The sequence below is a fragment of the Pseudomonas sp. AM8 genome (assembly GCF_036346475.1).
Taxonomy (GTDB): domain Bacteria; phylum Pseudomonadota; class Gammaproteobacteria; order Pseudomonadales; family Pseudomonadaceae; genus Aquipseudomonas; species Aquipseudomonas marginalis.
This window is the reverse complement of sequence record NZ_JAOTNX010000011.1, coordinates 230,237-312,098: the sequence shown is the minus strand read 5'-3', so window position 1 is coordinate 312,098 and position 81,862 is coordinate 230,237. Positions and strand designations below refer to the sequence as shown.

Here is an 81,862-nt window from a genome sequence, read left to right as displayed (position 1 = left end):
GGTGCTCGGTATGAACGCCGCGATGATGGAAGACTATTTGAAGTTCATCGCTAACCGTCGCCTGTCGCAGATTGGCTTGAAGGAAGAGTATCCGGGGACGACTAACCCGTTCCCTTGGATGAGCGAGATCATGGACTTGAAGAAAGAGAAGAATTTCTTTGAGACCCGTGTGATCGAGTATCAGACGGGTGGGGCATTGAGCTGGGATTAATTCTTAGCACAGCTAAACCGAGAAGCCCTGACTTGTTCAGGGCTTTTTTATGCAAGCTCGCTTGAAACCTTCAAGACAAAGCAGCGAATTCATTTACCAATGGCGTTGACCGCTAATTCCTGCCAGAACGTAGGAAATTTCGTAGACGCAATAATGGCTACTCAGTATCGTCCGAGGGTTTTCTACCCTCGGCGGCTGTATGGATATTACGAAAGACAACACGGACTGGAACGACGCGGAGTTGGCAGCAGCGGTCGAGGCTTACTTGAAGATGCTGGCCAAGGAAAAGAACGGCCAGCCTTTCAATAAAGCGCTCGAAAACCGCCTTTTGCGCGAGGGGCCGATAGCCGGTCGTGCAAAAGGCTCCGTAGAGTTCCGCATGCTAAACATTTCTACCGTTCTTATCCGTATGGGCCTGGAGCCGATAAAAGGCTTTAAGCCCGCGAAGAACGTAGGGTCAGGCGTCGAACAACGCATCCGCCAAGCGCTTGCCGCGCAGGGTGTATTCGAATCCGAAGACGCCGCCCAAACAGCAGACGAGCAAACGCTTATCCGCCGCGCGTCCAAACTGCAGCAGCAACCTTTCACTCAGCTACCGGACGGCATTGCCCAGCCGCAGAAGGTCTCGACCGTCAGCACCGCTTTTGTTCGCGACCCAAAGGTACGCGCCTGGGTACTGAAAGAGGCCGAGGGCATCTGCGAAGGCTGCGGCGCTAACGCGCCGTTTGAGGTCGACGGTTTGCCATTTCTTGAAGTACATCACGTCAAGCACCTGGCCCAGAAGGGTTCGGATCGCATCACCAATGCTGTAGCCTTGTGCCCCAATTGCCATCAGCGTTGTCACCGGTCGAGTGACCGGGCGGCTTTCACCGAGGGGCTTTACGCCAAGGTCGGAAGATTGGCACGGGAGTAGACTCCTGCTGTCACACCTGATGCACGCTCAAAAATACTAGATAGGACCGAGGCCAACCCGTGAACCCAGACATGCTCGAAGCCGGCCCCGTTGACGCCAAAGTACTCTCCGTCTTTGACTTCGACGGCACCCTGACCCACCACGACAGTTTCGTGCCCTTCCTCAAGTTTGCCTTTGGCACCGGAGAGTTTTATGGCCGGATGGTCAAGCTGGCCGTGCCTGGGCTGCGCTTTTTGGTGCGGCAGATCAGCCGGGATGAGTTGAAGGCTCAGTTGATCCGCACCTTTATGACTGGGGTGGAGAAGACGTGGGTGCAGCAGAAGGCCGAGGAGTATTGCCAGCGCAATTGGGCGCGGTTGATGCGCCCGGCTGGGGTGTTGTCGGTGGAGCAGGAGTTGGGCTCGGGGGCGGTGGTGACGCTGTGTTCGGCGTCGCCGGCGTTGGTGCTGCAGCCGTTTGCCGATCGGCTTGGGATCAAGTTGATTGGCACTGAGCTTGAGGTGGTCGACGGGGTGTTGACCGGCAAGCTCACCGGGAATAACTGCCGGTGTGAGAATAAGGTGCTGCGGCTTGAGGCGGTGTACGGGGACCTGGGGGAGTATCGGCTCAGGGCCTGGGGCGATACGCGAGGGGATCGGGAGTTGCTGGCGGCGGCGCAGGATGCGCATTTTCGGCATTTTCATGCGAAGAAGAAAAAGCGGGCCAAGTTGCAGCGGTGATGCGGGTGGGTTGGGATCCACCGGGAACACCGAGTCGATCCCATCGCCGCCTCGCTGGGGCTCGACAGCTCCCACAGTTGAGCGGTTTAGGCTTGAGTGTCGCGACTAGCATGGGGTGCTTGGGGTTGAGCTGGACTTGTTCCCTCGCAGCGGACGGCGGGTTGCAGGTTCTTGCTGATATTTACGCGGGTTCCCGCTATTAATAGCGAAACCTCTCACGGACCCGAGCCCCATGAAATTCGACACGGCCTACAGCCTGAGTCTCGATGACAAGCTGTCGATCTATGACGTACGAGACCTGAATTTCGACGAAACCAACACCTTCGATTCCGACAAGGACAGTTTCCTCTGCCCCAACGATGCCTGTCGCGCCGCCTTCGAAGCAGGCAATGTGCTGAGCACGTTCAACGCCAGGAACGTCAACTACCAACGCACCCCGCACTTCAAAAACACGCCGAGCACCCGGCATATCGACGGCTGCCGCTATGCCAGTCTCCACAAGGGTGCAGCAGGCGAAAACGACGATGAGCGTGAGGATAATTTCCCATCGGAGTTTGTGCTGACACGTCGTACGTACGAGCGTAAAACCGCGGAGGTCGGCACCGAGGGGCTGGTCCCACAAGATTCAGCGAAAACACCTTCACCCCGCAGCGACGAATCTGTCAGCGCCAGCGACACCACCCCGGAAAAAACCAGCGTGTTTGCCCACCCGGTGGAGTGTTTTGTGTCGAACATCGACGACAAGGAAAAGCTGAAAAGCATGCCGCTGAAAATCGGCGAGCACACCGCGACTTACGCGGCGTTTTTCAAGAAGATCGAATACCTGCAAGACAACAAGGGCCTGATCTACTGGGGCAAGGTCAAAGCGATCAAGGACTACACCAGCAGCTTTCGCATCGACTTCGAAAAGAAGGTGTGGCTCGACAAAAAGCCCTACTCGGTCAACGTCTACCTGAGCAAAAAGCTCATCGAGAACTACCGCAAGCGCAAGGCGTTCCTGGAGCAGATCAGGGCGGCGGCGGACAGTGAGCGGGCGTTGTATTGTTTCTTCTACGGGGTGACACCGGAGCTGAAACAAGTGCCCAGCAAGAAAAACCCCGAGCAGACCTTCGGGGTGTTCAGCGCGAATATCGAGAACCTCGATCACCTGATCATTCGTGAGGCGCCGGGGTTGGAATAGTGGGTCGATAAGCATCCAGTTGATGAGCGGTCAAAACAACTGTACAAAAACACAGTATAGTTTGCCCTCCCCCGTCGAATCCTGGAGAAACCCCATGTCCTCTCTGGCAATGAGCTCTTTCGTAGAACAGCAGATCGTCCTGCACCAATTCACCGCCAAACACAGCGTACAGGCCCGCGCGATGCTGGGCTGGAGCCGCGACGAGCTGGCCCGCCAGGCGGGTGTGACGGTGGATGCCATCCAACAGTTTGAAAGCCAGGGCGATGTGGGTGATGAAACCCGCCTGGCATTGGCGTTTCGGTTGGAGGCGCAAGGGCTGGTGTTTTTCCCGGGGTTTGCGCCGGGGTGGGGCATGAGTGTGCGGCGGTTTGAGACCGCCCCAGCCGAACCCGCTGCACAAAACATTATTTCGCGGCTGATGGGCTCAACAGCGGCATCAATTGATTCACCAACGCCCCAGCCGAATGGTGCGTAGAGTCCAAGCGGATCACCGGACAGGTCAGTGCCGCCAACCAGGTTTCATGCCGACGCAGGCTGCGTGGGCTGTGGTTGCCGCTGTCGTAACGAGCGGCCCAGGCCAGGAAGGCGACGCTGTTCTCGTGGCGACTGCCACCTTCCAGGATTTCATCACCGTAGCGTTGCACCTCCCTCATGCGCAGACGGTGCAGGCGTACTTGCGGGTCGAGGCGCAGGAACACCACGTGGGTGAACTGCGCGATCATCGGGTCGCCCCAGCCGCACAGTGAACCGGACAGCACCCAGCCTTCCAGGCCGACAGTCTGCTCCTGCAGCAGGCGGATGCGTTCATCCTTGGGCCGGGCAATGGTGAAGGGGGCGTCGGTTTGCTGCCAGTAGAAATAGTCGGTGTCGAAGTAAGCGACGTTCAGACTCTCCGCCAAGGCCCTGCCCAGGGTGGTAGTGCCCGCCCCCGCAGCACCGAGGATATGAATTCTATAGGCCATGGCTTCCCTCCCTGGCATTGCGATAACCCAGCGCCAGCGCGGCCAACGATTCCTTCGACCATCGCGCACCGTAGAACCACAACGTCGCGCCACCATCGAGAGCCTCGCCAAACCTCGGGTAACCACTCCAGCACGCACTATGGAATGCAGCACTTTGACTGTCCGACACCAGGGCATCCAGCCGGTATTCATTCACGATTTCATCGATTTCATTATGGGTGTGCAGTTTGAACGTGAGGGTGCCGTCGATACGTTGCGCCGGCACGGGTATCAGTTGCGCCCCGGCCCGGCGCAGTACGTCCAGCGCACGCATGAAGGGCGCACGGTGTCGAATCGGTTCATGCCCATCGCCACGTCCATATCGGTCGGCATACCCCACGCGCCTGCCGGCCAACGCTTGCATGGCGGCAAAGCGGCTATTGTTCTGCACCAGGGGCACCTCCACCATCACTGGGCCCTCTGGGTCGATACCGCTCAGGGCAATCAGCGTCAACGAGGGATCAGGCATGGGTCTGATGGGAATTGCCGGTACGTTATACCCGGGGATCAGGACGCCACCCTTGGGGTGGGTTTGAGGGGGGGGATCGACATCAAACTCGATACTGCGGGGGGGCACTTGATCGGGGGAAGGACGGCGGCATGGAGATGCCGAGTCGGTCATGCCCAAGAGCGCAGACAACGGCTGGCCAACCTGGCAAACCGCATCTGCTCGCAAAAACCATCTGCGTATGCTGTCCATCGGTACGCCTCCCCTGAAAACACTTTCCAGGGATCATCGCATCCTTCGCCGGCGCCTGTCGCAGACCCGAAACAGCTTGAAAACTCCTTTTTCGGCGCCTCTGCGCCCTCAGCCCACAAGGTGCTCTTGTGCACCTTGGGTTTCTACTTCCAGCCACCATGCATACCCACGCTCCGGCTGGCTCAAGCTGAACGCCTGGCCCATCGGCGGTGTGGTAATCGACACATTGCGCTCCCACGCCAGCGCCATGATGCGGTCGAAAGGTTCGTGCCAGGCATGGAACGCCAGGTCGAAAGTGCCGTTGTGGATCGGCAGCAGCCAACGGCCCCTGAGGTCGATATGCGCTTGCAGGGTTTGCTCCGGCTGCATGTGTACATGGGGCCAGTCGACGTTGTAAGCACCGGTTTCCATCAACGTCAGATCGAACGGGCCGTACTGTTCGCCGATGCGTTTAAAGCCATCGAAGTAGCCGGTGTCACCGCTGAAAAAGATACGGCGCGTGCCGTCGATCATCACCCAGGAACACCAAAGGGTCTGATTGGCATCAAACAGGCCGCGCCCGGAAAAGTGCTGCGCCGGCGTGGCGACAAAGCGAATGCCATCCACCTCGGTGCCTTGCCACCAATCCAGCTGCCGCACCTTGCTGGCGTCGACACCCCACTTGACCAGGATGTCGCCCACGCCCAGCGGCGCGAGAAAGTAACGGGTCTTGTCGGCCAGTTGGACGACAGCCTTATGGTCAAGATGATCGTAGTGGTTGTGGGAAAGAATCACCGCCTCCAGGGGCGGCAGCTCTTCAAGACGGATAGGCGGCTGGTGGAAACGCTTGGGGCCAGCCCAACTGAATGGCGAGGCACGCTCGGCGAACACCGGGTCGGTCAGCCAGAACTTGCCGCGCATTTTCAGCAATACGGTGGAATGCCCCAGGCGGAACACGCTGTGATCAGGCGCCGCCAACAATTGCTCGCGGGTCAGCGGTTGCACCGGGATCTGCCCCACCGGGCGCGTGCTGCGTGGTTTGTTAAACAGCATGTTCCAGAAGATACGCAAGGTCTTGCCAAAGCCACCGTGCTGCACGGGGGCCTCGTTGCTGAAGCGCCCCAGGTCCAGATCGGCAGGCTTGGGCGCCGCAGGTGAAGACTTGAGGCGGGTTGAGATGGTGGCCATTACAGAGTGACTCCTACGGTCCGCTCATAAGTTACACTGCACAGTGTAGTTTCAAGATTGCAACAAAATCCGCAGCAAGTAAACTGCCCAGTGTAATTTACCCTCAAGAGCCGAACGCCACCCATGACTGCCCCTCAACGCCTCACCGACCGCAAACGCCAAGCCATCGTGGCAGCGGCCATCGCTGAGTTTCGCGATAACGGCTTCGAGGTCACCAGCATGGACAAGGTCGCCGCCACCGCTGGGGTTTCCAAGCGCACGGTGTATAACCATTTCCCCAGCAAGGAAGAACTGTTCGCCGAAATCCTTCACCAGCTCTGGGCCAGCAGCGTCGCCCAACTCGACGTCAGCTACACCAGCGAGCGCCCCCTGCGCGAACAACTGCGTGGTTTGCTGGAAGCCAAGATGAAGATGATGTCGGACACCAATTTCCTCGATCTGGCCCGGGTAGCCATCGCCGCCACCATCCACTCGCCGGAACGTGCGCAAGACATGGTCACCCGCCTGAGCCAGCGCGAAGAAGGTTTTACCCAGTGGGTACGCGCCGCCCAGGAAGACGGCCGCCTCTCTTGCACCGATCCGGCGTTTGCCGCCCACCAGATTCAAAGCCTGCTCAAGGCTTTCGCGTTCTGGCCGCAGATCACGTTGGGCCAGCCGACCCTGGATGCCGCTCACCAGGCGCGTGTCATTGAGTCGGCCATCGACCTGTTCCTGGCCGGCTACGAAGTCAGCGCCCCCTGCCCCGAGTAAAAACCGTTGCAGGAGCGACATTCCTGGTCGTTTTTGACGCATTCGCCCTCTGTTTTGCGCAAATGGCCTGGAAGGCCACTGATTATTCCCATGGGAATAACTGACAATATTCACAGGCCTTATGCGATCAACGGTCGATCCGGTGTCCGCGCGCCGCGGTAAATGTGAAAAACAGCTGAACCAGGAATTTATGGAAAACAGACGAGGCAAAGGGCTCTCATTTGCCCGGCGTATCTACCAGCCAAGGATCATCGGCCTGGGTGTCGGCAGCATCAGCGTTACCGGCGCCCTGTACCCGCTTGCCATGCCGGGCTGGGTCTGGGCGTTACTGCTGTTCAATGGGTTTGCCTGGGCGCACCTGGCGTATCAGCTATCCACCCGTTCACCGTTTCCTTACCAGGCTGAACAGCGCAACTTCCTGTATGACTCGGTACTCGGCGGGTTCTGGGCGGCGGCCACACAGTTCACGCCGCTGACAGCGGTGACCATCCTGTCGATGATGACCATGAACAACGTCGCCGCCGGCGGCCGGCGCCTGTTCCTGCGTGGCCTGCTCGCCCAGGTGCTGGGGATCGGCGTGGCATGGGCGCTGTTCGGTATCCAGTTCAACCCCGACGTCAGCCTGCTTCAGGTCTACTCCTGCCTGCCGATGCTGACCCTCTACCCCATGGCCATCGGCATGGTCTGTTATCAACTGGCGATCAAGCTCTCGGAACATAAACGCGCCCTCAGTGCCCTGAGCCGCACCGACAGCCTCACCGGCCTGCTCAACCACGGCTCGTGGAAAGACCTGCTGCACCTCAAGTTCCACAAGTGCCAGCAGCAGCAAAGCCACGCCACCATCGCATTGATCGATATTGACCACTTCAAGCAGATCAACGATACCCATGGCCATATCGTCGGCGACACGGTGCTGCGGCAACTGAGCCTGGAACTGCGGCGCAACCTGCGGGAAAACGACCTGGCCGGACGTTATGGTGGCGATGAGTTCTGTGTGATTCTTCCGCAAATGCCTCTGGAGCAAGCAGCGCAGATCATGGAGCAGATGCGCGAAACATTCGGCAACTACCGCACCCCGCACATACCGGAGTTGCGCGTCAGCCTGAGCATCGGCCTGGCGGACTTCCAGCCGCGCTTCACCGACGCAGCCATGTGGCTGAACGCGGCGGACCGAGCACTTTATGCCGCCAAGGACACCGGGCGTAATCGAGTCAGTGTCAACGACGACCGGATAGCCTGCTCCGCCTGACGTTGTCCTACGACACCTGGTCTTGATCTTCCGTGCAACGCCGCGGGAGATGGCGTAATGCCTCCATTGGTCGCCTACCCAAAAATGGTCCTGCCCATGGGGCGAACTTCTTGTCAGGCTGATGACTCTTAACCCGTTGTTCCACCCCCCGCTGTCAGCACAAGGGAGCTGACAATGAGCAGGTCAACCGTAGGGCAAATGCCTTACGGAGGCAGGCGCCTATACATGGATACTCCCAGACGCGTGCTTGCCCGAGCCCCCGAACATGTTATTCAACGCCCATAAGAAAACCATCGATACCCTGCAACACACCGTGGCTCACCAGGCCAGCCTGCTGGACGCCATCGAACGCTCCATGGCGGTGATCGAATTCGATCCGCAAGGCCTCGTGCTGCGGGCCAATGACAACTTCCTCAGTACCCTGGGCTACCGCGCCGAGCAGATCGAAGGCCAATCCCACCGGATGTTCTGCACGCCCGCCTTCGCCCGTAGCGCCGAGTACCAGCAACTTTGGGCCAACCTGCAAAAGGGTCAGTTCCAATCAGGTACCTTTGAACGGGTGGGCGGCAATGGTCAGTCGGTGTGGCTGGAAGCCAGCTACACCCCGGTACGTGATAACGCGGGCCGTGTGATCAAAGTGGTGAAGTACGCCCTGGACGTTACCCCGCGCCTGCAGGCCGAAAGCGAGGCCAACGCCAAGTTGGAAGCCATCGGCCGGGCCATGGCCGTCATCGAGTTCAACCTCGACGGCACGATCATCACCGCCAACGCCAACTTCCTGCAACGCATGGGCTACAGCCTGGCGCAGATCCAGGGCCAGCATCATCGTCTGTTCTGCACCCCGCAGACCGCCGCGAGCTCAGCCTACAGCGAGTTCTGGCGACGCCTGAACCAGGGTGAATTGTTCAGCGGCCAGTTCGAGCGCGTGGATAAAAACGGCCGGCCCGTTTGGCTCGAAGCCAGCTACAACCCGGTGTACGACGCCAGCGGACGCCTGTGCAAAGTGGTGAAATTCGCCTCGGATATCACCGCGCGCGTGCAACAACACGCCGCTGACGCACAGAGTGCCGCCCAGGCCTATCACTTGTCCCTGCACACCCAGGACATGGCGGAAAAGGGTGCCGACGTGATCCAGAAAACAGCCAGCGGCATGCGTGAAATCTCCTCGGACATCGACAACTCCTCGCAACTGATCGCCAAGCTGGGCGAGCGTTCGCAGCAGATCACCACCATCGTCAACACCATTCGCGGCATTGCCGAACAAACCAACCTGCTGGCACTCAATGCCGCTATCGAAGCGGCGCGCGCGGGTGAACAAGGCCGTGGTTTTGCCGTGGTGGCCGATGAAGTGCGGCAGTTGGCGGCGCGCACCAGCGGGTCCACCACAGAAATATCCAGCATGATCGCGGTGATCCAGGCTGAAACCCGCCAAGCCATCGACAGCATGGACGCAACCCGCGACCGTGCTGCCCTGGGCGTGGAGTTGGCAAACCAGGCCGGTACGGTGATCCTGCAGATTCGCGAAGGTACCAGCGAGGCGGTGCACGCGGTGAGTGCGTTTGCCAATGAGCGGGGTGTCCACTAAGTAGGCCACGGGTTATTCATGTGTAAGACAGGTCGCCAGGACTATAGTGATTCACTGTCTTAACGTTGATGACCCGAGCCCACCATGACCCCCGACAAGCCCGAAACCGCCCCCGTCGATCACCTGCGTTTTCACCGCCGCCACGCCCACCTGGCGCCGACCTTCGGCAACGATACCTTTGCCCTCAAGGCCGAGGCCTTTGCGCGCTTCTTTGGTACACCGACCTTCCTCGGTGCGCAAACCGCGATCGTGATCTTGTGGGTGGTGCTGAACGTAACCGGCATCACCCACTTCGACGTGTACCCGTTCATCCTCCTCAACCTGGCCTTCAGCCTGCAATCCGCCTATGCCGCGCCGCTGATCCTGCTGGCCCAGACGCGCCAGGCCGCCCGCGACAAAGCCCAGTCCGACGCCGACGCGCAACACCGTGAAGCCCTGGCCATCGCCAATACCGAACGCCAGGCCCAGGCCGCGCAAACCACCAGACAGTTGCTCGAATTGCTGGAGCAAAACACCCGGCTGACGGAAATGACCAAGCAACTGACCGAACACATCGAAACCCTGACGTGCGAAATGCATGAGCACTATGTGCGAAAACCTCAATAACAACGCGAATGCCATGTGGGAGGGGGCTGACTCCCGATCGCGGTGAGTCAGGGTTTCATCTGCACATGCCGGCCCAACTCATCAAACAGCGTCACCACCGAGCGCAATGCGCGGCAATCGGGGCGCGTCAGCAGCCATAACGCGGTGTCGTGCCCAGCCAACGCGGGGCCCAGGGGTTGCAGGCCGTCATCCAGCAGAAAGTCCGGCAGCGCCGCCACGCCCAACCCTGCCCGCACCAGTTCGGTCACCGACAACATGCTGTTGCAGCGATAGCTGGGGCGTACACCGGGCAGGTGTTCGCGGCGCCAGGTCACCGTGGGGTGGTCGGGCAGGAAGTCGTCCGGCGCGATCCAGGCCAGGTCCGCCAGTGAGCGTGCGGCGTGTTGGTGCGCATACGTGGGGCTGGCACACACCTGATACGCCACGGCCCCCAGGCAACGGCCGACCAGATGCGCCGGCGGAGTCCTGGTCAGGCGCAGGGCGATGTCGGCATCGCGGCGGCTGAGGTTGGCGAAATCATTCGACGTGCTCAGCTCCAGGGTCAGCGCCGGGTAGTCCGGCATGAACTGCGCCAGCGCCGGCAGCAACAACCCTTGCAGCACCGAGTCGGTACAGGTCAGGCGCACCGTGCCGCTGATCACCTCGCCGCCCTGCTCCACGCCGATGCGCGCCGCCTCCAGCGCTTGTTCGGCACGTTCGGCCTGCTGCGCCAGGCTATTGGCGAGGCTGGTGGGCAGGTAGCCGGCGCGGCTTTTTTCAAACAGCGTCTGGCCCAATGCGGCCTCCAGCCGTCGCACCGCGCGGAACGCCGTGGACACATCCACCCGCAATAACGCCGCCGCCCGCGCCAGGGTGCCGCCACGCACCAGGGCGAGAATCAACGACAGGTCGGGGTAATCGAGTTGATAGTGCGTGGCTGCATTGAGCATGTGGGAAAACGCCAATATTGATTGCGTGCGCACCAATCTATAGTGCGCATCAGGACACCACAAGCCATGGGACGCACACGATGAAAGCCACCACCCTGCACCTCGCCCTGATCGGCGATTACAACCCCGATGTCATCGCGCACCAGGCCATTCCCGTCGCGCTGCAACGGGCCGCCGAAACCCTCGGTTTGCAGGTTCATCTGCAATGGCTCGACACCGACACCCTCACGCCCACCACAGCACTGCACGGCTTCGACGGATTCTGGTGCGTGCCCGCCAGCCCTTACCGCGACACCGACGGCGCCTTGCGGGCGATCCGTTTTGCCCGCGAACAGCGGCGACCTTTCCTCGGCACATGCGGTGGTTTTCAACATGCAGTGCTGGAATACGCCCGCAACGTGCTGGGCTGGGCCGATGCCGAACATGGCGAGCTGGCGCCGGGCGCTGAACGCGCAGTGATCACCCCCCTGAGCTGCGCACTGGTTGAAGCCACCGACAGCCTGCGCTTGACACCCTACACGCGCATCGCCGAGGCCTACGGCCGTCTTGAAATCGAGGAAGGTTACCGCTGCCGCTACGGCATCAACCCCGAATTCGCCGATGCCCTGCTCGAGCGCGAGATGATTCCCAGCGGGCATGACGCAGCCGGCGATCTACGCGCGGTGGAGTTGCTCGACCATCCATTTTTCGTCGCCACCCTGTTCCAGCCTGAACGCGCCGCCCTCAAGGGCATCACGCCGCCTTTGGCGATTGCCTGGCTCAAGGCGTGCCAGGAGCAGTGCGCATGATCGCCAAGACTCCCGCCCCACCCTACTACGCAGTGATCTTCAGCTCATTGCGCACCGACGGCGATCAAGGCTACGGCCAGGCCGCCGCCCGCATGCTGGAGTTGGCTCGCGATCAACCGGGGTTTCTCGGGGTGGAATCGGCGCGGGAGGATGGCCTGGGGATTACCGTGTCGTATTGGAGCAGCGAGGCCGCGATCCTGGCCTGGAAGCAGCAGGCTGAGCATCGGGCAGTGCGTGAACAAGGACGCTCCATCTGGTACTCGGCGTTTCAGACACGGGTGTGCAAGGTGGAACGGGCCTACACATTCCAAGGCCAGTAACCTTCATATCAGCTGAGTCTCTGTGGCGAGCGGGCTTGCTGTGGTGAGCAGGCCTGTTGTGGTGAGCGGGCCGGTTGTGGTGAGCGGGCTTGCCCCGCGCTGGGCTGCGAAGCAGCCCCAATTCAGTTGACGCGGTTCTCCTGACTAACCGCAGCGTCTGGCTCAGGGGCCGCTTCGCGCCCCAGCGCGGGGCAAGCCCGCTCACCACAACAAGCCCGCTCACCACAACAAGCCGGCCTGCCACAGAACGCTCGCTTACCGCCTATGCCGTCTAGCTCACCAGACTGCGCAGCGCACTGATCTGTGGAATTTCCACCCGTTTCATATACACGCGCAACGGCTCGCTGATGTTGATGCGGTCGTCGATATTCTGGTCGAGCAGCAACTGGATACGCTCGCGGGACAGGGTCATGGTCTGCTCGGGGGCCGGCAGCCAGACAAATTCAGCGGTGGGGATAATGCCGTCGTCGGCCACGTCCATGCCGAAGGAATCTTCGCTGAAACGCACGATGTACTGGCCGGTCTTGCGGTTGAGGCCAACAAAACCGTGGAGTTGGTCGGCGGCCTGGCAGATAAGCTCGGAGGTGATGCGCATGGTAAACCTCACTGAAAAGTCCCACAGGGACTGGAAAGATGGTTTACACGCGTGGCAGAAAATACCGTCCTCTAGCGGGGCGGCTGCGAGCAAGAGTACTGCAATGCCGCGCAAAAAAACCGAGAAAATTGGCACGTGCGCACGTTAATGTCGGTTTGGTGATAGCGCCTTTCGCAATCAATTGTTAAAAAGGAGGCCTTCTCAAAGCTACCTCCACGAAAGGACTTCGCATATGCCTGTCACGTTTTCCAAGAGCGCCCTGCTGCTCGCACTGGCGCTTGGCCTCGGCCAGGCACAGGCTGCCGAACCGATCAGCCCGGCTGAACTGGCGACAAACGAAGGCATTCCCTACCCCGCCGTGATCGCTCACCGTGGCGCGTCCTACGACGCGCCGGAATCCACCGCCGCCGCCTACAAAGTCGCGCGCGACCTGGGTGCCGACTACCTGGAACTGGACCTGCAGCGCAGCAAGGACGGCGTGCTGTTCGCCCTGCACGACAACAACCTGCAGCGCACCACCGACGTGGCCACCAAGTTCCCTGAGCGCAAGGACGCCCCGGCCAATGAGTTCACCTGGAAAGAACTGCAAACCCTCGACGCCGGCAGCTGGTTCAACGCCGCCTACCCGGATCGTGCGCGTCCAGGCTTCGTTGGCCTGAAGATCCTGAGCCTGGACGACATCATCAAGATCGCCGAAGGCAACCCGCAGCACAAACCCGGCCTGTACATCGAAACCAAGGAGCCCAAGCAATTCCCGGGCATCGAAGCCGACCTGAAAAACAAGCTGCTGGATAAAGGCTGGTTGAGCTCCGCCGGCTCCAAGCTGGGCAAGAGCAACACCGGCGTCGGCCAGGGCAAGGGCCGTGTGGTGCTGCAGACGTTTGAAAAAGACAGCTTGAAAGAGCTGCAGAAAGAAATGCCGAACACGCCGAAGATCCTGCTGTTGTGGGTTGGCCCAGGCAGCATCGAGCCGAAATCCACGCAGACCTTCGCCGAGTCCGGCGAACCGACCAAGGCCGCCTACTACGCCAAGCAAGAGCCAAAAGACGCCGCCGAGTTCGAAAAGTGGGTCGACGAAGCCAAGAGCCTCGGCGCCATCGGTACCGGCCCATCGGCTGAGCTGACCGACCACGGCGACCAGAGCTACACCGACCTGGTGAAGGCTGAAATGAACAAGCTGACCCACGACAAGGGCCTGCTGGTGCACGTCTACACCGTGGATGAGCCGGTCGACTTCGACAAAGTGATGAAGGCCGGCGTCGACGGCATCTTCACCAACCGCGCCGCCGAACTGTTGAAGTTCTACAAGCGCTGGCCGTCGTCCAGCGTGCAAGACCTGCTGAACGACTATAAGTACTGAGTGAGTCGGGCATTGGTGTCAGTGCGCCATTAAGGATGAGTTAAGTTGCGCCGGTTAATCTGGCGCCACTTAAACAGCTCACCAGAGAAGGATACACACCATGAAAACCCTGACCGCCCTGTTTGCCGCCACCGCCCTGACCCTGACCGCCGGCCTGGCCCAGGCCGATGTTCGCCCGGACCACATTGAAGGCCTGCTCAAGTCCGGCGCCGTGATGCCGTTTGAGAAACTCAATGCCGCCGCCGTGGCCACACACGCCGGTAGCAGCATCACCGACACCGAGCTTGACCACAAAAACGGGGTACTGGTCTACGAAGTCGACCTGACCGACCCCGCTGGCAAGCGCTTTGAAGTGAAGCTCGACGCCAAGACCGGCGCGGTGCTGGAAAACAAGCAAGACACTTGAGTTGAACCTAGAAAAAACGCGCCACCTCCGGGTGGCGCGTTTTTTTATGCGCACCGTTAAAACGTCATATAACTGTCATACCTCCTTGCAATGATTCGCCCACGCGAACCTGTGAAACGTCCTACAGGCGCTTTCTCTGCGAGTCTCCATGAACCACAGCCTCGACCACAGCCACCAGGACTCCGACCTGTTTGGCTTGCTTTACGGTTTTCGTTTTCGTCCCGGTGAAAAGGGCGAACAGATTGATTCGGCTGCTGCCCTCGCGGCCTTGCAGCAACCCGCCGACCCGGAAGAGTTCCTGTGGCTGCACCTCAACCTGGCCCACGCCGCCTGCGAACGCTGGATGCTGGCCAACCTGGATTTACCCGAAGAATTCTTCGAGGCCCTGCACGAAGGCTCGCGCTCCACTCGCATCGAACACGTCGACTCAGCCTTGCTGGCGGTGGTCAACGACGTGGTGTTCAACTTCAGCAGCATGGTTTCGTCGGATATTTCCACGCTGTGGGTCTGCGCCCGCAGCCGGCTGTTGATCAGCGCACGCCTGCAACCTTTGCACTCGGTGGACAAGTTGCGCTCGTCGGTCAAGGCCGGCGAACGCTTTCGCTCACCGCTGGAACTGCTGGTGCACCTGCTGCGCGACCAGGGGGAAGTGCTGACCCAGATCGTACGCAAGACCAGCATCAGCGTCGACCACATCGAGGACCAGTTGCTGTCCTCGCGCCTGTCCACCAACCGCGCGGAACTGGGGGCGGCGCGCCGGGTGCTGGTGCGCCTGCAACGCCTGCTCGCGTTGGAGCCGGGTTCGCTGCTGCGCCTGCTCAACCGCCCGCCGCAATGGCTGCAAAAGGAAGACGTGAAGGAGTTGCGCAAATCCACCGAGGAGTTTGCGCTGATCATCAACGACCTGACGGCGCTGGGCGAACGGATCAAGCTGCTGCAGGAAGAGATCGCCGCCAACCTCAACGAGCAGAGCAGCCGCACGCTGTTCACCCTTACCGTGGTGACGGTGCTGGCGTTGCCGATCAACATCATCGCCGGTTTTTTCGGCATGAACGTGGGCGGTGTGCCCCTTTCACAGGACCCCGAGGGGTTCTGGATCCTGGTGGCATTGGTCGCGACCTTCACGCTGATCGCCGGACGCTGGGCGTTTCGCAAGTTTTCAAATTGAAATGCAATCAACTGTCGAATCGTCGCACCGCCCCTCCCACATGAGTACTACGGTATTTTGTAGACCAGTGGCAGATCCAATTACCTAAACAATGACCTGCGGCAGCATCGCTGTAACATTCTGCAATGAATATGAACGGCATCCTCCCCACACGGATGCCCGGCATGGCCACCCCTTCCCTGACTGCCTCAACGCACTCATCCTCCGTCGATTCAAAACCGCGCCTGGACAAGAAACCCGGCCTGGTGACGGTGATCGTTTTCTTCGCCGTGCTTGCCATGGGCCTGTTGTTTACCGCCTACAGCCTCATGCACGACATGCACGAAATGGGCGCCCAGCTCACCACGTGGACGCCGTTCCTGCTGCTGGGTGTGGCGCTGTTGATTGCCCTGGGTTTCGAGTTCGTCAACGGTTTCCACGATACAGCCAACGCGGTGGCGACGGTGATCTACACCAACTCGCTGCCGCCGCAGTTTGCGGTGGTGTGGTCGGGCTTCTTCAATTTCCTCGGTGTGCTGCTGTCCAGCGGCGCGGTGGCGTTCGGCATCATTGCCTTGCTGCCGGTGGAGCTGATTCTGCAGGTGGGTTCATCGGCCGGCTTCGCGATGATCTTCGCGTTGCTGATCGCCGCGATCCTATGGAACCTCGGCACCTGGTGGCTGGGTTTGCCGGCCTCGTCGTCCCACACCCTGATCGGTTCGATCATCGGCGTCGGCGTGGCCAATGCCTTGATGCACGGGCGTGACGGCACCAGCGGTGTGGATTGGAGCCAGGCGATCAAGATCGGTTATGCGCTGCTGCTCTCGCCGCTGATCGGCTTCGCCTTCGCCGCCTTGCTGTTGCTGGCCCTGCGCGCCTTTGTGAAAAACCGTGCGTTGTACAAGGCCCCCAAGGGCGACACCCCGCCGCCCTGGTGGATTCGCGGCATGCTGATCGCCACCTGCACCGGCGTGTCCTTTGCCCACGGCTCCAACGATGGGCAAAAAGGCATGGGCCTGATCATGCTGATCCTGGTGGGTACCCTGCCCATGGCCTATGCGCTGAACCGCGCCATGCCGGCCGAACAATCGTTGCAGTTCGCCGCAGTCGCCGAAGTGACCCAGGTGGCGCTGATGAAAACAGCGCCGCTGGCGTTGGCGGGTGACCCTCGGCCGGTGCTGTCGACCTACATGCGTACCAAGGAAGCCACGCCCGAGTTGATTCCGGCCCTCGCCGCCCTCGCCGGCCAGATCGGTGACCAGGTCAAAGGCTACGGTTCCCTGGCCAAAGTCCCCGCCGAAGCCGTGGGCAACGTGCGTAACGATATGTACCTGAGCAGCGAAACCATTCGCCTGATGGACAAAGGCAAGGTCGGCAATTTCGACGCTGACACCCAAGGCAAGCTGCAACTGTTCAAGCAACAGATCGACGATGCCACGCGCTTTATTCCGCTGTGGGTGAAGATTGTCGTGGCCATCGCCCTGGGGCTTGGCACTATGGTCGGTTGGAAGCGCATCGTGGTCACCGTGGGCGAGAAGATCGGCAAGACCCACCTGACTTACGCCCAGGGCGCCTCGGCCGAGACCGTGGCGATGCTGACCATTGGCGCAGCGGATATGTTCGGGCTGCCGGTGTCGACCACCCATGTGTTGTCGTCGGGGGTGGCGGGGACCATGGTGGCCAATGGGGGTGGGTTGCAGATGCGGACCATCCGCAATTTGCTGATGGCGTGGGTGCTCACCTTGCCGGCGGCGATTCTGCTGTCCGGCAGCCTCTACTGGCTGTTCACCAAACTCTTCTGACCAACCTCAGATTGAAAATGTGGGAGGGAGCAAGCCCCCTCCCACATTTGGATGTGTGTCGTGTCAGTTGTTGAAGAGCCCCGCCATGGCCTTGAGCCGTTTTTTGTACACCCGCCGCGCCTCCAGTGCCTGCTCCAACGTCACCGCCACAAACCCCGCCCGCTGGTTAGGCTGCATCTGCCCGATCAAGTCCAGGTCGGCACTGATCACCGTGCCAATCATCGCGTAGCCACCGCCGGATACCGCATCGCGGTGCAGCACAATCGGCTCCAGCCCCGCCGGTACCTGTATCGAGCCAATCGGGTAGCAACTGTCGACGATATTCGACGGATCCGACCCCGCGCCGAACGGCTGCTCACGCGGTTGAAAGCTCAGCGCACTGCCGCCCTTGAAGCGATAGCCGATGCGGTCCGCCTCGGAGCCGACCGTCCACGGTTCGGCAAAAAAGCTGCTCTTGGCGCCCGCGGTCAATCGCTCGTAATACAGTCCTGGCACCACGCGCAAGGTGACATCGCCGCCCACCGAGCGGCGCAATGCCATCGGCAAACTGTTGCCTGCCCGCCCGAGACCGCTGGCTTCGCCGATGGGCAGCTCATCGCCTGCCTGCAAGCGTCGCCCGTGGAAACCACCAAGGGCGCCGAGGGTGTAGGTGGAACGGCTGCCAAGCACCAACGGCACGTCAATGCCACCGGCGACGGCGAGGTAAGTGCGGGCACCGGCCTTGGGAAATTCGAAACGCAGCACCTGCCCGGCACGCACCTCGAAGGCGGTGTCCTGATGCACCACTTCACCGTCCAGGCGCGGCGACATCAACGCACCGCTGAGCGCGACCAGGGTATCGCGTTGAAACTCCAATTCCGGCCCGATCAAAGTGCATTCCAGGCCGGCCGCGCCCACCGGGTTGCCCACCAGATGGTTGGCTGCACTCAAGGCGTATTGGTCCAAAGCACCCGATGGCGGAATGCCCAGGTGGTAATAGCCTTCGCGGCCCAGGTCCTGCACAGAGGTGGCGAGGCCGGGTTTGAGGACCTTGATCATGCCAGCGCCTCCTGCAGGGTTTTCGGATAGCCGATGGGGTCGGCGAGAAACGCATCGAGGGAAAATTCCACCGGGCGAATGCGCAGGTCGAAACGTCCTGCCTCCACCTCGGCAACGGCCAGGTCGTAGGCGTCCCGGTCGATGGGTTTGAATTGCACGATGTCACCCGGCCGGAAAAACACCATATGCGCCTTGAGGTAAGCCAGCTGCTGCGCCGGGTCGTAGATCGGTGCCGGGGTCACGCCAAACATCTGGTAGCCGCCGGCGCCGCGCACCGAGTAGATGCAGCCGAAGCAACCGCCATGGCCGAGGGTCAGCTTCGGCGTGTCGGTGCGCGGGCGCAGGTACTTGGGCACCTGCAACTGCCGCTCGCGCTCGACCATCTGGAACATGAACGGCAAGCCCGCGACAAAACCCACCATCGAGACAAACCACGGCGCACCACTGTGGGCGGCGATAAACGCTTCGACATCGGCCAGGCCATTGATGCGTGCGGCGTATTCCAGGTCGGTGGCGCTGGGGTCTTGATGCCGGTCGCGAAACCGCATCAGGGTTTCATGGGTCCAGGGGTCGTTATAGAGCACCGGGATTTCGATGATGCGCGTGTGCAGGGTGCGTTCGGCCACAGCCTGGGCTTCGGCGCTTTGCACAGCGTCGAGCAGCACATGGGGGGCGATGCGGTCGGGGTCGAAGCGAATCTGGAACGAGGCATTGGCCAGGCACACATCCAGCACGCCCTCCAGCGCCAGGCGCTCCACGGCACGGGTCACGGCCATGCCCTTGAAAAAAGCTTCAAGGGACATGCTCTCGCTGACTTCGGCGAACAGGTGTTCATCACCGCCGAAGCTGTAGCGGATGGGGGACGTTTCAGCCATGTCTGTTCCTCTTGGAATCGTTATAGAAAGGCAGGCAAAAAGTGATAGGTGGCGAGCGGGCTTGCCCCGCGTTGGGCTGCGTAGCGGCCCCAATACAAACACCGCGTAGTGTCAGGTATAACTCCGCCGCCTGATTTCAGGGCCGCTACGCGCCCCAACGCGGGGCAAGCCCGCTCGCCACAGAAAGCCCATTCGTCACCACGATGCCCGCCTGGTCCAACGCTTCACGGGTGGCCTCCACCAACTCCAGCGCGCCGGGGGTGTCGCTGTGCAGGCAGATGGAGTCGAATTCAATAAACAGGTCTTCGCCTTCTACGGTACGCACCAGCCCCGCCTGACACGCCCGTAGGACACGGGCCGCGACCGTGGCCGGATCCAGCGCACGTACGTTGCGGGTAAACACAATGGAGCCGGTGAGATCGTACTCACGGTCGGCATAGAATTCGCGCACCACCGGTTGCCCGAGTTCCTTGGCCACGCGCCAGATCACCGAGTTGGGCATGCAGTACAGCAACAGCGTCGGCTCGATGATTTGCAGGTTTTGTACCAGCAGGCGCGCGGCTTCTTCGTCGCGGGCCAGGTGCATGTAGAGCGCGCCGTGGGGCTTGATATGTTGCAGGGTCATGCCCTGGGCGCGGGCGATTTCGCGCAGGGCACCCAGTTGATAGAGCATGTCGTCCACCAGTTCCTGGGCCGGCGCATTGATATGCCGACGACCGAAGCCCACAAGGTCGCGAAAGCCCGGATGCGCACCGATGGCCACGCCCAATTGCTTGGCACGCGCGACGGTGCGGCGCATGGTGCCGGGGTCGCCGGCATGGAAGCCGGTGGCGATATTGGCCGAGCTGATATAGGCCATCAGCTCCGCGTCGACGCCGTCGCCGATGGTCCAGGGACCGAAGCCTTCGCCCATGTCTGAATTGAAATCCACTGCCTGCATCGGGGACGCTCCGCCAAAAGGTGATGCTCGAAAGTAGGCTGCGGCTTGACCCCTTGGGAAGATCTATTATCAGATGGCTCATCTTCTGAAAATCAGATAAAGCCATGTCCCTGACCTTGCGCCAAATCCGCTACTTCGTCGCCACTGCCGAAATCGGCCAGATTTCCCAGGCGGCGATTCACCTGAACATCTCCCAGTCAGCCGTGACCACGGCGATCAAGGAGCTGGAAGCCCTGCTCGGCGTGCAGCTGTTTGTGCGCTCGGCCCAGGGCATGAACCTCACCGATGCCGGGCGGCACTTTCTCAACCGCGCCTACGTGATTGTGCGCAGTGTCGACGACGCGCTGAACAGCCCGTTGCCCGACTACCGCGCCAGCGGCGTGCTGCGGCTGGCGGCCAGCTACACGGTGCTGGGTTACTTCCTGCCGCACCACCTGCAGCGCATGGAGCACTGGCACCCGGATGTGACCCTGGAGGTGTTCGAGCAGGAGCGCCAGGCCATCGAACAGGGCCTGCTCGATGGCCAGTTCGACATGGCCGTGGTCCTCACTGCGAACCTCACCCACCCGGCGATCGTCTCGGAAATCCTGTTCAACTCGGAACGTCGTTTATGGCTGCCCAGCCATCACCCATTATGCGAACGCGGTGCGGTGAGCCTGGCGGATGTGGCGCAGGAGCCGTACATCCTGCTCACCGTCGATGAGGCCGAACACAGCGCCATGCGGTACTGGGAACAGGCCGGGCAAACGCCCAAGGTGCGGCTGCGCACCAGTTCGGTGGAGGCGGTGCGCAGCATGGTTGCCAATGGCAGCGGCGTGGCGATCCTGTCGGACCTGGTGCACCGGCCCTGGTCGCTGGAAGGCAAGCGCATCGAAACCCTGACCGTCACCGACCCCGTCACGCCCATGAGCGTCGGCCTGGCCTGGCACCGCGAACGCGGCTTTACCCCGGCAATGCAGGCGTTTCGCGATTACTTCCACGACGCCTTCCTGGCGCCGCAACAGCTGTCGGCGCGGCGTTAAAGCTGCGAATGCAGAATGGCCGCCAGCCAGTCCATGAACACCCGCACCCGCAGCGGCAAATGCCGCTGCCCGGCGTAGAGCAGGGACACATCCAGCGGCGGGGCCGGATAGTCCGGCAGGACCGCCACCAGTTCACCGCTGGCCAATTCGTCCCCCATGCCCAGGGCCGGCACCTGAATAATCCCGAAACCGCCCAGGCAGGCCGACTTGTAGCCATCGGTGCTGTTGACCGTGACCCGACCGGCCATGGGGACGCGCAGCACCTTGTTGCCCTGCACGTATTCAAACCCCGCCGAACGTGAACCCAACGGCCGCACGTAATGCACCAGGTGATGGTCGGCCAGGTCGGCCAGTGTCCGGGGCACGCCGTAGCGTTGCAGGTAGGTGGCGCTCGCGCAGTTGATCATCGGCATGCTGCACAGCAGCCGCGCCACCACGCTCTGGTCCGGCTGCGCGCCCACGCGCAGCACGCAATCGAAGCCTTCGGCGAGCAGGTCGACCTGGCGGTCGGTGGTGCTGATCTCCAGTTCGATCAGCGGGTGTGCGTCCATAAACTGCGGCAGACGCGGCAGGATCAAGTCCCGCGCCATCATGTTGGGCATGTCCACCCGAATCCGCCCGGCCAGTTGCGCTTCGTCCTGGCGAAACAGCCCTTCCAACTCCTCCATGTGCGCGAGCAAATCCTTGCTGCGCTCATACAGCACGCGGCCATCCTGGGTGGCCTGCACCTTGCGCGTGGTGCGCTGCAACAGGCGGGCGCCGAGCAGCTCTTCCAGCGCCTGCACATGTTCCGACACCGTGGAGCGCGGCAGGCCCAGGCTCTCGCCGGCGCCAGTGAAACTCGACAGTTCGGTGACGCGCACGAAGGTGCGCAACAGCTCCAGTTTATTCATGGGGATTGTTCGCCTTATTCGGCCAGTGATTCCGGCATAGCGCTGTTTATCACGTTACGACCGGACAAATACACTGCTTCCCACACTCAATCACCGAGGACATCACCATGACCCGTAAAATCGCAGTGATCACCGGAGCCAGCCGTGGCCTGGGCAAAAACACCGCCCTGCACCTGGCGGCACAAGGCGTCGACATCATTGGCACTTACCACAGCAAGGCCGATGAAGCGCAGGCATTGGTCGCACAGATCGAACAACTGGGCGGCCGTGCCGCGATGCTGAAACTGGACGTGAGCCAGAGCGCGACGTTCGCTGATTTCGTCGGTGAGGTTGCTGGCGTACTCAAGGACGTTTTCGCACAGGACCGCTTCGATTTTCTGATCAACAACGCCGGTATCGGCATTCACGCCAGCTTCGCCGAGACCACCGAAGCGCAGTTCGATCAATTGGTGGCGATCCAATTCAAGGGTCCGTTTTTCCTGACCCAACAGCTGTTGCCGTTGATCCGCGACGGCGGGCGCATCGTCAATATTTCCAGTGGCCTGGCGCGCTTCAGCCTGCCCGGCTACGCCGCTTACGCCGCCATGAAAGGCGCGATGGAAGTGCTGACCCGCTACCAGGCCAAAGAGCTGGGCGGCCGTGGCATCAGCGTCAACATCCTGGCCCCCGGCGCCATTGAAACCGACTTCGGCGGTGGTGCCGTGCGCGACAACGCCAACCTCAACGCCATGGTCGCCAGCAATACCGCCTTGGGCCGCGCCGGGTTACCGGACGATATCGGCGGCGCGATTGCCAGCCTGCTCGCCGACGGTAGTGCCTGGATCACCGGCCAACGTATCGAGGCGTCGGGCGGCATGTTTCTGTAGGAGCTTGTCACGCAGTACGTCATACCCCCAGTGATACACATAGGTGTACGGCAGGAAAAACAGCAGTACGCCTATGTCGAGGATAAACGCCTGCACCAAGCTGATGTTCAGCCAGGCGGCAATCAGCGGCACACACACCAGGATCAACCCACCTTCAAACATCAAGGCATGCAGCACGCGGGTCCAGCCGTTGCTGGCCAGTTGCAGGCGCGTCTTGAGGCGGTCGAACAGGCCGTTGAAAATCACGTTCCAGGCCAGCGCCAACAGGCTGATCGCCAGGGTGACCATGCCCATCTCCAAGGCAGGCTTGTCCATGATCCACGCCAGCAACGGGGTGCAGATCAACAACGCCAGGGCTTCGAAACCAATGGCCTGGCAAACGCGTTCAGTAATCGACTTGGTAGGGTTCATGAGCCGGCTCCGTGAGTGACGATGGTTGTCATCATTAGCCTTTGACTCGATACTTCATAACCAATAACCATCGATCAAGGCGATAGTCATGGCTTCTAACGAAGTGCTGCAGGCGTTTGTGCAGGCGGCCACCCAAGGCTCGTTTTCGGCGGCGGCGCGCAAGCTCGGCAAGAGCCAGTCCACCGTCAGCGCGGCCGTGGCGAGCCTGGAGATTGACCTGGATGTGGTGCTGTTCGATCGCAGCAGCCGCAAGCCGACGCTGACGCCGGCGGGCCATGTGTTGCTGCAACGCGCCGAGCAGGTGCTGGAGGCCAGCAGCCGGCTGGAATTGGCGGCGAGTCAGTTGGCCCAGGGGTTGGAGCCGAAGCTGAGTATCGCCATGTCCGATACCTACCAGTCCGACCGTTTCGAAGTCGCCCTCAGCGCCTTTGAACAGCGCTACCCGGACCTGGAGCTGGAATGCCTGATCGCCGAGTGCGAAGACCTGATCGCCCTGGTCCAAAGCGGCCGCGCGCAGATTGCGTTTATTGAACACCAGGAAGAGTATCCGCCAGACCTGACCCGCGCCCCCGTGGACGAGCGCACGGAAATTGCCCTGTTCGTGTCACCCAGACATCCGCTGGCGGGCGTCGGTACCCTCACCGCGCACACCCTGCAACAGCACCGCGAATTGCGTCTGGCCAGCATCATCAACCCGAACGAAACTCGCGCCAATGGCCGTGTGTGGTCGGCCCCCAGTTACCTGATGCTGTTGGAAATGGCCCAGTTGGGGTTTGGCTGGGCACCGATTCCGCGCTGGCTGGTGGAGCGCTTTGGTGGGGGGCAGTTGGTCGAACTCAAGGCACGCGGTTGGCCGCGCTCGGTGGCGGTGGATGCACTGTGGTCACGGCATCATCCGCCAGGGCCGGCGGGGAGTTGGTTGTTGGGGAAGATGCTGGAGTGATCCTCATTGCTTGGGAAGATTGAGTTCGGCCAGGCGGTGTTTGAGGAAGCGTTTTTCCGGGATCTGCTGGGTCAGCGACAAGGCTTTTTCGTAGGCTGCCCGGGCCTCTTCCACCCGCCCCAACTGCCGGCAAAACTCGCCCCGCGCCGAATGCGCCAGGTGGTAATCCAGCAACTCCCCGCGCGCCAGAATACCTTCCACCAACTGCAACCCTGCCAGCGGCCCTTCGCCCATGGCCACCGCCACGGCGCGGTTCAACTCGATCACCGGCGACGGCGCGGCACTGAGCAACACATCGTAGAGCCCGATAATCTGCAGCCAATCCGTTTCCCCGGCCCTGGGTGCCTCGGCATGTACCGCCGCAATCGCCGCCTGCAGGCAATACGGACCAAAACCCCGCTGGGTCAGTGCCCGTTCCACCAGCGCGCAACCTTCAGCCATCAAGCCCCCATCCCACCGCGAACGATCCTGCTCATCCAACAACACCAACTCGCCGCTGGCCGAGGTGCGCGCCGCGCGGCGGGACTCGTGCAACAGCATCAGCGCCAGCAGGCCCATCACTTCCGGCTCCGGCAGCAACTCCAGCAGCAGGCGGCCGAGGCGAATGGCTTCGCGGGTCAGTTCCTCGCGCGTGAGGTCCGCGCCCATGGACGCCGAATAGCCTTCATTGAAAACCAGGTAAATCACGCGCAGTGCGCTATCGAGGCGTTCGGGCAGCTCGGCCAGCGACGGCACCTGATAAGGGATTTTGGCCTCGCGAATCTTGCCCTTGGCGCGCACGATGCGCTGGGCGATGGTAGCGGGGGTGGCCAGAAAGGCGCGGGCGATTTCCTCGGTGGTGAGGTCGCAGATCTCACGCAAGGTCAGCGCCGCCTGGGCGTCGGCCGCCAACGCTGGGTGGCAGCAGGTGAAGATCAGGCGCAGGCGGTCGTCTTCCACGTCCTCAACGCTCCAGTCGGCGGCTTCCAGTGTGTCGGCCTGCGCCTGCAACAAGGGCGCAAAACGGGCTTGGCGGCGCAGGCGGTCGATGGCCTTGAAGCGTCCGGTCGACACCAGCCAGGCCCGTGGGTTGTCCGGCACGCCCTCTTGCGGCCAGCGCTCGACCGCGACGAAGAACGCCTCGTGCAAGGCTTCTTCGGCGAGGTCGAAATCCCCCAGCAGGCGGATCAGGGTGGCGAGGACGCGCCGGGACTCACTGCGGTAGATCGCCTCGATGGGAGGCGTCAATCGCGCATGCCCTGGGTCACCAGCGTCACCAGGCGGTCCAGGCTCTGGCCCCAGCCGTCGTGAAAGCCCATGGCTTCGTGGGCCTGCTTGTCTTCGGCGCTCCAGTGCATGGCGCGGGCGGTATAGAGGGTCTTGCTACCCTCGACTTCCTGCAGCGTCACTTCGGCGGTCATGAACGGTTTGCCCGAAGGGATCCAGCCCGGCGTATAGGCGTCGGTAAACACCAGGCGCCGAGGGGCGACGATTTCCAGGAACACGCCCTGGGTCGGGTACTCACTGCCATCCGGCGCACGCATCAGGGTGCGAAACAGCCCGCCGACCCACAGGTTCATTTCGCACTCGGGGGTAGTCATGCCGTGGGGGCCCCACCATTGTTGCAACAACGCGGGTTCGGTCCAGGCGCGGAACACCCGGCTGCGCGGCGCATCGATCACGCGGCTGATGGACAGTTCAAATTCGGCAGGTTGCGTAGGCATGGCTAAACCTCCTCAAGTCTTATGGTTGTTGTGTTCAGAGATTCAATTGGCGCACAGGGCGCACTTCCACACTGCCGACCCGGGCGGCCGGAATCCCACCGGCCACCTGGATCGCTTCATTCAAGTCGCGCGCCTCGATCAGGTAGAACCCGGCGAGCTGTTCCTTGGTTTCGGCAAACGGCCCGTCGGTGATCGATAGCTTGCCGTTGCGCATGCGCACCGTGGTGGCACTGCTTACCGATTCCAACGGCTCAGCGGCGAGCATCCGGCCGCTGTCCTGGATGGCCTGCGCGTAGGCAAGACACTCCGGGTCTGCGGGGCTGTCCGGCGAGGTGTGCAGCACCTGTTCGTTGCTGTAGATCAGGCAGAGGTATTTCATGTGCGTCTCCGTTTTCGGACTATTGACTATAGTTCGCGGCGCTCAAGGTTTCAGGTCGAACAGCGCCGTGCCGCTTTCCATATCGAACGGCGCCGACCAATGCTCATGCACCACCTTCCAGTCGCCGTTAAAACGTTGATAACCGGCCGTCACCCGCATCCAGCAGGCCTTCACTTCACCGTCCGGCCCGGCGCCGCCGCAGTGGGCCAGCCAATGGGCGAATGCGCTGTCCTGGGACTCGACGATGCGCAATTCGTGGAGCTCGAAAATACCCGGGCCGGGACAGTGCTCCATGCAGGCTTCCCAGTGCGCGCGATAGGCCGCCTTGCCTTTGAACTGCAGCGCGGTCACGGCGTCGAACGAGACGATATCGTCGGCGTAATAGCTGACAATCTGCTCGATATTCCGCGAAAGCACGGCTCGCTTCCATTCTTCGATCAGGGTGTTGATTGCGGTACTCATGGCGATACTCCTTCGGGTTGGAAAATCACGGAAGACACTCTTAGTCGAACGGCCTGCGGGCAAATCGACAGTCCGTTGAAAAATAATGTCGTCCAGCACAAAACCGCTAGACTGCGCCCTTCTTTGCAGCTGTTCGGACACGCCGATGCAAACCCGCCTTGTCGCCTACGAGACGCTGAATGCTGTGCAACAACAGCAGGTCAGCGCCATCGAAGTTCACCCTGAACAGCTGCCGTTTTGCGGCGACATGTATTGCGCCCTCAATTCGCTCCTGGCCAAGCCCAGCCCCGGCGTCAAAGGCTTTGCCCTGCTGGCCGACGACAGTCCGGTAGCCTTCCTCCTGCTTAAACGCCCGCCCTGCCTGCCCCACTGGGCCGATGAACACAGCGCAACGCTGCATGCGTTGCAGGTGGATCGGCGGCAGCAAGGGCGTGGATTCGGCAAAGCGTGCTTGCAGGCGCTGCCGGCAGCGGCATTGCAGGCGTGGCCGCAGATCAAGGCGCTGGAGTTGTCGGTGGACACGCACAATGTGGCGGCGATGGGGTTGTATCTGGGCGCAGGATGGGTGGACAGCGGGGAGGCGTATAAGGGGCGGGGTGGGTATGAGCGGAGGTTGAGGTGGGTGTTGGGTCGAAGCGGTCTTGACTTACTTTAAATGTAACGTATACATAACTTCCAATTAAAAAGTAATGAATATATGACATGGACATTTCGGTTATCACTCAGCGACTGGGCAGCCAAATTCGCGCCATGCGACTTAACCGTGGCTATAAACAAGCGGATCTGGCGAAACTTGCAGGGGTTACCCGGCAGAAGCTGATAGAAGTCGAACAAGGCAGCCTCTCGGTCTCAATGAATGCCTATGCCCGAGTGATCGCCGCCTTGGGCAGCGAATTCAAATTAGTGCCTGTGACCATGCCGACCCTGGAGGAACTGGAGGACTTGTTCAATGATTAGCCCCCATTTACGCGTTCATACCCCTCAAGGTAAAAGCGGCAGCGTGTTGATGAGTGCCAACGACTATTTGTTCCGCTACGGCGAAAACCTGCGGGCACAAACCGCAGTCAGCCTGACGATGCCCGTTCGCGCCGAAGAATATCGCCGCCGAGAACTTCACCCCATCTTCCAGATGAACCTGCCGGAAGGCTACGTTCTGGAGCAATTGCGCAATCGCCTCGCCAAGACGGTCAAGGTCGATCCGATGTTGTTGCTGGCACTCTCGGGCAGCAGTGCACCGATTGGTAGGGTGTTTGTGTCTTCGGATCAAGTAAACGACCTGATCCTGCGCAACAGCCCTCCCTCCAACGGAGAAAACCTCAACGAAATTCTTGCCTGGGACGGCGCGGAGGATCTGTTCCTCGAACTGGTGGATCGCTACATCCTGCGAGCAGGTATTTCTGGCGTGCAGCCCAAAGTACTGGTGCCGGAAAAACCGCAGGCATCCGCGCAGAAATTCACGTCGAAAACCAACGACCTGATTATCAAAAGCGGGCGCGATGAGTTTCCGGGGTTGGCCATCAATGAGTACCTGTGCATGTCCATCGCCCGGGATGCAGGCTTGCCGGTGCCACCGTTTTACCTGTCGCAGAATCATAAGCTGTTCATCATGCGGCGCTTTGATCGGGACGAGCAGCTCAACCCGCTGGGTTTCGAAGACATGACCACCTTGATGGGCCTGTCTGCGGAGCAGAAGTACACCAAGAGTTACGCAGCGATCGCCAAGGCCGTACGCGTGTTCTGCGCCCCAGAACATCAACGCAGCTCGCTCGATCAATTGTTCGACAGCGTGGCACTGAGCTGCATAGTGGGTAATGGCGACGCTCACTTGAAGAACTTCGGCGTGCTCTATAGCGACCCGCTGAAATCGGATACCCGGCTGGCACCGGTATACGACATTGTGAACACCACCGCCTATCTCCCTGAGGACTCACTGGCACTGGACCTGTCCGGCAACAAATCATTGTTTGCCGCACGCCTGGGCATCCTGGAATTTGCAAGAACCTGCGAAATTGAAAATCCCGAAGCGCGCATTCAGGCACTCCTTCAAACCCTGGAAGCCGTGCTCAAGCGCGAAGACGATTACTGCCGGCTGGCCCCTGATGTAGCGAAAGCCATACGTCAATCTGCGCAGGGCTATCACCTCAGCTTTGGTGGCTGAACGTCCTGTGGTTGCGGCGAGACAAGCGTTCAGCCAGTGGGTTACTTGTGTTCCACGGGCAACCAGATCTCCACCGTCCCCGTCCCCTTGCGCCCATCAAAGTCCGCGCTGTACCGCTCGAAATCCGCCCCCGCCACCTTGTAGCCCGAGTGCGGCAACCACTCGAACATGATGCGCTCATAGGTCTGCTCCAGTGCCTGCACCGGGCCATAGTGCGGGAACACGGCGTAGTGGTGCGCAGGCAGTTCGACGGACTCGAAGTTGCTCGGCACATCGCTTTTGGACGGTACTTCCACCCCGGCCATGTAATCGAACTCACCGTGGCTGGGGTTATGGCAAACGCCGTAGGTCACCCCGCCGACGCGTTTCTTGATGTGTTTTACGCTTTCGTCGAACACGCTCCACAACTTGGGGATATCCCCCACGGTAGCCTTCGAATAACGCCCTTGCACCCCGGCGATCACCAGGGCCTTGCCCTCTTCCATGCGTGGCTCTAACGGTTGTTTTGTCTGCTGATCCATACGAACAGTCTCCTTCTTATGAGGGAACAAACCCGTATCGAGTATAGGGGCATATCCTTGCAGTACTCCATGCAGAAAATTTTCCTACGTATCTGGACAACTGGCCATCATCGACCGTATTGTCTGCTCCGCAGGCCACCGCAGTGGCCGACGTCGCTCGGACGGTTCCGGGCGCTTACGTACTCTCGAGGCAACAATGGCAGACCTTGGTTCGCCGCGCCGCTTTGCGCGCATAGATCGACTCCCCCCTTACGTTTTCAATATCACTGCCGAGCTGAAGATGGCTGCGCGTCGGCGCGGCGAAGACATCATCGACTTGAGCATGGGTAACCCCGACGGCGCCACGCCTCCCCATATCGTGGAGAAGATGGTCACCGTCGCCCAGCGTGAAGACACCCACGGCTATTCCACCTCCAAAGGCATTCCGCGTCTGCGCCGGGCAATTTCGCGCTGGTACAAGGATCGCTACGCAGTGGACATCGACCCCGAGACCGAAGCCATCGTGACCATCGGTTCCAAGGAAGGCCTGGCGCATCTGATGCTGGCCACCCTGGACCAGGGCGATACGGTGCTGGTGCCCAACCCGAGCTACCCGATTCATATCTACGGTGCCGTGATTGCCGGCGCCCAGGTGCGTTCGGTGCCACTGATTCCAGGCGTGGACTTCTTCGCCGAGCTGGAACGGGCGATCCGCGGCTCGATCCCCAAGCCGAAGATGATGATCCTCGGCTTCCCGTCCAACCCCACCGCGCAGTGCGTGGAGCTGGATTTCTTCGAACGGGTGATCGCCCTGGCCAAGCAGTACGATGTGCTGGTGGTGCATGACCTGGCCTACGCCGACATCGTCTACGACGGCTGGAAAGCCCCGTCGATCATGCAGGTGCCGGGGGCCAAGGACATTGCGGTGGAGTTTTTCACCCTGTCCAAGAGCTACAACATGGCCGGCTGGCGCATCGGTTTCATGGTGGGCAACCCGGAACTGGTCAACGCCCTGGCGCGGATCAAGAGCTACCACGACTATGGCACCTTCACCCCGCTGCAAGTCGCCGCGATTGCCGCGCTGGAAGGCGACCAACAGTGTGTGAAGGACATCGCCGAGCAGTACCGCCAGCGCCGCAATGTGCTGGTCAAGGGCCTGTATGAGCTGGGCTGGATGGTGGAGAACCCCAAGGCGTCGATGTACGTCTGGGCGAAGATTCCCGAGGCGTATGCCGCCATGGGTTCGCTGGAGTTTGCCAAGAAGCTGCTGCTGGAAGCGAAGGTCTGTGTGTCGCCGGGGATTGGTTTTGGTGAGTATGGCGACGATCACGTGCGCTTTGCGCTGATCGAGAACCAGGACCGGATTCGCCAGGCGGTGCGCGGGATTCGCGGGATGTTCCGGGCGGATGGGTTGGTCACTAAAGCCTGACCCGATCCACCTGAACAAATGTGGTCAAAATGTGGGAGGGGCTTGCCCCCTCCCACAGTTGCATTGGGTTTTCACCCTTGCTGCCGGTGTGTCGGTTAGACCACCAACGACAGCAGCATGATAAAGATCAACGCCACAATGGACAGGATGGTCTCCATCGCAGTCCAGGTCTTGAAGGTCTCGGCCACGGTCATGTTGAAGTACTGCTTCACCAGCCAGAACCCCGCATCGTTGACGTGCGACAGGATCAACGAACCCGCCCCCGTCGCCAACACCAGCAACTCACGGTTAACCCCCGGAATCATCCCCACCACCGGCACCACGATGCCCGCGCCGGTAATGGTCGCCACGGTGGCCGAACCGGTCGCCACACGAATTACCGCCGCCACCAGCCACGCCAGCAGGATCGGGTTGATCTGTGCGTTCACCGCCATGTGGCCGATCACGTCACCCACGCCGCTGGTCACCAGCATCTGCTTGAAGCCACCACCGGCACCGATGATCAGGATGATCGCGGCGGTCGGCGCAAGGCTGGCGTCGAGCAGCTTGAGGATCTGCTTGGAATGGATGCCCTGGCGACTGCCAAAGGTGTACAGCGACAGCAGCAACGCCAGCAGCAAGGCGGTGATCGGGTGACCGATCATGTCCATCCAGTTGCGCACCACGTTGCCTTCGGCAAAGGCGATGTCGGCGAAGGTTTTGAGCAGCATCAGGAACACCGGCAGCAGCACGGTGACCAGGGTGATACCGAAGCTCGGCAGGTTTTTGTTCTCAGGCTCGCGGGCCAGTTGGTCGACCAGTTCCTGGGACGGGTTGCCCGGGATGTACTTGGCGATAAACGTACCGAAGATCGGGCCGGCGATAATGGCCGTCGGCAGCGCGACGATCAGGCCGTACAGGATGGTCTTGCCGATGTCGGCACCAAACACGCCGATGGCCAGCAGCGGGCCCGGGTGCGGCGGCACCAGGCCGTGGACTGCCGACAGGCCGGCGAGCAGCGGGATGCCGATCTTGATCAGCGACACGCCGGTGCGGCGCGCAACGATAAACACCAGCGGGATCAGCAGTACAAAGCCGATCTCGAAGAACAACGGAATGCCCACCAGGAATGCGGCGAACATCATGGCCCACTGGACCTTGTCCTTGCCAAAGGCGCGGATCAGGGTCTGGGCGATCTGATCGGCACCGCCGGATTCGGCCATCATCTTGCCGAGCATGGTGCCCAGCGCGAGGATGATGCCGACAAAGCCAAGCACCCCGCCGAAACCGTCCTGGAACGCCTTGATGATCTTGTCCACCGGCATGCCCGAGGTCAGGCCAAGGAAGCCGGCCGCGATGATCAGCGCAATAAATGGGTGAACCTTGAAGCGGGTGATCAAGACGATCAGCCCGATGATGGTAACGACTGCATCTAACAGCAGGTACGACTCGTGGGACATGCCAAACATGGGGGGTCTCTCCTGTTTGTTGTTGTTATTAAAGCGGGTGTTGAATTTCCTGCCGGGGATAGCGCTATCTTTTCCGGCAAAAAATCAGTTGGATGGTTCAAAACCGTGTGTCAGCCACCAGGCGTTGGTCTGCCTGGCCAACTCCTCGACGCTGTCTTCGCTGGCGTTGAGGGCCAGGGTCAGCGGCTCGCCCTTGGGCGATTCAAGGGTGGCGAACTGGCTGTCGATGAGGCTGGCCGGCATGAAATGGCCGGGACGATGGGACACGCGGTCGGCGGCGACTTCGCGGGTCAGCTCCAGGAATACAAAGCCCAGGCCCGGCGCGGCTTCGCGTAGGTGGTCGCGGTATTTCTTTTTCAGCGCGGAGCAGGTGAGTACCGGATGTTCACCGGCTTTGAGCGAACGGCGCAGTTCATCGCACAGGATGTCGAGCCAACCGGCGCGGTCGTCGTCGTTGAGGGGGTGGCCGGCGCTCATCTTTTCGATGTTCGCGGCGGGGTGAAAGCTGTCGCCTTCAATGGCGGTGGCACCGTTCAGGCGGCACAGGGCCTCGCTGACGCTGGTCTTGCCACAGCCGGCAACACCCATGATGACCAGGGCGGTAACAGGTTGACTCATGGAACACCTCAAGACGCAGATAGCGCTACCTTTGCACGCCGTGAGGCGAGTGCAAAAACAGGCTTTTCCCGCGCCGTCTTGTCATTTTTATGGAGTGACGCGTGCATCCGCTCCAATCATTTGAACCGGATCAGGCAACCCATAGTTCAATAATTTGCAGCCTTTTGGAGACAGCGCTACCTTAGTGCCTCGATTTTTGTTTGGCAAGCCGCCTGATGACCTCCAAGAACGATAAAAATACCCGCACCACCGGTCGCCCTACCCTCAACGAAGTTGCCCGCCTGGCCGGCGTCAGCCCGATTACCGCCTCCCGCGCGTTGCGCGGCATCAGCACCGTGGCCATCGAACTGGTGGAAAAAGTCCAGCACGCCGCTGCCGAACTCAACTACGTGGTCAACCCCGCCGCCCGTGCCCTGGCTTCGGCCCAGAGCCATTCGGTGGTAGTCCTGGTGCCGTCGTTGTCCAACCTGCTGTTTATCGAAACCCTCGAAGCCATCCACCAGGTGCTGCGGCCCAAGGGCTTTGAAGTGCTGATCGGCAACTCCCACTATTCGCGCGACGAAGAGGAAAACCTGCTGCGCAACTACATGGCCTATCAGCCACGCGGGTTGCTGCTGACCGGCTTCGATCGCACCGAAAGCGCCCGACGGATGGTCGAGGCCAGCAATGTGCCGTGTGTGTACATGATGGACCTGGACCCCAATGCCGGCGTGAACTGCGTGGGCTTCTCGCAGTTGGCGGCGGGTGAAACCGCGGCCGCACATTTGATCTCCCGTGGGCGCAAGCGCCTGGCGTACATCGGCGCGCAACTGGACCAACGCACCCTGCTGCGTGGCGAAGGCTTCCGCCGCGCGCTGCAACAGGCGGGCCTGTACGACCCGGCGCTGGAACTGCTGACACCACGCCCTTCCTCGGTGGGCCTGGGCGGCGAGTTGTTCCTGCAACTGCTGGCCGCCCATCCGGATGTGGATGCGATCTTCTTCGGCAACGACGACCTGGCCCAGGGCGCGCTGCTGGAAGCCATGCGCCACGGCATCAAAGTCCCAGAACGTGTCGCGGTGCTGGGCTTCAACGACTTGCCGGCGTCGTCCTTCATGGTGCCGCGCCTGAGCAGCATCAGCACGCCCAGGGAAGCGATCGGGCGGCGGGCGGCGGAGCATTTGTTGACGATCATGGCGGGCAACAGGATCGCCAAGCCGGTGGTGGATATGGGGTTTGAGTTGCAGGTTCGCGAGAGCACGTAGTCCCACATTTTAACCCCGCCCGCTCGGAGGCATCGCCGTAGCTTCTCCCTCCTGCTAGATTGGCTGTTCTCCATCGCAAGGAAAGCACCATGGCACATTCACTGAAAATCCTGGGTCGCACGTCCTCCATCAACGTGCGCAAAGTGCTCTGGACCTGCCAGGAACTGGGCATCGACTACGTGCGCGAAGACTGGGGCATCGGCTTCCAGCCCACCCAGTCCGCCGAATTCCTCGCCCTGAACCCCAATGCCCAGATACCGGTGCTGATCGACGACCACGGCGTGCTGTGGGAGTCCAATACCATCTGCCGCTACCTGGTGGGGCTTTACCAGCGCCACGACCTGCTGCCCATCGAGCCCGCCCCACGCGCCCGGGTCGAGCAGTGGATCGACTGGCAGGCCGTCGAGCTCAACCGTGCCTGGGGCGATGCCTTCACCGCCCTGGTACGCAATAACCCGGACGGCCTGGACGCGGCGCAGATTGAAGCCGCCGTGCAACGATGGAACGACAAGATGGGCATCCTCGAGCAACAACTGAGCAAAACCGGGGCCTTTGTTGCCGGCGATGAATTCACCCTCGCCGACATCCTGATCGGCCTCTCGGTGCACCGCTGGCAGATGACGCCCATGGCGCGCCCGGCCTACCCCGCCATTGCCGCCTACTACCAGCGCCTCGGCCAGCACCAGGGCTTCCAGCTATTCGCCCTCGACGGGCATAACTAAGGACATGCCCGTGAAAGGACTCAACGTACTGCTCACCGGCGCCTGCGGCAGAATCGGCAAGACGTTTTTCGAAGCCTCGAGAGACCGCTACCGTTTCACCCTCACCGACCGCATCGCGCCTGATTTCGACCTGGGCGAACACCGCTTCGTGCACGCCGACCTCAGCGACAAAGCCAGCCTCGCCAGCTTGCTCGAAGGCATCGATGTGATCGTGCACCTGTCGGGCATCCCCTACGCCAGCGCCACGTTCGACGAATTGCTGCCGAACAATATCCTCGCCACCACCTACCTGTTCGAAGCCGCCGTGGCGGCGGGTGTACAGCGCCTGGTGTTCGCCAGCAGCGCGCAAACCATCGAAGGCTACCCGGTAGACCGGCAGATCAGCCCAGGCATGCAGGTGATGCCGGCCAACCTGTATGGCGTGAGCAAATGCTACGGCGAAGCGCTGTGTGGCTACTACGCGGCGAAAACCCCGCTGTCGACGATTGCCCTGCGCATCGGCGCGTTCGAATTCGTTGAAACCCACGACCTGAACAACGCCCGCGACCTCAGCGCCTGGCTCAGCCCGCGGGATGCCGTGCAGCTGCTGCAGCGTGCAGTGGAGGCCGAGGGCGTGAAACACCTGATCGCCCATGGCATTTCCAATAACCGCTTCAAGCGCCTGGACCTGAGCGAAACCACGCGGGTGTTGGGTTACCATCCGCTGGACGATGCATTTCAGACCTTCGATATCCCCATCACTGACTGAGTTTTTCCCGCCATGCCTGCACTCCCTGCTACAGACGGCATCGACCCGATCCGCGCCGCCCATATCAGCGCGCGTATCGACCGCCTGCCCGCCGTCGCCACGGTCTGGCGCCTGGTGGCGCTGCTGTCGATCGGCGGTTTTTTCGAGCTGTATGACTTGTTCCAGACCGCCTACATCAGCCCCGGCCTGATCAGTGACGGGATTTTCCACACCGGCAGCGAGGGCGTGTTTGGCTTCTCCGACCAGGCGGCGTTCGCCTCGGCGACCTTCCTCGGCCTGTTCCTCGGCGCCAGCCTGCTCAGCCCCATCGCCGACCGCTTCGGGCGCCGGGCGATCTTCACCTTTGCCTTGATCTGGTACACCGTCGCCACGGTGTTGATGGGCATTCAGACGTCCGCGCTGGGCATCATCGGCATGCGTTTCCTGGTGGGCATCGGCCTGGGCATCGAGCTGGTGACCATCGACGCCTACCTATCGGAACTGGTGCCCAAGCGCATGCGCAGTTCGGCGTTCGCCTTTGCGTTTTTCATCCAGTTCCTGTCGGTGCCGGCCGTGGCATTGATGTCATGGTGGCTGGTGCCCCAGGCGCCGTTCGGGGTGTCGGGCTGGCGCTGGGTGGTGCTGAGCAGTGCGGTGTTTGCGCTGTTTATCTGGCAACTGCGCAAGCGCCTGCCGGAATCACCGCGCTGGCTGGCGCAGAAAGGCCGCTTCGAAGAAGCCGGCAGGATCATGGACACCCTGGAGGCACGCTGCCGGAAAGACCATGGCAAACCCCTGGATGAACCCGAACCCGAAACCGTCAGCGTGCAAGGCAGCGGCCGTTTTGCCGACATCTGGCAACCGCCATACCGCCGCCGCGCGTTGATGCTGATTGTGTTCCATGTGTTCCAGGCCATCGGCTTCTTTGGTTTCGGCAACTGGTTGCCGGCGCTGCTTTCGGGCCAGGGTGTCAGCGTGACCCACAGCTTGCTGTACGCCTTTATCATCACCCTCGCCTACCCGCTGGGGCCGTTGCTGTTTGTGAAGGTGGCCAACCGCTTCGAAAACAAATGGCAGATCGTCGGCTCCGCCATGGGTGCGGTGATCTTCGGCAGCCTGTTCGCCCTGCAAACCACGGCGGTGGGGCTGGTAATCTGCGGGGTGATGATCACCTTCTGCAACGCCTGGCTAAGCTTCAGTTACCACTCCTACCAGAGCGAGCTGTTCCCGACCAATATCCGCGCGCGGGCGGTGGGGTTCTGCTATTCGTTCAGCCGCTTGTCGACGGTGTTCAGCAGCCTGTTGATCGGTTTTATCCTCGAACACCTGGGCACACCCGGTGTGTTGGCGTTTATTGCCAGCAGCATGCTGATCGTGATGATCACCATCAGTTGGTTCGGCCCGCGTACGCGCAACCTGGCCTTGGAAAATATCGCCCATTGACGGCAACGGTTGGCCGCCTGCGGGACAATGTTTGCCGCGGCGGCCAGGCCAAATCCAGTCAAACCGGGGTTATCGGACCCGGCATGTTATTTGCTCCCGCTATGGCACCGAACATTTTCCCAGGTGACCGATCATGCTGGTTAACAACAACCCCCAAGCCGTGTCGACCCTTCAAAAGATCACGCGTCCCGACATGGACCCTGCCAACGCCGCCGCCAGCACGCTGTACAGCGGCGCCCTGCAAGCGGCGCAGCAAAGCGTGACCCTGCCGGCCGCGCAGAAGGATCTGGACAAGGCGGGCGATCGCATCGACGAAGCTTTCGCCAAGACCCGCGTGCAGTTGCAGGCCAGCACAGCGGCCACCACGGTGACGACGGATGTCCCCGCCACCAGCTCCGCCCGCACAGACTTCACCGATTACATGAGCAAAACCCCGGCCGAGCGTATCCGTGAGCAATTGCTCAAGGAACAAGGGTTGACCGAGGCGGATGTGCAGAACATGTCACAGGAAAAGCAGGACGCCATTTCCAAGCAAGTGGCCGAACGTTTGAAGCAGCAGCAAGAGCAGCAGGTAGCGGCGAAGACCACTGACCCGCAGGCGCAGGCAGTGAAGGAAACCCTGGCGGCGATCTAAGTCACAGGTGGGACGCCGAGCGTCCCTGGCGGCATTCCCACGCGGGTGCGTGGGAATGATCGTTAACTCAGTGACCGAACAGGCCTGTCTCGGTTTTCTTGGCTTTCTTGTCGGCGCGTTTTTCGTCGGCGGTCTTTGCCGGTTTCTTCTTCGCGGCTTTCTTTGAATCCATACCTTTGGCCATGATGCATGCTCCACTTACAGGGGATGTAACACTGGGTATACCACCTATTGCCGCACAGAAGGCGCTTATAATCCCCGGCCCTTGATTATGTTGCCCAAACACCATGCCCGAACTGCACATCGCCCCCCTGGCTGAGCCGCTATGGCCGCTGCTGAACAAGTTTTATCGCCGTCATGACTCACCGATGAAGGCACTCAAGGGCGGGCGTTTGTGGGTAGCGCGCGACAGCGAGATTGTCGCCGGTCTGTGCCTGACACCCGTGATCGGCGGACAGTGGTTGACCGGCGTGTTTGTCGACCCGGCGTATCGCGGCCAGGGGTTGGCGGGGCGATTGATAGCCGCGGCGGCGGCCGAGGTGCAAGGCACGCTGTGGTTGTTGTGCCATCCGGACCTGGAGGGTTTGTATCAGCGCATGGGTTTCACCCAGGACACGCTATTGCCGCAATCCCTCAGCGAGCGGCTGGTGCGCTACAAACGTAACAAACCGATGATCGCGATGGGCTTAGATCGTTTAGTGAGGTCGTCCTCGGATAATGTGTGATCGCCCCGCATGGGTCCCATGCTAGCCTCGGCGACACAGTGGCCCACTTTTCGGATGATCATGAAAGCGACCTTTGCAGCGCTGTCCCTTACCGCCCTCCTCGTTCCCACGTTCAGCCAGGCCGCCGACGCACCGATCAGCGCCCAGCAATACGCCAGCGTGTTGGCCGGCAACTGGCGCGACCCGGCCAACAGCGCCCGCGACGGCTATCGCCACCCGCAGCAGACCTTGGAATTCTTTGGCCTGCGCGCCAGGCAGACCGTGATCGAAATTACCCCAGGGGGCGGTTGGTACAGCGAACTGCTGGCACCGTTGCTCAAGGAGCACGGGCATTACATCGCCGCCGTACAAGCGCCGAGCAGCAGCGCCTATGCACGCACGTCCGAAGAGAACCTGAAAAACAAATTCGCCGCCGACCCTACGCGCTATGCCAAGGCAGACGTGGTCGAGTTCGACCCCAAGGCACCGGTGTTCGGCAAACCTGCTTCGGCGGACGCCGTGCTGACGTTCCGCAATGTGCATAACTGGGTGCTGGCCGATACCGCCGAGGCCACGTTCCACGCGTTCTACACGGTGTTGAAACCGGGTGGCGTGCTGGGTGTGGAAGATCACCGGGCCAAGGACGGGGCCGAGCTGGAGGCGATCAAGGACAGCGGTTACCTGACCACCGCCCAGGTGGTGAAACTGGCCACCGACGCGGGGTTCAAGCTGGCAGGCCAGAGCGAGGTCAACGCCAACCCGAAGGACACCAAGGATTATCCCGCCGGCGTGTGGACGTTGCCGCCGACGTTGAAATTGGGGGAGCAGGACAAGGCAAAATATGTGGCGATTGGCGAGTCAGACCGGATGACGTTGCGGTTCGTCAAACCGGCCAAATAACCTGGTCCCGCCCACATTTTGTTCTCAACGGGTCGGCGATTACTCGTCAGCGGTTGGGTCCATGTCGGGAAACATCACTTCAATAAAGCCGAACTTGCTGAAGTCGGTAATGCGCGAGGGGTAAAGCCGGCCGATCAGGTGATCGCATTCATGCTGCACCACCCGCGCGTGGAAGCCATCGGCAAAACGTACGATCGGCTCGCCCTTCGGATCAAACCCCTCGTAGCGAATCTGCTGGTAACGGTCCACCGCACCACGCAGTCCGGGCACCGACAGGCAGCCTTCATAGCCTTCTTCCCGCACCGGGCTGAGCGGCGTGATCAACGGGTTGATCAGGATGGTCTGCGGCACCGGCGGGGCATCCGGGTAGCGCTCGCTGGCTTCGAACCCAAAAATCACCAGTTGCAGGTCGACGCCAATCTGCGGCGCGGCCAGGCCGACGCCGCCCACGTGCTCCATGGTCTGGAACATGTCGTCGATCAATTGCCACAGCTCGGGGCTGTCGAACATTTCCGGCGGTACCGGTGGGGCGATACGCAGCAGGCGTTCATCGCCCATTTTCAGGATTTCACGGATCATCGATCAGACTTCATCGGTAGTGGGTTTGGAGTGGTCGCGGCCGAGGCCGGAGACATGTTGTTTTTCGTGCGCGGGCGCGGGCTCATCGAAATCCTTTGCGCCTGGCTCCTTGCCTTCGGCCGACATGTGCTCGATCACGGCATTCATCTCCGCCCCCAGCAACAGCACGGCGGCGGAAATGTAGAAGTACAGGAGCAACACGATGATCGCACCGATGCTGCCATACATGGCGTTGTAGTCAGCGAAGGTTTTGACGTAGTAGCCAAAACCGAGGGAGGCGACGATCCACACCACCACCGCAAGCACCGAACCTGGGGTAATAAAGCGAAATTTCTGCTCGACGTCCGGCATCACGTAATACATGAGGGCCACGGCAAACATCAGCAGGATCACGATCAGCGGCCATCGCACGATGGTCCACAAGGTCACCACGAATTCCTGCATACCGATCTGGCCGGCCAGCCATTCCATCACCTGTGGGCCGAGCACCATCAGCGCGGCGGCGGCCAGCAGCATGCCGGCGATGCCGATGGTGTAGAAAACCGACAGCGGGAAACGCTTCCAGATCGGCCGGCCTTCCACGACGTCGTACGCGGCGTTCATGGCGCTCATCATCAGGCGCACGCCAGCGGAGGCGGTCCAGAGGGCAATCACGATACCCACCGAGAGCAGGCCACCCTTGGATTGCTGCAACTGGTCGATCACCGGGTTGACCTGCTCCAGGGCCTGGGGCGGCAACACCAGCTCCGATTGCAGGCGCAGCCAGGTGAAAAAGTCCGGCAGGTGCAGGAAACCGATCAGGGCGATAAGGAACAGCAGGAAGGGAAATAACGAAAATAGCATCTGGTAGGCCAGTGCCGAGGCGTAGGTGGACATCTCGTCATCGACGAATTCCTTGACGGTGCGCACCAGCACTGTGTGGAGCTTGAGACCATCGAGAACCGGAAAAATCATAGCGTCTCCTTTCGCCGCAAAAAGGGGGTCGTGGGCGACTCAGGGGCCGTTTTCTACATCAAGGTAGCCTATTTGGCGACCTTGAAACAATTTCGAAACTTTAATCACTGCATGTGACATAAAAACGGCCATCCGTGGATGGCCGTCGGGCTGCACGATGGCAGTCTTACTTGGTCGCTTTTTTCACCGCGTCCTTGGTGTCGCCCACGGCTTTTTCAACCTGGCCTTTCTTTTCCTGCACGACGCCTTCAGCGCGCAGTTTGTCGTTGCCGGTGACTTTGCCGACGCCTTGCTTGATGTTACCGACGGCCTCGTCTTTCAAACCTTTTGCCTTATCCGCTGTGCTGCCCATGGTATTTCTCCGAAAGAACAATCAAAGGGTTTTGGTCATTACGTAGAGATTGACCCAAGGCCGTTCGGCAGAGTTTCAATTATTTTTCGCTGAACATTTCATCGCCAACGACAGGTTTGGCTTTATGTTTTGCAGCCAACCCACGAGAATGCCCGGCACATTCAGGCTCCAACGCTGAATAACAGATCCCGTAGGAAGGTTATGAAACTCAATAAAGCACAGGCCATCGCCCGCAGAAACCAGGAACTGGGCGGTGCCGTACTCGGCGTCAACAACTGCCACTTCACCGACCTGGACCGCAAACGCAACATCTGGTGGTTCGATCTGCCGGTGGGGCGTATTGCCGTCGGCCAGTACGAGTGGATTCACCTGTTGATGCACAACGCCGAGACCGACCAGCTGCTGCACCTGAAGGTGCCGACCGTGTTCCTGCGTGAAAAGCTCGAGGGGCTGGTGGTGCGCAATGCGGGCAAGCGCAAGCCGGAGATTACCCTGGAGCTGAGCGCGGATAAGGATTCGTTCTTGAAGGATGTGCGGCCGGCAGGTGCGGGTGTGAGCTTCGCGCAGTTCGCCGTGTAAGAACGCGGTCAAAAAAATGTGGGAGGGGGCAAGCCCCTCCCACATTTGGATCGGATTACTTTTTAAGACCGAGTTTCTTCAGTTCTTCATCGCGCAACTCGCGGCGCAGGATCTTGCCCACGTTGGTGGTCGGCAACGCATCGCGGAACTCCACGGCCTTGGGCACCTTGTAGCCGGTGACGTTGGCGCGCATGTGCTCCATGACCTGCTCCTTGGTCAGGGTGGCGCCCGGCTTGACCACGATGAAGAGCTTGATGTGTTCGCCGGATTTTTCATCCGGCACACCGATGGCCGCGCACTGCAGCACGCCCGGCAGGCCCGCCAGCACGTCCTCCAGCTCGTTGGGGTACACGTTGAAGCCGGAGACCAGGATCATGTCCTTCTTGCGATCGACGATGCGCATGTAGCCATCCGGCTGGATGATCGCGATGTCGCCGGTCTTCAGCCAGCCTTCGCTGTCTAGCATCTCGGCGGTGGCGTCTTCACGCTGCCAGTAGCCCTTCATCACCTGCGGGCCCTTGACGCACAATTCGCCGACTTCACCCAGGGCCAGCTCGACACCGTCGTCGGTGATGACCTTGCATAGGGTCGACGGCACCGGAATGCCGATGGTACCGATCTGGATATGCTGGATCGGGTTCACCGTGGCCACCGGGCTGGTTTCGGTCATGCCATAGCCTTCGCAGATGCCGCAACCGGTCACGGCTTTCCAACGCTCGGCCGCCGCCAGTTGCAGGGCCATGCCGCCCGACAGGGTGACTTTCAGCGCGGAGAAGTCCAGCTTGCGGAAGGCTTCGTTGTTGCACAGCGCCACGAACAGAGTGTTCAGGCCGACAAAGCCGCTGAACTTCCACTTCGACAGTTCCTTGACCATCGCCGGCAGGTCGCGCGGGTTGCTGATCAGGATGTTGTGGTTGCCGATCAGCATCATCGCCATGCAATGAAAGGTGAATGCATAGATGTGGTACAGCGGCAGCGGCGTGATCAGGATCTCGCAACCTTCATTGAGGTTGGAGCCCATCAGCGCCTTGCATTGCAACATGTTGGCGACCAGGTTGCGGTGGGTGAGCATCGCGCCCTTGGCCACGCCGGTGGTGCCACCGGTGTATTGCAATACGGCCACATCGCCGCTGGCCGGGCAGACTTCGTTGACCGCTTGCCCCTGGCCCTTGGCGAGTACGTCGTTGAACTTGATCGCCTTGGGCAAGTGATAGGCCGGGACCATTTTCTTCACGTACTTGATGACGCTGTTGATCAGCAGGCGCTTGAGCGGCGGCAACAGGTCGGCGACTTCGGTGACGATCACATGCTTGACGGCGGTCTTGGGCACGACCTTTTCCGCCAGGTGGGCCATGTTGGCCAGGCAGACCAGCGCCTTGGCGCCGGAATCATTGAATTGGTGTTCCATTTCCCGCGCGGTGTACAGCGGGTTGGTGTTGACCACGATCAGGCCGGCACGGATGGCACCGAACACGGCGACCGGGTATTGCAGGACGTTGGGCAACTGCACGGCAATGCGATCGCCGGGCTTCAAGTCGGTATGCTGTTGCAGGTACGCGGCGAAGGCGCCGGACAGTTCGTACAATTCACCGTAGGTGATCGTCTTGCCCAGGTTGCTGAAGGCCGGTTTGTTGGCGAAGCGCTGGCAGGACTGCTTCAATACCGCCTGAATATTCGGATACTCGTCTGGATTGATTTCTGCAGCAATCCCGGCGGGGTACTTATCCTTCCAAAAGTCTTCGTGCATGGAAGCCCACTCCTCAGCGACGCGAATTCATCATCGCATTTGATGCGATTATTATTGGTGTATGTTTTTTTTGGTGAATCTGGCGCTTTCAAGCAGGCCTAGACGTCACAAAGCGCGCCGAGAGTAGCAGCTTTGCCAAGGGCCGACTAGAGCCTAAAGAGGGCCCCGCAGTCATAATCACGACTGTCCTACAATATTTGGTCACACTTTAAACAGAAGTGAAATACCTTGATGAAAGGCTCTGGAATAAGGCCTTCAGGACGACGCACGACAAATGTGGGAGGGGGCAAGTCGAATCGTCGCACCGCCCCTCCCACATTTTTACCGCTTCTCACATCAGGCGATGTCGCGTAGTTCCCTGCGCAGGATCTTCCCTACCGGCGTCATCGGTAACGAGTCGCGCAACACAATGTGCTTGGGCACCTTGTAACCCGTGAAGTTGGTCTTGCAGTACGCCTTCAACTCCTCAAGGCTCACCCCTTCTGCACGCGCCACCACGAACAGCTTCACCGCCTCCCCCGTGCGCTCGTCCGGCACGCCGATCACCGCGCAGTTGGCCACGGCCGGATGGGCCATCACCACGTCCTCGATTTCGTTGGGGTATACATTGAAACCCGAGACGATGATCAAATCCTTCTTGCGGTCGACAATGCGCACAAACCCATCTTCGTCGATCACCGCGATGTCACCGGTCTTCAGCCAGCCTTCGGCGTCCAGGGCCTCAGCAGTGGCCGCCGGTTGCTGCCAGTAGCCCTTCATCACCTGCGGGCCCTTGATGCACAACTCACCGCGCTCGCCCAGGGGCAGCTCGGTGCCTTCGTCATCAATTACCTTCATCGCCGTGGCGGGCACCGGGATGCCCACGGTCCCCAGGCGTGATTTCTTGCCGTAGGGGTTGGTGCTGGCCACCGGCGAAGTTTCCGTCAGGCCATAGCCCTCGCCGATCGAGCAGCCGGTGATCTGCTCCCAGCGTTCGGCGGTAGCCTTGATCAGGGCCGTACCGCCGGAGTTGGTGAGCTTGAGGTGGGAGAAATCCAGGTTCTTGAACTCCGGGTGGTCCATCAACGCCACAAACAGCGTGTTGAGCCCCAGCAGCCCGGTAAAGCGCCACTTTTTCAGCTCCTTGATAAACCCACCGATGTCCCTGGGGTTGGTGATCAGTACGTTGTGGTTACCCGAGACCATCATGCACATGCAGTTCGCGGTGAAGGCATAGATATGGTACAGCGGCAGCGGCGCGATCATCACCTCCTGCCCTTCCTTGATCAGCGGGTGGCCGTCGTCGCCCACCTGGGACATGCACGCGCGCGCCTGTTGCATGTTCGCCACCAGGTTGCCATGGGTGAGCATCGCGCCCTTGGCCAGGCCGGTGGTGCCGCCGGTGTATTGCAGCACGGCAATATCGTCCAGGTTCACCGGATGGCGCGTCACGCCGAGGCCCGCGCCCATGCGCAGGGCGCGCTTGAACGACACCGCACGCGGCAGGTGGTAGGCCGGGACCATCTTCTTGACCTTGTCGACCACGGTGTTGACCAGCCAGCCTCTGGCAGCGGGCATGAAGTCGCCCATCCTGGCTTCGATCAGGTAGTCGATCTCGGTGTCGGTGCACACGTCCTGCACCCGCGAACCGAACAGGTTGAGGTAGACCAGGGCACGCACGCCGGCGTCCTTGAACTGGTGGCGCATCTCGCGCGGGGTGTAGAGCGGGTTGGTGTTGACCACGATCAGCCCGGCGCGCAGTGCGCCGAACACGGCAATCGGGTAGTGCAGCACGTTGGGCATCTGTACGGCGATGCGCTCGCCGGGCTTGAGGTCGGTGTGCTGCTGCAGGTAGCCGGCGAACGCCGCACTCTGGCGCTCAAGCTCGGCGTAGGTCAGGGTGACGCCCATGTTGCTGAATGCCGGACGGTCGGCAAAGGCCTTGCACGAGCGCTCGAAGACTTCGATTACCGACTTGTAGGCCGACAGGTCGATGTCATTGGGAACGCCCGCCGCGCGTTTGTCATTCCAGAAATCAGGTTGCATTATTCTTGTCCCCTTACCTGAAGGTGTCTGGCCGCTTTTATAGAAAGCGGAGCTTGGGGGACGTTAGCAGCTATGGCCAAGCAGGCAAATACAGCAAATTGCGTCATTGATTGTATGAATCTTGTCCCTGATGCGCAGGCAGATACCCCGTCGCCTGACAGATGAGCTATACACTGCAACAACGTCGAGCAGACCTTGAGCAGACCTTGAGAAAGGGAACCCCATGAACCACAGCACCTTCTGGCTGACCGCGAATGACCGCAGCCGCCTGTACGTCAATCATTGGATGCCCGACGGCCCGGCGAAGGCGGTGGTCATGCTGTCCCACGGCATGGCGGAGCACAGCGGGCGCTATGCGCGGCTGGCCGAAGCCTTGTGCAGTGCAGGCTATGGCGTGTATGCGCCGGACCAGCGTGGCCACGGCCGCACCGCCGACGAAGGTACGCTGGGCCTGTATGCCGAAAAGGATGGCTGGAACAAAGTGGTCGGCGACCTGGCCAGCCTCAACCAGCACATCGGCCAGCAGCAGCCGGGGCTGCCGATCATTTTGCTGGGCCACAGCATGGGCAGCTATATCGCCCAGGCCTACCTGCTGCACCACAGCGCCAGCCTGCATGGAGCGATTCTCAGCGGTTCGAATTTCCAGCCCGTGGCGCTGTACCGCGCCGCACGGCTGATCGCTCGCGCCGAACGCCTGCGCCAGGGTGTGCGCGGGCGCAGTGCGTTGATCGAGTTCCTGTCGTTCGGCTCGTTCAACAAGGCATTCAAGCCCACTCGCACCGCGTTCGACTGGCTCAGCCGTGACCCGAACGAAGTCGACAAATACATCAACGATCCACTCTGCGGCTTCCGCTGTACCAACCAACTATGGATCGATCTGCTCGGCGGCTTGCAGCAAATCAGCAAAGCGTCCAATCTCGCCCAGATCGATCCGGGCCTGCCGATCCTGGTGATGGGCGGCGAATGTGATCCGGTCAGTGAGGGCAAGCGTCTCAAAAGCCTGGCCCATGCCCTGCGTGAGGCCGGCAGCCAGCACCTGCAACTGAATATCTACCCGCAGGCGCGTCACGAAGTGTTCAACGAAACCAATCGCGACGAAGTCACCGCCGATGTGCTGACGTGGCTCGACCAGGCCCTGACCTTGCGCAGGCCGGCCCACTGCGAATAAATTTACGTTTAAAATCAGATAGTTAAATTACCGATTAGCCACAGGATGCACCTTTAGATGACCCAGGTAACCAACACCCCGTACGAAGCCCTTGAAGTCGGCCAGACCGCCAGCTACAGCAAGACCGTCGAAGAGCGTGATATCCAGCTGTTTGCCGCCATGTCCGGCGACCACAACCCGGTACACCTGGATGCCGAATACGCCAAGGCGACCATGTTCAAGGAGCGTATCGCCCACGGTATGTTCAGCGGCGCCCTGATCAGCGCGGCCGTTGCGTGTGAGCTGCCCGGGCCGGGCACTATCTATATCGGCCAGCAGATGAGCTTCCAGAAGCCGGTGAAAATCGGCGATACCCTGACCGTGCGCCTGGAAATCCTCGAGAAGCTGCCGAAGTTTCGCGTACGCATTGCCACCCGTGTGTTCAACCAGCGCGATGAGCTGGTCGTGGATGGCGAGGCGGAAATTCTTGCACCACGCAAGCAGCAGGTCGTGACCTTGACCGAGTTGCCGCCGATCAGCATCGGCTGAGTAGGGTTTCAAGGCCAACACAATACAAATGTGGGAGGGGGCTTGCCCCCGATGGCGGTGTGTCAGTCATTGAAATATCGACTGATCCACCGCTATCGGGAGCAAGCCCCCTCCCACATGTCTTACACAGCAGCGCTTAGGACTGAGCGCGAGCCTGGTTACGCAGGGCTTTTACCTGGTCGTGATTGCGTTGCACGCCGTGGTACTGACGCTCAACCAGGTCACGAATGCCCAGCAGGTTGTGCTTGTTGATCTTCTCGATGGCTTCTTTATAAGCCTTCAGTGCGTGATCTTCGCCGCGCTCGGCTTCGTTCAGCACAGCCTCTTCGTCCTTACCGGTCACCATCGACTTCACGTCGACCCAGCCACGGTGCAGGGCGCCGGCTACGCTGCCGGAGTCTTCCGGATCACCGCCCAGGGCACGCACGGCGGTCTTCAATTCGGCGGCGGCGGTAGCGCAGTCAGCGGAGCGCTTGGCAAACAGCGCCTTGAGTTCCGGATGCTTGATGTCTTCTGCGCATTCCTTGAAGCCTTTCTGGCCGTCGATGCTGGTCTCGATCAGGTCGTTCAGTACGGAGATCGATTCTTTGTTGATGTCAGTCATTTTTCAATTCCTTAGGCAGGTGAAGAAGGGTTGTCTTAATGATTGCAGCGCTCGTGCCAGGTTTTGAAAAATTACTTTTATGTTTATTTTCAATAACTTAAAAATATTTGAACCATCTGTATGTACGTTATTTGCATGATCTGTCATTTGGCCTTCATGCAGAATGCCTGTATTTTCGAAGACCTCGCCTCACTCAATACGAAGCCCATGAATCCCGAAAAACTCGAACTGCTGATCACCCGCGAAATGCCCTTCGGCAAGTACAAGGGCCGGATCATCGCCGACCTGCCGGGTCCCTACCTGAACTGGTTCGCCCGCGAAGGCTTTCCCCACGGCGAACTGGGTGGGTTGCTAGCATTGATGCAGGAAATCGACCACAACGGCTTGTCTGAATTGTTGGAACCGCTGCGCGTTAAACACGGCAAACCCGCCCCCCGCCATTAAGAGACTCGCCATGCCAAGGAATGCTGACAACGAACCTCACTGGCAGGCCATCGCCCAGCGCTATGCGCTGGAGCCCGGCCCGATCAACCTGGAGAACGGCTACTTCGGGCGTATGAGCCGCGAGGTGCAGGCGCAGTACCTGGAGCATGTGGCGTTTATCAACCGCAGCAACTCGCTGTATGTGCGCCAGCGCTTCGAGCAAGGTGAAAACGTCGAGCTCCGTCGCCAACTGGCGGGCCTGATCGACGTCGACCCCGAGGCAGTCGCCTTTACCCGCAACGCCACCGAAGCCTTGCAGTCGCTGATCCGCAACTACAACCGCCTGCAACCCGGCGATCAGGTGCTGATCAGCGACCTGGAGTACGACACGGTCAAAGGTGCGATGCGCTGGTTGGCGGGGGTTCGCGGTGTGGAGGTGATAGAACTGTCCCACACCCACCCAGCCAGTTTCGACAGCCTGTTGCAGACCTATCGCGATGCGTTCGCCCAATACCCGCGCCTGAAGCTCATGGCACTGACCCATGTGACCCACCGCACCGGCCTGGTGATGCCCGTAGAGGCCATCGCCAAGGCTGCGCGTGAGCATGCCATCGACGTGATCCTCGACGGCGCCCATGCACTGGGCCAGATCGAGCTCAACCTCGCCGAACTGGGCATTGCGTTCGCCGGCTTCAACCTGCACAAATGGATCGGCGCGCCGCTGACCCTGGGGTTCCTCTATATCGCCCCCAAACGCCTGGCTGACATTGATCCGGACATGGGCGAGTTCCACTACCCCGCCACCGACGTGCGGGCGCGTACGTCGTACAGCACGCCGAACTTTCCGGCACTGATGACCTTGCCGCTGGTACTGCAAGAACATCGCGCGCTGGGTGGCGCGGCGGCCAAGGGCGCGCGGATCAATTACCTGCGGGATTTATGGGTGAGACAGGTGCGACCGTTGCCGGGGATCGAGGTGCTGACGCCGGATGATCCACGGCTGTATTGCGGGATTACGGCGTTCAAGTTCAGCGGGCGGGATCAGCAGGTGATGGTGGATCGCATGCTCAAGGACTATGGGCTGTTCACTACTACGCGCACCGGTGCGGCGTTTGGTACCTGTATCCGCGTGACACCGGGGTTGGTGACGTCGGCGGAGGACATCAATGTCCTGGTCAATGCCATTACCGAGCTAAGCAGAGATTAAAGGTGGGCCTCAGGTTTTTACCGGCAAAAAAAAAGCGGTACACCGACCAAGTGCACCGCAAAAATGCCGTTAAGCACAGCAACAACGATTCGATGAATCAGATCAATCCAGCAGCGCCAGCGCCTGCGCGGTGACTTCCTGGATGCGGGCCCAGTCGCCGTTCTTCACCCACTCCGGGTCAAGCATCCAGCTGCCGCCCACGCACATCACGTTTTTCAACGCCATGTAGCTTTTGATATTGGCCGGGCCGACGCCGCCGGTCGGGCAGAATTTCACTTCGCCGAACGGGCCGCCCAAGGCCTTGATCGCGGCAACGCCACCGCTGACTTCGGCCGGGAACAGTTTGAAGCGACGGTAGCCCAGGCCGTAGCCTTCCATGATGCCGGAGGCGTTGCTGATGCCTGGCAGCAGCGGGATCGGGCTGTGCACCGAGGCTTCCAGCAGGTCACGGGTGATGCCGGGGGTGACGATAAATTGCGAACCGGCGACTTCCGCCGCTTCAAGCATGTGGCGGTCGAGTACGGTGCCGGCGCCGGTGCACAGTTCAGGCCGCTGCTCACGCAGCACCTGAATGGCCTTGAGGCCGAACTCGGAACGCAAGGTCACTTCCAATGCGGTCAAACCACCGGCTGCCAGGGCATCGGCCAGCGGCAGGATGTCCTGCTCGCGGGCAATGGTGATCACCGGCAGGATCCGCGCCTTGGCGCAGAGGCTGTCGATCAGGGCAACTTTATCCGCCATGGACACGGTCGGTTGAGGGCTTTTCATAGCGGCTGATCCTTGGCTCATGGGCACCAGTAAATCTCTAAAGTAGGTTGCAAAAACGCGCGAATCGGCATGGCAGCGACGTCGTCACTGGCCAGCGCGGCGCTCAAGGTGGTCAATTTCGAACTGCCGGAAATCGACAGCGCGGTGTAGTGGGCCGTGGCCAGCAATGCGCGACTCATGGTCAGGCGCTGGTGCGGCACGGTCGGCGCCAGCATCGGCCAGCAACGGCGGGTACCGTCGGCCTGCAGTGCAGCGGCGAGGTTCGGGCTGTTGGGAAACAGCGATGCGGTGTGGCCGTCATCGCCCATGCCCAGCACCAGCACATCAATGGCCGGCAACTCGGCCAGCAGGCGATCGGCCTGCTCGGCAGCGTCTTCAAGGTTGGCGGCGGCGCTGTACAGGCTGAGAAACCTGGCCTTGGCCGCCGGGCCTTGCAACAGGTGCTGCTTCAACAGGCCGGCATTGCTGTCGGCGTGTTCCACCGGCACCCAGCGCTCATCGGCCAGGGTGATGGTGACCTTGGACCAGTCCAGGCCTTGCCTGGCCAGGTTCTGGAAAAACGCCACGGGGCTGCGGCCACCGGACACCACCAGGGTCGCTTCGCCACGGGCACTGATGGCCGCGCGCAGTTGTTCGGCCACGTCGTTGGCCAGGCCGTCCGCCAGCAGCACAGGCGTGCGGTACTCGTGGGCAGTCACGCCCCGAGGCAGTTTCAATTCAGATATCGCCATACCAAGACCTCCCATCCCGCGTGATCAGTGCAATCGAGCTCATCGGCCCCCAGGACCCCGCCGCATACGGCTTGGGCGCATCACCGGATTTTTTCCACCCGGCGATCAACTGGTCACACCACTTCCACGCGGCTTCGATTTCATCTTTGCGAACAAACAGGTTCTGATTGCCGCGCATCACTTCCAAAAGCAAACGCTCGTAGGCATCGGGGATGCGCGCACTGCGATAGGTATCGGAAAAATTCAGTTGCAATGGCCCGCTGCGCAGTTGCATGCCCTTGTCCAGGCCCTGCTCCTTGGTCATCACGCGCAAGGAAATACCTTCGTCCGGCTGCAGGCGGATGATCAGCTTGTTGCTGATCTGCAGGCGCTGCTCGGGGGCGAAGATATAGTGGGACGGTTCCTTGAAGTGAATGACGATCTGCGACAGTTTCTGCGGCATGCGCTTGCCGGTACGCAGGTAGAACGGCACCCCGGCCCAACGCCAGTTACGAATGTCGGCGCGCAGGGCGACGAAGGTTTCGGTGTCGCTCTGGGTGTTGGAGTTCTCTTCTTCCAGGTAACCGGGCACCGGCTTGCCGGCGCTGTAGCCGGCGATGTACTGGCCACGCACCACCTGAGTGGTAAGGCCATCCGGGCTGATCGGCGCCAGGGCCTTGAGCACCTTGACCTTCTCGTCACGGATGCTGTCGGCGGACAGGTCGGCCGGCGGGTCCATGGCGATCAGGCAAAGCAGTTGCAGCAGGTGGTTCTGGATCATGTCGCGCAACTGGCCGGCCTTGTCGAAATAGCCCCAACGGCCTTCGATGCCGACCTGCTCGGCCACGGTGATTTCCACATGGGAAATGTAGTTCTGGTTCCACTGGGTTTCGAACAGGCTGTTGGCGAAACGCAGGGCGATCAGGTTCTGGACGGTCTCTTTGCCCAGGTAGTGGTCGATACGGTAGGTGCGGTTTTCCGGGAAGAACTGCGCCACGGCGTCGTTGACCTTGCGCGAGGATTCCAGGTCCGAACCGATGGGTTTCTCCAGCACGACGCGGGTGTTTTCCGCCAGGCCGACCTTGGACAGGTTCTCGCAGATCGCACCGTACACCGCCGCAGGCGTGGCGAAGTAGGCAATCAGGCGTTGTTCGGTGCCGGCCTTTTCCGCCAGGGCCACGTAGTCATCGGCCTTCATGAAGTCGACGTGGACATAGGTCAGGCGCGCCAGGAAACGCTGGGCGATGCTCTCGTCCAGTTCCTTGCCGACGTATTTACGCAATTCTTTTTCGATATGGGCCAGGTGTTGCTGCTCGGAACCGGCTTCCCGGGCCAGGGCCAGGATGCGGGTATCGTCGTGCAGCAGCCCGGCGCCATCGAGTTGATAGAGGGCAGGAAATAACTTGCGCAGCGCCAGATCACCCAAGGCGCCAAACAGGGCAAAGGTGCAGGGTTCTACGGTTATCGAAGGCATGATGTTTGTTCTTTTATCAAGTTAAGCTACAAATACCTTTTTTCAAGGCATCACTCAAGGAAAAATGTAGTAATAACCACAACATTTTCCGGAAATACGCATTCCGAGTGGTGGTGTTCAGCTACCCTCAGTAGGATAGGCCACCGCAAAAGGCCACTCGTCGATTGGTTGCCACCCTTTATTTGCATCGTCGCCCGAAGGAAAGACTGAATGGACCGCGTGCGAAATCTTCTGGAACAGATCCGGAACCGCCTCGAAGAATTGAACAAGGCTGAGAAAAAAGTGGCCGAGGTCATCCTGCTCAACCCGCAGCAGGCGACCCGCTTCTCCATCGCAGCCCTTGCCCAGGCCGCCTCGGTCAGTGAACCGACGGTCAACCGTTTCTGCCGTTCGTTCGGCGTCAGCGGTTACCCTGAACTTAAATTGCAGTTGGCGCAAAGCCTGGCCAGTGGCGCAGCGTACGTCAGCCGCGCCGTGGAGGCCGATGATAACCCCGAGGCCTACACCCAGAAGATCTTTGGCAGCGCCATCGCCTCGCTGGACGCCGCCTGCCAGGCCCTGGACCCGGCCCTGATCAGCAAGGCCGTGGACCTGTTGATCCAGGCGCGGCAGATCCACTTCTTCGGCCTGGGCGCTTCGGCGCCGGTGGCCATGGACGCGCTGCACAAGTTTTTCCGCTTCAACCTGGCGGTCACCGCCCACGCCGACGTGCTGATGCAACGCATGATCGCCTCGGTGGCCCACACGGGCGAGCTGTTCGTGATTATTTCCTACACCGGGCGCACCCGTGAGCTGGTGGAAGTGGCGCGTATCGCCAGGGAAAACGGTGCGTCGGTGCTGGGCGTAACCGCCGAGAACTCGCCGCTGGCCAAGGCCAGTACCGTAAGCCTGAACATTCCACTGCCCGAAGACACCGACATCTATATGCCGATGACCTCACGGATCATTCAGTTGACGGTGCTGGATGTGCTGGCGACCGGTATGACCTTGCGCCGTGGAGTGGATTTCCAGCCGCATTTGCGCAAGATCAAAGAGAGCTTGAATGACAGCCGGTATCCGGTGGGGGATGAGTTCAACTAAGCCCCTGCCACCGTAGCAGTGTCGGATAAGACGGTATCTACGACAATGTGCTAGGCGCCTGCCCGCGCCTGCAAACTGAGATGCGCCCTCTCCCCCGGCGCCAGACTCGCCCCGGCCATCGCCGACTCCACGCACACAAACCCCGACGCTTCGTTGAAGCTCACCCCCAGCAGCGGCCGGCTGCCGGGATGCCATACGACGGTGTCGGCGCTGTCGCCGGTATCAATGCACAATTCACGCTGCCAGGAGTGATCCTTGAGGTGCAGTTCGCCATCGTGCTGGAACACCCGCTGGCAGCCGCCATCAACCCTTAGTTCGCCTTCCTGCTGGCACGCCTGGCGATTGAGCTGGTCGTAACCGTGCGCGCCGTCGAGCCCAGACAGCGCTATCTCATCGACGTGACCAATACGCCAGTAAGCGTGCAAAGCATGGCTCAACTGGCACGGCAACTCATCCTGGTGCTCGGTGCTCAGGCGCAATTCCAGGGTGTCGCCCAGGTGCGCGTGCAGGTCGACCTGCCAGTCGCACAGCTGCAATTGCCAGTGCAGGCGCACGCCGTCGTCGTCGCTGCTGCTGTCGAGCAGCTTCCAGTCGATCAACCGCGCCCAACCATGGGAAGGCCATGCGTTTTCGCTCGGATGGCGGCCATACCACGGCCAGCACACCGGTATGCCGCCACGGATGGCGCCGACTTGCGGCCACTTGGCCGCACACCACAGCCAGGGTTTCTGGCCACGGGGCTGAAAGTGCAACAATTGCGCGCCCTGGCGACTGAACACCGCCTGGCACAGCGGATGGTCGATCACCAACACGTCGCGCATCTGAAAGCGCTCCCAGGCGAACACCGGACGCTCGCGCAGGGATTTGAAAAAGCGTTGCAGCGGTTGCTCATGCATGTGCCACGGTCCCAAATATCACAGTGCCACCCAAAAAAAAGCGGATAGCCATGGCTACCCGCAAAATGCGCACAGAGAGAAGGAGCTTATCGCAACAGCGTTAGAACGTAGACTGAATTTTCAGGCCCGCCACCAGCGCGTTGTCGACTTTATCCACGCCGCCCGGTTGGACAACGTATTGCAGGTTGGGACGCACGGTCAGCCAGTTGGTGACGTGGAAGCCGTAGTTGATTTCGAAGTTGTACTCGGTTTCGCGGATCGGCGAGAACAGCGGGTTGTCGTAGTCGGCCACGCCGTTGGCGGCATTCAGCAGTTCGGCGTTTTTCTTCACGTCATCGTTGACGTGCAGACGCGCAGCACCAATACCGACGTCATCTTTCGGACGCGCGTCGAATGGGCCTTTGTACACCAGCATCAACGACTGGTAGTTGTCGACCAGGTTGGTTTCCTTGTCGTGGAAGGTCGCGTTGGCGGCGATGTTCAAGCCACGGGAAGCGTCGCCGTTATGGGTGGTGAGTTGCTGCTGGGCAACGAACCAGTAGCCTTTTTTGCTGCTGCGGGTACGGTAGGCCGCACCGGTGGTAGCAGCATCGTTGCCATTGACGTCTTCACGAACGTCAGCAGCATCGGCGGCGCTCTTGTAGTAACCCACACGGTATTCGCCCGGCAGGTTATTCACCTTCGGCGACCAGACCAACTCCACCGGAATCACGGTGCCCTTGGTGCCGCTGCCGCTGAGTTTGAAGCCGTTGCCGTGCTCCAGCTGCGACGGGTTCTGGTTGTATGCACCGATTTGCGCATACAGCTCAGGCGTGATGTTGTACTTCACGCGGATCGCGGCCTGGCTGACCGGCCAGTTGTACCAGGTGTTTACATAGTTGCCGACCTGGGAGCCACAGAACGACAGGTTCTGGAAGTCGCACGGGAAGGTATTGAAGTCTTCGCCTTCACCGAAGTAGCCGAGCTTCACGTCCAGCTTGTTGTCGAACATCTGGTGCTGAATCCAGAACTGGGTCAGACGCACCATGTGGCCACGACCGTAGACTTCCATGGACGAGCTCAGCGTGCCGGCACGCGGGTCGCCAATGCGGTCGTTGGAGATGTTCTGGCCATTACGGTTAGTCAGCTGGATCTTGGCCTGGGTGTTATCCCAGCCCCACAGCTTTTGCAGGTCCAGCGCCACGCCCAACCCGAACTGGTCGGAGTAACGGCCGGTCTTGTCGTCGTTGTAGCCGCCGCGCAGGTTGGCGCCCATTTCCCCTACGTAGTCAGCCTTGATGTCGATACCTTGCTCGATCAGCTTGGTACGCTCGCCGCCCCAATCACCGGTCATCCACTTGGAGTCGGCACTGAATGCATCGGCCGCCATCGCATTGGCGGACAGTACAAGGGCTGCTGCTGCTGACAGTTGGCAGATCAGCCGAGTGTTGTTGTGTTGCTTTTTCATCCCTACATCCTCGTCTTTATTGTTATTAAACTGTTTTTATCTAACGCGGGTTACTTTTTTTCATCTAAAACAACAACTTATCTACTTCAGCGACCTTTGAATTGGGCCACGTTGTCCGCATGCCCCTGTGCGGGCAATGAAGAAGCAGTGCCGAGGCGCTCGCCCGTGTTGGCGTCGAACAGCAATACCTTGGATGGATCGAATTGCAGTGTCAGGGTCTCGCCCACCTGCGGCGCCACATCAGGCGCCAAACGGCAGCAGACCTTGGTGTCATTGAGCTGCACAAACACCAGTGTGTCCGGGCCGGTCGGCTCGGTGACCTGGACCTCGGCACGTATGCTCGATGAACCATTACCCTCACCCGCCGCCAACACGATCTGCTCCGGGCGCAGGCCCAGGATCACATCACGGTCTTCCAGGCCGGCGTCGTTCATACCCAGCGGCAATTCGCATCGCGCCTGGCCGCTGTCGAGCAGCGCCACCAACTTCCCGTCCTTGCGTTTTAGGCGCATAGGAACGAAGTTCATCGGTGGTGAACCGATAAAGCTTGCCACAAATAGGTTAGCAGGGTCGTTGTAAATTTCTTTCGGCGTGCCGAATTGTTGGATGATGCCGTCCTTCATCACCGCCACCTTATCGCCCAGGGTCATCGCTTCAATCTGGTCGTGGGTCACGTAGACCGTGGTGGTCTTGAGGCGCTGGTGCATCAGCTTCATTTCGGTACGCATCTCGACGCGCAGCTTGGCGTCGAGGTTGGACAGCGGTTCGTCGAACAGGTAGATCTTCGGCCGACGTGCCAGTGCCCGGCCCATGGCCACGCGCTGTTGCTGGCCGCCGGAGAGCTGGCCCGGCTTGCGGTTGAGCAGGTGTTCGATCTGCAGCAGCTTGGCCACGCGCGCCACTTCGGCGTCGATGTCGGCCTGGGGCATCTTGCGGATCTTGAGGCCGAACTCGATGTTCTCGCGCACGCTCATGGTCGGGTACAGCGCGTAGGACTGGAACACCATGGCGATGTCACGGTCCTTGGGACTCATGCCGCTGACGTCCTGGTCGCCGATCATGATCGCGCCGCCGGTGATGGTCTCCAGGCCGGCGATGCAGTTCATCAGCGTGGACTTACCGCAACCCGAAGGGCCGACCAGGATCAGGAACTCTCCCTCTTTGATCGACAGTTCGATGTTCTTCAAGGTGTCGGGCAGGCCGGCGCCATAGGTCTTGTTTACATTGCGAAGTTCAAGCGTAGCCATGATTACCCCTTGACCGCGCCGGCCGTCAGGCCGCGCACGAAATACTTGCCTGCGATCACATAGACCAGCAGGGTCGGCAGCCCGGCGATCATCGCCGCCGCCATATCCACGTTATATTCCTTGGCCCCGGTGCTGGTGTTGACCAGGTTGTTCAGCGCCACCGTGATGGGCTGGGAGTCGCCACTGGAGAACACCACACCGAACAGGAAGTCATTCCAGATCTGGGTGAACTGCCAGATCAGGCAGACCATGATGATCGGCGTGGACATCGGCAGAATGATCTGGCGGAAGATGGTGAAGAAACCCGCTCCGTCCAGGCGTGCCGCCTTGATCAACGCATCCGGGATGCTCACGTAGTAGTTACGGAAGAACAGCGTGGTGAACGCCAGGCCGTACACCACGTGCACAAACACCAGGCCGGTGGTGGTGCTGGCCAGGCCCATCTTGCCGAGGGTGAACGACGCGGGCAGCAGCACGGTCTGGAACGGCAGGAAGCAGCCGAACAACAGCAAGCCGAAGAACAGCTGCGAACCACGGAAGCGCCAGAACGACAGCACATAACCGTTCAACGCACCGATGGCGGTGGAAATCAGCACGGCCGGCACGGTGATCTTGATCGAGTTCCAGAAGTAGCCATCCACGGTGTCCCAGGCCTTGACCCAGCCGATGCCGCTGACCACGGTCGGCCAGCTCAACAGGTTGCCGGTGCTGATGTCTTCAGGGGTCTTGAAGCTGGTGAGCAACATCACCACCAGCGGTACCAGGTACAGCAACACTGCAAGGATCAGCACCGCGTAGATCGCGATGCGGCTCAGGCCGATGGCAGGTTTGGCAGCGAGACTAGTCATTACGCTTGGTCCTCAGCTCGGAGTAGAGGTAAGGCACGATGATCGCGAGGATCGCACCGAGCATCAGGATTGCACTGGCCGAGCCCATGCCCATCTGGCCACGGCTGAAGGTGAACGAGTACATGAACATCGCAGGCAGGTCGGACGAATAGCCCGGGCCACCGGCCGTCATGGCCGCCACCAGGTCGAAGCTCTTGATCGCAATGTGCGCCAGGATCATCACCGCACTGAAGAACACCGGACGCAGGCTGGGCAGCACCACGCTCCAGTAGATGCGCGGCAGGCTCGCGCCGTCGATCTGGGCGGCACGGATGATCGACTGGTCAACCCCACGCAGGCCAGCGAGGAACATCGCCATGATGAAGCCGGAGGCTTGCCACACGGCGGCAATCACCAGGCAGTAGACCACGCGGTCCGGGTCGATCAGCCAGTCGAGACGGAAGCCTTCCCAGCCCCAGTCACGCAGGAGTTTGTCCAGGCCCATGCCCGGGTTGAGCAGCCATTTCCAGGCGGTACCGGTGACGATCATCGAGAGCGCCATCGGGTACAGGTAAATGGTGCGGATAAAACCTTCGCGGCGGATTTTCTGGTCGAGGAAAATCGCCAGCGTCACGCCGATCACCAGGGTGATGCCGATGAACATCCCGCCGAACAGCGCCAGGTTCTTGCTCGCCACCCACCAACGGTCGTTGTCGAACAACCGCTCGTATTGCGCAAGACCCGCCCATTTGTAGCTTGGCAGGAACGTAGAGGTGGTGAACGAGAGCACAAACGTCCACAGGATGTAGCCGTAGAAACCCACCAACACGATGAACATGCTGGGCGCCAGCACCAGTTTGGGTAGCCAGCGCTGCAGTGCATCGAACGGCGAGGCTTTGCTGAACACAGCAACAGAACTCATGGGGAAATCCAATACAGGGAAAAAGGACTACAGAAGCACGCCTTGTGAGGGGTCAGGGATCCCCCTCACAAGGTCAACCGTTACTTGGCAGACTTGATCGCAGCGCCGAGTTTCTTGGCGGTGTCGGCCGGGTCGGCTTTCGGGTCGTTGATGTAGTTGGTCACGACATCGAAGAACGCACCTTGCACCGCCAGGGTGGTGGCCATGTTGTGCGCCATGCTTGGCTGCAGGCCGCCGGTCTTGGCGTCAGCCAGGAAGTCCTTGGCGGCGGTCTGGGCGCAGGAGTCGAAACCGTACGAGTCCATTTTGTTCAGCATGTCGTTGCGAACAGGGATCGAGCCCTTGTTGATGCTGAACACCTTCTGGAAGTTTTCACCCAGCACGACTTTGGCGATGTCCTGCTGGCCAGCGGCAGTGCCTTTGTCTTTCTGCTTGAACACCGCCAGGGAGTCGATGTTGTAGGTGAAGGCTTTGTCGGTGCCCGGGAAGGCTACGCACTCGTAGTCTTTGCCGGCGACTTTCTTGGCGGCGGTCCATTCCGACTTGGCCCAGTCACCCATGATCTGCATACCGGCCTTGCCGTTGATGACCTTGCCTGCTTCGAGGTTCCAGTCCTGGCCTTTGCCGTCGACGTCCATATAGGTCGCGACTTTCTTCAGCTCGGTCAGGGACTTGACCATTTCCGGGCCGGTCAGCGCAGCGTTATCGAGGTCGACCAGGGCTTTCTTGTAGCCATCGGCGCCCATTACCGACAGGACCACCGCTTCGAACACGGTGCTGTCCTGCCAAGGCTGGCCACCGTGGGCGAGCGGGATGAAGCCCGCGGCCTTGAGCTTGTCGCCGGCGGCGTAGAATTCTTCGAGGGTGGTTGGGTTCTTGGTGATACCGGCTTTCTTGAAGACTTCCGGGTTGATCCACAGCCAGTTCACGCGGTGGATGTTGACCGGTACGGCAACGTAGTCGCCGTCGTACTTCACGGTGTCGGAGACTTTCTTGTCGAGCAGGGAATCCCATTTTTCGTCTTTGGCGACGGACTTCAGGACGTCGGTGTCGAGCAGGCCGGTAGAGGCCCACTCCTGGATGTCGGGGCCTTTGATCTGGGCAACGCCTGGCGGGTTGCCGGCGACCGCGCGGCTTTTCAGCACGGTCATGGCAGTAGCGCCACCGCCACCTGCGACGGCGCCGTCTTTCCAGGTGAAGCCGTCTTTCTCGACTTGGGCCTTCAGGACATCTACAGCCGCTTTTTCGCCACCCGAGGTCCACCAATGCACAACTTCAACCGTCCCTTTGGAGTCGGCGGCAAATGCACTGAGGGGAAACAACGAGGCAACGGAAATAGCTACGGCGAGGCGATTAATCGCGTTCATCTGAATACCTTTTCTTGTTGTTATGCATGCAAGTCTGGAGCTTGCGCTGCACGGAGTTTAAACATGGTTTTTTCGAGCACAGGTAACAAAGGGATGCACAAATGTCACCACTTGGTGACATAACACCCAGCGCCTAAAGCGCTGGCCATGCTCGGTGCCAGGGGCAGTGCAGGCAGCACGACCGCTTGCCAGGCATGGTACAGGTCCGGTTTACCGCCCCAGATGGTGCTGCTGGGCTGGTTGTGCGGGCTGAGTTCGTGGTGCCAGCTGCCGTGGAGGCGGTCGATGAAATGGGTGTCGCAAAACTCCCAGAAACGCCGGTACCAGGTTTCGTAATGCAGCTCACCCGTGCGTTTGAGCAAGGCCTGGGCAGCGGCGCTGGCTTCGGCGTGGGTCCAGTGCAGACGCTCGCGCACGACCGGGCGGTGGTTCCAGTCCAGGGTGTAGACGATACCGGGGGCGCCATCCACGGCCCAGGCATAGTCGCAGGCGCTGGCAAACAGGCCCTTGGCGGCGCTCAGCAGCCAGTCCGGCGTGGCCAGCCCGGCCTGCAGGCGCGCGGCTTCCAGGTGCAGCACCAGCCGCGCCCACTCAAAGCCATGGCCAGGGGTGATGCCATACGGGCGGAAGCCATCGGCGGGGTTGTCTTCGTTGTAATCGAGCAGGGGTTTCCATTGCGCGTCGAAATGCTCGATTACCATGAACTGGTTGGCGGCGGCGTGGGTATGAATCACTCGCTCGACGATGCGCAGGGCGCGATCCAGCCAACGTGTGTCGGCGGTGACATCGGCCAGGGCCAGGAAGGCTTCGGTGGCGTGCATGTTGCTGTTGGCGCCGCGATAGGCTTCGACGCCGCTCCAGTCCCGGGCGAAGGATTCGAGCATCACGCCCTCCTCTTCGCTCCAGAAGAACTGGTCGATGATATGGATGGCGTCGTTCAGCAGATTTTGCGCACCGGGCGCGCCTGCCACCACGGCCGAGCTGGCGGCCAGGGCGACAAAGGCATGCAGGTAGGCCGCCTTGCCGCTGTTGCCGTCCAGGGCCTGGGGCACGGCGAACCAGCCACCGTGTTCGCTGTCACGCAAAGGTCCGCCCAGGGCCGCAACACCGTGCGCCACCAATTCGGCATAACCCGGCAAGCCCATGGCATGGGCCATGGCGAAGCTGTGGGTCATGCGCGCGGTATTCATGGTTTCGGCGCGAGCATCGGCCGGCAACTGGCCTCTGTCGTCGAGGTTGCCAAAACCCTCAGGCAGACGGGAGGCCTTGGCGAAGGCCAGCAGGCGCTGCCCTTCGGCGGCGAGCCAGTCGTGATGGGCAGGTGCATTCAGCCAACTGCTGGCAGGCAGTGGTCGCGTGGTCATGGGTGGCCCTTATTATTGTTTGTGGGATGACCGGAGTCTAAACAAGGGCAAGGTGGGGGCAAGTAACGAAGGGGATGGGAAATGTCACCAGATGGTGACATTCAAGCCGCTAGGCGGCCTGTGGCAAGCAAGCTTGCCACAGGCCCGATATTACTGGCCGAGCGGCGTTGCTGCCGCCGGCGCATTCAGGCGCTGATTCAGGTTCTGCACCTGGCTCTGCAAGGTGGTGATATTGCGGGTGGTCTGGATGCGGAACACGTCGAATTCCTTGTTGGTCGGCGCATCGCTGTTGGCCGGCTGGCTGTCCTGGGCGCTTTTGAGTACCACGAGGTCCTGCTCAAGACGGGCGATGGCTGCGCTCGGGTTACCTTGCTTTTTCAAGGCGGCCACATCAGCAGCCAATTCCTTTATCTCCGTATCGCGCTTGCCGGCATCGCCCTGCGCAGCCTTCAGGGTGGCCACTGCATCGGTCAAGGCTTGCACCTGGCCCTGCAGCTTGGCATTGGCGCTCGACAGCTCAGTGGTGCTGGCAGTCATTTGCGCCAGGCGCTTGTCCAGCTCGGTGGCCTGGCCGGCAACGCCGAGCTGCTGCTTGCCCTGCTCCAGCAACTGGGTTTCCAGCTGTTTGATCTGCAGTTTCAGTGCTTCGCTGCCGTTGTTCACATTGGCTTCACTGGCTACGACCTTGCCGGAAATATCCTGCAGGCGCCCTGCCGCTTCTTCGCTGATGCGCGCAAAGCTTTCCTGGGTGGCTACCAACTGCTGGCCCATCAGGGAAATCTGCTGGAAGCTCCACCAGGCCAGGCCGGCGAAGGCGATCAGCAGCGCGCCGATCAATGCCCACAGCGGGCCGGTGCTGGCGCCCTTGACCTTGACCACGGGCGTGTTGCGCGAACGCACCGAGGTGGCCGGGGAAGGTTCGAAATCATCGTCATCCCCAAGATCGGCCCGCAGGCTGGGAATGTTGTCGAAATCGTCTTTGGCATCGTTACGCATGAATCAACCCTGAATCAGTGAGTTAGCCGGCTGGAAAGCCGAGCGACGGGAGTATAAACCCCAAGCCCGTCGCGTTGATCGACCCGGAACCTGGAATTCGGTTCCCGATGTGTTGCCTGTTGTGACCTTATTTGAACCCGGGATCCTGGGCCTTCCACCAACTGCAGAACTCGTCGAGGGCAGTCCACAGGCTGACCTTGGGCTCGTAATCCAGATAATGCCTGGCCCGGCTGATGTCGAGGGTGAAATCTTTGTTCATTACCTGCATGCCCAGGCGCGATAACGCCGGCTCCGGACGACCGGGCCACATTGCGCAAAAGGCTTCGTTAAGCGCCGCCACGCTGTAAGACAAGCCGTAGGAGCGATAACGGGTCACCTGGGGCAGCTCCATTTGGCGCATCACGTAATTGACCACATCCCACACCGGCACCGGCGTGCCGTTGCTGATGTTGTAGGCCTTGCCCAGAGCCGAACCGGTGGCCAGCAAGCTGCTGAGCAGCGCTTCGTTGAGGTTGTGCACACTGGTGAAGTCGACCTTGTTGAGACCGTCGCCGACGATAGCCAGGCGGTTCTTGCGCTGCATCTTCAACAGGCGCGGAAAAATACTCATGTCACCGGCACCGGTGACGAAACGCGGGCGCAGGGCCAGCACCTCGAGACCGAACTCCTGGGCGCCGAACACTTTCTGTTCGGCCAGGTACTTCGTGGCCGCATAGGGATGCTTGAAGCGCTTGGGGACTTGCTCTTCGGTCAACCCGAGGTGATCGCGCCCGTCGAAGTAGATCGACGGCGACGACAGGTGCACCAGACGGCCCACGCGCTGCTTGAGGCAGGCTTCCACGACGTTTTCAGTCACCAGCACGTTGCCTTGATGGAAGTCCTGGTACTTCCCCCACAAGCCCACGGCGCCTGCACAATGCACCACGGCTTCGACATCGCGGCACAGGTCGCGCACCAGGTCGGCATCACTCAAGTCACCCTGGATAAACTCGGCACCGCGTCGAACCAGGTGCTCCACACCCTCGGCGCGCCGCCCGTTGACCCGCACGTCCAGGCCCTGCTCCAGGGCGAAACGCGCAAAGCGCCCGCCGATGAAGCCGCTTGCGCCGGTGACCAGAATCTTCATGTATTACCCCGTGTTCTTTCATTTTTCATCGCTGTTGCCTTGACGACCGCCATCAGTCCAACGGCACCAACCATTGTCCGCAGGCTTGGGCCAGGTGGTCGGTCAACAGGCCCAACAGCTGCCCGCCGCTGCGCCAATGATGCCAGTACAACGGTACATCGATGGGCTTATCTGGCATCAACTCGACCAACACGCCCTTTTCCAGTTGGTCGCGCACCTGCAACTCAGGCACCAGCCCCCAGCCGAGCCCGGCTTCCGCCAGGCGGATAAAGCCTTCGGACGATGGGCATAAATGGTGTTCGAAACCGCCGTCCACGCCCAGAGACGCCAGGTAGCGGTGCTGCAGGAAATCATCCGGGCCGAACACCAGTGCCGGTGTGCGCGCCAGTTGCTCGGCACGCACACCTTGGGGGAAATGCCGTGCAACAAATGCAGGGCTGGCCAACGCCCGATAACGCATGGCGCCGAGCAACAGGCTGCGGGCTCCGGCCACCGGGCGCTCGCTGGCGCAGATACAGGCGGCTACTTCCCCGGCGCGCATGCGCTTGAGCCCCACCGTCTGGTCTTCTACGACCAGATCCAGCAGCAAATGCTGCTCGGCACAGAAGTCGCTGACCGCCTCGGCCCACCAAGTGGCCAGGCTGTCGGCATTCAGGGCGATGCGCAGGCGTTCAGGCATGCCTTCTTCGTCCAGCGCCGGCACCTGGCTTTGCAGGTCGCGCTCCAGCAGCCGCACCTGCTGCACATGGTTAAGCAAACGCCGACCGATATCGGTGGGCGCCGGCGGCGTAACCCGCACCAGCACCGGCTGGCCGATGCGTGCTTCCAATAACTTGATGCGCTGGGAAATCGCCGATTGCGACAGCCCCAATACCTGGGCACCGCGCTCGAAGCCGGCCTGTTCCACCACCGCCGCCAGGGCGGAAAGCAATTTATAGTCGAACATCAGTTTCTCTAATGAGCGATCAGCAATATTGGTTTTTCTTATACAGCCTGGACCACGAGAATAGCCAGCATCGCTTCTCTCTTTAAAAGGAACCTTCACCATGGCTGGCGAAACCGCCCTGGCAACCCTGCTGCGTAGCATGAGCCCGCAGCTCAATGACGGTGACTACGTGTTCTGCACCCTGCCTGACCATCGTATCCCGGCCGGTTGCGAGGCCATCGGCAGCTTTCGCGAGCAGGAAGGCCTGACCCTGATCCTGGAGCGCCGGCAGGCGGAACAGGCCGGGCTGGCGTTCGACTACATCGCCGCGTGGATCACCCTGAATGTGCATTCAGCGCTGCAAGCCGTGGGCCTGACGGCCGCCTTCGCCAGCGCACTCGGCAAAGCCGGGATCAGTTGCAACGTGATCGCCGGCTACTACCACGACCACCTGTTCGTCGGCCGTGCGGATGCCGAGCGAGCCATGGACGTATTGCGGCAACTGGCAGCGACTTCGGAGTAATGGTTATGTGGCAAAGCTATCTGAACGGATTATTGGTGGCCCTGGGGCTGATCATGGCCATCGGCACGCAAAACGCATTTGTATTGGCGCAAAGCCTGCGCCGTGAACATCACCTGCCGGTGGCGGCGTTGTGCGTGGTGTGCGACGCCTTGCTCGTGGCCGCCGGGGTATTCGGCCTGGCGACGGTGCTGGCACAAAACCCGCTGCTGCTGGCGATTGCCCGCTGGGGCGGCGCCGCGTTCCTGCTGTGGTACGGCACCCTGGCGCTGCGCCGGGCGTTTTCGACACAGGGCCTGGAGCAAGGGGGCGACCTCAAGGTCCGCTCATTGCGCGCCGTATTGCTCAGCGCCCTGGCGGTCACGTTGCTCAATCCTCATGTGTACCTGGACACGGTGCTGCTGATCGGCTCACTGGGCGCGCAACAAACCGAACCCGGCGCCTACGTGGCCGGGGCCGCGAGTGCATCGTTGCTGTGGTTCGCCACCCTGGCGCTCGGCGCGGCCTGGCTGGCGCCATGGCTGGCACGCCCGGCGACATGGCGCCTGTTGGACCTGTTGGTAGCGGCGATGATGTTCAGCGTGGCCTATCAATTGATCAGCGCCTGATGAATATTCCAAAACGCTCTGGAACCTCTATCCCACACAGTTGTTGCGTGGTTTTGCCGCACCCCCGGTGCTATGATCCGGACCCTGCGCCGCAAAGAGTACAAACTCCCCGGCGCTTGTTTGGCCGCCCGTGATCGGCCTTGCGCTCACCGCAACTGACCTGATTAGGAGAATCATCATGGCTTTCGAATTGCCGCCGCTGCCCTACGCACACGATGCCCTGCAGCCGCACATCTCCAAGGAAACCTTGGAATACCACCACGACAAGCACCACAACACCTATGTCGTGAACCTGAACAACCTGGTGCCAGGCACCGAGTTCGAAGGCAAGACCCTGGAAGAAATCGTCAAATCTTCTTCGGGCGGCATCTTCAACAACGCCGCTCAGGTCTGGAACCACACCTTCTACTGGAACTGCCTGGCACCAAACGCCGGCGGCCAACCCACCGGCGCGCTGGCTGAAGCCATCAACGCCGCGTTCGGTTCGTTCGACAAGTTCAAGGAAGAATTCACCAAGACGTCCGTCGGCACCTTCGGTTCCGGTTGGGGCTGGCTGGTGAAAAAGGCTGACGGTTCCCTGGCCCTGGCCAGCACCATCGGCGCCGGCAACCCGCTGACCAGCGGCGACACCCCGCTGCTGACCTGCGACGTGTGGGAACACGCCTACTACATCGACTACCGCAACGTACGTCCAAAGTATGTGGAAGCGTTCTGGAACCTGGTCAACTGGAAGTTCGTCGCTGAGCAGTTCGAAGGCAAGACCTTCACTGCCTAAGCAACCCTTGCAGTAGAAAGAGCCCGGCGATTGCCGGGCTTTTTTGTGGGTGCAGCATAGGCAAGCCAGAAATACTGGAACCCACCAATAGGATTCACCACACAAGGGGTAGGAGGAATAAACCTCTTAATCACGTGTGAGGAATTACGATGGATCCTATGTCGGCGGCAACGGGCGCAATCCCAATGATAACGGGACTTCTTGATAAGGGTATGGACCTGGCCAAAGGAGTAATGGACATGGCAAACAAGGAAATCGACATAGCCGGTGGCGGCGAAAAGATCGGCGGGGAAGAACAACAACCACAGGGTCCGGTTAATTACTAACACCGCCGGCTCGCAGAAGGCGGACCGGCTCCGCCTTCTCTCCAGTCAATATTTGTACCGCATGCTGATTCTTTATCCACGTCTGCCAGGCACCGATCTGCGTTGGTACCTCTCAATGCTGGTCAGCCAAAACGTCAATTGAGCTTATGCCCCAATGTCCCTTTGACTGCCAACCTCAGATTGCCAATACTCATGGCATATTGAAGGCCACCCGCATGAGACAAGGAATGCCCCTTTGAAGCTGGAACTCAAAAACAGCTTGTCGGTGAAGTTGCTACGGGTCGTGCTGCTGTCGGCGTTGATCGTGGGCGTGACGCTGAGCGTGGCGCAGATCGTTTTCGATGCCTACAAGACGCGCCAGGCCGTGGCCGGTGATGCCCAGCGCATCCTCGACATGTTTCGCGACCCCTCGACCCAGGCCGTCTATAGCCTGGACCGCGAGATGGGCATGCAGGTGATAGAGGGGCTGTTCCAGGACGAGGCGGTGCGCATGGCCTCCATCGGCCATCCCAACGAAACCATGCTGGCAGAAAAAAGCCGTGCCTTGCAGCACTCCCCCAGCCGCTGGCTCACCGACCTGATTCTTGGCCGGGAACGCACCTTCACCACTGCCTTGGTCGGCAAAGGCCCCTACAGCGAATATTACGGTGACCTGAGCATTACCCTCGACACCGCCACGTACGGCCAGGGCTTTATTGTCAGTTCGGTGATCATCTTCATTTCCGGCGTGTTACGCGCCTTGGCCATGGGCCTGGTGTTGTACCTGGTTTACCACTGGCTGCTGACCAAGCCGCTGTCGCGGATTATCGAACACCTGACATCGATCAACCCGGACCGCCCCAGCGAGCACAAGATCCCGCAACTCAAGGGCCACGAGCGCAACGAGTTGGGGTTGTGGATCAACACCGCCAACCAGTTGCTCGAATCCATCGAGCGCAACACCCACCTGCGCCATGAGGCGGAATCCAGCCTGCTGCGCATGGCCCAGTACGATTTCCTCACCGGCCTGCCCAACCGCCAGAAACTGCAGGAGCAACTGGACAAGATCCTCATCGACGCCGGTCGCCGCCAGCGCCGGGTTGCGGTGCTGTGCGTGGGACTGGATGACTTCAAAAGCGTCAACGAGCAGTTTACCTACCAGGCCGGCGACAAATTGCTGCTGGCCCTGGCCGACCGTCTGCGCGCCCACAGCGGTCGCCTCGGCGCCCTCGCCCGCCTGGGGGGCGACCAGTTCGCGCTGGTACAGGCCGATATCGACCAGCCCTACGAAGCGGCCGAACTGGCGCAAAGTATCCTCGACGACCTGGAGGCGGAGTTCGCCCTCGACCACGAGGAAATTCGCCTGCGCGCCACCATCGGCATCACCTTGTTTCCCGAAGATGGCGACAGCACCGAGAAGCTGCTGCAAAAAGCCGAACAGACCATGACCCTGGCCAAGAGCCGCTCTCGCAACCGCTATCAGTTCTATATCGCCAGCGTCGACAGCGAAATGCGCCGCCGCCGCGAGCTGGAAAAAGACCTGCGCGATGCCCTCAGCCGCGACCAGTTCCACCTGGTCTACCAGCCGCAGATCAGCTATCGCGACCAGCGTGTGGTAGGCGTGGAAGCCCTGATCCGTTGGCAGCACCCGGAACACGGCCTGGTGCCGCCGGACCTGTTCATCCCGCTGGCAGAACAGAACGGCACCATTATTCCGATTGGCGAATGGGTACTGGACCAGGCCTGTCGACAATTGCGCGAATGGCATGACCTGGGCTTCACCGAACTGCGCATGGCGGTCAACCTGTCCACCGTGCAGTTGCACCACACCGAGCTGCCACGGGTGGTCAACAACCTGATGCAGATCTACCGCCTGCCGCCGCGCAGCCTGGAGCTGGAAGTCACCGAAACCGGCCTGATGGAAGACATCAGCACCGCCGCCCAACACCTGTTGAGCCTGCGCCGCTCCGGGGCATTGATCGCGATTGATGACTTCGGCACCGGCTATTCTTCCTTGAGCTATTTGAAAAGCCTGCCCCTGGACAAGATCAAGATCGACAAAAGCTTCGTCCAGGACCTGCTGGACGACGATGACGACGCCACCATCGTTCGCGCCATTATCCAACTGGGCAAAAGCCTGGGCATGCAGGTCATCGCGGAAGGCGTGGAAACCGCGGAGCAGGAGGCCTACATCATCTCCGAGGGTTGCCATGAAGGTCAGGGTTACTACTACAGTAAACCCCTGCCGGCCCGGGAGTTGGCGGCTTTTTTGAAGCAGGCGGAGCGCAATGGCGCGGCCATTCTCTGAGCGGGCAAAACGATACTGAATATTTCCCGCGTATAACCCTTTACACAAAATGCAAATCTTTCGCATTATGTCGCAGTTTTGCGCGACCCCCGCGCGCCCATCAACAACCGAAGCAGGATGTTCGCCATGATTCGTATGCCCCTGGCCACCGCCAGTCTGCTGGCCATTGCCATTTCTCTCGCCGGTTGCGGCGAAGGTAAAGACAAGCCCGCAGCAAACCAGGCGCCGACCCCGGCTGCCAGCACCACCGCTCCAGCGGCTGCCACCCCTGCCGGCCAGGTCGATGAAGCGGCCGCCAAGGCCGTGGTTGCGCATTACGCCGACATGGTCTTCGCGGTGTACAGCGATGCCGAGTCCACGGCAAAAACCCTGCAAACCGCAATCGACGCCTTCCTCGCCAAACCGAACGACGAAACCCTGAAAGCCGCCCGCGCCGCCTGGGTTGCCGCGCGCGTTCCGTACCTGCAGAGCGAAGTGTTCCGCTTCGGCAACACCATCATCGATGACTGGGAAGGTCAGGTTAACGCCTGGCCCCTGGACGAAGGCCTGATCGACTACGTCGACAAATCCTACGAACACGCCCTGGGCAACCCGGGCGCTACCGCCAACATCATCGCCAACACCGAAGTCCAGGTCGGCGAAGACAAGGTCGACGTGAAGGACATCACCCCGGAAAAACTCGCCAGCCTCAATGAGCTGGGCGGTTCCGAAGCCAACGTCGCCACCGGCTACCACGCCATCGAATTCCTGCTCTGGGGCCAGGACCTGAACGGCACCGGCCCGGGCGCGGGCAACCGCCCTGCGTCGGACTACCTGACCGGCGACGGCGCAACCGGCGGCCACAACGAGCGCCGCCGCGCCTACCTGACCGCCGTGACCCAACTGCTGGTCAGCGACCTGCAGGAAATGGTCGGCAACTGGAAACCCAACGTCGAAGACAACTACCGCGCCACCCTGGAGGCAGAACCTGCCACCGACGGCCTGCGCAAAATGTTGTTCGGCATGGGCAGCCTGTCCTTGGGCGAGCTGGCCGGTGAGCGCATGAAGGTTTCCCTGGAAGCCAACTCGCCGGAAGACGAACAGGACTGCTTCAGCGACAACACCCACTACTCGCACTTCTACGACGCCAAGGGCATCCGCAACGTCTACCTGGGCGAGTACACCCGCGTCGACGGCACCAAACTGACCGGCGCCAGCCTGTCGTCCCTGGTGGCCAAGGCCGACCCGGCTGCCGATACCGCGCTGAAAGCGGACCTGGCGGCGACCGAAGCGAAGATCCAGGTCATGGTTGATCACGCCAACAAGGGTGAGCACTACGACCAGTTGATCGCGGCCGGTAACGACGCAGGTAACCAGATCGTGCGTGACGCCATCGCCGCCCTGGTCAAGCAGACCGGCTCGATCGAAGCCGCTGCCGGCAAGCTGGGCATCAGCGACCTGAACCCGGATAACGCTGATCACGAATTCTGATCAGCGCGGTGTTGAATGAGGCGGCCTTCGGGTCGCCTTTTTTGTGCACTGTCTTTACCACCGCAAACCCATGTGGGAGGGGGCTTGCTCCCGATAGCGGTGGCTCAGTAGATACTTCCTTCACTGACACACCGACATCGGGAGCAAGCCCCCTCCCACATTTGATCCATGTTGTGCCCAAATCCGCCGGTTTACATGCCCTGCACCCCAGGTAGAATGGCGCCTCTGCCCTATTTCGAGCTCACTTCATGGCGTTGCCGACCCTACGCATCATCGGTTTCATCATCGGCATCTTCCTGATCACCCTTGCGATCGCCATGGTCGTGCCCATGGCGACCCTGGTGATTTTCGAACGGACCAGCGACCTGCCCTCGTTCCTCTGGGCCAGCCTGATCACTTTTGTCGCCGGGCTTGCCCTGGTGATTCCCGGGCGTCCCGAACACGTGCACCTGCGTCCGCGAGACATGTACCTGCTCACGGTCAGCAGTTGGGTGGTGGTATGCGTATTCGCCGCGCTGCCGTTCCTGCTGACCCAGCACATCAGCTACACCGACTCGTTTTTCGAAAGCATGTCCGGCATCACCGCCACCGGCTCCACGGTGCTGAGCGGCCTGGACACCCTGTCACCCGGCATTCTGATGTGGCGCTCGCTGCTGCACTGGCTCGGCGGCATCGGCTTTATCGGCATGGCGGTGGCGATCCTGCCGCTGCTGCGCATCGGTGGCATGCGCCTGTTCCAGACCGAATCCTCGGACCGCTCGGAGAAGGTCATGCCCCGCTCGCACATGGTGGCGCGGCTGATCGTGGCGGCCTACGTCGGCATCACCATCCTCGGTAGCCTGGCGTTCTGGTGGGCCGGCATGGGCCTGTTCGATGCGATCAACCATGCGATGTCGGCGATTTCCACCGGTGGGTTCTCCACCTCGGACGAGTCCCTGGCGCACTGGAAACAACCGGCGGTGCACTGGGTGGCGGTGGTGGTGATGATCCTCGGCAGCTTGCCGTTTACCCTGTACGTGGCCACCTTGCGGGGTAATCGCAAGGCATTGATCAAGGATCAGCAAGTACAGGGCTTGCTCGGTTTGTTGCTGGTGACCTGGCTGGTGCTCGGCACCTGGTACTGGTGGACCACCAACCTGCATTGGCTGGACGCCCTGCGCCATGTGGCGTTGAACGTCACGTCGGTAGTGACCACCACCGGTTTTGCACTGGGGGACTACAGCCTGTGGGGCAACTTCTCACTGATGCTGTTTTTCTACCTGGGCTTCATCGGTGGCTGTTCCGGCTCCACGGCGGGCGGGATCAAGATTTTCCGCTTCCAGGTCGCCTATATCCTGCTCAAGGCCAACTTGAACCAGCTGATTCACCCGCGCGCGGTAATCAAGCAGAAGTACAACGGCCACCGCCTCGACGAAGAGATCGTGCGTTCGATCCTGACCTTTTCGTTTTTCTTCGCCATCACCATCTGCGCCATCGCCCTGGCCTTGTCGCTGCTGGGCCTGGACTGGATGACCGCACTCACCGGCGCCGCCAGCACCGTGTCCGGTGTCGGCCCGGGCCTGGGGGAAACCATTGGCCCGGCCGGCAACTTCGCCAGCCTGCCGGATGCGGCCAAGTGGATCCTGTCCCTGGGCATGCTGCTGGGCCGGCTGGAAATCATCACAGTCTTTGTTCTGTGCATTCCGGCGTTCTGGCGTCACTGACCGTCGACGCGTCCTGCAGCCGCGCCCGGTATTCGCCGGGCGTGGCATCAAACCAGCGGCGAAACGCGCGAAAGAAGTTGCTCGGGTCGGCAAAGCCCAGCAGGTAGGCAATCTCCAACAGGGTCATGCGCGGCTGCGCCAGGTATTGCTCGGCCAGTTCGCGGCGGGTGTCGTCGAGCAGGGTCTGGAAACTCGTGCCTTCTTCCTGCAGGCGCCGCTGCAAGGTGCGCTGGGACAGGTGCAGGGTCTTGGCCACCACTTCGCGCTTGGGTTCGCCCTGGGGCAGCAGCCGGCACAGCACCTGCCGCGCCTTGTGGGTCACGCGGCTTTCGGAGAACCGCGCCAGGTACTCACCGGCAAATCGATCGTGCAACAGCGCCATGGCCTCGTTGGCCGTGGGCAGCGGCGCGTCCATGTCGGCGCGCTCAAAGATCAGCGCGTCATACGGCGCATCGAACTCCAGCGGGGCATGGAACGCTTGTTTATAGGGGGCCAGGTCCCCCGGTTGATCGCCCTGCAACAGCACTTTGCGGGGTTGCAGGGTCCGCCCGGTGAGCCAGCCGCACAGCGCCAACGCACAGGCCAGGGAGGCTTCGGCGCTTTGTCGGGTCGGCGGAAGATGATCGCCATGCACCGTCAGAATCAGCGCATAGCCTTCAGGTAATAGTCGAAAACTCAAGTCGGCGCTTTCGGCGATGATCCGCTGGTAACGCACCAAGCGCATGAAGCCTTCGGCCAGGGTGTTGCTGGACATCAAGGCGTAACCGGCCACATGAAACGACGCCGGGCGCACCACCTTGCCCATGTTCAGGCCAATCGCCGGGTTGCCCGACAACTCGACCGCGCGCTGCCACAGGCGGGTCATGGAGTCCTGCGGGAACCGCGCATCGGGGTCACTCAGGGCGGCGTAGTCCAGGCCCAGTTGCTTGAACAAGGCGCGGCAATCCAGGCCGTCCATTTCCAGTGCCTTGACTATCCCCATCGCCCAGCTTGCAGACGTTGTTCGTTCGCTCATGGCGTCTTCTTGAATAAAGCAGGCTCAAAACGGCAGCCAGGAAAGCCAAGGATACTAAAGTGGCATCTATTGTCACTGGCTGTTACCACTGATCACTCTAGACTCAAATAAGCTCCCCGCCGAACATCTGTTCGGCGGCACAACAATCAAAGGGCCGGCCGTAGTGGAAAACCTCAAGCGATTCAACAGCTTTGCCGAGTTTTACCCTTATTACCTGACCGAGCACGGCAACAGCACCTGCCGGCGCCTGCACTTTATCGGCACTACCCTGGTGATCGGCATCCTGGCCTATGCCATCGGCCGAGGCTCACTGGGGCTGTTATTGGCCGTGCCGATTGCCGGCTACAGTTTTGCCTGGATCGGGCATTTCTTCTTCGAAAAGAACCGTCCGGCGACTTTCCAGCACCCGTTCTACAGCTTGCTCGGGGATTTTGTGATGTACCGTGACATGATCCTCGGCAAGGTGCCGTTCTGAACGGTGTGACCTCTTGTCACTTGCGTAAAAACGATAAAAGGTTCGTACACCCGGCGATATAAAAGTCTTTTTGTCATTTACAGTGCTGTATCCTGCCAAGGCTTTTTGAGAGCGCGGAATCACCTGCGATTGAAAAAACAGACTTTGCGAGGAGCGACGACGATGCACGAGATACCTAATCTCCCCTTCCCAAGCCTGCACGAAACTGAGCAGCCAACACCGCAGCAGGCCAGCGCGAAGCAGCCTGAGGCCAAACAAGCAAAACCAGTCGACAGCAAGAGCCAGGACTGACGCCGTACCAGACCGTGTGGAAAGCGGACCTTTGAACGCTTTCCACACTGCCTGAATCACCCCGAGGTACCCGCCATGACAGACACCCTCCCGGACACCGCCGTACTCGACACCGCCCTGCAGATGGTCGACGTGTGGAACCGCCTCAGCGCGGACAAACAAGCCTTGCTGCTCAAGCGCTTCGGCACCCAGGAAAACGCCCTGGCCGCCCTGGTCACCACCCAGTTACTCGCCCCCCTTCAAGCCTGACGTCTTTTTGATCTGACGTTTTTGCGTTTTACCGCCCTGCGCACGCCCAAGCCCCGGTATCATTAGCAGCCTATCTTTACCTGCTGCGACAGTGGACCTCTCCCATGCCAGATACCCAGCGCCCCATGGCGGTCACGCTGCAAGTTGTTTCCATCGTGTTGTTCACCTTTATCGGCTACCTGAATATCGGCATTCCCCTGGCCGTGTTGCCGGGCTATGTCCACAGTGAACTGGGCTACGGCGCGGTGATCGCCGGCCTGGTGATCAGCGTGCAATACCTGGCCACGCTGTTGAGCCGCCCGTATGCAGGCAAAATCATCGACAACCTGGGCAGCAAGCGGGCGGTGCTGATCGGCCTGGTGGGCTGCGGCGCGAGCGGCGTGTTCATGTTGCTTGCGGCGTGGTTTTCGAGCGTGCCGGCCGTCAGCCTGGCCAGCCTGCTCATCGGTCGATTGGTACTGGGCAGCGCAGAAAGCCTGGTGGGCTCAGGCGCCATCGGCTGGGGCATTGGCCGGGTGGGCGCGGCCAATACCGCCAAGGTCATTTCGTGGAACGGTATCGCCAGTTACGGCGCGCTGGCGGTCGGTGCACCGTTGGGCGTGCTGCTGGTGAGGAATTTCGGGCTGTGGAGCATGGGCGTCAGCATTATCCTGCTGGCGGTCGTCGGCCTGTTGCTGGCCTGGAACAAAGTGGCTGCGCCCATCGTCGCCGGCGTGCGCCTGCCGTTCATGAATGTACTGGGCCGGGTGTTGCCCCACGGTTGCGCGTTGGCCCTGGGCTCGATCGGCTTTGGCACCATCGCCACCTTTATCACCCTGTATTACACCACTCAGCATTGGGATAATGCGGTGTGGGCATTGAGCCTGTTCGGCGCCAGCTTTATCGGTGCACGCCTGCTGTTCGGCAACTTGATCAACCGTATCGGCGGCTTTCGCGTGGCGATCGCCTGCCTGTCGGTGGAGATCCTCGGCCTGCTGCTGTTGTGGTTGGCGCCGGATGCCAACCTGGCCCTGGCCGGCGCAGCGTTGAGCGGTTTCGGCTTTTCCCTGGTGTTTCCGGCGCTGGGAGTGGAGGCGGTCAACCTGGTGCCCGCGTCCAGCCGTGGTTCGGCGGTGGGCGCCTATTCGCTGTTTATCGACCTGTCGCTGGGCATTACCGGGCCGCTGGCCGGGGCCGTGGCGGCAGGTTTCGGCTTTGCGTCGATCTTCCTGTTCGCCGCCCTCGCCGCCCTCGGTGGGCTGCTGCTGAGTGTCTACCTGTACCGGCAAGCGCCCAAGGCCCGCGAAGCGCGCGATGCCTAGAAGTCGACCTTGCCGCGCCCGGCCTTGATGCTGCCGCGCTTGGTCTTGGATTCCAGGCGCCGCTTTTTCGAGCCCAGGGTGGGCTTGGTCGGGCGGCGCTTCTTCTCGACCTTGGTGGCAGTGAGGATCAGCTCCACCAGGCGTTCCAGCGCGTCGGCGCGGTTCTGTTCCTGGGTCCGGTACTGCTGGGCCTTGAGTACCAGCACGCCTTCGCTGGTGATACGGCTGTCACGCAGTGCCAGCAGTCGCTCCTTGTAGAACGCCGGCAGCGACGACGCCGGAATATCGAACCGCAGGTGCACCGCGCTCGACACCTTGTTGACGTTCTGCCCTCCGGCGCCCTGGGCGCGGATGGCGGTCAACTCGATTTCGGCATCGGGCAGGTGCACGTTGTTGGAAATAACCAGCATCACTCAATAAACCCTAGGCAACAGACACGCCCAATCAGGACAACAACCTCGACAACAAGGACGCATGACAATGAAAAGACTATTGATCACTTTGCTCGGCACCTTATCACTCATTCAAACGTCACTGTCCTTTGCAGATAACGCCAATGGCAAAAACCTCTATTCACAGCGCTGCGCCATGTGCCACGGGCCAGACCTCAAGGCAACGGGACCGTTGGCCAGGAAAAGCAACCCGCCTACACCTGACCTGACAACCCCAGCCTTCAAAAAACGGCTGGCGGCTTACCCGGGCGTTATTGTGTCGTCGGTCATACTTCGCCCGAATGGAGACCTGATCCCAAAAACGCTGCGCGAGAATGGAGTAAAGGTCCCGCCGCATGCCTGGAACGTTAAGGACTTTCGCGACTTGAATGAATACATGAGCGGTGTGATTTCAAAAAGTTGACGGCTTCAAAATGCAAAAACCCCGCGCCCTATACAGGATGCGGGGTTTTCCAGGTAGGCACCTGTTTACTTCAACGCCGCACTCGCGGTGTTCAACGCCGCTTCAGCACTGCGCTTGTTCTTGATCCAATAACACACCGCCATAAACGCCACCCACACCGGGATCGCGTACACCGACACCTGGATCCCCGGAATCATCAGCATGATCACCAGGATAAACACCACGAACGCCAGGCACACATAGTTGCCGTACGGGTACCACAGCGCCTTGAACAACGGCGCCTGGCCGGTGCGGTTCATGTGCTGGCGGAACTTGAAGTGGGAGAAGCTGATCATTGCCCAGTTGATCACCAGCGTGGCCACCACCAGTGACATCAGCAGTTCCAGCGCATGTTGCGGAATGAAGTAGTTCATCAACACCGCCACCAGCGTGACCGCCGCCGAAGCGAGGATCGAACGCACTGGCACGCCGCGCTTGTCGATCTTGGCCAGCGCCCTGGGCGCATCCCCCTGCTCGGCCATGCCCAGCAGCATGCGGCTGTTGCAGTAGGTGCCGCTGTTGTACACCGACAACGCCGCCGTCAACACCACGAAGTTGAGGATATGCGCGGCGGTGTTGCTGCCCAGCATCGAGAACACCTGCACGAACGGGCTGCCACTGTAGGCATCGCCGGAGGCGTTGAGGGTGGCCAGCAGGCTGTCCCATGGTGTCAGCGACAGCAACACCACCAGGGCGCCGATGTAGAAGATCAGGATGCGGTAGATCACCTGGTTGATCGCCTTGGGGATCACAGTGCGTGGCTGGTCGGCTTCGGCGGCGGTAAAGCCGAGCATTTCCAGGCCGCCGAAGGAGAACATGATGATCGCCATGGCCATCACCAAGCCGCTGACGCCATGGGGGAAGAAGCCGCCGTGTTCCCACAGGTTGCTCACCGAGGCTTGCGGGCCGCCGCTGCCACTGACCAGCAGGTAGCTGCCCAGGGCGATCATGCCGACAATGGCGACCACCTTGATGATGGCGAACCAGAACTCCGCTTCACCAAAGACTTTGACGTTGGCCAGGTTGATCAGGTTGATCAGCACGAAGAACGCCGCCGCCGAGACCCAGGTCGGGATCTCCGGCCACCAGTAGTGCACGTATTTGCCGACGGCTGTCAGCTCGGACATGCCCACCAGGATGTACAGGATCCAGCAGTTCCAGCCCGACAGGAAGCCGGCGAAACCGCCCCAGTACTTGTGGGCAAAGTGGCTGAAGGAACCGGCGACCGGCTCTTCGACGATCATTTCGCCGAGCTGGCGCATGATCATGAAGGCAATGAAGCCGCAGATGGCATAACCCAGGATCATCGACGGGCCGGCGGATTTGAGCACGCCGGCCGAGCCCAGGAACAGGCCGGTGCCGATGGCGCCACCAAGGGCGATCAACTGGATATGCCGATTTTTCAGGCCGCGTTTCAGCTCGCCTGAAGAGCAATGGGGTTCACTCATGAAAAGGGTCTCACGCAAGGTTTGATGATGTTGAATGCAGGTTGCTGCCTTGAATTACCGACTCAAGCAGCGCCGCTCAAACCCCAGCGCAGGCACCAGGAATACAGCGTCTTTCTAACGGTCATGCGTCACCTGTTTGTTTTTATCTGTGACGAAATCGAACCCGCCGGGCTCGTGGCCAGGCGGAGTGATCAGGGCGGGTAAACCCTGAGGTCTTGGCCTTTTGCGTGGTTACGCAAGGGGGTCACAGTAAAACGCGGCGCATTGTACACCGCTCGACAGCTTCAAGCCGCACCCGCAGAGCACGTGCGACGATCTGTCAGGTATTCCTTACAGCGGTAAATAGGCCAATCATGCCGCGAGGTACACGTAAATTAATCGTTACAGCATGGAAAATCTGCGTTACAGCTGTAAGTTTTTGAAAAAATGGCGGTAAGAAAATTCATCACCATTAGCGACGCCAGCTCACTGTATTTCCTGAAGAAAAAAAGCCGGCGAAAAAAACAGAAGAAAAAATCCAAATGAGACCGTGTCAATAAATTTTTTGCATTACCAAACACTCTCACCTAGGTTCTTTCACTTGCCCAGCGAAGCCCGCTGGCAAGCCGTTCTCAAACAACGTCCTCTAGGAGATACACCATGCAAGCACTGGAAAACGACCTGGAAACCGAACTGCAACTCGACGATTGGTTTGAAGCGCCGACCCACGAGGCCGCCGTTGAAATGATGCAAGCCGATGCCGTGGTGCCATTTGGCACGGCGATGTGGCCGTTCTGACACCCGGCACGTATTCGGCAGGTGCTGTGCACGGCACCTGCCTCCTTACCCAAGGCACACAAGGACATACGTCATGGACAAGGCCCGCGCCGTTGAACACTTTCTCTACTACCTTGCACACCATCCGGCCCTCGGCGGCCTGAACTGCCCCACCGTGCTGCTGGGCCACACCGAGCGCTACGACGCCATCGCCCAGGCGATCGCCCAGAGCAGCGCCGCCCGTTTCAACTTCCAGGTGCAGCGCCTGGACCTGGCCGACAGCGACAGCCTGGCCCAGGCCATCGAAGCCTGCGACCTGTACCTGTTCCTCTACGATTCCTCCACCCTGCCCAACCCGCGCGCCGAAGGCCCGGACTTCATCCGTGCCCTGCAAGGCGTGATGGCCGAACACTGGAAGAAATCCCTGCTGTTCAAGGATTACGGCGACTACTTCTACGACACTTTCAGCGTCGAGCCGCAGCGCATCGCCGACCTCAACGCCACGCTGATCCGGCGCATGTCCCAAGCCGCTGTGCTGAGCTTTACCGACAAACACGGCTCACGCCTGCAGGCGCCCATGAGCAGCATCAAGAAGTGGACCAATATCAACGGCATCGGCAACCACGACCTGGCCCCCGGCGAAATCGCCACCCACAGCGAGGCCATCAATGGTCAGGTGCGGTTTGTCGGCACCTTTCTCAGCACCATCCCCTTCGCACGCAAGTACGGCGTGCTGCAGTCACCACTGGAACTGTGGATCGAAAACTCGACCATCTGCAGCGTGGCCAGTGACGTGCCGGGGCTGGCCGACGACTTCAATAAATACCTGAATGCCAACCCGTCCAATCGCCGGGTGGAGGAACTGGGGATTGGCACCAATGAAGGGGTGAAGGACCTGTATGCGCGCAATGCCGGGTTCGAGGAGCGCCACTGCGGCTTGCACCTGGGCTTGGGTGGCGGGCAGAAAGGCAGCCATCACCTGGACCTGATCTTTGCCAGTGGGGTGTTGGCGTTGGATGACAAACCCGTCTTTGACGGCACCTTTGCGTTCTGATCACCGACCTTGAAAATGATGGAGATCCAACTGTGGGAGGGGGCTTGCTCCCGATAGCGGTGCGTCAGTCGCCGGATTGGCAAGCTGATACACCGCTATCGGGAGCAAGCCCCCTCCCACATGTTTTACCTCTATTCCAAGGCACACAAACGCCAACCCTAGGGTTGGCGTTTGTGTGCCGCGGTTACATCACTGCGGTTTCTTGCGACCAAAGCCTGGACGTTGACCTGAACCGGCCGGTGCGCCACGGCGCTTGCCCGATGGCTCGTCCGCGACCAGTTTCAGGCCTGGGCGCTTTTTCGGCGCTGGCTTGGCCGGGCGCTTGGTGTTGGCACTGTCGGCTGGGTGATCGGATGCTGGAGCACCGCGACCGGCGTCACCACGGTTGCTGCGACCACCGCTTGGCGCGTCACCACGACCGGCTGGGCGTGGGGTGCGTGGCGCACGTTCGCCTTCCTGGCGCGATGGCGCGGTGGGGCGACGCTCGCCTTCGATGTGCGGTTGACGTGAGATACGCCCCCCGGTAGCCGGTGCATCCAGCGCCGGGCGCAGGGTGCGGGCAACACGTTCGGTGCGGGCCACGGGGCGCGACGATTTACGCTGCATACGATCGAGCTTGTCTTTGCTCTTGGCGTTCATCTGCGGCATGGCGACCGGCGTCAGGCCGACTTCGGCGCTGAGGATGTCGACTTCGTACTGGCTCATTTCGCGCCAGCGGCCCATCGGCAGGTCGGAGTTGAGGAACACCGGGCCAAAACGCACGCGCTTCAGGCGGCTGACCACCAGGCCCTGGGATTCCCACAGGCGACGCACTTCACGGTTACGCCCTTCCATCACCACGCAGTGGTACCAGTGGTTGAAACCTTCACCGCCCGGCGCTTGCTTGATGTCGGTGAACTTGGCCGGGCCGTCTTCCAGCACCACGCCGGCCTTGAGGCGTTCGATCATCTCATCATCGACTTCACCACGCACACGCACGGCGTATTCGCGGTCCATCTCGTAGGACGGGTGCATCAGGCGGTTGGCCAGTTCACCGTCGGTGGTGAACATCAGCAAGCCGGTGGTGTTGATGTCGAGACGACCGATGTTGATCCAACGGCCTTCTTTGGGCTTGGGCATCTTGTCGAACACGGTCGGACGGCCTTCCGGGTCGTCACGGGTGCAGATCTCGCCATCGGGCTTGTTGTACATGATCACGCGGCGCACCGATTCGGCGGCCTCTTCACGCTTGATGACCTTGCCATCAATGGTGATTGCATCGTGCAGGTCGACGCGCTGGCCAAGGGTGGCCTCGACGCCGTTGACCTTGATGCGCTTCTGGGTGATCCAGGCTTCGACGTCGCGGCGCGAGCCCACGCCGATACGCGCCAGCACCTTTTGCAGCTTTTCGCCTGCTGGGCCGATTTCCTGGCTGTCGTTCTGGTCTTTATCGTTCATCTTAAGCACCTCCCGGTGGGTCGATTCAGGCGTGGCCTGAAGAGTGTTGAAAGCGGGGCTTTGGCCGAATAGGTCGGCAAAGGGTCGCGAATCATACGCCCATGGCGCGCATTGCGCATCAGAGACTAGTCGATAAGCGCCAGGCCATTGGTTTTTCCGCCGACCGGTGATGCCCCAGGCCCCACATTCGATTGCATCAGTCTTCGAACTGGCGGCGTTCATTCTCAATCGCCTCGGCCAGGGCCCGGGCTTCGTCTTCTTCGTCGCTCAGGGGCGGTTGTTCGAGGGCGGCGACGGCGGCCAGGAGTTTTTCGCGGGCTTCGGCCACGCCGAGGATATCGTCCTCAGGTTCAGGTTCGACCTCCACGCTCACCTGGGCTTCCGGCTCGGCCACACCATCGCGCAGCAAGTCATCAAAGTCGGTCTTGATGCCCTGCTCCATGTCGTCCAG

At 60.8% G+C, this 81,862-nt stretch carries 88 protein-coding genes and 2 pseudogenes (1 of these 90 only partly in view); 49 read left to right on the top strand and 41 right to left on the bottom strand.

The window, feature by feature from the left end; all coding sequences use genetic code 11:
• The 5 genes and pseudogenes from V3W40_RS25205 to V3W40_RS25185 all read left to right on the top strand — a co-directional run.
• Positions 1 to 211, top strand: a pseudogene (locus V3W40_RS25205) (ribonucleotide-diphosphate reductase subunit beta); the annotation flags it as partial.
• Between the two features lie 199 nt (positions 212 to 410).
• Positions 411 to 1,124, top strand: coding sequence for an HNH endonuclease (locus V3W40_RS25200; protein ID WP_074847503.1), 714 nt, complete (start codon positions 411 to 413; stop codon positions 1,122 to 1,124).
• Between the two features lie 71 nt (positions 1,125 to 1,195).
• Entirely contained in the window at positions 1,196 to 1,843 is a 648-nt protein-coding gene (locus tag V3W40_RS25195; protein ID WP_065925245.1) for an HAD-IB family hydrolase, read from the top strand.
• Positions 1,844 to 2,075: 232 nt separating this feature from the next.
• On the top strand, positions 2,076 to 3,023 hold the full coding sequence (locus V3W40_RS25190; protein WP_065925246.1) for a hypothetical protein: 948 nt from the start codon (positions 2,076 to 2,078) through the stop codon (positions 3,021 to 3,023).
• Positions 3,024 to 3,117: 94 nt separating this feature from the next.
• Positions 3,118 to 3,498, top strand: coding sequence for a helix-turn-helix domain-containing protein (locus tag V3W40_RS25185; RefSeq protein WP_074847504.1), 381 nt, complete (start codon positions 3,118 to 3,120; stop codon positions 3,496 to 3,498).
• Here the strand turns inward: V3W40_RS25185 and V3W40_RS25180 are convergent.
• The 3 genes from V3W40_RS25180 to V3W40_RS25170 all read right to left on the bottom strand — a co-directional run bounded on the left by V3W40_RS25180 (position 3,428) and on the right by V3W40_RS25170 (position 5,891).
• A complete protein-coding gene (locus V3W40_RS25180; RefSeq protein WP_330215815.1) occupies positions 3,428 to 3,985 on the bottom strand; it encodes an AAA family ATPase in 558 nt (185 codons plus the stop codon). The two genes, V3W40_RS25185 and V3W40_RS25180, sit on opposite strands and share 71 nt — an antisense overlap.
• Complete coding sequence (locus tag V3W40_RS25175) at positions 3,975 to 4,493, bottom strand: hypothetical protein (RefSeq protein ID WP_065925249.1); 519 nt, start codon at positions 4,491 to 4,493, stop codon at positions 3,975 to 3,977. The genes V3W40_RS25180 and V3W40_RS25175 overlap by 11 nt, the downstream gene beginning before the upstream one ends.
• A 339-nt stretch (positions 4,494 to 4,832) precedes the next feature.
• Positions 4,833 to 5,891: an MBL fold metallo-hydrolase gene (locus V3W40_RS25170; protein WP_330215814.1), complete on the bottom strand. Its 1,059-nt coding sequence runs from the start codon at positions 5,889 to 5,891 to the stop codon at positions 4,833 to 4,835.
• Positions 5,892 to 6,014: 123 nt separating this feature from the next.
• Between V3W40_RS25170 and V3W40_RS25165 the strand changes: the two genes are divergently transcribed.
• From V3W40_RS25165 to V3W40_RS25150, 5 genes and pseudogenes are all read left to right on the top strand, one after another.
• The gene (locus V3W40_RS25165; protein ID WP_065925250.1) at positions 6,015 to 6,641 is read left to right on the top strand and encodes a TetR/AcrR family transcriptional regulator; all 627 of its coding nucleotides are present in this window, start codon (positions 6,015 to 6,017) and stop codon (positions 6,639 to 6,641) included.
• A gap of 190 nt (positions 6,642 to 6,831) precedes the next feature.
• Positions 6,832 to 7,890 (top strand): diguanylate cyclase, encoded by a 1,059-nt coding sequence (locus tag V3W40_RS25160; protein WP_065925251.1) that lies wholly within the window; start codon positions 6,832 to 6,834, stop codon positions 7,888 to 7,890.
• 265 nt (positions 7,891 to 8,155) lie between these two features.
• Positions 8,156 to 8,926: pseudogene (locus V3W40_RS34895) on the top strand (PAS domain-containing protein); the annotation flags it as partial.
• A 69-nt stretch (positions 8,927 to 8,995) separates the two neighbouring features.
• Positions 8,996 to 9,475 (top strand): methyl-accepting chemotaxis protein, encoded by a 480-nt coding sequence (locus tag V3W40_RS34890; RefSeq protein ID WP_407693928.1) that lies wholly within the window; start codon positions 8,996 to 8,998, stop codon positions 9,473 to 9,475.
• Positions 9,476 to 9,559: 84 nt separating this feature from the next.
• Positions 9,560 to 10,081, top strand: coding sequence for a DUF1003 domain-containing protein (locus V3W40_RS25150; RefSeq protein WP_065925253.1), 522 nt, complete (start codon positions 9,560 to 9,562; stop codon positions 10,079 to 10,081).
• 47 nt (positions 10,082 to 10,128) lie between these two features.
• Here the strand turns inward: V3W40_RS25150 and V3W40_RS25145 are convergent, their stop codons facing one another.
• Positions 10,129 to 11,010, bottom strand: a complete 882-nt coding sequence (locus V3W40_RS25145) for a LysR family transcriptional regulator (RefSeq protein WP_065925254.1) — start codon at positions 11,008 to 11,010, stop codon at positions 10,129 to 10,131.
• An 80-nt stretch (positions 11,011 to 11,090) separates the two neighbouring features.
• Here V3W40_RS25145 and V3W40_RS25140 point away from each other — a divergent pair, with 80 nt between their 5' ends.
• Together V3W40_RS25140 and V3W40_RS25135 are read left to right on the top strand one after the other, a co-directional pair.
• Positions 11,091 to 11,798: a CTP synthase C-terminal region-related (seleno)protein gene (locus V3W40_RS25140; protein WP_065925255.1), complete on the top strand. Its 708-nt coding sequence runs from the start codon at positions 11,091 to 11,093 to the stop codon at positions 11,796 to 11,798.
• Entirely contained in the window at positions 11,795 to 12,118 is a 324-nt protein-coding gene (locus V3W40_RS25135; protein WP_065947849.1) for an antibiotic biosynthesis monooxygenase family protein, read from the top strand. The genes V3W40_RS25140 and V3W40_RS25135 overlap by 4 nt, the downstream gene beginning before the upstream one ends.
• A 271-nt stretch (positions 12,119 to 12,389) precedes the next feature.
• Here V3W40_RS25135 and V3W40_RS25130 read toward each other — a convergent pair whose 3' ends face one another.
• Positions 12,390 to 12,713: a DUF2025 family protein gene (locus V3W40_RS25130; RefSeq protein WP_027605634.1), complete on the bottom strand. Its 324-nt coding sequence runs from the start codon at positions 12,711 to 12,713 to the stop codon at positions 12,390 to 12,392.
• A gap of 232 nt (positions 12,714 to 12,945) precedes the next feature.
• On the opposite strand from V3W40_RS25130, the gene V3W40_RS25125 reads away from it, so the two are divergent.
• The 4 genes from V3W40_RS25125 to V3W40_RS25110 all read left to right on the top strand — a co-directional run bounded on the left by V3W40_RS25125 (position 12,946) and on the right by V3W40_RS25110 (position 17,428).
• Positions 12,946 to 14,073: a glycerophosphodiester phosphodiesterase family protein gene (locus tag V3W40_RS25125; protein ID WP_330215813.1), complete on the top strand. Its 1,128-nt coding sequence runs from the start codon at positions 12,946 to 12,948 to the stop codon at positions 14,071 to 14,073.
• Between the two features lie 100 nt (positions 14,074 to 14,173).
• Positions 14,174 to 14,479 carry a PepSY domain-containing protein gene (locus V3W40_RS25120; RefSeq protein ID WP_330215812.1) on the top strand — a complete coding sequence of 102 codons (306 nt, stop codon included), beginning with the start codon at positions 14,174 to 14,176 and terminating at the stop codon, positions 14,477 to 14,479.
• A 148-nt stretch (positions 14,480 to 14,627) separates the two neighbouring features.
• Positions 14,628 to 15,647, top strand: a complete 1,020-nt coding sequence (locus V3W40_RS25115) for a transporter (RefSeq protein ID WP_065925259.1) — start codon at positions 14,628 to 14,630, stop codon at positions 15,645 to 15,647.
• 164 nt (positions 15,648 to 15,811) lie between these two features.
• Positions 15,812 to 17,428: an inorganic phosphate transporter gene (locus V3W40_RS25110; protein WP_065925286.1), complete on the top strand. Its 1,617-nt coding sequence runs from the start codon at positions 15,812 to 15,814 to the stop codon at positions 17,426 to 17,428.
• Between the two features lie 63 nt (positions 17,429 to 17,491).
• On the opposite strand, the gene V3W40_RS25105 is transcribed toward V3W40_RS25110, so the two are convergent.
• The 3 genes from V3W40_RS25105 to V3W40_RS25095 form a co-directional block, all read right to left on the bottom strand.
• Complete coding sequence (locus V3W40_RS25105) at positions 17,492 to 18,466, bottom strand: biotin-dependent carboxyltransferase family protein (RefSeq protein ID WP_065947850.1); 975 nt, start codon at positions 18,464 to 18,466, stop codon at positions 17,492 to 17,494.
• Positions 18,463 to 19,341, bottom strand: coding sequence for a 5-oxoprolinase subunit B family protein (locus tag V3W40_RS25100; RefSeq protein ID WP_323147462.1), 879 nt, complete (start codon positions 19,339 to 19,341; stop codon positions 18,463 to 18,465). Before V3W40_RS25100 ends, V3W40_RS25105 begins: the two co-directional genes overlap by 4 nt.
• 145 nt (positions 19,342 to 19,486) lie before the next feature.
• Positions 19,487 to 20,281 (bottom strand): 5-oxoprolinase subunit PxpA, encoded by a 795-nt coding sequence (locus V3W40_RS25095; protein ID WP_330215811.1) that lies wholly within the window; start codon positions 20,279 to 20,281, stop codon positions 19,487 to 19,489.
• A 104-nt stretch (positions 20,282 to 20,385) separates the two neighbouring features.
• Here V3W40_RS25095 and V3W40_RS25090 point away from each other — a divergent pair, with 104 nt between their 5' ends.
• Complete coding sequence (locus V3W40_RS25090) at positions 20,386 to 21,303, top strand: LysR family transcriptional regulator (protein WP_330215810.1); 918 nt, start codon at positions 20,386 to 20,388, stop codon at positions 21,301 to 21,303.
• On the opposite strand, the gene V3W40_RS25085 is transcribed toward V3W40_RS25090, so the two are convergent.
• Positions 21,300 to 22,196: a LysR family transcriptional regulator gene (locus V3W40_RS25085; protein WP_115487112.1), complete on the bottom strand. Its 897-nt coding sequence runs from the start codon at positions 22,194 to 22,196 to the stop codon at positions 21,300 to 21,302. The two genes, V3W40_RS25090 and V3W40_RS25085, sit on opposite strands and share 4 nt — an antisense overlap.
• Positions 22,197 to 22,303: 107 nt before the next feature.
• Here V3W40_RS25085 and V3W40_RS25080 point away from each other — a divergent pair, with 107 nt between their 5' ends.
• On the top strand, positions 22,304 to 23,062 hold the full coding sequence (locus tag V3W40_RS25080; protein ID WP_065925264.1) for an SDR family NAD(P)-dependent oxidoreductase: 759 nt from the start codon (positions 22,304 to 22,306) through the stop codon (positions 23,060 to 23,062).
• On the opposite strand, the gene V3W40_RS25075 is transcribed toward V3W40_RS25080, so the two are convergent.
• Complete coding sequence (locus V3W40_RS25075) at positions 22,961 to 23,473, bottom strand: multidrug/biocide efflux PACE transporter (RefSeq protein WP_330215809.1); 513 nt, start codon at positions 23,471 to 23,473, stop codon at positions 22,961 to 22,963. The two genes, V3W40_RS25080 and V3W40_RS25075, sit on opposite strands and share 102 nt — an antisense overlap.
• Positions 23,474 to 23,561: 88 nt before the next feature.
• Between V3W40_RS25075 and V3W40_RS25070 the strand changes: the two genes are divergently transcribed.
• Positions 23,562 to 24,416, top strand: a complete 855-nt coding sequence (locus V3W40_RS25070; protein ID WP_065925265.1) for a LysR family transcriptional regulator — start codon at positions 23,562 to 23,564, stop codon at positions 24,414 to 24,416.
• A 3-nt stretch (positions 24,417 to 24,419) separates the two neighbouring features.
• Here the strand turns inward: V3W40_RS25070 and V3W40_RS25065 are convergent, their stop codons facing one another.
• The 4 genes from V3W40_RS25065 to V3W40_RS25050 are packed head-to-tail and all read right to left on the bottom strand — an operon-like array spanning position 24,420 to position 26,960.
• Entirely contained in the window at positions 24,420 to 25,643 is a 1,224-nt protein-coding gene (locus V3W40_RS25065) for an RNA polymerase sigma factor (protein WP_330215808.1), read from the bottom strand.
• Complete coding sequence (locus V3W40_RS25060; protein ID WP_065925267.1) at positions 25,640 to 26,119, bottom strand: SRPBCC family protein; 480 nt, start codon at positions 26,117 to 26,119, stop codon at positions 25,640 to 25,642. Before V3W40_RS25060 ends, V3W40_RS25065 begins: the two co-directional genes overlap by 4 nt.
• 34 nt (positions 26,120 to 26,153) lie before the next feature.
• On the bottom strand, positions 26,154 to 26,498 hold the full coding sequence (locus V3W40_RS25055; protein ID WP_330215807.1) for a YciI family protein: 345 nt from the start codon (positions 26,496 to 26,498) through the stop codon (positions 26,154 to 26,156).
• Between the two features lie 42 nt (positions 26,499 to 26,540).
• Positions 26,541 to 26,960: a YybH family protein gene (locus tag V3W40_RS25050; protein WP_330215806.1), complete on the bottom strand. Its 420-nt coding sequence runs from the start codon at positions 26,958 to 26,960 to the stop codon at positions 26,541 to 26,543.
• Between the two features lie 145 nt (positions 26,961 to 27,105).
• Between V3W40_RS25050 and V3W40_RS25045 the strand changes: the two genes are divergently transcribed.
• Genes V3W40_RS25045 through V3W40_RS25035 form a run of 3 tightly spaced genes read left to right on the top strand, consistent with a single transcriptional unit; the run spans position 27,106 to position 29,118 of the window.
• On the top strand, positions 27,106 to 27,615 hold the full coding sequence (locus tag V3W40_RS25045) for a GNAT family N-acetyltransferase (protein ID WP_330215805.1): 510 nt from the start codon (positions 27,106 to 27,108) through the stop codon (positions 27,613 to 27,615).
• Positions 27,616 to 27,662: 47 nt separating this feature from the next.
• Positions 27,663 to 27,917: a helix-turn-helix domain-containing protein gene (locus V3W40_RS25040; protein WP_330215804.1), complete on the top strand. Its 255-nt coding sequence runs from the start codon at positions 27,663 to 27,665 to the stop codon at positions 27,915 to 27,917.
• Positions 27,910 to 29,118 (top strand): type II toxin-antitoxin system HipA family toxin, encoded by a 1,209-nt coding sequence (locus V3W40_RS25035; protein WP_330215803.1) that lies wholly within the window; start codon positions 27,910 to 27,912, stop codon positions 29,116 to 29,118. The genes V3W40_RS25040 and V3W40_RS25035 overlap by 8 nt, the downstream gene beginning before the upstream one ends.
• A gap of 41 nt (positions 29,119 to 29,159) precedes the next feature.
• On the opposite strand, the gene V3W40_RS25030 is transcribed toward V3W40_RS25035, so the two are convergent.
• Positions 29,160 to 29,639, bottom strand: coding sequence for a GyrI-like domain-containing protein (locus V3W40_RS25030; RefSeq protein WP_092488900.1), 480 nt, complete (start codon positions 29,637 to 29,639; stop codon positions 29,160 to 29,162).
• A gap of 196 nt (positions 29,640 to 29,835) precedes the next feature.
• On the opposite strand from V3W40_RS25030, the gene alaC reads away from it, so the two are divergent.
• Complete coding sequence (gene alaC / locus V3W40_RS25025) at positions 29,836 to 31,047, top strand: alanine transaminase (protein WP_330215802.1); 1,212 nt, start codon at positions 29,836 to 29,838, stop codon at positions 31,045 to 31,047.
• A gap of 95 nt (positions 31,048 to 31,142) precedes the next feature.
• On the opposite strand, the gene V3W40_RS25020 is transcribed toward alaC, so the two are convergent.
• Together V3W40_RS25020 and V3W40_RS25015 are read right to left on the bottom strand one after the other, a co-directional pair.
• Complete coding sequence (locus tag V3W40_RS25020; protein ID WP_092488902.1) at positions 31,143 to 32,495, bottom strand: GntP family permease; 1,353 nt, start codon at positions 32,493 to 32,495, stop codon at positions 31,143 to 31,145.
• 84 nt (positions 32,496 to 32,579) lie between these two features.
• Positions 32,580 to 33,113: a gluconokinase gene (locus V3W40_RS25015; protein ID WP_027605613.1), complete on the bottom strand. Its 534-nt coding sequence runs from the start codon at positions 33,111 to 33,113 to the stop codon at positions 32,580 to 32,582.
• Between the two features lie 212 nt (positions 33,114 to 33,325).
• On the opposite strand from V3W40_RS25015, the gene V3W40_RS25010 reads away from it, so the two are divergent.
• The 7 genes from V3W40_RS25010 (at position 33,326) to V3W40_RS24980 (ending at position 39,487) form a co-directional block, all read left to right on the top strand.
• Positions 33,326 to 34,357, top strand: a complete 1,032-nt coding sequence (locus V3W40_RS25010; protein WP_176719700.1) for a LacI family DNA-binding transcriptional regulator — start codon at positions 33,326 to 33,328, stop codon at positions 34,355 to 34,357.
• An 89-nt stretch (positions 34,358 to 34,446) separates the two neighbouring features.
• Entirely contained in the window at positions 34,447 to 35,079 is a 633-nt protein-coding gene (locus tag V3W40_RS25005; RefSeq protein WP_065925277.1) for a glutathione S-transferase family protein, read from the top strand.
• Positions 35,080 to 35,089: 10 nt separating this feature from the next.
• Positions 35,090 to 35,827, top strand: a complete 738-nt coding sequence (locus V3W40_RS25000) for an NAD-dependent epimerase/dehydratase family protein (RefSeq protein WP_065947862.1) — start codon at positions 35,090 to 35,092, stop codon at positions 35,825 to 35,827.
• A gap of 12 nt (positions 35,828 to 35,839) precedes the next feature.
• Positions 35,840 to 37,249, top strand: a complete 1,410-nt coding sequence (locus V3W40_RS24995) for an MFS transporter (protein WP_065947863.1) — start codon at positions 35,840 to 35,842, stop codon at positions 37,247 to 37,249.
• 133 nt (positions 37,250 to 37,382) lie between these two features.
• Positions 37,383 to 37,883 (top strand): hypothetical protein, encoded by a 501-nt coding sequence (locus tag V3W40_RS24990; RefSeq protein WP_065925280.1) that lies wholly within the window; start codon positions 37,383 to 37,385, stop codon positions 37,881 to 37,883.
• A 287-nt stretch (positions 37,884 to 38,170) separates the two neighbouring features.
• Positions 38,171 to 38,608: a GNAT family N-acetyltransferase gene (locus tag V3W40_RS24985; RefSeq protein ID WP_065925281.1), complete on the top strand. Its 438-nt coding sequence runs from the start codon at positions 38,171 to 38,173 to the stop codon at positions 38,606 to 38,608.
• 60 nt (positions 38,609 to 38,668) lie between these two features.
• Positions 38,669 to 39,487 (top strand): class I SAM-dependent methyltransferase, encoded by an 819-nt coding sequence (locus V3W40_RS24980; RefSeq protein WP_315872389.1) that lies wholly within the window; start codon positions 38,669 to 38,671, stop codon positions 39,485 to 39,487.
• 39 nt (positions 39,488 to 39,526) lie between these two features.
• Here V3W40_RS24980 and def read toward each other — a convergent pair whose 3' ends face one another.
• The 3 genes from def to V3W40_RS24965 form a co-directional block, all read right to left on the bottom strand.
• Positions 39,527 to 40,066, bottom strand: coding sequence for a peptide deformylase (gene def, locus V3W40_RS24975; protein WP_065925282.1), 540 nt, complete (start codon positions 40,064 to 40,066; stop codon positions 39,527 to 39,529).
• Positions 40,067 to 40,069: 3 nt separating this feature from the next.
• Entirely contained in the window at positions 40,070 to 41,020 is a 951-nt protein-coding gene (locus V3W40_RS24970; RefSeq protein WP_027605604.1) for a YihY/virulence factor BrkB family protein, read from the bottom strand.
• A 166-nt stretch (positions 41,021 to 41,186) separates the two neighbouring features.
• Positions 41,187 to 41,372 (bottom strand): CsbD family protein, encoded by a 186-nt coding sequence (locus V3W40_RS24965; RefSeq protein ID WP_016973106.1) that lies wholly within the window; start codon positions 41,370 to 41,372, stop codon positions 41,187 to 41,189.
• Positions 41,373 to 41,573: 201 nt separating this feature from the next.
• On the opposite strand from V3W40_RS24965, the gene V3W40_RS24960 reads away from it, so the two are divergent.
• Positions 41,574 to 41,951: a hypothetical protein gene (locus V3W40_RS24960; RefSeq protein WP_027605603.1), complete on the top strand. Its 378-nt coding sequence runs from the start codon at positions 41,574 to 41,576 to the stop codon at positions 41,949 to 41,951.
• Between the two features lie 55 nt (positions 41,952 to 42,006).
• On the opposite strand, the gene fadD1 is transcribed toward V3W40_RS24960, so the two are convergent.
• Positions 42,007 to 43,698 (bottom strand): long-chain-fatty-acid--CoA ligase FadD1, encoded by a 1,692-nt coding sequence (gene fadD1, locus V3W40_RS24955; protein WP_027605602.1) that lies wholly within the window; start codon positions 43,696 to 43,698, stop codon positions 42,007 to 42,009.
• Between the two features lie 336 nt (positions 43,699 to 44,034).
• On the bottom strand, positions 44,035 to 45,723 hold the full coding sequence (fadD2, locus tag V3W40_RS24950; protein ID WP_065925283.1) for a long-chain-fatty-acid--CoA ligase FadD2: 1,689 nt from the start codon (positions 45,721 to 45,723) through the stop codon (positions 44,035 to 44,037).
• 223 nt (positions 45,724 to 45,946) lie between these two features.
• Between fadD2 and V3W40_RS24945 the strand changes: the two genes are divergently transcribed.
• Both V3W40_RS24945 and V3W40_RS24940 read left to right on the top strand, forming a co-directional pair.
• A complete protein-coding gene (locus V3W40_RS24945; RefSeq protein WP_065925284.1) occupies positions 45,947 to 46,891 on the top strand; it encodes an alpha/beta hydrolase in 945 nt (314 codons plus the stop codon).
• 57 nt (positions 46,892 to 46,948) lie between these two features.
• On the top strand, positions 46,949 to 47,419 hold the full coding sequence (locus tag V3W40_RS24940) for a MaoC family dehydratase (protein ID WP_003175719.1): 471 nt from the start codon (positions 46,949 to 46,951) through the stop codon (positions 47,417 to 47,419).
• 136 nt (positions 47,420 to 47,555) lie between these two features.
• Here the strand turns inward: V3W40_RS24940 and V3W40_RS24935 are convergent, their stop codons facing one another.
• Positions 47,556 to 48,023, bottom strand: a complete 468-nt coding sequence (locus V3W40_RS24935) for a ferritin-like domain-containing protein (RefSeq protein WP_032891010.1) — start codon at positions 48,021 to 48,023, stop codon at positions 47,556 to 47,558.
• A 207-nt stretch (positions 48,024 to 48,230) separates the two neighbouring features.
• On the opposite strand from V3W40_RS24935, the gene V3W40_RS24930 reads away from it, so the two are divergent.
• The gene (locus V3W40_RS24930; protein WP_017139191.1) at positions 48,231 to 48,467 is read left to right on the top strand and encodes a DUF3820 family protein; all 237 of its coding nucleotides are present in this window, start codon (positions 48,231 to 48,233) and stop codon (positions 48,465 to 48,467) included.
• A 10-nt stretch (positions 48,468 to 48,477) separates the two neighbouring features.
• Positions 48,478 to 49,653, top strand: a complete 1,176-nt coding sequence (locus V3W40_RS24925; RefSeq protein WP_330215801.1) for an aminotransferase class V-fold PLP-dependent enzyme — start codon at positions 48,478 to 48,480, stop codon at positions 49,651 to 49,653.
• A gap of 102 nt (positions 49,654 to 49,755) precedes the next feature.
• Here the strand turns inward: V3W40_RS24925 and V3W40_RS24920 are convergent, their stop codons facing one another.
• Genes V3W40_RS24920 through zwf form a run of 3 tightly spaced genes read right to left on the bottom strand, consistent with a single transcriptional unit; the run spans position 49,756 to position 52,605 of the window.
• Complete coding sequence (locus V3W40_RS24920) at positions 49,756 to 50,421, bottom strand: bifunctional 4-hydroxy-2-oxoglutarate aldolase/2-dehydro-3-deoxy-phosphogluconate aldolase (protein ID WP_026067364.1); 666 nt, start codon at positions 50,419 to 50,421, stop codon at positions 49,756 to 49,758.
• A gap of 17 nt (positions 50,422 to 50,438) precedes the next feature.
• Complete coding sequence (gene pgl, locus V3W40_RS24915; RefSeq protein ID WP_092488914.1) at positions 50,439 to 51,152, bottom strand: 6-phosphogluconolactonase; 714 nt, start codon at positions 51,150 to 51,152, stop codon at positions 50,439 to 50,441.
• The gene (gene zwf / locus V3W40_RS24910) at positions 51,139 to 52,605 is read right to left on the bottom strand and encodes a glucose-6-phosphate dehydrogenase (RefSeq protein WP_027605596.1); all 1,467 of its coding nucleotides are present in this window, start codon (positions 52,603 to 52,605) and stop codon (positions 51,139 to 51,141) included. Before zwf ends, pgl begins: the two co-directional genes overlap by 14 nt.
• 219 nt (positions 52,606 to 52,824) lie before the next feature.
• On the opposite strand from zwf, the gene V3W40_RS24905 reads away from it, so the two are divergent.
• Complete coding sequence (locus V3W40_RS24905) at positions 52,825 to 53,685, top strand: MurR/RpiR family transcriptional regulator (RefSeq protein WP_169898656.1); 861 nt, start codon at positions 52,825 to 52,827, stop codon at positions 53,683 to 53,685.
• A 50-nt stretch (positions 53,686 to 53,735) separates the two neighbouring features.
• On the opposite strand, the gene V3W40_RS24900 is transcribed toward V3W40_RS24905, so the two are convergent.
• The 10 genes from V3W40_RS24900 to V3W40_RS24855 form a co-directional block, all read right to left on the bottom strand.
• A complete protein-coding gene (locus V3W40_RS24900; RefSeq protein ID WP_330215800.1) occupies positions 53,736 to 54,581 on the bottom strand; it encodes a D-hexose-6-phosphate mutarotase in 846 nt (281 codons plus the stop codon).
• A gap of 100 nt (positions 54,582 to 54,681) precedes the next feature.
• Entirely contained in the window at positions 54,682 to 56,028 is a 1,347-nt protein-coding gene (locus tag V3W40_RS24895; protein WP_027605594.1) for a carbohydrate porin, read from the bottom strand.
• An 86-nt stretch (positions 56,029 to 56,114) separates the two neighbouring features.
• Positions 56,115 to 57,275, bottom strand: a complete 1,161-nt coding sequence (locus V3W40_RS24890; RefSeq protein WP_065939136.1) for an ABC transporter ATP-binding protein — start codon at positions 57,273 to 57,275, stop codon at positions 56,115 to 56,117.
• Positions 57,276 to 57,277: 2 nt separating this feature from the next.
• Positions 57,278 to 58,123, bottom strand: coding sequence for a carbohydrate ABC transporter permease (locus V3W40_RS24885; protein ID WP_330215799.1), 846 nt, complete (start codon positions 58,121 to 58,123; stop codon positions 57,278 to 57,280).
• Positions 58,116 to 59,024 carry a carbohydrate ABC transporter permease gene (locus V3W40_RS24880; RefSeq protein WP_003175732.1) on the bottom strand — a complete coding sequence of 303 codons (909 nt, stop codon included), beginning with the start codon at positions 59,022 to 59,024 and terminating at the stop codon, positions 58,116 to 58,118. The genes V3W40_RS24885 and V3W40_RS24880 overlap by 8 nt, the downstream gene beginning before the upstream one ends.
• An 80-nt stretch (positions 59,025 to 59,104) precedes the next feature.
• The gene (locus tag V3W40_RS24875; RefSeq protein ID WP_027605591.1) at positions 59,105 to 60,391 is read right to left on the bottom strand and encodes an ABC transporter substrate-binding protein; all 1,287 of its coding nucleotides are present in this window, start codon (positions 60,389 to 60,391) and stop codon (positions 59,105 to 59,107) included.
• 104 nt (positions 60,392 to 60,495) lie between these two features.
• Positions 60,496 to 61,755 (bottom strand): D-mannose isomerase, encoded by a 1,260-nt coding sequence (locus tag V3W40_RS24870; protein ID WP_065925931.1) that lies wholly within the window; start codon positions 61,753 to 61,755, stop codon positions 60,496 to 60,498.
• 150 nt (positions 61,756 to 61,905) lie between these two features.
• Positions 61,906 to 62,751: an ATPase gene (locus tag V3W40_RS24865; protein WP_065947868.1), complete on the bottom strand. Its 846-nt coding sequence runs from the start codon at positions 62,749 to 62,751 to the stop codon at positions 61,906 to 61,908.
• A 127-nt stretch (positions 62,752 to 62,878) separates the two neighbouring features.
• Positions 62,879 to 63,877 (bottom strand): NAD-dependent epimerase/dehydratase family protein, encoded by a 999-nt coding sequence (locus tag V3W40_RS24860; RefSeq protein WP_027605588.1) that lies wholly within the window; start codon positions 63,875 to 63,877, stop codon positions 62,879 to 62,881.
• A gap of 52 nt (positions 63,878 to 63,929) precedes the next feature.
• A complete protein-coding gene (locus tag V3W40_RS24855; RefSeq protein WP_065925928.1) occupies positions 63,930 to 64,823 on the bottom strand; it encodes a LysR family transcriptional regulator ArgP in 894 nt (297 codons plus the stop codon).
• Between the two features lie 100 nt (positions 64,824 to 64,923).
• On the opposite strand from V3W40_RS24855, the gene V3W40_RS24850 reads away from it, so the two are divergent.
• The 7 genes from V3W40_RS24850 (at position 64,924) to V3W40_RS24820 (ending at position 72,491) form a co-directional block, all read left to right on the top strand.
• Positions 64,924 to 65,325 carry an ACT domain-containing protein gene (locus V3W40_RS24850; RefSeq protein WP_027605586.1) on the top strand — a complete coding sequence of 134 codons (402 nt, stop codon included), beginning with the start codon at positions 64,924 to 64,926 and terminating at the stop codon, positions 65,323 to 65,325.
• 5 nt (positions 65,326 to 65,330) lie between these two features.
• A complete protein-coding gene (locus V3W40_RS24845) occupies positions 65,331 to 65,930 on the top strand; it encodes a LysE/ArgO family amino acid transporter (RefSeq protein ID WP_065925927.1) in 600 nt (199 codons plus the stop codon).
• A gap of 178 nt (positions 65,931 to 66,108) precedes the next feature.
• Entirely contained in the window at positions 66,109 to 66,705 is a 597-nt protein-coding gene (locus V3W40_RS24840) for a superoxide dismutase (protein ID WP_003212997.1), read from the top strand.
• Between the two features lie 149 nt (positions 66,706 to 66,854).
• Positions 66,855 to 67,031, top strand: coding sequence for a hypothetical protein (locus tag V3W40_RS24835; RefSeq protein WP_330215798.1), 177 nt, complete (start codon positions 66,855 to 66,857; stop codon positions 67,029 to 67,031).
• A 235-nt stretch (positions 67,032 to 67,266) separates the two neighbouring features.
• Positions 67,267 to 69,318 (top strand): putative bifunctional diguanylate cyclase/phosphodiesterase, encoded by a 2,052-nt coding sequence (locus V3W40_RS24830; protein ID WP_027605584.1) that lies wholly within the window; start codon positions 67,267 to 67,269, stop codon positions 69,316 to 69,318.
• Between the two features lie 126 nt (positions 69,319 to 69,444).
• On the top strand, positions 69,445 to 70,788 hold the full coding sequence (locus V3W40_RS24825) for an imelysin family protein (protein ID WP_027605583.1): 1,344 nt from the start codon (positions 69,445 to 69,447) through the stop codon (positions 70,786 to 70,788).
• Between the two features lie 248 nt (positions 70,789 to 71,036).
• Complete coding sequence (locus V3W40_RS24820; protein WP_027605582.1) at positions 71,037 to 72,491, top strand: TrkH family potassium uptake protein; 1,455 nt, start codon at positions 71,037 to 71,039, stop codon at positions 72,489 to 72,491.
• Here V3W40_RS24820 and V3W40_RS24815 read toward each other — a convergent pair.
• Complete coding sequence (locus tag V3W40_RS24815; RefSeq protein WP_065925924.1) at positions 72,448 to 73,506, bottom strand: AraC family transcriptional regulator; 1,059 nt, start codon at positions 73,504 to 73,506, stop codon at positions 72,448 to 72,450. The two genes, V3W40_RS24820 and V3W40_RS24815, sit on opposite strands and share 44 nt — an antisense overlap.
• Before the next feature lie 163 nt (positions 73,507 to 73,669).
• Here V3W40_RS24815 and V3W40_RS24810 point away from each other — a divergent pair, with 163 nt between their 5' ends.
• From V3W40_RS24810 to V3W40_RS24800, 3 genes are all read left to right on the top strand, one after another.
• On the top strand, positions 73,670 to 73,981 hold the full coding sequence (locus tag V3W40_RS24810) for a DUF962 domain-containing protein (protein WP_027605580.1): 312 nt from the start codon (positions 73,670 to 73,672) through the stop codon (positions 73,979 to 73,981).
• 366 nt (positions 73,982 to 74,347) lie between these two features.
• Positions 74,348 to 74,521 carry a hypothetical protein gene (locus tag V3W40_RS24805; protein ID WP_162844272.1) on the top strand — a complete coding sequence of 58 codons (174 nt, stop codon included), beginning with the start codon at positions 74,348 to 74,350 and terminating at the stop codon, positions 74,519 to 74,521.
• Positions 74,522 to 74,625: 104 nt separating this feature from the next.
• The gene (locus tag V3W40_RS24800; RefSeq protein ID WP_065947872.1) at positions 74,626 to 75,822 is read left to right on the top strand and encodes an MFS transporter; all 1,197 of its coding nucleotides are present in this window, start codon (positions 74,626 to 74,628) and stop codon (positions 75,820 to 75,822) included.
• On the opposite strand, the gene arfB is transcribed toward V3W40_RS24800, so the two are convergent.
• Positions 75,819 to 76,232, bottom strand: coding sequence for an alternative ribosome rescue aminoacyl-tRNA hydrolase ArfB (arfB, locus tag V3W40_RS24795; protein ID WP_065925922.1), 414 nt, complete (start codon positions 76,230 to 76,232; stop codon positions 75,819 to 75,821). The genes V3W40_RS24800 and arfB overlap by 4 nt on opposite strands.
• Positions 76,233 to 76,302: 70 nt before the next feature.
• Between arfB and V3W40_RS24790 the strand changes: the two genes are divergently transcribed.
• Entirely contained in the window at positions 76,303 to 76,677 is a 375-nt protein-coding gene (locus V3W40_RS24790) for a cytochrome c (RefSeq protein ID WP_065925921.1), read from the top strand.
• A gap of 65 nt (positions 76,678 to 76,742) precedes the next feature.
• On the opposite strand, the gene V3W40_RS24785 is transcribed toward V3W40_RS24790, so the two are convergent.
• Entirely contained in the window at positions 76,743 to 78,164 is a 1,422-nt protein-coding gene (locus V3W40_RS24785) for an amino acid permease (RefSeq protein WP_065947874.1), read from the bottom strand.
• A gap of 639 nt (positions 78,165 to 78,803) precedes the next feature.
• Here V3W40_RS24785 and V3W40_RS24780 point away from each other — a divergent pair.
• Positions 78,804 to 78,941, top strand: a complete 138-nt coding sequence (locus V3W40_RS24780; protein WP_003175756.1) for a hypothetical protein — start codon at positions 78,804 to 78,806, stop codon at positions 78,939 to 78,941.
• Between the two features lie 73 nt (positions 78,942 to 79,014).
• Positions 79,015 to 79,974, top strand: a complete 960-nt coding sequence (locus V3W40_RS24775) for a hypothetical protein (protein ID WP_027605575.1) — start codon at positions 79,015 to 79,017, stop codon at positions 79,972 to 79,974.
• Positions 79,975 to 80,163: 189 nt separating this feature from the next.
• On the opposite strand, the gene rluB is transcribed toward V3W40_RS24775, so the two are convergent.
• On the bottom strand, positions 80,164 to 81,411 hold the full coding sequence (gene rluB, locus V3W40_RS24770) for a 23S rRNA pseudouridine(2605) synthase RluB (protein ID WP_027605574.1): 1,248 nt from the start codon (positions 81,409 to 81,411) through the stop codon (positions 80,164 to 80,166).
• Positions 81,412 to 81,607: 196 nt separating this feature from the next.
• A protein-coding gene (gene scpB, locus V3W40_RS24765; RefSeq protein ID WP_330215797.1) for an SMC-Scp complex subunit ScpB crosses the window boundary here: on the bottom strand, positions 81,608 to 81,862 show its 3' portion. It continues 660 nt past the right edge of the window; 255 of the gene's 915 nt are visible here — the last part of the coding sequence; its start codon lies beyond the right edge, outside the window — the gene reads right to left on this strand; the stop codon is at positions 81,608 to 81,610.

Bases quoted from the DNA above. Each gene is read 5' to 3' on its own strand.
- V3W40_RS25070 (WP_065925265.1), top strand. From the start codon at position 23,562: ATGGCTTCTAACGAAGTGCTGCAGGCGTTTGTGCAGGCGGCCACCCAA.
- V3W40_RS25055 (WP_330215807.1), bottom strand. From the start codon at position 26,498: ATGAAATACCTCTGCCTGATCTACAGCAACGAACAGGTGCTGCACACC.
- V3W40_RS24965 (WP_016973106.1), bottom strand. From the start codon at position 41,372: ATGGGCAGCACAGCGGATAAGGCAAAAGGTTTGAAAGACGAGGCCGTC.
- V3W40_RS24880 (WP_003175732.1), bottom strand. From the start codon at position 59,024: ATGAGTTCTGTTGCTGTGTTCAGCAAAGCCTCGCCGTTCGATGCACTG.
- def (WP_065925282.1), bottom strand. From the start codon at position 40,066: ATGATCCGTGAAATCCTGAAAATGGGCGATGAACGCCTGCTGCGTATC.
- V3W40_RS24890 (WP_065939136.1), bottom strand. From the start codon at position 57,275: ATGGCTACGCTTGAACTTCGCAATGTAAACAAGACCTATGGCGCCGGC.
- zwf (WP_027605596.1), bottom strand. From the start codon at position 52,605: ATGCCTTCGATAACCGTAGAACCCTGCACCTTTGCCCTGTTTGGCGCC.
- V3W40_RS25020 (WP_092488902.1), bottom strand. From the start codon at position 32,495: ATGTTTGGCATGTCCCACGAGTCGTACCTGCTGTTAGATGCAGTCGTT.
- V3W40_RS24840 (WP_003212997.1), top strand. From the start codon at position 66,109: ATGGCTTTCGAATTGCCGCCGCTGCCCTACGCACACGATGCCCTGCAG.
- V3W40_RS25085 (WP_115487112.1), bottom strand. From the start codon at position 22,196: ATGAATAAACTGGAGCTGTTGCGCACCTTCGTGCGCGTCACCGAACTG.
- V3W40_RS24990 (WP_065925280.1), top strand. From the start codon at position 37,383: ATGCTGGTTAACAACAACCCCCAAGCCGTGTCGACCCTTCAAAAGATC.
- V3W40_RS24940 (WP_003175719.1), top strand. From the start codon at position 46,949: ATGACCCAGGTAACCAACACCCCGTACGAAGCCCTTGAAGTCGGCCAG.
- alaC (WP_330215802.1), top strand. From the start codon at position 29,836: ATGGCAGACCTTGGTTCGCCGCGCCGCTTTGCGCGCATAGATCGACTC.
- V3W40_RS25050 (WP_330215806.1), bottom strand. From the start codon at position 26,960: ATGAGTACCGCAATCAACACCCTGATCGAAGAATGGAAGCGAGCCGTG.
- V3W40_RS25015 (WP_027605613.1), bottom strand. From the start codon at position 33,113: ATGAGTCAACCTGTTACCGCCCTGGTCATCATGGGTGTTGCCGGCTGT.
- V3W40_RS24980 (WP_315872389.1), top strand. From the start codon at position 38,669: ATGAAAGCGACCTTTGCAGCGCTGTCCCTTACCGCCCTCCTCGTTCCC.
- V3W40_RS25140 (WP_065925255.1), top strand. From the start codon at position 11,091: ATGAAAGCCACCACCCTGCACCTCGCCCTGATCGGCGATTACAACCCC.
- V3W40_RS25135 (WP_065947849.1), top strand. From the start codon at position 11,795: ATGATCGCCAAGACTCCCGCCCCACCCTACTACGCAGTGATCTTCAGC.
- arfB (WP_065925922.1), bottom strand. From the start codon at position 76,232: ATGCTGGTTATTTCCAACAACGTGCACCTGCCCGATGCCGAAATCGAG.
- rluB (WP_027605574.1), bottom strand. From the start codon at position 81,411: ATGAACGATAAAGACCAGAACGACAGCCAGGAAATCGGCCCAGCAGGC.
- fadD2 (WP_065925283.1), bottom strand. From the start codon at position 45,723: ATGCAACCTGATTTCTGGAATGACAAACGCGCGGCGGGCGTTCCCAAT.
- V3W40_RS34890 (WP_407693928.1), top strand. From the start codon at position 8,996: ATGGCGGAAAAGGGTGCCGACGTGATCCAGAAAACAGCCAGCGGCATG.
- V3W40_RS24825 (WP_027605583.1), top strand. From the start codon at position 69,445: ATGATTCGTATGCCCCTGGCCACCGCCAGTCTGCTGGCCATTGCCATT.
- V3W40_RS25095 (WP_330215811.1), bottom strand. From the start codon at position 20,281: ATGCAGGCAGTGGATTTCAATTCAGACATGGGCGAAGGCTTCGGTCCC.
- V3W40_RS24855 (WP_065925928.1), bottom strand. From the start codon at position 64,823: ATGTTCGACTATAAATTGCTTTCCGCCCTGGCGGCGGTGGTGGAACAG.
- V3W40_RS25060 (WP_065925267.1), bottom strand. From the start codon at position 26,119: ATGCCTACGCAACCTGCCGAATTTGAACTGTCCATCAGCCGCGTGATC.
- V3W40_RS25130 (WP_027605634.1), bottom strand. From the start codon at position 12,713: ATGCGCATCACCTCCGAGCTTATCTGCCAGGCCGCCGACCAACTCCAC.
- V3W40_RS24985 (WP_065925281.1), top strand. From the start codon at position 38,171: ATGCCCGAACTGCACATCGCCCCCCTGGCTGAGCCGCTATGGCCGCTG.
- V3W40_RS24785 (WP_065947874.1), bottom strand. From the start codon at position 78,164: ATGAGTGAACCCCATTGCTCTTCAGGCGAGCTGAAACGCGGCCTGAAA.
- V3W40_RS25030 (WP_092488900.1), bottom strand. From the start codon at position 29,639: ATGGATCAGCAGACAAAACAACCGTTAGAGCCACGCATGGAAGAGGGC.
- V3W40_RS25145 (WP_065925254.1), bottom strand. From the start codon at position 11,010: ATGCTCAATGCAGCCACGCACTATCAACTCGATTACCCCGACCTGTCG.
- V3W40_RS24850 (WP_027605586.1), top strand. From the start codon at position 64,924: ATGGCTGGCGAAACCGCCCTGGCAACCCTGCTGCGTAGCATGAGCCCG.
- V3W40_RS25185 (WP_074847504.1), top strand. From the start codon at position 3,118: ATGTCCTCTCTGGCAATGAGCTCTTTCGTAGAACAGCAGATCGTCCTG.
- V3W40_RS24775 (WP_027605575.1), top strand. From the start codon at position 79,015: ATGGACAAGGCCCGCGCCGTTGAACACTTTCTCTACTACCTTGCACAC.
- V3W40_RS25035 (WP_330215803.1), top strand. From the start codon at position 27,910: ATGATTAGCCCCCATTTACGCGTTCATACCCCTCAAGGTAAAAGCGGC.
- V3W40_RS25180 (WP_330215815.1), bottom strand. From the start codon at position 3,985: ATGGCCTATAGAATTCATATCCTCGGTGCTGCGGGGGCGGGCACTACC.
- V3W40_RS24860 (WP_027605588.1), bottom strand. From the start codon at position 63,877: ATGAAGATTCTGGTCACCGGCGCAAGCGGCTTCATCGGCGGGCGCTTT.
- V3W40_RS24800 (WP_065947872.1), top strand. From the start codon at position 74,626: ATGCCAGATACCCAGCGCCCCATGGCGGTCACGCTGCAAGTTGTTTCC.
- V3W40_RS24790 (WP_065925921.1), top strand. From the start codon at position 76,303: ATGAAAAGACTATTGATCACTTTGCTCGGCACCTTATCACTCATTCAA.
- fadD1 (WP_027605602.1), bottom strand. From the start codon at position 43,698: ATGCACGAAGACTTTTGGAAGGATAAGTACCCCGCCGGGATTGCTGCA.
- V3W40_RS24945 (WP_065925284.1), top strand. From the start codon at position 45,947: ATGAACCACAGCACCTTCTGGCTGACCGCGAATGACCGCAGCCGCCTG.
- V3W40_RS24815 (WP_065925924.1), bottom strand. From the start codon at position 73,506: ATGAGCGAACGAACAACGTCTGCAAGCTGGGCGATGGGGATAGTCAAG.
- V3W40_RS24805 (WP_162844272.1), top strand. From the start codon at position 74,348: ATGACAGACACCCTCCCGGACACCGCCGTACTCGACACCGCCCTGCAG.
- V3W40_RS25160 (WP_065925251.1), top strand. From the start codon at position 6,832: ATGGAAAACAGACGAGGCAAAGGGCTCTCATTTGCCCGGCGTATCTAC.
- V3W40_RS25075 (WP_330215809.1), bottom strand. From the start codon at position 23,473: ATGAACCCTACCAAGTCGATTACTGAACGCGTTTGCCAGGCCATTGGT.
- V3W40_RS25195 (WP_065925245.1), top strand. From the start codon at position 1,196: ATGCTCGAAGCCGGCCCCGTTGACGCCAAAGTACTCTCCGTCTTTGAC.
- V3W40_RS25105 (WP_065947850.1), bottom strand. From the start codon at position 18,466: ATGATCAAGGTCCTCAAACCCGGCCTCGCCACCTCTGTGCAGGACCTG.
- V3W40_RS24920 (WP_026067364.1), bottom strand. From the start codon at position 50,421: ATGAAAAGCCCTCAACCGACCGTGTCCATGGCGGATAAAGTTGCCCTG.
- V3W40_RS24875 (WP_027605591.1), bottom strand. From the start codon at position 60,391: ATGAACGCGATTAATCGCCTCGCCGTAGCTATTTCCGTTGCCTCGTTG.
- V3W40_RS24885 (WP_330215799.1), bottom strand. From the start codon at position 58,123: ATGACTAGTCTCGCTGCCAAACCTGCCATCGGCCTGAGCCGCATCGCG.
- V3W40_RS24835 (WP_330215798.1), top strand. From the start codon at position 66,855: ATGGATCCTATGTCGGCGGCAACGGGCGCAATCCCAATGATAACGGGA.
- V3W40_RS25040 (WP_330215804.1), top strand. From the start codon at position 27,663: ATGGACATTTCGGTTATCACTCAGCGACTGGGCAGCCAAATTCGCGCC.
- V3W40_RS24900 (WP_330215800.1), bottom strand. From the start codon at position 54,581: ATGCATGAGCAACCGCTGCAACGCTTTTTCAAATCCCTGCGCGAGCGT.
- V3W40_RS25080 (WP_065925264.1), top strand. From the start codon at position 22,304: ATGACCCGTAAAATCGCAGTGATCACCGGAGCCAGCCGTGGCCTGGGC.
- V3W40_RS24865 (WP_065947868.1), bottom strand. From the start codon at position 62,751: ATGCGTAACGATGCCAAAGACGATTTCGACAACATTCCCAGCCTGCGG.
- V3W40_RS25170 (WP_330215814.1), bottom strand. From the start codon at position 5,891: ATGGCCACCATCTCAACCCGCCTCAAGTCTTCACCTGCGGCGCCCAAG.
- V3W40_RS25090 (WP_330215810.1), top strand. From the start codon at position 20,386: ATGTCCCTGACCTTGCGCCAAATCCGCTACTTCGTCGCCACTGCCGAA.
- V3W40_RS24930 (WP_017139191.1), top strand. From the start codon at position 48,231: ATGAATCCCGAAAAACTCGAACTGCTGATCACCCGCGAAATGCCCTTC.
- V3W40_RS24845 (WP_065925927.1), top strand. From the start codon at position 65,331: ATGTGGCAAAGCTATCTGAACGGATTATTGGTGGCCCTGGGGCTGATC.
- V3W40_RS25045 (WP_330215805.1), top strand. From the start codon at position 27,106: ATGCAAACCCGCCTTGTCGCCTACGAGACGCTGAATGCTGTGCAACAA.
- V3W40_RS25115 (WP_065925259.1), top strand. From the start codon at position 14,628: ATGAACCACAGCCTCGACCACAGCCACCAGGACTCCGACCTGTTTGGC.
- V3W40_RS24820 (WP_027605582.1), top strand. From the start codon at position 71,037: ATGGCGTTGCCGACCCTACGCATCATCGGTTTCATCATCGGCATCTTC.
- V3W40_RS25190 (WP_065925246.1), top strand. From the start codon at position 2,076: ATGAAATTCGACACGGCCTACAGCCTGAGTCTCGATGACAAGCTGTCG.
- V3W40_RS25175 (WP_065925249.1), bottom strand. From the start codon at position 4,493: ATGCCTGATCCCTCGTTGACGCTGATTGCCCTGAGCGGTATCGACCCA.
- V3W40_RS25150 (WP_065925253.1), top strand. From the start codon at position 9,560: ATGACCCCCGACAAGCCCGAAACCGCCCCCGTCGATCACCTGCGTTTT.
- pgl (WP_092488914.1), bottom strand. From the start codon at position 51,152: ATGGCGATATCTGAATTGAAACTGCCTCGGGGCGTGACTGCCCACGAG.
- V3W40_RS25110 (WP_065925286.1), top strand. From the start codon at position 15,812: ATGGCCACCCCTTCCCTGACTGCCTCAACGCACTCATCCTCCGTCGAT.
- V3W40_RS24780 (WP_003175756.1), top strand. From the start codon at position 78,804: ATGCAAGCACTGGAAAACGACCTGGAAACCGAACTGCAACTCGACGAT.
- V3W40_RS25125 (WP_330215813.1), top strand. From the start codon at position 12,946: ATGCCTGTCACGTTTTCCAAGAGCGCCCTGCTGCTCGCACTGGCGCTT.
- V3W40_RS25200 (WP_074847503.1), top strand. From the start codon at position 411: ATGGATATTACGAAAGACAACACGGACTGGAACGACGCGGAGTTGGCA.
- V3W40_RS25005 (WP_065925277.1), top strand. From the start codon at position 34,447: ATGGCACATTCACTGAAAATCCTGGGTCGCACGTCCTCCATCAACGTG.
- V3W40_RS24995 (WP_065947863.1), top strand. From the start codon at position 35,840: ATGCCTGCACTCCCTGCTACAGACGGCATCGACCCGATCCGCGCCGCC.
- V3W40_RS24960 (WP_027605603.1), top strand. From the start codon at position 41,574: ATGAAACTCAATAAAGCACAGGCCATCGCCCGCAGAAACCAGGAACTG.
- V3W40_RS25100 (WP_323147462.1), bottom strand. From the start codon at position 19,341: ATGGCTGAAACGTCCCCCATCCGCTACAGCTTCGGCGGTGATGAACAC.
- V3W40_RS24970 (WP_027605604.1), bottom strand. From the start codon at position 41,020: ATGATTTTTCCGGTTCTCGATGGTCTCAAGCTCCACACAGTGCTGGTG.
- V3W40_RS24935 (WP_032891010.1), bottom strand. From the start codon at position 48,023: ATGACTGACATCAACAAAGAATCGATCTCCGTACTGAACGACCTGATC.
- V3W40_RS25165 (WP_065925250.1), top strand. From the start codon at position 6,015: ATGACTGCCCCTCAACGCCTCACCGACCGCAAACGCCAAGCCATCGTG.
- V3W40_RS24895 (WP_027605594.1), bottom strand. From the start codon at position 56,028: ATGAAAAAGCAACACAACAACACTCGGCTGATCTGCCAACTGTCAGCA.
- V3W40_RS24870 (WP_065925931.1), bottom strand. From the start codon at position 61,755: ATGACCACGCGACCACTGCCTGCCAGCAGTTGGCTGAATGCACCTGCC.
- V3W40_RS25120 (WP_330215812.1), top strand. From the start codon at position 14,174: ATGAAAACCCTGACCGCCCTGTTTGCCGCCACCGCCCTGACCCTGACC.
- V3W40_RS24925 (WP_330215801.1), top strand. From the start codon at position 48,478: ATGCCAAGGAATGCTGACAACGAACCTCACTGGCAGGCCATCGCCCAG.